Source organism: Gammaproteobacteria bacterium, from assembly GCA_017999615.1.
In the GTDB taxonomy this organism is placed as follows: Bacteria; Pseudomonadota; Gammaproteobacteria; order JAABTG01; family JAABTG01; genus JAGNLM01.
Genome location: JAGNLM010000001.1, coordinates 402,796 through 518,138, shown reverse-complemented (window position 1 = coordinate 518,138; position 115,343 = coordinate 402,796). Strand labels below are relative to the sequence as shown.

97 protein-coding genes (2 of these 97 only partly in view) are annotated in these 115,343 nt (G+C 70.7%); 53 read left to right on the top strand and 44 right to left on the bottom strand.

Annotated features, from left to right (window positions below; all coding sequences use genetic code 11):
• Positions 1-2,329: the 3' portion of an AAA family ATPase gene (locus KA217_02230; GenBank protein ID MBP7711274.1), read on the top strand. Its footprint begins 95 nt before the window's first position; only the last 2,329 of its 2,424 coding nucleotides appear in the window; its start codon lies off the left edge, out of view; its stop codon occupies positions 2,327-2,329.
• Positions 2,316-3,158 (top strand): universal stress protein, encoded by an 843-nt coding sequence (locus KA217_02225; GenBank protein ID MBP7711273.1) that lies wholly within the window; start codon positions 2,316-2,318, stop codon positions 3,156-3,158. Before KA217_02230 ends, KA217_02225 begins: the two co-directional genes overlap by 14 nt.
• A 7-nt stretch (positions 3,159-3,165) precedes the next feature.
• Here KA217_02225 and KA217_02220 read toward each other — a convergent pair whose 3' ends face one another.
• A complete protein-coding gene (locus KA217_02220) occupies positions 3,166-3,801 on the bottom strand; it encodes a protein-L-isoaspartate(D-aspartate) O-methyltransferase (protein MBP7711272.1) in 636 nt (211 codons plus the stop codon).
• Positions 3,802-3,823: 22 nt separating this feature from the next.
• Positions 3,824-4,282 (bottom strand): CBS domain-containing protein, encoded by a 459-nt coding sequence (locus tag KA217_02215; GenBank protein ID MBP7711271.1) that lies wholly within the window; start codon positions 4,280-4,282, stop codon positions 3,824-3,826.
• A 198-nt stretch (positions 4,283-4,480) separates the two neighbouring features.
• On the opposite strand from KA217_02215, the gene KA217_02210 reads away from it, so the two are divergent.
• The 3 genes from KA217_02210 to KA217_02200 all read left to right on the top strand — a co-directional run bounded on the left by KA217_02210 (position 4,481) and on the right by KA217_02200 (position 7,029).
• A complete protein-coding gene (locus KA217_02210) occupies positions 4,481-4,915 on the top strand; it encodes an archease (protein MBP7711270.1) in 435 nt (144 codons plus the stop codon).
• A 71-nt stretch (positions 4,916-4,986) separates the two neighbouring features.
• The gene (locus KA217_02205) at positions 4,987-6,417 is read left to right on the top strand and encodes an RtcB family protein (protein ID MBP7711269.1); all 1,431 of its coding nucleotides are present in this window, start codon (positions 4,987-4,989) and stop codon (positions 6,415-6,417) included.
• A 96-nt stretch (positions 6,418-6,513) separates the two neighbouring features.
• Positions 6,514-7,029 (top strand): DnaJ domain-containing protein, encoded by a 516-nt coding sequence (locus tag KA217_02200; protein MBP7711268.1) that lies wholly within the window; start codon positions 6,514-6,516, stop codon positions 7,027-7,029.
• 10 nt (positions 7,030-7,039) lie between these two features.
• Here the strand turns inward: KA217_02200 and KA217_02195 are convergent, their stop codons facing one another.
• Entirely contained in the window at positions 7,040-8,626 is a 1,587-nt protein-coding gene (locus tag KA217_02195) for a peptide chain release factor 3 (protein ID MBP7711267.1), read from the bottom strand.
• A 64-nt stretch (positions 8,627-8,690) separates the two neighbouring features.
• Positions 8,691-8,894: a cold-shock protein gene (locus KA217_02190; GenBank protein ID MBP7711266.1), complete on the bottom strand. Its 204-nt coding sequence runs from the start codon at positions 8,892-8,894 to the stop codon at positions 8,691-8,693.
• A 350-nt stretch (positions 8,895-9,244) separates the two neighbouring features.
• On the opposite strand from KA217_02190, the gene KA217_02185 reads away from it, so the two are divergent.
• From KA217_02185 to KA217_02135, 11 genes are all read left to right on the top strand, one after another.
• Positions 9,245-11,758 carry a glycogen/starch/alpha-glucan phosphorylase gene (locus tag KA217_02185; GenBank protein ID MBP7711265.1) on the top strand — a complete coding sequence of 838 codons (2,514 nt, stop codon included), beginning with the start codon at positions 9,245-9,247 and terminating at the stop codon, positions 11,756-11,758.
• A gap of 74 nt (positions 11,759-11,832) precedes the next feature.
• Positions 11,833-12,762 carry a cation transporter gene (locus tag KA217_02180; GenBank protein MBP7711264.1) on the top strand — a complete coding sequence of 310 codons (930 nt, stop codon included), beginning with the start codon at positions 11,833-11,835 and terminating at the stop codon, positions 12,760-12,762.
• Positions 12,763-12,837: 75 nt separating this feature from the next.
• A complete protein-coding gene (locus tag KA217_02175; GenBank protein ID MBP7711263.1) occupies positions 12,838-13,938 on the top strand; it encodes a polyamine ABC transporter substrate-binding protein in 1,101 nt (366 codons plus the stop codon).
• A 61-nt stretch (positions 13,939-13,999) separates the two neighbouring features.
• A complete protein-coding gene (locus KA217_02170) occupies positions 14,000-16,363 on the top strand; it encodes a response regulator (protein MBP7711262.1) in 2,364 nt (787 codons plus the stop codon).
• On the top strand, positions 16,360-17,250 hold the full coding sequence (locus KA217_02165; GenBank protein ID MBP7711261.1) for a response regulator: 891 nt from the start codon (positions 16,360-16,362) through the stop codon (positions 17,248-17,250). Before KA217_02170 ends, KA217_02165 begins: the two co-directional genes overlap by 4 nt.
• Positions 17,247-17,582: a winged helix-turn-helix transcriptional regulator gene (locus KA217_02160; protein ID MBP7711260.1), complete on the top strand. Its 336-nt coding sequence runs from the start codon at positions 17,247-17,249 to the stop codon at positions 17,580-17,582. Before KA217_02165 ends, KA217_02160 begins: the two co-directional genes overlap by 4 nt.
• A 46-nt stretch (positions 17,583-17,628) precedes the next feature.
• Positions 17,629-17,763 (top strand): entericidin A/B family lipoprotein, encoded by a 135-nt coding sequence (locus KA217_02155; GenBank protein MBP7711259.1) that lies wholly within the window; start codon positions 17,629-17,631, stop codon positions 17,761-17,763.
• 11 nt (positions 17,764-17,774) lie between these two features.
• Positions 17,775-19,379: a citramalate synthase gene (gene cimA / locus KA217_02150; protein ID MBP7711258.1), complete on the top strand. Its 1,605-nt coding sequence runs from the start codon at positions 17,775-17,777 to the stop codon at positions 19,377-19,379.
• 102 nt (positions 19,380-19,481) lie between these two features.
• Positions 19,482-21,455, top strand: coding sequence for a cation:proton antiporter (locus tag KA217_02145; protein MBP7711257.1), 1,974 nt, complete (start codon positions 19,482-19,484; stop codon positions 21,453-21,455).
• Between the two features lie 25 nt (positions 21,456-21,480).
• A complete protein-coding gene (locus KA217_02140) occupies positions 21,481-21,834 on the top strand; it encodes a thioredoxin family protein (protein MBP7711256.1) in 354 nt (117 codons plus the stop codon).
• A gap of 64 nt (positions 21,835-21,898) precedes the next feature.
• The gene (locus KA217_02135) at positions 21,899-22,195 is read left to right on the top strand and encodes a hypothetical protein (protein ID MBP7711255.1); all 297 of its coding nucleotides are present in this window, start codon (positions 21,899-21,901) and stop codon (positions 22,193-22,195) included.
• A gap of 28 nt (positions 22,196-22,223) precedes the next feature.
• Here the strand turns inward: KA217_02135 and KA217_02130 are convergent, their stop codons facing one another.
• Together KA217_02130 and KA217_02125 are read right to left on the bottom strand one after the other, a co-directional pair.
• Positions 22,224-23,432 (bottom strand): DUF1343 domain-containing protein, encoded by a 1,209-nt coding sequence (locus KA217_02130; GenBank protein ID MBP7711254.1) that lies wholly within the window; start codon positions 23,430-23,432, stop codon positions 22,224-22,226.
• Positions 23,429-24,040: a DOMON-like domain-containing protein gene (locus tag KA217_02125; protein ID MBP7711253.1), complete on the bottom strand. Its 612-nt coding sequence runs from the start codon at positions 24,038-24,040 to the stop codon at positions 23,429-23,431. The genes KA217_02130 and KA217_02125 overlap by 4 nt, the downstream gene beginning before the upstream one ends.
• 148 nt (positions 24,041-24,188) lie before the next feature.
• Between KA217_02125 and KA217_02120 the strand changes: the two genes are divergently transcribed.
• Positions 24,189-26,624 carry a DEAD/DEAH box helicase gene (locus tag KA217_02120; protein ID MBP7711252.1) on the top strand — a complete coding sequence of 812 codons (2,436 nt, stop codon included), beginning with the start codon at positions 24,189-24,191 and terminating at the stop codon, positions 26,622-26,624.
• Positions 26,621-27,937, top strand: coding sequence for a ribonuclease H-like domain-containing protein (locus KA217_02115; protein MBP7711251.1), 1,317 nt, complete (start codon positions 26,621-26,623; stop codon positions 27,935-27,937). The genes KA217_02120 and KA217_02115 overlap by 4 nt, the downstream gene beginning before the upstream one ends.
• Here KA217_02115 and KA217_02110 read toward each other — a convergent pair.
• Positions 27,901-28,515, bottom strand: coding sequence for a class I SAM-dependent methyltransferase (locus tag KA217_02110; protein ID MBP7711250.1), 615 nt, complete (start codon positions 28,513-28,515; stop codon positions 27,901-27,903). The two genes, KA217_02115 and KA217_02110, sit on opposite strands and share 37 nt — an antisense overlap.
• Before the next feature lie 63 nt (positions 28,516-28,578).
• On the bottom strand, positions 28,579-29,004 hold the full coding sequence (locus tag KA217_02105) for an acyl-CoA thioesterase (protein MBP7711249.1): 426 nt from the start codon (positions 29,002-29,004) through the stop codon (positions 28,579-28,581).
• Positions 29,005-29,198: 194 nt separating this feature from the next.
• On the opposite strand from KA217_02105, the gene KA217_02100 reads away from it, so the two are divergent.
• Positions 29,199-30,020, top strand: a complete 822-nt coding sequence (locus KA217_02100; protein MBP7711248.1) for a metal-dependent hydrolase — start codon at positions 29,199-29,201, stop codon at positions 30,018-30,020.
• On the opposite strand, the gene KA217_02095 is transcribed toward KA217_02100, so the two are convergent.
• Positions 29,963-30,838, bottom strand: coding sequence for an alpha/beta hydrolase (locus tag KA217_02095; GenBank protein ID MBP7711247.1), 876 nt, complete (start codon positions 30,836-30,838; stop codon positions 29,963-29,965). The genes KA217_02100 and KA217_02095 overlap by 58 nt on opposite strands.
• A 252-nt stretch (positions 30,839-31,090) precedes the next feature.
• Between KA217_02095 and KA217_02090 the strand changes: the two genes are divergently transcribed.
• Both KA217_02090 and KA217_02085 read left to right on the top strand, forming a co-directional pair.
• Positions 31,091-31,648 carry an invasion associated locus B family protein gene (locus KA217_02090; protein MBP7711246.1) on the top strand — a complete coding sequence of 186 codons (558 nt, stop codon included), beginning with the start codon at positions 31,091-31,093 and terminating at the stop codon, positions 31,646-31,648.
• A gap of 229 nt (positions 31,649-31,877) precedes the next feature.
• Entirely contained in the window at positions 31,878-32,123 is a 246-nt protein-coding gene (locus KA217_02085) for a DUF2934 domain-containing protein (GenBank protein ID MBP7711245.1), read from the top strand.
• 10 nt (positions 32,124-32,133) lie between these two features.
• Here the strand turns inward: KA217_02085 and KA217_02080 are convergent, their stop codons facing one another.
• Complete coding sequence (locus KA217_02080) at positions 32,134-33,978, bottom strand: RNB domain-containing ribonuclease (protein ID MBP7711244.1); 1,845 nt, start codon at positions 33,976-33,978, stop codon at positions 32,134-32,136.
• Positions 33,979-34,089: 111 nt separating this feature from the next.
• On the opposite strand from KA217_02080, the gene KA217_02075 reads away from it, so the two are divergent.
• The 4 genes from KA217_02075 to KA217_02060 are packed head-to-tail and all read left to right on the top strand — an operon-like array spanning position 34,090 to position 39,292.
• Positions 34,090-34,887 (top strand): pentapeptide repeat-containing protein, encoded by a 798-nt coding sequence (locus KA217_02075; protein MBP7711243.1) that lies wholly within the window; start codon positions 34,090-34,092, stop codon positions 34,885-34,887.
• Positions 34,888-34,938: 51 nt separating this feature from the next.
• Positions 34,939-36,423 (top strand): alkaline phosphatase, encoded by a 1,485-nt coding sequence (locus KA217_02070; protein ID MBP7711242.1) that lies wholly within the window; start codon positions 34,939-34,941, stop codon positions 36,421-36,423.
• Entirely contained in the window at positions 36,420-38,624 is a 2,205-nt protein-coding gene (gene glgB / locus KA217_02065) for a 1,4-alpha-glucan branching protein GlgB (GenBank protein MBP7711241.1), read from the top strand. The genes KA217_02070 and glgB overlap by 4 nt, the downstream gene beginning before the upstream one ends.
• Positions 38,621-39,292, top strand: coding sequence for a hemolysin III family protein (locus tag KA217_02060; GenBank protein MBP7711240.1), 672 nt, complete (start codon positions 38,621-38,623; stop codon positions 39,290-39,292). Before glgB ends, KA217_02060 begins: the two co-directional genes overlap by 4 nt.
• On the opposite strand, the gene KA217_02055 is transcribed toward KA217_02060, so the two are convergent.
• The 7 genes from KA217_02055 to KA217_02025 all read right to left on the bottom strand — a co-directional run bounded on the left by KA217_02055 (position 39,277) and on the right by KA217_02025 (position 45,600).
• On the bottom strand, positions 39,277-39,612 hold the full coding sequence (locus KA217_02055) for a Na+/H+ antiporter subunit G (GenBank protein ID MBP7711239.1): 336 nt from the start codon (positions 39,610-39,612) through the stop codon (positions 39,277-39,279). The two genes, KA217_02060 and KA217_02055, sit on opposite strands and share 16 nt — an antisense overlap.
• A 69-nt stretch (positions 39,613-39,681) precedes the next feature.
• The gene (locus KA217_02050) at positions 39,682-39,951 is read right to left on the bottom strand and encodes a K+/H+ antiporter subunit F (protein ID MBP7711238.1); all 270 of its coding nucleotides are present in this window, start codon (positions 39,949-39,951) and stop codon (positions 39,682-39,684) included.
• Entirely contained in the window at positions 39,939-40,433 is a 495-nt protein-coding gene (locus KA217_02045; GenBank protein MBP7711237.1) for a Na+/H+ antiporter subunit E, read from the bottom strand. Before KA217_02045 ends, KA217_02050 begins: the two co-directional genes overlap by 13 nt.
• Positions 40,430-41,953, bottom strand: coding sequence for a monovalent cation/H+ antiporter subunit D (locus tag KA217_02040; GenBank protein ID MBP7711236.1), 1,524 nt, complete (start codon positions 41,951-41,953; stop codon positions 40,430-40,432). Before KA217_02040 ends, KA217_02045 begins: the two co-directional genes overlap by 4 nt.
• Positions 41,950-42,294, bottom strand: a complete 345-nt coding sequence (locus tag KA217_02035) for a Na+/H+ antiporter subunit C (protein ID MBP7711235.1) — start codon at positions 42,292-42,294, stop codon at positions 41,950-41,952. The genes KA217_02040 and KA217_02035 overlap by 4 nt, the downstream gene beginning before the upstream one ends.
• Positions 42,294-45,092, bottom strand: a complete 2,799-nt coding sequence (locus tag KA217_02030; protein MBP7711234.1) for a monovalent cation/H+ antiporter subunit A — start codon at positions 45,090-45,092, stop codon at positions 42,294-42,296. Before KA217_02030 ends, KA217_02035 begins: the two co-directional genes overlap by 1 nt.
• 49 nt (positions 45,093-45,141) lie before the next feature.
• A complete protein-coding gene (locus KA217_02025; protein ID MBP7711233.1) occupies positions 45,142-45,600 on the bottom strand; it encodes a phosphate-starvation-inducible PsiE family protein in 459 nt (152 codons plus the stop codon).
• 280 nt (positions 45,601-45,880) lie between these two features.
• On the opposite strand from KA217_02025, the gene KA217_02020 reads away from it, so the two are divergent.
• From KA217_02020 to KA217_02005, 4 genes are read left to right on the top strand one after another with little or no spacing between them, the layout of a single operon-like run.
• Entirely contained in the window at positions 45,881-46,264 is a 384-nt protein-coding gene (locus tag KA217_02020; protein ID MBP7711232.1) for a hypothetical protein, read from the top strand.
• Between the two features lie 13 nt (positions 46,265-46,277).
• The gene (locus tag KA217_02015) at positions 46,278-47,981 is read left to right on the top strand and encodes an NAD-binding protein (GenBank protein MBP7711231.1); all 1,704 of its coding nucleotides are present in this window, start codon (positions 46,278-46,280) and stop codon (positions 47,979-47,981) included.
• 28 nt (positions 47,982-48,009) lie between these two features.
• Positions 48,010-48,924 carry a decarboxylating 6-phosphogluconate dehydrogenase gene (gene gnd, locus KA217_02010; GenBank protein ID MBP7711230.1) on the top strand — a complete coding sequence of 305 codons (915 nt, stop codon included), beginning with the start codon at positions 48,010-48,012 and terminating at the stop codon, positions 48,922-48,924.
• Positions 48,925-48,927: 3 nt separating this feature from the next.
• Complete coding sequence (locus KA217_02005; protein MBP7711229.1) at positions 48,928-50,424, top strand: glucose-6-phosphate dehydrogenase; 1,497 nt, start codon at positions 48,928-48,930, stop codon at positions 50,422-50,424.
• On the opposite strand, the gene KA217_02000 is transcribed toward KA217_02005, so the two are convergent.
• Complete coding sequence (locus KA217_02000; protein ID MBP7711228.1) at positions 50,412-50,801, bottom strand: phosphate-starvation-inducible PsiE family protein; 390 nt, start codon at positions 50,799-50,801, stop codon at positions 50,412-50,414. The two genes, KA217_02005 and KA217_02000, sit on opposite strands and share 13 nt — an antisense overlap.
• Before the next feature lie 103 nt (positions 50,802-50,904).
• Between KA217_02000 and KA217_01995 the strand changes: the two genes are divergently transcribed.
• Complete coding sequence (locus KA217_01995) at positions 50,905-51,819, top strand: alpha/beta hydrolase (GenBank protein ID MBP7711227.1); 915 nt, start codon at positions 50,905-50,907, stop codon at positions 51,817-51,819.
• A 47-nt stretch (positions 51,820-51,866) separates the two neighbouring features.
• On the opposite strand, the gene KA217_01990 is transcribed toward KA217_01995, so the two are convergent.
• The 7 genes from KA217_01990 to KA217_01960 form a co-directional block, all read right to left on the bottom strand.
• On the bottom strand, positions 51,867-52,436 hold the full coding sequence (locus KA217_01990; GenBank protein MBP7711226.1) for a hypothetical protein: 570 nt from the start codon (positions 52,434-52,436) through the stop codon (positions 51,867-51,869).
• On the bottom strand, positions 52,433-53,773 hold the full coding sequence (locus KA217_01985) for a HAMP domain-containing protein (GenBank protein ID MBP7711225.1): 1,341 nt from the start codon (positions 53,771-53,773) through the stop codon (positions 52,433-52,435). Before KA217_01985 ends, KA217_01990 begins: the two co-directional genes overlap by 4 nt.
• 5 nt (positions 53,774-53,778) lie before the next feature.
• Positions 53,779-54,501: a response regulator gene (locus tag KA217_01980; protein ID MBP7711224.1), complete on the bottom strand. Its 723-nt coding sequence runs from the start codon at positions 54,499-54,501 to the stop codon at positions 53,779-53,781.
• A 996-nt stretch (positions 54,502-55,497) separates the two neighbouring features.
• On the bottom strand, positions 55,498-57,618 hold the full coding sequence (locus KA217_01975) for an EAL domain-containing protein (protein ID MBP7711223.1): 2,121 nt from the start codon (positions 57,616-57,618) through the stop codon (positions 55,498-55,500).
• Positions 57,615-59,123 (bottom strand): PAS domain S-box protein, encoded by a 1,509-nt coding sequence (locus KA217_01970; GenBank protein ID MBP7711222.1) that lies wholly within the window; start codon positions 59,121-59,123, stop codon positions 57,615-57,617. Before KA217_01970 ends, KA217_01975 begins: the two co-directional genes overlap by 4 nt.
• A 481-nt stretch (positions 59,124-59,604) precedes the next feature.
• Positions 59,605-60,525, bottom strand: a complete 921-nt coding sequence (locus KA217_01965; GenBank protein MBP7711221.1) for a YihY/virulence factor BrkB family protein — start codon at positions 60,523-60,525, stop codon at positions 59,605-59,607.
• An 86-nt stretch (positions 60,526-60,611) separates the two neighbouring features.
• Positions 60,612-61,508 (bottom strand): HDOD domain-containing protein, encoded by an 897-nt coding sequence (locus tag KA217_01960; GenBank protein ID MBP7711220.1) that lies wholly within the window; start codon positions 61,506-61,508, stop codon positions 60,612-60,614.
• Between the two features lie 124 nt (positions 61,509-61,632).
• Here KA217_01960 and KA217_01955 point away from each other — a divergent pair, with 124 nt between their 5' ends.
• Positions 61,633-63,144: a phosphomannomutase gene (locus KA217_01955; GenBank protein MBP7711219.1), complete on the top strand. Its 1,512-nt coding sequence runs from the start codon at positions 61,633-61,635 to the stop codon at positions 63,142-63,144.
• Here KA217_01955 and KA217_01950 read toward each other — a convergent pair.
• A complete protein-coding gene (locus KA217_01950) occupies positions 63,141-64,097 on the bottom strand; it encodes an acetyltransferase (protein MBP7711218.1) in 957 nt (318 codons plus the stop codon). The genes KA217_01955 and KA217_01950 overlap by 4 nt on opposite strands.
• Before the next feature lie 102 nt (positions 64,098-64,199).
• Here KA217_01950 and KA217_01945 point away from each other — a divergent pair, with 102 nt between their 5' ends.
• Complete coding sequence (locus KA217_01945; protein ID MBP7711217.1) at positions 64,200-64,961, top strand: endonuclease/exonuclease/phosphatase family protein; 762 nt, start codon at positions 64,200-64,202, stop codon at positions 64,959-64,961.
• A 79-nt stretch (positions 64,962-65,040) separates the two neighbouring features.
• Here the strand turns inward: KA217_01945 and KA217_01940 are convergent, their stop codons facing one another.
• The 6 genes from KA217_01940 to KA217_01915 form a co-directional block, all read right to left on the bottom strand.
• Positions 65,041-66,774: a nickel-dependent hydrogenase large subunit gene (locus KA217_01940; protein ID MBP7711216.1), complete on the bottom strand. Its 1,734-nt coding sequence runs from the start codon at positions 66,772-66,774 to the stop codon at positions 65,041-65,043.
• Positions 66,775-66,860: 86 nt separating this feature from the next.
• Positions 66,861-68,210: a (Fe-S)-binding protein gene (locus KA217_01935; protein MBP7711215.1), complete on the bottom strand. Its 1,350-nt coding sequence runs from the start codon at positions 68,208-68,210 to the stop codon at positions 66,861-66,863.
• Positions 68,207-68,866 carry a nitrate reductase gene (locus tag KA217_01930; GenBank protein MBP7711214.1) on the bottom strand — a complete coding sequence of 220 codons (660 nt, stop codon included), beginning with the start codon at positions 68,864-68,866 and terminating at the stop codon, positions 68,207-68,209. The genes KA217_01935 and KA217_01930 overlap by 4 nt, the downstream gene beginning before the upstream one ends.
• The gene (locus tag KA217_01925; GenBank protein MBP7711213.1) at positions 68,863-69,927 is read right to left on the bottom strand and encodes a hydrogenase small subunit; all 1,065 of its coding nucleotides are present in this window, start codon (positions 69,925-69,927) and stop codon (positions 68,863-68,865) included. The genes KA217_01930 and KA217_01925 overlap by 4 nt, the downstream gene beginning before the upstream one ends.
• Before the next feature lie 35 nt (positions 69,928-69,962).
• On the bottom strand, positions 69,963-70,415 hold the full coding sequence (locus KA217_01920) for a hydrogenase accessory protein HupE (GenBank protein MBP7711212.1): 453 nt from the start codon (positions 70,413-70,415) through the stop codon (positions 69,963-69,965).
• Between the two features lie 66 nt (positions 70,416-70,481).
• Positions 70,482-70,964: a HyaD/HybD family hydrogenase maturation endopeptidase gene (locus tag KA217_01915; GenBank protein MBP7711211.1), complete on the bottom strand. Its 483-nt coding sequence runs from the start codon at positions 70,962-70,964 to the stop codon at positions 70,482-70,484.
• Between the two features lie 187 nt (positions 70,965-71,151).
• Between KA217_01915 and KA217_01910 the strand changes: the two genes are divergently transcribed.
• The 11 genes from KA217_01910 (at position 71,152) to KA217_01860 (ending at position 84,775) form a co-directional block, all read left to right on the top strand.
• Positions 71,152-71,382: a HypC/HybG/HupF family hydrogenase formation chaperone gene (locus KA217_01910; GenBank protein MBP7711210.1), complete on the top strand. Its 231-nt coding sequence runs from the start codon at positions 71,152-71,154 to the stop codon at positions 71,380-71,382.
• Positions 71,375-71,737 (top strand): hydrogenase maturation nickel metallochaperone HypA, encoded by a 363-nt coding sequence (hypA, locus tag KA217_01905; protein ID MBP7711209.1) that lies wholly within the window; start codon positions 71,375-71,377, stop codon positions 71,735-71,737. Before KA217_01910 ends, hypA begins: the two co-directional genes overlap by 8 nt.
• A gap of 39 nt (positions 71,738-71,776) precedes the next feature.
• On the top strand, positions 71,777-72,649 hold the full coding sequence (gene hypB, locus KA217_01900) for a hydrogenase nickel incorporation protein HypB (GenBank protein ID MBP7711208.1): 873 nt from the start codon (positions 71,777-71,779) through the stop codon (positions 72,647-72,649).
• Between the two features lie 5 nt (positions 72,650-72,654).
• The gene (gene hypD, locus KA217_01895; protein MBP7711207.1) at positions 72,655-73,755 is read left to right on the top strand and encodes a hydrogenase formation protein HypD; all 1,101 of its coding nucleotides are present in this window, start codon (positions 72,655-72,657) and stop codon (positions 73,753-73,755) included.
• 23 nt (positions 73,756-73,778) lie between these two features.
• Entirely contained in the window at positions 73,779-76,043 is a 2,265-nt protein-coding gene (gene hypF, locus KA217_01890; GenBank protein ID MBP7711206.1) for a carbamoyltransferase HypF, read from the top strand.
• Positions 76,044-76,067: 24 nt separating this feature from the next.
• The gene (gene hypE, locus KA217_01885) at positions 76,068-77,078 is read left to right on the top strand and encodes a hydrogenase expression/formation protein HypE (GenBank protein ID MBP7711205.1); all 1,011 of its coding nucleotides are present in this window, start codon (positions 76,068-76,070) and stop codon (positions 77,076-77,078) included.
• A gap of 265 nt (positions 77,079-77,343) precedes the next feature.
• Positions 77,344-78,039, top strand: coding sequence for a lamin tail domain-containing protein (locus tag KA217_01880; GenBank protein ID MBP7711204.1), 696 nt, complete (start codon positions 77,344-77,346; stop codon positions 78,037-78,039).
• Positions 78,040-78,246: 207 nt separating this feature from the next.
• Positions 78,247-80,298: a glycosyltransferase family 39 protein gene (locus KA217_01875; GenBank protein MBP7711203.1), complete on the top strand. Its 2,052-nt coding sequence runs from the start codon at positions 78,247-78,249 to the stop codon at positions 80,296-80,298.
• Positions 80,299-80,541: 243 nt separating this feature from the next.
• On the top strand, positions 80,542-82,878 hold the full coding sequence (locus tag KA217_01870; GenBank protein MBP7711202.1) for a penicillin-binding protein 1A: 2,337 nt from the start codon (positions 80,542-80,544) through the stop codon (positions 82,876-82,878).
• A gap of 79 nt (positions 82,879-82,957) precedes the next feature.
• Positions 82,958-83,440: a hypothetical protein gene (locus tag KA217_01865; protein MBP7711201.1), complete on the top strand. Its 483-nt coding sequence runs from the start codon at positions 82,958-82,960 to the stop codon at positions 83,438-83,440.
• A 75-nt stretch (positions 83,441-83,515) separates the two neighbouring features.
• Positions 83,516-84,775 carry an AmpG family muropeptide MFS transporter gene (locus KA217_01860; protein ID MBP7711200.1) on the top strand — a complete coding sequence of 420 codons (1,260 nt, stop codon included), beginning with the start codon at positions 83,516-83,518 and terminating at the stop codon, positions 84,773-84,775.
• 229 nt (positions 84,776-85,004) lie between these two features.
• On the opposite strand, the gene queE is transcribed toward KA217_01860, so the two are convergent.
• A complete protein-coding gene (gene queE / locus KA217_01855) occupies positions 85,005-85,652 on the bottom strand; it encodes a 7-carboxy-7-deazaguanine synthase (GenBank protein MBP7711199.1) in 648 nt (215 codons plus the stop codon).
• Complete coding sequence (locus KA217_01850; protein MBP7711198.1) at positions 85,649-86,743, bottom strand: 6-carboxytetrahydropterin synthase; 1,095 nt, start codon at positions 86,741-86,743, stop codon at positions 85,649-85,651. Before KA217_01850 ends, queE begins: the two co-directional genes overlap by 4 nt.
• Before the next feature lie 315 nt (positions 86,744-87,058).
• Between KA217_01850 and KA217_01845 the strand changes: the two genes are divergently transcribed.
• The 7 genes from KA217_01845 to KA217_01815 all read left to right on the top strand — a co-directional run bounded on the left by KA217_01845 (position 87,059) and on the right by KA217_01815 (position 100,693).
• Positions 87,059-91,894, top strand: coding sequence for an RHS repeat-associated core domain-containing protein (locus KA217_01845; protein MBP7711197.1), 4,836 nt, complete (start codon positions 87,059-87,061; stop codon positions 91,892-91,894).
• Positions 91,895-91,976: 82 nt separating this feature from the next.
• Complete coding sequence (locus KA217_01840; GenBank protein MBP7711196.1) at positions 91,977-94,823, top strand: adenosylcobalamin-dependent ribonucleoside-diphosphate reductase; 2,847 nt, start codon at positions 91,977-91,979, stop codon at positions 94,821-94,823.
• A gap of 11 nt (positions 94,824-94,834) precedes the next feature.
• A complete protein-coding gene (sthA, locus tag KA217_01835; GenBank protein ID MBP7711195.1) occupies positions 94,835-96,235 on the top strand; it encodes a Si-specific NAD(P)(+) transhydrogenase in 1,401 nt (466 codons plus the stop codon).
• 119 nt (positions 96,236-96,354) lie between these two features.
• Complete coding sequence (locus tag KA217_01830; protein MBP7711194.1) at positions 96,355-98,076, top strand: VWA domain-containing protein; 1,722 nt, start codon at positions 96,355-96,357, stop codon at positions 98,074-98,076.
• Between the two features lie 95 nt (positions 98,077-98,171).
• On the top strand, positions 98,172-98,687 hold the full coding sequence (locus tag KA217_01825; protein ID MBP7711193.1) for a sigma-70 family RNA polymerase sigma factor: 516 nt from the start codon (positions 98,172-98,174) through the stop codon (positions 98,685-98,687).
• Positions 98,680-99,288, top strand: coding sequence for a hypothetical protein (locus KA217_01820; protein ID MBP7711192.1), 609 nt, complete (start codon positions 98,680-98,682; stop codon positions 99,286-99,288). Before KA217_01825 ends, KA217_01820 begins: the two co-directional genes overlap by 8 nt.
• A gap of 58 nt (positions 99,289-99,346) precedes the next feature.
• Positions 99,347-100,693: a beta-glucosidase gene (locus tag KA217_01815; GenBank protein MBP7711191.1), complete on the top strand. Its 1,347-nt coding sequence runs from the start codon at positions 99,347-99,349 to the stop codon at positions 100,691-100,693.
• Here the strand turns inward: KA217_01815 and KA217_01810 are convergent.
• The 8 genes from KA217_01810 to KA217_01775 all read right to left on the bottom strand — a co-directional run bounded on the left by KA217_01810 (position 100,662) and on the right by KA217_01775 (position 108,901).
• Positions 100,662-101,324: a CBS domain-containing protein gene (locus KA217_01810; protein ID MBP7711190.1), complete on the bottom strand. Its 663-nt coding sequence runs from the start codon at positions 101,322-101,324 to the stop codon at positions 100,662-100,664. The genes KA217_01815 and KA217_01810 overlap by 32 nt on opposite strands.
• Before the next feature lie 87 nt (positions 101,325-101,411).
• Positions 101,412-102,140 carry an ABC transporter ATP-binding protein gene (locus KA217_01805; protein ID MBP7711189.1) on the bottom strand — a complete coding sequence of 243 codons (729 nt, stop codon included), beginning with the start codon at positions 102,138-102,140 and terminating at the stop codon, positions 101,412-101,414.
• Positions 102,127-102,903: an ABC transporter ATP-binding protein gene (locus KA217_01800; protein ID MBP7711188.1), complete on the bottom strand. Its 777-nt coding sequence runs from the start codon at positions 102,901-102,903 to the stop codon at positions 102,127-102,129. Before KA217_01800 ends, KA217_01805 begins: the two co-directional genes overlap by 14 nt.
• Positions 102,890-103,903, bottom strand: a complete 1,014-nt coding sequence (locus tag KA217_01795) for a branched-chain amino acid ABC transporter permease (GenBank protein MBP7711187.1) — start codon at positions 103,901-103,903, stop codon at positions 102,890-102,892. The genes KA217_01800 and KA217_01795 overlap by 14 nt, the downstream gene beginning before the upstream one ends.
• Positions 103,904-103,914: 11 nt before the next feature.
• Entirely contained in the window at positions 103,915-104,787 is an 873-nt protein-coding gene (locus KA217_01790) for a branched-chain amino acid ABC transporter permease (protein MBP7711186.1), read from the bottom strand.
• A gap of 62 nt (positions 104,788-104,849) precedes the next feature.
• On the bottom strand, positions 104,850-105,986 hold the full coding sequence (locus KA217_01785) for an ABC transporter substrate-binding protein (protein MBP7711185.1): 1,137 nt from the start codon (positions 105,984-105,986) through the stop codon (positions 104,850-104,852).
• 93 nt (positions 105,987-106,079) lie between these two features.
• Positions 106,080-107,687 (bottom strand): imidazole glycerol phosphate synthase subunit HisF, encoded by a 1,608-nt coding sequence (gene hisF, locus KA217_01780; GenBank protein MBP7711184.1) that lies wholly within the window; start codon positions 107,685-107,687, stop codon positions 106,080-106,082.
• Positions 107,688-107,740: 53 nt separating this feature from the next.
• Positions 107,741-108,901: a hypothetical protein gene (locus KA217_01775; protein MBP7711183.1), complete on the bottom strand. Its 1,161-nt coding sequence runs from the start codon at positions 108,899-108,901 to the stop codon at positions 107,741-107,743.
• 129 nt (positions 108,902-109,030) lie between these two features.
• Between KA217_01775 and ilvB the strand changes: the two genes are divergently transcribed.
• From ilvB to KA217_01760, 3 genes are all read left to right on the top strand, one after another.
• The gene (ilvB, locus tag KA217_01770; GenBank protein ID MBP7711182.1) at positions 109,031-110,773 is read left to right on the top strand and encodes a biosynthetic-type acetolactate synthase large subunit; all 1,743 of its coding nucleotides are present in this window, start codon (positions 109,031-109,033) and stop codon (positions 110,771-110,773) included.
• 151 nt (positions 110,774-110,924) lie between these two features.
• Positions 110,925-113,552, top strand: coding sequence for a DUF5110 domain-containing protein (locus KA217_01765; protein ID MBP7711181.1), 2,628 nt, complete (start codon positions 110,925-110,927; stop codon positions 113,550-113,552).
• A 32-nt stretch (positions 113,553-113,584) separates the two neighbouring features.
• Positions 113,585-113,773, top strand: a complete 189-nt coding sequence (locus KA217_01760) for a hypothetical protein (GenBank protein MBP7711180.1) — start codon at positions 113,585-113,587, stop codon at positions 113,771-113,773.
• A 3-nt stretch (positions 113,774-113,776) separates the two neighbouring features.
• Here KA217_01760 and KA217_01755 read toward each other — a convergent pair whose 3' ends face one another.
• Together KA217_01755 and KA217_01750 are read right to left on the bottom strand one after the other, a co-directional pair.
• On the bottom strand, positions 113,777-114,697 hold the full coding sequence (locus KA217_01755; GenBank protein MBP7711179.1) for an FAD:protein FMN transferase: 921 nt from the start codon (positions 114,695-114,697) through the stop codon (positions 113,777-113,779).
• A gap of 158 nt (positions 114,698-114,855) precedes the next feature.
• A protein-coding gene (locus KA217_01750) for a sodium-dependent transporter (protein MBP7711178.1) crosses the window boundary here: on the bottom strand, positions 114,856-115,343 show its final stretch. Its footprint extends 859 nt past the window's final position; the window shows 488 of its 1,347 coding nt (coding positions 860-1,347); its start codon lies off the right edge, out of view; its stop codon occupies positions 114,856-114,858.

The following is a 115,343-nucleotide window of genomic DNA, read 5'->3' as shown; positions in this document are numbered from 1 at the left end:
GGAGACCGTCGTGGGCCAGAAGCGCGCCATGGACGCCCTGCGCTTCGGCACCGGGATCCGTCAGCCCGGCTTCAACCTGTTCGTGCTGGGGCCGCCCGGCCTGGGCAAGCACGAGGTCGTCCGCCGGGTCCTCGAAGAGCGCGCCCGCACGGCGCCGGTGCCGTCCGACTGGTGCTACGTGCACAACTTCGCGCAGCACCACCGGCCCGTCGCCCTGCGCCTGCCCCCGGGACGGGGGGCAGCCCTGCGCCAGGACATGGTGCAGCTGCTCGAGGACCTGCGCAGCGCGGTCCCCTCCGCCTTCGAGAGCGACCCCTACAGGACGCGGGTGCAGGAGATCGAGGAGGAGTTCAAGGAGCGGCAGAGCCAGGCCTTCGGCGAGCTCGGTCACGAGGCGAACCAACAGGGCATCGCCCTCATCCACACCCCGACGGGCTTCGCCTTCGGTCCCGTGAGGGACGGGGAGGTGCTCTCACCCGCCGAGTTCGAGAAGCTGCCGAAGGATGAACAGGCCCGGGTCGAGCAGGCGGTGGCGGCGCTTCAGGAGAAGCTCAAGCGCCTGCTCGCGCGGGTACCCGGTTGGCAGAAGGAGACCCGCGCCAAGCTGAAGGAGCTCAACCGGGAAGTGGCCCGCTTCGCCGTCGGCCACCTCATCGACGAGTTGCGCAAGGCCTACGCGGAGCTTCCCCAGGTCCTCGCCTATCTCGACGCCGTGGGGCAGGACGTCGTCGAGAACGTGGACGATTTTCGCAAGTCGGACGAAGAGCGCCCGGCGTTTCTCGTCTTCGGGGGTGGCGGGGGCCCCTCCTTCCGGCGCTACCGCGTGAATCTCCTCGTGGACCACGGCCGCAGCCCCGGGGCTCCCGTGGTCGTGGAGGACAATCCCATCTACCAGAACCTCATCGGCCGCGCCGAGCACGTCGCGCAGATGGGAACCCTGGCCACGGACTTCACGCTGGTCAAGCCCGGGGCGCTGCACTGGGCCAACGGCGGGTATCTGGTGCTGGATGCACGCAAGGTGCTGATGGCCCCCTACGCATGGGAGGGGCTGAAGCGCGCCCTGTCCGCGCGCAGCATCCGGATCGAGTCCCTCGGCGAGATATTGAGCCTCATCAGCACGGTGTCGATCGAGCCCGAGCCCATACCCCTCGATGCGAAGGTGGTGCTGGTGGGGGACCGCGCGCTCTTCTACGCGCTGCAATACCTCGACCCCGAGTTCTCCGAGCTCTTCAAGGTCCTCGCCGACTTCGACGAGGAGATCGAGCGCACGGACGACACGCAACTCGAATATGCGCGACTCCTCGCCTCGGTGGCCCGGCACGAGGGCCTGCGGCCTCTCGAGCGGGACGCCGTGGCCCGGGTCCTCGAGGAGAGCGGGCGGCTGGCGGCGGACACCGAGAGGTTCTCCACCGCCCTGCAACGGGTGGCCGATCTGCTACGGGAGGCGGACTACTGGGCCGGGGAGGCCGGGCGCGGCCAGGTCCGCGCCGACGACGTGCAGCGCGCCGTGGATGCCCGGGAGCACCGCTCGAGCAGGGTGCGCGAAAGGGTCCAGGACGACATTCGGCGGGGGACTCTCGTCATCGACACCCGGGGCAGCGCCGTTGCCCAGGTGAACGGCCTCTCAGTCATCCAACTCGGCGACTACGCCTTTGGCCAGCCCTCCCGGATCACGGCGACCGCCCGGCTCGGCGACGGGAAGGTCGTCGACATCGAACGCGAGGTCGAGCTGGGCGGGGCCATCCACTCAAAAGGGGTGCTCATCCTCTCCCACTTCCTCGCTCGCCGCTTCGGGCGCAACCAGCCGCTGTCCTTTTCCGCGAGCCTCGCCTTCGAGCAGTCCTACGCCATGGTGGAGGGCGACAGCGCCTCACTCGCCGAGGCGTGCGCCCTTCTCTCCGCGCTCGCGGACCTCCCGGTCCGCCAGTCGCTCGCGGTGACGGGGTCGGTGAATCAGCGCGGGGACGTGCAGGCGGTCGGCGGCGTCAACGAGAAGATCGAGGGCTTCTACGAGGTCTGCCGCCTGCAGGGCCTCGACTCCCGGCAGGGGGTCCTGCTCCCGGCCGCCAACGTCAAACACCTGATGCTGCGGCGGGACGTCGTGGAGGCGGCGGAGGCCGGGAGCTTCGCCGTGTACCCCGTGAGCACCGTGGACGAGGCGGTGGAGCTGCTGACCGGCCTGCCCGCGGGCGAGCCCGACGGGGATGGCCTCTACCCGCCGGACACGGTGAACGGACGGGTGCAAGCGAGGCTGGCGGAGCTGACGGTGCTCGCCCAGACCTACGCCACGGCGCTGAGGGGCGTTTCCGAGGAAGATGAGCCCGACTGAGCGGGGCCTCGAACGGATCCTGGTGGCACTGGACGCCTCGGCCAGCGGCCGCGCGGCCCTGGCGGCTGCCGCTGCACTGGCGGCCGAGCTTCAGGCCGAGCTGCTCGGCCTCTTCGTCGAGGACGCCAACCTCCTGCGGCTCGCCTCGCTCCCGCTCGGCGCCCGGAGCGCGTGGGGGCCTGCGGCCGCGGAGACCCGCGACGAGGAAACGATGGCGCGGGCCCTGCGCGCGGAGGCGGCACGGCTGCGCGACCTTCTCGCCCGGGAGGCCGAGCGCCTGCACCTGAGGTGGTCGTTCCGGGTGGCGCGCGGCGCCGTCGCGCGGGAGCTCGTCGAGGCCGCGGAGCGCGTCGACCTGGTGGTCATGGGCTCGGCGGGAGGCAACCCCGCGATCGGCGGCAGCCTCGGGTCCACGGCCCGTGCCGTGGCGCAGCTCTCACCGAGCAGCGTGGCGTTCCTCAGACCCGGCGCCGTTCCGGGCCGACCCGTTGCCGTCCTCTGCGACGGCTCCGGGGCCGCCCTGCGGGCCCTGGCGGTGGCCGGCCGGCTCGCGCGCGAGGACGGGCGGAATCTCGTCGCCCTGGTGCCCTCCCGGGCCCAGGGGCGAGCGCCGAGCCTCACTTCCGAGGTCGAGGCACGCCTGCGCGCCCAGGGGCTGGAGGCGAAGGTCCACGAGGTCCCCTCGGAGAGCCCCGGGGCCCTCGCCGCGGAGGTCCGTGCCGCGGGCGGCCACCTGCTGGTTCTGCCAGCCGGTCACCCGCTCTGCGAGGCAACCGCGTTCGCCGCGCTGCTCGAGCGCGTCGGGTGCCCGGTCGTCATCGCCCGCTGAGGCCGACTCAGTGGCCCCCGGTGAGGGGCACGAACGCCACCGGAAGCACCTCGGTCTCCGACACCAGCCCCCCCTCCCCCTTCTGGAGCAGGAGGAGACGCTGGGGCAGATAGGGCTCGCCCACCGGGATCACGAGGCGCGCCCCGGGCTTCAACTGCTCCACCAGGGCGGGAGGAACGGCCCGCGCGGCCGCGGTCACCAGGATCCCGTCGTAGGGCGAGTGCTCCACCCAGCCGTGATACCCGTCGCCGACCCGCGTCTCGACATTGAGGTAACCGAGCGCCGCCAGCCGCTCGGAGGCCCGCACCGCCAGGGCCTCGATGATCTCGAGCGAATACACCCGCGACACCACGCGGGAGAGAACCGCCGCCTGGTATCCGGAGCCCGTGCCGACCTCGAGGACCACGTCTCCCGGCTCGGGGTCCAGCAGGTCGGTCATCAGCCCCACGATGAACGGCTGGGAGATCGTCTGCCCGTGCCCGATGGGCAGGGGACCGTCGTCATAGGCGTGGGGACGCATCCCCTCTTCCACGAAGGCGTGCCTCGGGACGCGCCGGAGCGCGTCGAGGACGCGGTCCGAGACCCGTGCACGCCCGGTGAGGCCGCGCGTCAGCGCGACCTCACGCTCGATGTCGCGGAGCATGCGCTCCGCCTCGGTGTCGCGGCTAGAGGGGTGCGTGGCGCGCCACCTCCTCGCGTTTCTGCTCCCGGCGCACCAGCTTCACCAGGTCGGAGAGCTCACCCACGATGAACTGCAGCAGGTCGTCCATGGTCAGGATCCCCACCAGCTCGCCGTGGTGACCCACGATGGGCAGCCTGCGCACCCCCATGGCGCGCATGCGCATGATGGTCTCCCAGATGCCGTCTTCCTCGCGGGCCGTCAGCAGCTCCGCCCCCATCACGTCCCCCACGATGACGGTCTCCACCGGGACCTCCTGGGCGAGGATCTCGATGGACAGGTCCCGGTCGGTGACGACCCCGACGGGCTTCAGAGGCTGCACGCCGTCGGCGACGACGACCACACAGCCCACGTGGAACTGGCGCATGAGCTTCGCCGCCCGCACCACCGGCGCGCTCTTCTCGATGGTGACGACTTCACGGTTGCAGATCTCGCCGACCGACATGGTGCTCTCCTCCGTCTTGGTTAGTGCGCCCCAGCCATGCCGCCGCCCCTGCAGCCCTGGAACGGGTCGCCGATGTCCGAGCAGGGCCGTCGCTCGCGGCGCACAGCCCGCGGCCCCTGAACGTGCGTTGTATTCTAACTGCCGGGTACTTGCACGGCGACCGCGCTGCGGTCACAGGCGATCGAGATCAGGGGGACGATGGACACCACCCGACCCGGGAGTACCTGGGAGCACTTTCCCCACCAGGCGGACATCGGAGTCCGCGGCCGCGGAGCGACGCCCGCCGAGGCCTTCGTGCAGGGCGCCCTGGCCTTGACCGCGGTCATCGTGCCCCCCGCGGAGGTGGCAGCCGCGCATCCCGTCGAGCTCGTCTGCGAGGCGCCCGACCTGGAGTTGCTCTTCGCCGATTGGCTGAACGCCCTCGTCTTCGAGATGGCGACCCGCCGCATGCTGTTCGGGCGCTTCGAGGTGCACATCGACGGAACCCGGCTGCAGGCCACCGCCTGGGGTGAGCCCGTCGACCGAGACCGCCACCACCCGGCCGTGGAGGTGAAGGGCGCCACGTACACCGCCCTGCGGGTCGCCCGGGAGCCCGACGGGGCCTGGGTGGCCCAGGCGGTGGTGGACGTCTGAGAGTCCGCGGTGTCGTACCCTTAGGGGTGACCCGACCACACCCCGGACAGGGCAGCCGCCCCGAGCGACCCATGGACACCTCCCGCCTCGCCCGTGTCAGCGAATTCGAGTGGCGCATCGCCCCGCAGGGCCCGATGCGCGTGCCGGGCGTCCTGTATGCAAGCGAGACGCTCCTGCGCGGCATGGACGACAAGGTCTTCGAGCAGGTCTGCAACGTCGCGAGCCTGCCGGGGATCGTCCAGGCGTCCTACGCGATGCCCGACGCCCACTGGGGCTACGGGTTTCCCATCGGCGGCGTGGCCGCGTTCGACCCGGCCGAGGGCGGGGTCGTCTCGGCCGGCGGTGTCGGCTTCGACATCTCCTGCGGGGTCCGCTCGCTCCACACGGGGCTCACCCGCGACGACGTGGAGCCACTCCGGCGCGAGCTCGCCGACGACCTGTACGCCTTCATCCCCGCCGGGCTCGGCAGCACCGGGGCGGTCCGCCTCGATGCCCGGCAGATGGACGCGATGCTCGCGGGCGGCGCCCAGTGGGCCGTCGAGCAGGGCTGGGGCGGGCACGAGGACCTGGAGCGCATCGAGGAGCACGGGCGGATGCGCGGTGCCCGCCCGGACCAGGTCTCCGAGCAGGCGAAGAAGCGTCAACGCTCGGAGATGGGCACGCTCGGGTCCGGCAACCACTACGCCGAGGTCCAGGAGGTGGTCGAGGTCTACGACCGGCAGACCGCGGCCGCCTTCCATCTGCGCCCGGGCGACATCCTCGTCAGCATCCACTGCGGGTCCCGGGGCCTCGGACATCAGATCGGCACGGATTTCCTCAAGCACATGGCGGTCGAGGCGCCGCGGCACGGGGTCTCGCTGCCCGATCGGGAGCTGGCCTGTGCACCCATCGATTCCGAGCTCGGCCAGTCCTACCTCGGGGCCATGCGGGCCGGCATCAACTGCGCACTCGCCAATCGCGAGATCCTGACCCACCTGACCCGGCTGGCGTTCGCCGAGCGATTCCCCCGCGCGGACCTCAGGCTTCTCTACGACGTCTCGCACAACACCTGCAAGGTCGAGGAGCACGAGGTCGACGGGCGCAGGCGGCAGCTCTTCGTGCACCGCAAGGGCGCGACCCGCGCGTACGGTCCCGGCCACCCGGACCTGCCCGCAGCCCTGCGCGCGGCCGGACAGCCGGTCCTCGTCGGGGGCACCATGGGGACGTCCTCCTACGTGCTGGTGGGCACCACCGAGGGCGAGGGTCGCTCCTTCAGCTCCGCCTGCCACGGCGCCGGGCGCGCCATGAGCCGCCACCAGGCCACCCGGCAGTGGCAGGGGCGCGACGTGCTGGAGCGCCTCGCCCGCGACGGGGTCGTGGTGCGCAGTCCCTCCCTGCGCGGGATCGCCGAGGAGGCGCCGGGCGCGTACAAGGACGTCTGCGCGGTGGTGGACGCGACGGAGTCCGCGGGCCTCGCCCGCAAGGTGGCCCGCCTGAAGCCGCTCGTCTGCGTCAAGGGATAGGGTATAGTCACCGCGAGACCCGCGACTGTGGCGAACCACGTGGATCCCCAGGGAAACCCTCCCGCGAACACCGGCCCGGGCCCGGCCTGATCGGACGTGCTCGCGAAGCTCATCGTCCTCCTGGGCGTCGTGGTGGGCGTCCTGCTCGCCCTGCGCTGGTTCACCCGCACTCCGCCGCGCCAGGTCACGCGTCTCCTGCGACGAATCGCGATGGGCGTCCTCGTGGGTGGCGCCATCCTGCTGGCGGCCACCGGCCGCCTGAACTGGGTGTTCGCCGCGCTCGCCGCCGCCGTGCCGCTGGTGCAGCGCCTGGCCTCCCTCCTCCAGATCGCCCCGCTCCTGCAACGCCTGATGGCGACGTGGAGGGGCCAACCGGACCCGCAGGGGACCCGGGGCAGTGACCCGGGGGACCAGGGGCCGACCACCCGCGCCCAGGGACCCATGACGCGTGCGCAGGCCTACGAGGTCCTCGGGCTGAAGCCCGAGGCGACCGTGGAGGAGATCCGCGAGGCCCACCGGCGGCTGATGCAGAAGGTGCACCCCGACCGGGGTGGCTCGGACTACGTGGCCGCGCTCGTCAACCGCGCCAAGGACGTGCTGCTGAAGGGCTGAGCCTCGGCCCTCAGCCGAGCTGCTCGCGGATCGCCAGGAAGCGCACGTCCGGCCAACGCTCCAGGGTCAGGTTCAGGTTGACCTGGCTCGGCGCCAGATAGACCAGCTCACCCGCGTGGTCCGTGCCCAGGTTCCCCGCATTGCGGTCGCGAAACTCCGCGAGCCTGCGCGCGTCGTCGCAGGCGACCCAACGGGCGGTCGCGACCGGGACCGGCTCGAAGGCACAGTCCACCCGGTACTCGTCACGCAGGCGATAGGCCACCACGTCGAACTGCAGGATCCCCACCGCGCCCAGCACCACGTCGTTGCCCGCGAGGGGCCGGAAGACCTGGGTGGCCCCCTCCTCGCAGAGCTGATCCAGGCCCTTCTGAAGGGCCTTCGCCTTGAGGGGGTCGCGCAGTCGGACCCGGCGGAAGATCTCGGGGGCGAAATTCGGGATGCCGGTGAACTTGAGGGGCTCGCCTTCCGTGAAGGTGTCGCCGATCCGGATCGTCCCGTGGTTGTGCAGGCCGATGATGTCCCCCGGGTACGCCTCTTCCAGGTGCGCGCGGTCGGAGGCGAGGAAGGTGAGCGCGTCGGAGACCCTGATCTCCTTGCCGGCACGCACGTGGAAGAGCTTCATCCCCTTGCGGTAGACACCCGAGCACACGCGCAGGAAGGCGATGCGGTCCCGGTGCGCCGGGTCCATGTTCGCCTGGATCTTGAAGACGAAGCCGCTGAAGACTCCTTCCTCCGGCCGGACCTCCCGGGTCTCGGTCGCGTACGGCTGCGGGGCGGGGGCCCACTCCACGAAGGAGTCCATCAGCTCGTCGACCCCGAAGTTGTTCAGCGCGGTGCCGAAGAACACGGGGGTCAGGGCGCCCGCGCGATAGGCCGCGAGGTCGAAGGGGTGGCTCGCGCCCCGCACGAGCTCCATCTGCTCGCGCAGCTCCGCGGCGTAGGGCCCCAGGGCCTCTTCGAGCAGCGGGTTGTCGATGCCGTGCAGCACCCCGCCCTCGCTCCAGCGGCGGGCAGCATTCGGGGCGTAGAGGTGAACGGTGTCGTTCAGGATGTGGTAGATGCCCCGCAGCTCGCGGCCCATGCCGATGGGCCAGGTGACGGGCGCACCGCGGATGCGCAGCACCCGCTCGATCTCGTCGAGGAGCTCCAGAGGCTCACGCCCGTCCCGGTCCAGCTTGTTCACGAAGGTCACGATCGGCGTGTCCCGCAGCCGGCAGACCTCCATCAGTTTGACCGTGCGCTCCTCGACACCCTTGGCCGCGTCGATGACCATCAGCGCGGCGTCGACGGCGGTCAGGGTGCGGTAGGTGTCCTCCGAGAAGTCCGCGTGACCCGGGGTGTCCAGGAGATTCACCACCCGCCCCCGGTACGGGAACTGCATCACGGAGGAGGTGATGGAGATCCCCCGCTCCTTCTCCATCTGCATCCAGTCCGAGGTGGCGTGACGCGCAGCCTTGCGCGCCTTGACCGTCCCGGCCATCTGGATCGCGCCCCCGAACAGCAGGAGCTGCTCGGTCAGGGTGGTCTTGCCGGCGTCGGGGTGGGAGACGATGGCGAAGGTGCGGCGGCGGGAGGTTTCTTCGATGTGGGTGGACACGGGGGCTAGAGAGACGAAGCCCCGCTCGAGGCGGGGCTTCGCGTCGAAGTGGCTCGACGTTACGTCAGGCGGGGCTGACCTGCCGGGCCTGCAGACCCTTGGGGCCCTTCTCCACCTCGAAGTTGACCCGCTGCCCCTCGGCCAGGGAACGGAACCCGGAGCCCGCGATCGCGCTGTAGTGCACGAACACGTCCTCGCCACCGTCCGCAGGCGCGATGAAGCCGAAACCCTTGGCGTCGTTAAACCACTTCACTGTTCCAGTACGCATAGGTAACTGCCTTTCCTCAAAGAATCATTCAGAGTGTGCCTTGCTTGCAGGCTCTCGGCGGGGATGTTACGGGGTAGACCCAGCGGGATTTTCCGGAACGACCGACGCGACGCAACTGCAGGCCCCCCTATGAGAGCACACTTTTCGCGTGATTGCCAATCCTGCCGCCCGCCCCCGGACGCCCCCCCACGGCCGGGGGCCCCGCCACCCCCCCTCCGCGGCTCCTCGCGGGGCCGGCCCTGCCCCAGGCCCCGGGGCGCCGGCGTCCTCGCTGGGCGTCCGCGCTGTCTATAATGCGCCCGAACGATACGCTCGAACCCGCGCGCGCCCCGAAGGAAACGAGCCGACCCATGCCACCCCGCAGCAAATCGCTTCGCAACAGCCACCCCGTGCCCGGCCTCACCGAGCTGCCGGCCCTCGGCCTCGACGCGGCGAGCCTCTCCCTCGATTTCCGCCGGTATTTCAGCCACACGCTGGGCAGGGACCGGCACTGCCGCTCGGTGCACTACCCCTTCGAGGCGATCGCCATGGCCATCCGCGACCGCCTGATGCAGCGCTGGAAGAACACCTTCGACGCCTACTACGCGCAGGACTCGCGCCGCGTGCACTACCTGTCCCTCGAGTTCCTGATGGGCCGCAGCCTGAGCAACGCGATGTTGAGCCTGGGCATCACCGACACCGTGCACCGCGCGCTCTACGACCTCGGCATCTCGCTCGAGGAGCTCGTGGACGCCGAGCACGACGCGGGGCTCGGCAACGGAGGCCTGGGGCGGCTGGCGGCCTGCTTCCTCGACAGCTGCGCGGCGCTCCAGCTGCCCGTGATGGGCTACGGCATCCGCTACGAGTACGGGATGTTCCGCCAGCGGATCGAGAACGGGTTCCAGGTCGAGGAACCCGACCACTGGCTGCGCGACGGCAACCCCTGGGAGCTGGAGCGCCCCGAGTACACCCGCCGGGTCCAGTACGGAGGGCGCACGGAGACCTACCACGACGAGCGGGGCGAGTGGCGCGTGCGCTGGGTCGACAGCCAGGACGTTCTCGCCCTGCCCTACGACCTCCCGATCCCCGGGTACCGCAACGGCACGGTGAATACGCTGCGGCTGTGGAAGGCAGCGGCAACCGACGAGTTCAACCTCGGCGAATTCAACGCGGGGAGCTACCCCGAGTCGGTCGCGGCGAAGAACGCCGCAGAGCACATCACGATGGTGCTCTACCCGAACGACGCCAGCGAGAACGGCAAGGAGCTGCGCCTGCGCCAGCAGTACTTTCTCGCCTCGGCCACGCTGCAGGACGTGATCCGCCAGTGGCAGCGCTTTCACGGCAAGGACTTCAGCGAATTCGCAGAAAAGAACTGCTTTCAGCTGAACGACACGCACCCCGCGATTGCGGTCGCCGAGCTGATGCGCCTGTTGATGGACGTCTACGGCATGGGCTGGAACGAGGCGTGGGGCGTCACCAACCGCACCATGGCCTACACCAACCACACGCTGCTGCCCGAGGCCCTCGAGCGCTGGCCCGTGCGCCTGTTCCAGCACCTGCTGCCCCGCCTTCTCGAGATCATCTACGAGATCAACGCCCGGTTCCTGGCCCAGGTCGCCCAGCGCTGGCCCGAGGAGCCCGGCCGGTTGCAGCGCATGTCGATCATCGAGGAGACCGCGGATCCGCAGGTGCGCATGGCCTATCTGGCCATCGTCGGAAGCTGCTCCGTCAACGGCGTCGCCGAGCTGCACTCACGCCTGCTGCGCGAAGGGCTGTTCCGCGACTTCTACGAACTGTGGCCCGCGAAGTTCAACAACAAGACCAACGGCGTCACGCAGCGCCGCTGGCTGGCGGCCGCCAATCCCGGCCTGGCCGGGCTCGTCAGCGAGGCGATCGGCGATGGCTGGGTGACCGACCTGGGCCAACTCGCCCGGCTCGCGCCGCTCGCTGGGGACGCCGCCTTCCGCGAGCGCTGGGTCAAGGTCCGGGAGGCCAACAAACAGCGGGTTGCCGAATTCGTCCGGCACGAGAGTGGTGTGTCGGTCGACCCGGCCGCGATGTTCGACGTTCAGGTCAAGCGGATCCACGAGTACAAGCGCCAGCTCCTGAACGTCCTGCACCTGATCCACCTCTACCTGCGGGTGAAGGACGGCGAGACCGCCGACTGGACCCCGCGCACGGTCGTCTTCGGAGGCAAGGCCGCCCCCGGCTACGCGATGGCGAAGCTCATCGTCAAGCTCATCAACAACGTCGCCCGGGTGCTGAACGAGGACCCGGCGGTCGCCCCGTTCCTGCGCGCGGCGTTCCTGCCGGACTACCGTGTGTCGGGCATGGAGGTGATCGCCCCGGGCACCGACCTCTCGGAGCAAATCTCCACCGCCGGCAAGGAGGCGTCGGGGACCGGGAATATGAAGTTCATGATGAACGGGGCGGTCACCATCGGCACCCTGGACGGCGCCAACATCGAGATCCGCGAAGCGGTCGGAGACCCGAATTTCTTTCTCTTCGGGCTCACCGCCCAGGAGGTCGAGTCCCTGAGGGGACGCTACGACCCGCAGGGCATCGTCGCGGGCGACCCGGCCCTGCGCCGGGTGCTGGAGCTGGTGCGGTCGGGACACTTCAACCGGTTCGAGCCCGGCCTCTTCGACCCCATCGTCGCCGCCGTCACCAGCCCCCACGACCCCTGGATGGTCGCCGCCGATTTCCGCGCGTACGCCGAGGCACAACAGCGGGCGTCGCAGGCATACCGCGACCGCGGGCGGTGGACACGGATGAGCGTCGCCAATACGGCGGCCAGCGGGCGGTTCTCCTCCGATCGCACCATCGCCCAATACGCGAGCGACATCTGGAGGGTCGAGCCGGTGGCCCCCCTGCCGCTCGCCTGAAGGGGCGCCGAGACACACACCTTCGCCCGGCCGGTCCGGGGAGAGAGGGGACGGGCATGACGGAACTGCGGCGCATGGCCTACCTTTCGGTCGCGGCTTCGCTCGTGACCATGGGACTGAAATTCCTGGCCTTCTGGCTCACCGACTCGGTCAGCCTCTTCTCCGACGCCGCCGAGTCCTCGGTCAACCTGCTGGCCGGCCTCATCGCGCTCGCCGCCGTCACCATCGCCCATCGGCCCGCGGACGACGACCACGCCTACGGGCACTACAAGGCCGAGTACTTCTCGAGCGGGGCCGAGGGGACGCTCATCCTGGTCGCGGCCGCCACGATCGTCTACGCGGCGGCCGGCCGCTTCCTGAGCCCCGCTCCCCTCCCCGACCTCGGCCCCGGGCTGCTGGTGGCCGCCGCCGCGGCCGGGGTCAATTGGGTGGTCGCCACGGCCATGCTCCGGGTCGGGCAGCAGTACGACAGCATCACCATCGAGGCCGACGCCCAGCACCTGATGACGGACGTCTGGACGTCCGGAGGGGTCATCGCGGGGCTCGTGGTCGTGATGCTCTTCCCCCAATGGACAGTGCTCGACCCGCTCATCGCGTGCGTCGTGGCCATCCGCATCGTGTACACGGGGGTGGACCTGGTGTCCCGGTCCGTGCACGGGTTGATGGACCTCTCCCTGCCTGCCGGGGAGCGGGCCCGGATCGAAGAGGCCCTGCGAGAGACCTGCGGCCCGGACGCGTCCTGGCACAACCTGCGAACCCGCAAGTCGGGCTCCCGCCGGTTCATCGACTTGCACCTGACGGTGCGGGGGGCCACGACGGTGCAGGAAGCCCACGACCTCTGCAACAGCATCGAGGCCGCGATCGGGGCGCGTCTGCCCAACGCGCACGCCACGATCCACGTGGAGCCCGAAGAGGACGAGAGCTCCTGGGACACGCCGCTCGGCGGCCCGGGAACCGGCGCGAATCATGCCGTTGACAGGGTGGGCACGGCGCCGGAACATTGAGCGGCGCGGACCCGCCGGGGAGACTCCGACAGGCGGGGTGGCGGGTCCCGTAACTCACCCCGGGGGACTCTCTGCATGCCGAGCCTTTTGCGCGCCCAGGCCGCCGCCGGGCTCTTGCTGTGCGCGTCTCTCGCGAGCGCTGCGGAGCCCAAGACCGTCAGCGTCTACAACTCCCCCGACTACGTCGCCGAAGACACGGTCGAGAACTTCACGCACGGGACGCACATCCAGGTCACCTACGACGTCTACGACGCCTACGAGACCCTCGACAGGACGCTGACGGCGGGCCGGAGCGGATACGACGTGGTCTTCTCCCCTGCCCAGCCCATCGCCCAACGCCACGTCGCGAGCGGTTTGTACCGTCCCCTCGACCGGGCGAAGCTCTCGCGGTACAGGAACCTCGACCCCGGGATCCTGAAGGCCCTGGAGAAGGTCGACCCCGGCAACCGGCACCTGGTCCCCTACATGTGGGGGACGACGGGAATCGGATACAACGCGGCCCAGGTCCGGGAGGCGCTGGGGGAAGGGGCCCCGGTCGACAGCCTGCGCATGCTGTTCGACCCGGAGGTCGTCTCCAGACTCGCCCGTTGCGGCGTCGCCGTCCTGGACGACGAGGGACAGGGCCTCGGCGCCGCGCTCATCTATCTCGGGAAGGACCCCAACAGCACGGAGGAGAAGGACATCGAGGCAGCGGCCGAGGTCATCGCCCGGGTGCGGCCGCACGTACGCTACTTCCACTCCACCCGGTACATCGACGATCTCGCCGATGGGAACGTCTGCGTCTGCCTGGGGCACTCCGGCGACGTGCTGCGGGCCCGCGACCGCGCCGAGGAGGCCGACAGCGGCGTGGAGGTCAGCTTCAGCATCCCGAAGGAGGGCGCGCTGCTCTGGGTCGACGTCATGGCGATCCCGAAGGACGCCCCGCGCCCGGACAACGCGCACGCGTTCATCGACTTCCTGCTCCGCCCCGACATCATCGCGGACGTCACCAATTACATCTCCTACGCCAACGCCAACCAGGCGGCCACGAGGTTCGTGGACGAGGAGATCCGGGAGGACCCGGGGATCTATCCGCCCAGGGAGGTTCGGGCCCGCCTGGTGACGAGGGAATCGCCGCCGGCGGAGAGCGAGCGCCTGCGCACGCGCGCCTGGACCCGGGTCACCTCGGGCCGCTGAGCGTCCGCGCCCGGCGGGGTGGACTCCCCGCAGGGTGCGGATTCACGCTACCCTTCGGGTCATGCGGCTGCGCACCCAGATCCTGGTCTTCCTGCTGTTGTTCGGCCTGGCTCCGCTCCTGCTCGCGTTCGCCATCAACATTCCCCTCGTCTTCAACAGCCTGGAGCTGTTCTATCACAAGGCCCACCTGCAGAACCTGCGCGCCGACTTCCGCGACCTCGACCAGCACATCGCGAGCCGCGTCGAGATGGTGCGCCTGCTCGCCAAGCTCCCGGACGGCGAGCAGCTCATCGCCGACCCCTCGCGCATCGACCCGGGCGTTCGCCAGCGGATCGAGCAGCGCTTCGTCGACTCGGTCAACCGCATCCTCTATGACCAGCGCGACATCGTGCAGGTCCTGTTCATGGACCGGGAGGGCAAACCGGGCTACTGGCTCGAGCGCAACCCTGCCACGCGCCGGCTGGAGCCCGAGCCCACGCTGCTCGACCTGCCCCAGACCGCCTTCTTCGAGGCCGGTCTGCGCCTGGAGGCCGGCGGAGTCCTCATCAGCCCCATCAGCGTGAACCCCGAGGCCGGGGCGCGCGACCCGACCCGCTTCATGGTCCTGCGGCTCATCAGTCCGCTGGCCGGCCTGCAGGCGGGGGCCCAGGGCTCCCCTGCGCTCCCGCCCGGGGTCGCGGTGATCGACATCGACGTGGGCGGGCTCGCGGAGGCCTACCCCAAGACCTACTGGGTGCTGAGCGACGGCAGCTTCCTGCGGTACGGAGGGACGGCGGGCCCCCAGTCGGCGGCCTTCACGGAATTCCCAGGCCTGGAGGAGATCTTCCGCAAAGGCGAGCTTGCGCTCTGGAAAGGGGCCGGGAACGAACAGGTCATCTGGGTTCCCCTGCTCTCGACCGAGCGCTCGGGCCCCCTGTGGGTGGGCCGGCAGGTCGACGCCTCGCCGCTCGCCCAGTTCCGGGACGCACTGCAGGTGCGCGTCGGCGCAATCGTGCTGCCCTTCATCGCGCTCATCCTGCTGCTCGCCCGCTGGTTCGCCGGACGCGCGGAGCGTTATGGCCGGGAGCTGACCGACGGCATCGCCGGCGTGCTCCAGACCGGCGAGCCCGTGCGCTTCGCCCCTCAGGGCCCCCAGGAGCTGCAGGCGCTCGCCACCAACCTGACGCGGCTCGCCGAGACCCACGCCGCGAACAGCGAGGCCCTGCGCCAGCACGCCAGGGAGCTCGAGGAGTCGAATCGCTACAAGTCAGAGTTCCTGGCGAACGTCAGCCACGAACTGCGCACGCCGCTCAACTCCATCCTGCTCCTCTCGAGGCTCCTCGCCGAGAGCTGCGGGAAGGACCTCTCCGCGGAACAGGGCCGCCAGGCGAGGGTCATCCACGACGCGGGCCAGGACCTCTCGGGCCTGATCGACAACATCCTCGACCTGGCGCGCATCGAGGCACGGCGGGCGACCGTGAACCTCGAGGAGACCCACCTGCCCACCCTGCTGGAAGCCCTCCTCGACCTGGTCCGGCCCCAGACCGACGCGAAGGGCCTCGGTCTGCAGCTCGACATCGAGCCCGGGGCGCCCGCCACCGTGGTCACGGACCCCGACAAGCTCCGCCAGATCATCAAGAACTTCCTCGGCAACGCCGTGAAGTTCACCGACCACGGTGGCATCCGCGTGGCTCTCACCACCAGCGCGGCGGAGGATGCGGCGGCGCGTCCGGCCCGGATCCTGGTGGCCGACACCGGCATCGGCATCCCGGAGGACAAGCACGAGATCATCTTCGAGGCCTTCAAGCAGGCCGATGGGTCCACGAGCCGCCGTTATGGCGGCAGCGGTCTCGGCCTCGCCATCAGCCGCGGGCTCGCGGACCTGCTGGGGGCGCGGATCACACTGCAGAGCGAGGTCGGCAAGGGGTCCCGCTTCTGCCTCCTCCTGCCCCTGGAGCCCGAGCGAAGCGGGCTGGACGTGGAGCCAACCCCGCCGCAGGCGCGGGGAGCGCCCGGCCGGGTCGTCGCCCTGCCGAGTGCAGACTTCGGCGGGCGAAGGGTGCTGCTGGTGGACGACGACGTGCGTGACCTGCTGGCCATCACGCCCCTGCTGGAGCGCTGGAAGCTGACGGTGCTGGCCGCGGGCGACGGCCAGGAGGCGATGGAGGTCCTGCGCGACGAGCCGGTGGACGTGGTGCTCATGGACATCATGCTGCCCGGGCGGGACGGCAATGATATGATTAAGCAAATCAAGGCCGACACCCGTTTTCGAGAATTACCCGTCGTGGCGCTGACCGCCAGAACCGACCCCGAGACCCGGGCCCGGACCCTGGCCGCGGGGGCGAGCGAGCTCCTGGGCAAGCCGGTGAATCCCCAGGAGCTCCGGGACGCACTCGCGCGCGCGCTGCCCACGGAACCCGCAGATCAGCCCCGGGAGCCCGCGTGAACCGCTACGCCGGATTCAAGGTCCTCATCGTCGACGACAACGCGAACAACCTGTTCGCGCTGCGCACACTCATCCAGAAACACATGGACGCCACCGTGCTCGAGGCGAGCTCGGGCAGGGACGCCATCGACATCGCCGTGCACGAGCCGGACATCGACTTGATCATCCTCGACATCCAGATGCCGGAGATGGACGGGTTCCAGACGGCCTCGATGCTGAAGATCCGCAGGAAGACCCGCGAGATCCCCATCATCTTCCTCACCGCGGCGTTCAAGACCGACGAGTTCCAGAAACGGGGCTACGACCTCGGGGCGGCCGACTACCTCCTGAAGCCCATCGACGACAACCTGCTCCTCAACAAGATCAGCACGTATTTTCGCGTGATCCAGAAGGAGCGCGACCTCAATCGAGTGCTGGAGGCAAAGGTTGCCGAGCGCACGCGCGAGCTCGATCAGGCCCGCCAGTACCTGCAGAACATCATCAACACGATGGGCGAGGCGCTCCTGGTACTCTCGCCCGACGGCTGCATCAAGTGGGTCAACCCCGCCGCCTGTCGCATGCTCGGCTACACCGAGCCGCAGCTGGTCGGGATGTCGATTGGCGACGTTTTCGAGGAGGCGGACCAGGAGCAGGCGGGTGCCTTCATGGGGACGTGGCTCGAAGCGCTCATCCGGACGGGCGCGCTCAGCGCCATCGAAGCCCGATTCATCGCCAGCGACCGCCGGCGGGTCCCCATCCTGTTCTCGCGGACCGCGATCACGGACAGCGAAGGCAACATGACCGACATCATCTGCGTTGCGAAGGACATGACCGGATACGTGCGGGAATCCGATGAAGGAAGCCAGCCGGCAATGACCAGCGAGATCGCCCAGACGGAGCGCGTATGACCAAGCCCCCACTCGAGCCCTCCCCTCCCAGCGAGGACACCGTCCTCACCGCGAACGCCCTCAAGGCGATGGCGCACCCGCTGCGCTGGAAGATCATCTGCACCCTGGGCGAACGCGAGCTGTCGGTGGGGGAAATCGTTGAGAGGGCCGGGACGACCCAGAGCAACATCTCGCAGCACCTCGAGCAACTGCGGGACAAGCACATCGTTCTCGCGCGCAAGGAGGCGAACAAGGTCTTCTACCGCATCCGCAACGACCAGCTTCTGATGCTCATCAACACCATGCGTGACGTGCTCTGCCCGGCCAACCTGGACCAGGGGCGCCATCCGTGAGGCGTTCGCGCGTCGGCGCAAACTGACGACACGAGGAGGATGACTCATGCTGAAACGCGCAATCGCCGTCGTTCTCGCCGGGTTGGTGACGGTCGCCGTCACGGGCTGCAACACCATGGCTGGGCTCGGGAGGGACATCGAGAAAGGCGGCCAGGTCATCCAGGAAAAGAGTTCCCGGTGACAGGCTGACCGATGACCCAGATCCTGATCTACGACACCACCCTGCGCGATGGCACCCAGCGCGCGGACGTTTCCCTTTCCTGCGACGACAAGCTGGCCGTCGCGCGCCGCCTCGACCAGTTCGGCGCGCACTACATCGAGGGCGGCTGGCCCGGGTCGAACCCCAAGGACGCCGAGTTCTTCTCGCGGGTGGGCGAGATCGGGTTGACCCACGCCCGGGTGGCTGCGTTCGGGAGCACCCGCCGCAAGGGCATCCGCTGCGCCGAAGACGCCAATCTCGCCGCCCTCCTCGACGCGGGAACGCCCGTGGTCACGCTGGTCGGGAAGAGCTGGGACTTCCAGGTGGACGAGGTGCTGGAGACGACGCGCGAAGAGAACCTCGCGATGATCGGCGAGAGCGTCGCTCACATGAAGGGCTTCGGCAAGGAGGTCATGTTCGACGCCGAGCACTTCTTCGACGGGTACAAGTCCAACCCCGAGTACGCCCTGCGCACCCTCGCCGCGGCGGCGGAAGCGGGCGCCGACTTCCTGGTGCTCTGCGACACCAACGGGGGAAGCCTGCCGTGGGAGGTCGAAGACATCGTCCGCACGGTGCGCGCCCGCTTCGAGACCCCGCTCGCCATCCACGTGCACAATGACGGCGGCTGCGCCGTCGCGAACTCGCTCGCGGCGGTGCGCGCCGGCTGCGTTCAGGTGCAGGGCACGGTCAACGGCTACGGCGAGCGCGTCGGCAACGCCGACCTCTCCGCCATCATTCCCGACCTGCAGCTCAAGATGGGCCTCGAGGTGGTGAGCCCGGAACAGCTGCGCGCGCTCACGCGCTTGTCCCGCTACGTGGCGGAGGTCGCCAACCTCAAGCACGACGATCACGCCCCCTACGTGGGAGAGAGCGCCTTTGCCCACAAGGGCGGCATCCACGTCGCGGCCGTCCTGAAGCGCGTCGAGAGCTATCAGCACGTGGACCCTGCCCTGGTGGGCAACGAGCCCCGGGCGGTCGTCTCCGAGCTCTCCGGCCGCGGCAACCTGATCTACCAGGCGCGCGCCCACGGGCTGCAGGTCAATCGCGAGGATGCCCAGCGCGTGCTCCACCAGATCAAGGAACTGGAGCACCGGGGCTTCACCTTCGAGGCGGCGGAGGCTTCGGTCGACCTGATGCTCTACCGCACCCGCCAGGAGTACCGGGCACCCTTCGAGCTCGTCGACTTCATGGTGGTGACCGAGCACCGCCTCGGGCGCGGTCTGCTCGCCGAGGCGACCGTGAAGGTTCGCGTCGGCGATCGGGTCAAGCTCACCGCCGCCGAAGGCAGCGGGCCGGTAGACGCGCTCGGCAGCGCCCTGCACGAGGCCCTGTCGGACGTCTACCCCGAACTGCGCGACGTGCGCCTGACCGACTACAAGGTCCGCATCCTCAACAGCGACCGGGGCACCGCCGCAACCGTGCGGGTGCTGATCGACTTCCAGAGTGGCGAGGAGACCTGGACCACGGTCGGGGCGAGCCCGAACATCATCGAGGCGAGCTGGCAGGCGCTCTCGGACAGCATGGAGTACGCGCTCTTCGCATCACGCGGCGTCTTCGGCAACGGCTCGCCGCTTTCCTTGCAGGCCGGTCCGGCCTGAGCGGGGCGCGCCGCGCGTGAGCGTCGCCGAGCCCGGAGACGTCGGCCGGTCCGCCTCGCCCGCGTGTGGCCCCCTTCGTAGCCCCAGGCACGGAGCCCTGAAGTGACCCACGACCTGCTTCGGGACATGATGGTGCTCCTGACCCTGTCCCTGCCCACCGCCTGGGCGGTGCGCCGCTTGCATCTGCCACCGCTGCTCGGGTACCTGATCGTCGGCCTCGTCGCCGGTCCCCACGCCCTCGGCTGGATCCCCGCGAGCGACGTGATCGACTTCATGGCGGAAGTCGGCGTCGTGTTCCTGCTCTTCACGATCGGCCTCGAGATCTCGATTCCCCGTCTGTTGACCCTGCGGCGCGAGGTCTTCGGGCTCGGGACGGCTCAGGTGCTCCTGTCCACCGCCCTGTTCGGTGTGGCCTCCTGGCTCCTGGGACTCCCCTGGGAGGGCGCGTTGGTGGTGGGTGGCGCGCTCGCCATGTCGTCCACCGCCCTCGTCGTCCGCCAACTGCGGGACCAGCTCGAGATGCAGTCCCGCCACGGACGGGTGGCCCTCGCCGTGCTCCTGTCCCAGGACCTGGCGGCAGTGCCGTTCCTCGTGGCGATTCCCCTGCTCGCCGGTGGGACGGCCGACTCGCTGGCGGGGGTCCTGGGGCTCGCCCTGCTGAAGGGGGTGGCCGCCCTGGTGGTGATGTGGGCCCTTGGACGCTGGTTGCTGCGGCCCCTGCTCCACGCCGTCGCGAGCGCGCACTCGGCCGAGATCTTCACCCTGGCGGTGGTTCTGTTGGCGCTCGCCGCCGCCTGGGGCACCAGCCTGGCCGGCCTCTCCCTTGCGCTCGGCGCCTTCTTTGCCGGGATGATGCTGGGCGAGACCGAGTACCGCCATCAGGTGGAGGCGGACATTCGCCCCTTCCGGGACGTGCTGCTCGCCATCTTCTTCATCACCGTCGGGGCCCAGCTCAACCTCCTGGCGCTGCCTGAGGTCTGGAAGGCAACCGCCGTGATCCTCCTGGGGCTGTTCGTGGGCAAGGGCCTCCTCATCGCCCTGCTCACGCGCCTCATCGGCTACGAGCCGGGGGTCGCCCTGCGCACGGGAGTGGTGCTGGCTCAGGGTGGAGAATTCGGGTTTGCCCTGCTGACGCTCGCGGTCGGGCAGCAGGTGCTCTCCGCCGAGGAGACCCAGCCCGTGCTGGCCGCGATGCTGTTCAGCATGCTGCTCGCCCCGATCCTCATCCGGCAGAACGGCGCCCTTGCCGATCGGTTCTGCGCCGCCTCCTACCTGCAGGGCCGGGCCGTCACCTCACGCCAGGTCACCGAGGCCCTGCGGGACCTGAGCGGGCACGTGGTGATCTGCGGGTTCGGGCGCATCGGGCAGAACCTGGCGGCGTTCCTGCGCCAGGAGGACATTCCCTACGTGGGTCTCGACCTCGACGCCACGCTGATCCGCGAGGCCTGGGAGGCCGGCGAGCGGGTGTTCTTCGGCGACAGCACGCACCGGGAGGTCCTGGAGGCCGCAGGGATCTCCCGGGCCCGCGCCGTGGTCGTCACGTTCGACGACGCCCAGACCTCCACCCGCATCATCCACGCCTGCCGGGCCCTGGAGCCGAGACTGCCGGTCGTGGTACGCACCCACGACGACTCCCACATGGAGGAGCTCGAGCTCGCGGGTGCGTCCGTGGTGGTGCCGGAGTCGGTCGAGGCGAGCATGATGCTGGCCACGCATCTCCTTCAGAGTCTCGGTGTCCCGTCCGAGGAGGTCCTGCGCCTGGTCGAGGCCGCCCGCCACGACCACTACCGGCGCCTGCGCGGTGTGTTCCACGGAGACGAGCCCCCGAGCGTCGAGCAGCCCGACCGCTATCAACTGCACACCGTCGTGATTCCGGCCGAGAGCCCCGCCGTGGGCCGCACGCTGGAGGACCTCGGGGTCGGGGGGGGACCGGTCACCGTGTTCGCCCTGCGCCGGGGCGACATCCGTGGCGAAGAGCCCAGTCCCGGGATGACCCTTCGCGCGGGGGATGCGGTGGTCCTGCAGGGACCGTTCGACGACCTCGCCCAGGCCGAGCAACGGCTGGTGCACGGGTGAGGGTCCTGCCCACCGGGCGGCGCGGTTGATCGCCGGGGGCGAGCTGGTCCCAGTCGGCAGCCTCGCGGAGCTGCAGGCACTCCTCGCGGCGCAACCCGCCGTGCTCGTCTACTTCAGCACCCCGGACTGCCGGGTCTGCCAGGCCCTGCGCCCCAAGGTCGCCGAACTGCTGGCGCGGGACTTCCCCCGCCTCTCCGGCGTCTATGTCGACTGCACCGCCCTGCCGGACGCGGCAGGGCAATACCAGGTGTTCTCGGTCCCGACGATGATCGGGTTCTTCGAGGGCCGTGAGTGGCGGCGCTGGGGGCGCAGCGTCGGACTCGAAGAGATCCGCTCGGGGCTGGGCCGGCCCTACGGCCTGCTCTTCGCAGAGCGTTGAGACCACCCCTTCTCTCAAGGCTCGCCGTGCCGCTAAACAGCGTATCCACGAAGGAGGTTGCGGCATGACAACACCAGGCATCGGCGCAACGGTCAGATTCGCCCTGGGCGGACTCAGCACCGGACTCCTCAGCGCGGGCCTCTGGGGACTCGGGGGCACCGGGGACGACCTCGGCCGGATGGTCTGCAACGAGACCCACTGCACGGACGTCGGGGGCCTCTACCAGGCAGCGGTGCTCGTGGGGATACTGCTCCTGGGGGTCACCCTCCTCGCCGGCGGGCACCGGGGGCGCCCGCACCGGACCCGAAGGGGCCGCGCCCCCCTCGCGAGGCAAGCGACGGCGGCGGCGCGCCGGGGCTGACCCGCACAGGCCCCTTCGGGCCTCCCGGTCAACGGTAGAGGAGCAGGGCCTCGCGCTCCTCGAGCCAAGAGGCCTCGTCGGCCCGCGCCAGGGCCTCCAGGTCGCCCGGGGAGCTCGCCCGGTCGTCCACCCATTCCCGCAGGGTCTCGCCACCGTTGATCACGTCGATGGCGAGGCGCTCGTACTCGTATTCGTAGGCAAACCGGCGCCAGAGCTCCCCCTCCGGGCGCAAGGCCCGAACCGCCTTCAGCGCGAGGGCCACCAGGCGCCACGGCCGGAACTCCCCGGGCACGTAGGCACCGTCGTCCACGTGGATCTGGACGCCGGCGCACAGCCTGCCGGAGTGCTTGTGGAAGGTGGGCTCGAACCAGCATTCGCGCAGCCGGCATCCCCCCAGCCACTGGGGGGCGAGGGCGTGCATGGCGCCAAGCAGCTCTCGCGGCGGGGCCAGGTCCGGTGCCCCCAGGAGCTCCAGAGGGCGTGTGGTGCCCCTGCCCTCCGACAGGGTCGTCCCCTCCAGGAGGACGGTCCCCGGGTAGCAGCGCGCCATCCAGAGATTGGGCGCGTTGGGGCTCGGGTTCACCCAGACCCTCTCCCCCAGGGGCCAGCCGAAGCCGGGGCCCCGCTCGGGGTCCCAGCCCTCCAGGGTCACGACCTCGTACTCCACGTCCAGGCCCAGCCTGGCGACGAGCCAGCGCCCCAGCTCTCCCAGGGTCAGGCCGTGGCGCATGGGCAGCGCCCCCGCGCCCACGAAGCTCTCCCACCCGGGACGCAGGCGCAGCCCTTCGACCCGGCGCCCCACCGGATTCGGCCGGTCCAGGACCCACACGGCCTTTCCGTACCGCGCAGCGGCCTCGAGCACGTAGCGCAGGGTGGTGACGAAGGTGTAGACGCGGCAGCCCAGGTCCTGGAGGTCCACCAGCAGCACGTCGAATGCGTCCATCATCGCGGGCGTGGGGCGCCGCACCTCACCGTAGAGGCTGAACACCGGCACGCCGTGGACGGGGTCGGTGAAGTCCGGTGACTCCATCATGTTGTCCTGCTTGTCGCCGCGCAGGCCGTGCTGCGGACCGAAGGCAGCGGTCACGCGCAGGTCGCCCAGCGCGACGAGGGCATCGAGCGAATGCCGCAGGTCCCACGTGACCGAAGCCGGGTGGGCGAGCAGCGCGACCCGGCGATTCGCGAGCGGGGCGCGCAGCGCCGGCTCATCCAGCAGACGGTCGATGCCGAACCTCATCCTCCTCTCCCTGCCCCAGGACCCGTGGGGTGTTCGGGCTGGCGGAGGTCCAGCGCCAGCACGAAGGCCTCCGGCCGGTGAAAGTCCGGTCTTCCCGGCGGGTGGCGTAGCGCCCAGTAGGACAGGCGCCCGCCCGCGCCCTCCATCACCGCCGAAAGGCCCACCCGCAGGGACGAGGCCACCGCCAGCAGGGGCAGCCGGCCGAGGTCCAGGGAGGCCGACACCTCGAGGCACCCGGGGGCCGTGGAGGCCTCGAGCCCCGGGTTCAGGGGAGGCCCCGCCGGGCCACGCTCCCGATAGCTCAGGAACGGGTACTCGGCCCACTCCCCCGAAGGCGAGAGATTAACCTCGTGGTACGCGGCGCACCCCGCGGGCGCCAGGAAGACCTCGAAGCAGGTGTGCTCCCAGAGGCGCTCGCCCCGTCGTGCGGGACCCGGTGCAGGGAGCCGCAGCCCTTCCAGGGTGCCTTCGAGCCGGAACACCAGGCCGAGCCGGCGGTCCCCGTGGACGAGCACCCGGGCCCGCAGCCACCTCGCCGGTCCGGGCGGGGTGTCCGGGTGCTCCAGCAGCGCGACCTCCGTCCCCTCGCCCCCCAAGCTGCCCCCCACGGTCGCTGCCGAAGCGCCGGGCCGTGGCGCGGCGTTGTGCCAGGATAACCCAGGGGCCTGCGCCAGGGCAGCCGGTCCCAGCGCTTGCGGGCCTGCGCGCCCTTCACTACACTCGCATCGGGCAGGGAGAACGAATCGGAAACCCGTCATGCTCGAGGCCTTGTCAGAAGAGCCGGCGGCCCCCGAGGACGAAGGCCCGCTCGCGGCAGGCGACGTGGACTCCCTGGTCGCGGGGCTCAAGCGCCGCTACCGGACCCGAATCACGGGCGAGCAGGTGCAGCCCGAAGCACCCGGGCGTTACGCCGACCTCCCTCCGGAGCTGGAGCCGCGCCTTGCGGCGGCCCTGAATGCGCGCGGCGTCAGTCGGCTCTACAGTCACCAGCGCGAGGCGTGGGACCACGTGCGCGCCGGCCGCCACACGGTGGTCGTCACGCCCACCGCGTCCGGCAAGACCCTCTGCTACAACCTCCCGGTCCTGCACGCCGCCCTCACCGAGGGTGCGAAGGCGCTGTACCTGTTCCCCACCAAGGCCCTCTCCCAGGACCAGGTCGCCGAGCTCACCGAACTGAGTCAAGCAGGCGGGCTCGGCGTGCGCGCCTTCACCTTCGACGGGGACACGCCGGGCGACGCGCGCAAGGCCGTGCGCACGCGCGGAGACGTGGTCGTCACCAACCCCGACATGCTGCACCAGGGGATCCTCCCCCACCACACCAAGTGGGCGCAGTTCTTCGAGCAGCTGCGCTACGTGGTGGTCGACGAGCTGCACACCTACCGGGGGGTGTTCGGCGCCCACGTGGCAAACGTGCTGCGCCGGCTCGCCCGGGTCTGCCGGTTCTACGGCAGCACACCGACCTTCGTGCTGACCTCCGCGACCATCGCGAACCCGCAGGAGCTCGCCGAGCGCCTCGTCGGGGCCGCGGTGGCGAGCGTCACCGAGAGCGGCGCGCCCCGGGGGCGCCGGCACGTGCTGCTCTGGAATCCGCCGGTGGTGAGCCCGGACCTGGGGATCCGCGCCTCGGCCCGCTCCCAGAGCGCGCGCATCGCGCGCATGGCCGTGAAGTCCGGCCTCAAGACCATCGTCTTCGCCCAGACGCGCCTGATGGTGGAGGTGCTGACCAAGTACCTGAAGGACACCTTCGACCGCGACCCCCGCCGCCCCCCCCGGGTGCGCGCCTATCGCGGGGGCTACCTGCCCACCGAGCGGCGGGCGACGGAGAAGGACCTGCGGGCGGGCGCGGTCGACTGCGTGGTCGCCACCTCGGCGCTGGAGCTGGGGGTGGACATCGGCGCGCTGGACGTCTGCGTCCTGAACGGCTATCCGGGGACCATCGCCGGCACCTGGCAGCGCCTGGGGCGGGCCGGACGGCGCAACCGTCCGTCGCTCGGGGTGCTCGTCGCCTCGAGCCAGCCACTGGACCAGTTTCTGGTGCGCGAGCCCGAGTTCCTCCTCGGCGCGTCCCCCGAGCACGCCCGCATCGACCCCGACCAACTGCTCATCCTGCTCGACCACGTGCGCTGCGCGGCCTTCGAGCTGCCCTTCGCCGACGGCGAGACCTTCGGGGGCCGGGACGTGGGCGCGCTGCTCGCGTACCTCGCCGAACAGCAGGTGCTGCACCACGAGGGGGGTCGCTGGCACTGGATGGCCGACAGCTACCCCGCCAACGCCGTCAGCCTGCGCTCGGTGGCCGAAGGCAACTTCGTGGTCGTGGACGTGACCGACGGGGGCAAGAGGGTCATCGCGGAAGTCGACTACTCGGGGGCCGCGATGACGCTCTACGAGGGCGCGATCTACATGGTCCAGGCCCAGCCCTGGCAGGTCGAGCGGCTCGACTGGGTGGGCCGCAAGGCCTTCGTACGCAGGACCGAGGCCGACTATTACACCGACGCGATCGACTACACCCGGCTCAAGGTCCTGGAGGAGTTCGAGGGCCGCCTGAGCGCCCGGGCCCGGGCGGCCCACGGAGAGGTGCACCTGGTGCGGCGGGTCGCCGGCTACAAGAAGATCCGCTACTACACCCACGAGAACGTCGGCTACGGCAACGTCAACCTGCCGGACCAGGAGTTGCACACGACCGCGGTCTGGTGGACCGTCTCGCCCGACGCCCTGGAGGCGGCCTTCCCCTCGCGCCAGCAGGCCCTGGACGGATTCCTCGGCGCGGCCCACGCCATGCACTTCGTGGCCGCCGTCCTGAGCATGTCCGAGCCGAGGGACCTGGGGCGCGCCGTCGGGGACAACGAGTCCACGTGGTTCGCGACGGTGGGCACGGGCGGCCGAGGCGAGCTGCGGGCCTTCGCGACGGGCGACCCGACCGCGCAGGGAGAGGTCCCGGCGGGACCCTTCCGGCCCACCGTGTTCCTGTACGACAACTACCCCGGCGGGATCGGCCTGTCCGCCCCGCTCTTCCAACAGGCCGGCGAGGTCGTGAATCGGGCCCGGTCACTGGTCGCCGGATGTCCCTGCCGGTCCGGCTGCCCCGCCTGCGTCGGACCGATCCTCGCCACGGACGAGAGCCGGGGCTTCTCCCCCAAGGCGACCGCATTGACGGTGCTCGACCTGCTCACGGGCCAGGGGCCCCCGGAGTGAGCGGTTTCCTCGAACGTCTCGGCAACCTGCGCCGCCAGGCCGGGGCCGCGCCGGGAACCTCTGGGGTGCCCGCCGGGGGAACCGAGCCGGGGCCACTCCCGTCCAGCGCGGACGCGCCTCCAGCGCCCCGACCGGACCCCCTGCGCCCGGGGATCGAACGCCTGCTCGCGCTGCGGGGCGCCGGGGCGCCCCCGCCGCGGCAGGGGCCGACCGATGCCGAGCTCGCCGAGCGGCTGGGCGGTCAACTGGCCGGGGATGGCCTCGTCGCCGTGGAGCACCGCGTCCCGCTGCCCGCGCGGCACGGCCACTGGAGCGTCGGCGGGGAGACGGCGACGCACCTCTGCGCCCTGGATCTGCCGGGAGCCGAGCCGCTCTTCGTCGACACCGAGACCACGGGGCTTGCCGGTGGAACCGGCACCACGGCCTTCCTGGTGGGCCTCGCGAGGCTCACGAACGACGCACTGGTCGTCCGTCAGTACCTGATCACACGGTTCGGCGGCGAGCCCGCCCTGCTGCGCGCCGTTGCCGATTTCGCCGCCACGGCCCACACGCTGGTGAGCTTCAACGGCAAGTGCTTCGACCTGCCCCTCCTCGCCACGCGCTACCGCCTCGCGGGCCTGCCGGACCCCTTCCGGGGCTGGCCCCACGCCGACCTGCTGCACCCCGTTCGCCGGGCCTTCGGGCGCGAGTGGCCGGATTGCCGGCTGGGGACCACGGAGCACCGCCTGCTCGGCTTCGCCCGGCCTGCGGACCTGCCAAGCGCCGAGGTGCCCGCGGTCTGGCTGCACTGGCTGCGCCACCGTGACGTGGGACGCCTGCCGGCCGTCCTAGAGCACAACCGCTGGGACTTGGTCTCCCTGGTCGCGCTCGTCCCGGCGCTCTCCGCCGCCTATGCCGCGCCGCGCACGCACGGCGCCAACCCCCTCGCGGTGGCCCGTCACCGCCACGCCAGCGAGGGCCTGGCCTCCGCCCGCGACCTGCTGGCCTCCGACCGGGGGAGGCTCGACGCCGAGGGACTGCTGGAGCTCGCCCGCCTCGACCGCCGCCAGGGGGACCTGCAGGGCGCCGTCGAGATCTGGCGTGAGTTGGCCGCGCAGGCCAACCCCCGGGCCATCGAGGCCCTGGCCAAGCACGCCGAGCACGCCGAGCGTGACTTCGAGGGGGCGCGCGCACTCACCGAGCGACTCGTCGCCCTGGAGCCCGAAAACCCCGAGCACCGGCAAAGGTTCGCGCGCCTGGCCGGGCGAGCCCCGGCGGGGCGGCCAGGGACCGGGCGTCAGACCCTGCGGGCGACCATGAGGAAGACGGGGTAGCGGCGAACCTCGCCCGCGAGCTCCCTGCGCATCTCGAAGACCGTGTCGAAGCTCAGATCCGCGAAGCCGGAGCGGGCCGCACGCCGGGCGAGCTCCCCGCGCTCGAAGCCGTGGTGGACCTCGACCTCCGGACCGTGAAAGGTGCCGTCCTCGGCGTCCAGGTCGGCGACGCAGAGGAACCCTCCCGGCCGGAGCGCCCTGTGAAACGCGCGGAGCGTGGCGTCGGTGTCTGGGATGTGGTGCAGGGTCATGGAGGTGTAGACGAGCGTGTAACGCCCCTCGGGTGGCAGATCGGCCCACTGCTCACCCTCGCGCACCGTCATGTTCGTCACGCCCTGACGGGCGATCTTCTCCCGCAGCACCTCGAGCATTCCGGCAGAACTGTCCTGGAGCGTAATGTGCCCCACGTGGTCCCTCAGGGCGAAGCTCAACAGTCCCGTTCCGCAGCCGAAGTCGAGGGCCCGCGTGGACGGGCCGAGGGGCACGCGGGCGCGGATGCCATCCGCCACCCGAAGCGCCCGCTCCAGGAATACGGGGTTGGAGTCCCACTGCCGCGCCCTGCTGTCGAAGTCGACCATCCGGGACCTCCCATTCTCCTGTCGTCGCGGGACCCGCGAGCGGGCGCGACCCGACCCCGGCCGTCACCGCGGGGCGGCGACCCGCTCCCGGATCTCCAGGCGCAGGGCGACGGGGCGCCGCGTGTCCTGGTCGAGGAAGCAACCGGACTGTACCGCCTCGGCGACGACGCGCCCGCCCGTGCTGAACTCCGCCGACAGGGTCCAGCGGGAGAACCCCGCACGGCTCACCCAGAGGCTTCCCCGCAGTGCCTGCCCGAGGCTGACCGGCGCGCGGTAGTGCACCGAGGTCCGGGCCACCACCGGGACACCGCCGCCGTCCACCTGCCACTGCAGGGGCGGGTGACTCGCGAGCATCTGCAACCGCAAGTCCTCGAGCCATCGCAGGTACGTGATGTGGCTCACGACCCCCGAAAAGTCGACGTCGTAGGTCTTGGCGGTCAGCGGAATGTGGACCTCGAAGGCCCGGGCGTCCTTGCACTCAGTCTCCATCGTCGCCCCCTCCAGTGGGCTCGCTTTCCGCGGGGCGTCCTGCCCCGGGCCACCATCATAGTCCCGGCCTGGCCGCGAAGACACGCCGCCCGGGCACCCTGCGGGCGCCGCCCGGCACACCTCATGATGTTGTGCTAGATTTTTCCGCGATAACTACATGTAGCAGTTGCCTCGAGAGCGTGCTCTCGAGAGGAATGTCAGCCTCGGGAGACCTGGCCCTGGCCGCCTTCTCCGTGCATCTCTCGGTCGGTCTCGCCGCGAGCGGCCTGGCCGCGACCACCGCCCTGGTGGGCGGGATCGCCACGCCCGGCGAGACCCTCGTCTACCTCGCGCTCGGGACGCTCGGCTCGCTCCTGCCGGACCTGGACGCGGACGGGTCGGCGCCCGTGCGCACGAGCTTCACCCTGGCCGCCGCGGCGCTCGCCTTCCTGGCCATGTTCCTGCTGGCGGAACGCTTCCCCACGGTCGCCGAACTGGTGCTCCTCTGGGTCACCGCGTTCCTGTTCGCGCGCTGGGCGCTCTTCGCCCTGCTGACCCGGGTGACCGTGCACCGGGGGATGCTGCACTCGTTACCGGCCGCCGCCTTCTTCGGCCTCGCCGCGGCAGCCGCCGCACACCGGGGCGCGGGGGCACCCGCCGTCGCGGCCTGGACAGCCGGGGCCTTCGTCACGCTCGGCTACCTGGTCCACCTGCTGCTCGACGAGGTCTACAGCGTCAATCTCTTCGGGGCCCGCGCCCGGCGCTCCCTCGGCAGCGCGCTCAAGCTCTGGTCGCGCAGGGGGCCGGCCGCGACGCTCGCCGCCTATCTGGCCGCCCTTTCGGCCTTCCTCGTCGCACCGCCGTCCGGTCCACTCCTGGAGGCAGTCGCGGACGCGGGCGGGCGCGGGGAGGTGTGGCAGCGCCTCTGGCCCCGCGAGGGATGGTTCCGTCCGGCACCTTGCCTCACGCCCTGCCGGGGTCAACGCACCAGGGCCGAGAGGATGACGTCCATGTGGGCGAGGGGCAGCGAGAAGTGACCCTCACCGGGCAGGAAGCGAGCACGGCAGTTCTTGAGCCGTGAGGCGACGAAGCGCCCCATCTCGGGCGGCACGACGGCGTCAGCCTCTCCGTGCCAGAGGTCGGCGGGTACCTGCACGCCGTCCAGGGGGAAATCCCACGGCCTCGCCAGCAGCGCCAGGTCCTCGGACAGCGCGGCCCCGCCGTTGCGGGCCCCCTCGCGGAACGCCGCGAGCAGCAACGAGCGCACCTCCGGGCGCTGGAGCACCTCACGGTCGGCAGCCGAGTAGCGCCTGACCCACAGCGCATAGCCCTTCTCGCCGACCGAGCGCACACCGAGCGCAAAGAGCGCGAAGAGCCACCGGGAGACCGGAGCGAAACCCGCCGCGACGCGCAGGCCCCACCGGGCGTACCAGTGCATCTGCGCCCCCTGCCCCATCGACTCCGGGGGCCCGAGCCCGCACACGATGGCGACCCGCGACACACGCTCCGGCAGGTCGTGCCCGCAGGCCGCGGCGTAGGGGCCACCCGCGGACACCCCGATCACTGCGAACCGCTCCATCCCGAGGGCATCGGCCACCACCTCGACGTCGCGCGGCCAGTCGCGGATCCGCCGGCCCGAGGCAGGCGTGGACTGGCCGTAGCCCGGACGGTCCACTCCGACCAGGCGCACCTCCAGCCGGCTGGCCAGCTCGTCCGCCACCCGGGGCTCGAGCCGCGAGCCCGGGAACCCGTGGCAGTAGATCACGGGCCGCCCGCGCGGGTCACCGAACTCCGCCCAGGCGAGGGTACGCCCATCCGGCAAGGCGACCCGCCCCTCGGTCACGCCAGTCTTCACGGCGATGCCCCTCCCCACCACAGGTTGCAGACTCCTCGGGACCGGGAGCCTCGACGACCGACCCGCAAACGTCACGGGCCAATCTTCTCCCTTCGACATCGTCTCGGGCAACGCCGGCGCGGACCCCGGTTGCCGGGCAGGGCCGGGAGCTGCGTGGGCTGCCGCGGCGCCACGGACCTCACGGGGCCGTTTTCAGGTACCATTGGGGCACGCGGGGCGTCCCGCGGCAGACCGTCTCGCCAGGAGGAACTGATGCACTCACCCGTTTCGGGCGGCTGGGACCGCCTCGCGCGCCGCGCACTCGCGGCAGCGCTCACGCTGCCGTTGCTCGCGACGGTCGCCTACGCCAAGGACGAGCCCAAGAAGCCCACCCAGAAGAACTTCCAGGACTGGACGCTGGTCTGCCAGAAGCCCGAGAAGGCGGACAAGGACGTGTGCGTGCTCGTTCAGACGCTGGTCAGCAAGGAGAAGGACTCCGACAAGGAACGGCCCCTGATGAGGGTCGAGACGGTCATCACCAACACCGGCGAGTCCGGGATGATCTTCGCGCTGCCTCTGGGGTTCTTCCTGCCCCAGGGCCTCAGCTTCCAGGTGGACGAAGGCGAGGCCAAGCGCTTTCCGGTGGAGGTCTGCGTGCCGGACGGGTGCCGCGCCGCCCTCTCCACCAACGAGGACCTGTTGAAGGCCATGCGGAGCGGCAGCCAGGGCAAGCTCACCTTCTACGCGAATCCCCAGAAGCCCGTGACCTTCCCGGTCTCGCTGAAGGGATTCAGCGCCGGATACAAGGCGCTGCAGGACGCCCGCAAGTAGGCCTCCGGCAGGTCCGATTCCTCCGCACCCCGGAGGGGCCGCCCCCGGCCCCTCCGACTCACCGGCCGGCCGGGAACACCCCGGGCGAAGGCCGGAGTCCTACCGCCTCGGGCGTTCGGCAGGCGCCACCGTACCGGTGCGTCGCTGGACACTGCCGCGGGGTCAGTGTCTCATAGGCTCGAGCGTCAAGCCGCGCAGCGGCGTGGTTACCGACAGGGGAGGCAGCACCATGAACAGCACCAGGAAGACATCCGGGGCGAAGCCGGCAGGCGGAAAGAGCGCAGCGCCGAAGACCACCCGGGCAAAGGCGGCGCCCCCTGCCCCCGGCCTGGCACCGACGCCCGAGGAGCGCTGGAAGATGATCTCCGACGCGGCCTACTACATCGCCGAGAAACGCGGGTTCCTCGGCGGGGACCCGGCCCAGGATTGGTGCGAGGCCGAGCGTCAGATCGAGGAGCGCCTGAAGAAGGGCTGAGGGCGCCGGATCAGGGCGCCCGCGGCGCCCCGTCGAAGTACGCGGAGAGAGACGGGAGGTCCACCCCGCTCAACTGGAGGTCGACCGTGGCGTCCAGCTTCATCTCCTGCGCGAGATGGAGCGGCGCCTCGAAGGCGAGCTCGGGAAGGACTACGGTCCCGCGGCCCCCACGTGACTCGACCAGAACGCCGGTGCCGCGCCACCCGGGCTGGCGGCTCAGGTGCACGAGGGTCCAGTGCCGGTTCGAGGCTCGCTCGGCCTGGCGCAGGCTGCCGATCAGCGCATCGGCAGCCCCGATCCGCTCCAACATCTCCCCCTGTCCCAGCAGCGGCTGACCGGTGACCCAGGCCCGCAGTTGCTGGTGGGCAACCAGGTCCAGATACCGGCGCAGGGGGCTCGTCACCTGGGAATAGACCGCGAGCCCCAGTCCCGCGTGCCGGTCCGGGGCGGTCCGCATCTGGGTGCGTTTCAGGAGGCGCCGGTACGCGAAGCTGGCGGCGAAGCTCCCGGGCATCGGCACGGCCTCGTCCGGGCCTGACTGCGTCGCGAACGGAAAGGCGAAACCCTGCTCCAGCGCGAGCCGGCCGGCGGCCTCGCCGGCCATGAGCATGGCCTCCGCGACCAGGTCGCGGCTGCGCAGGCGGGGGATGGGCTTGACGGTGACCGCGCCGCCTTCGGCGCGCACCTTCGCCTCGGGCAACGCGATCGGCGCCGCCCCTGCCGCGTGCCGCCGGGCCTGGAACCGGAGGGCGGCGGCGTACAGGGTGCGAAAGGGCTCCTCCTCCAGACGCCCCTCCGCCTGCGCGTACGACAGCCGGCTCACCCGCACCCAGCTTCGCACCACTTCGAGTCCCGTCGGCGTCCCGTCTCCTGCCAGGTGGAGTCCGAAGGAAAGCGCAGGGGAGACCGGCTGCAGACCGAGGCCCAGGCGCTCGGTGACGGCCCAGGGCAGCATCGGGACGGTGCGCTCCGGCAGGTACAGGTTGGCCGCCCGCCCGCGCGCCTCCAGGTCCAGCGGGCTGTCCGGCGACACCAGCGCCGCGACATCGGCGACGTGCACCCAGATACGCACCCCATCCAGGCTGAGGGCGTCGTCGGGGTCCCGGCTGTCCTCGTCGTCGATCGCGTAGGCCGCGAGCCTCGTCAGGTCGACCCGGTCCTCCTCGGGCAATCCGGGGGCCTCCAGGGCCGGGGGATCGAGCGGCAGCGCATGGCGCCGGGGGTACGGATTGACGGTCTCGTCCCAGTGCCCGAGTCGCAGCAGAAATCTGTGCGCCGATTCGGCCGACTCCTCCTTGCCGAGCTCCTGCAGTACCCGACTGTGCTCGGCCCGCCCCTCCGCGAGCCGCTCCACGTCGGCGAGGAAGCGGGCATCCCCGGGGTGCGCGCCCGCGCCCGAGCGGGCCCGCGCGAAGAAGTCCGCCCGGGCCCGCTCCTCCGCGAGACGGGCCTCCCGCTGCGTCCGCTCGGCCTCCACCCTCTCACGGCTGCGGACCTCGATGGCGTCGGGAGTGCCGGAGAACAGCAGTCCCTCACCGACCAGGGCCCATGCGGCCCACGCGCTCTCCGGCGTGAAGCCCCCGAAGACGAGCTCGGCGAGCTCGGCGAGGTGGGTCGTGCCGCCCGCCAGGAGCTCCCACGCGGCGTCCACCTCCCCCTCCAGGGGCTGGAGGTCTGCGAGCGACCGCAGCGGCCCGGGGTGCAGCAGGGTCACGTCCTTCGGGCGCACCCGCTGCGACTCACCCCCCGGAAGGGAGATCTCGATCTTCTCGGCGAGCGCCGCCACCCTCGCGGGGCGAGCCTTGTACAGCACCAGGCTGCCTTCGCGCAGGCCGGCGGGGGGGGCGTGGGGCATGGGGAGACCGAAGCGCGGATGCCGGCCCGCTTGATACCCGTGCCGGGGCCGACAGGTCAAGCGCCCCGAACCCGTGCGCCGGGCGGGCCCGGGCGGTATGCTTGCGCCGACATGCACGACTCGAAAGAAGACCCGCGAAGAACCGGACGCACTCCACCCCCCCGGCAGGTCGCGCTGCTCCTGACACTTGCGCTGACGCTGCTCGCGGGAGGCCCGGCGTTCGCCGCCTGCGACAGCCCACCGGGACCCGGCGTCATCTGGACCGGCTGCGACAAGCGGAACGCCGCGCTCGCCGGGCTCGACCTGCGCGGGGCCGTGCTGCTGCGCACCGACCTCTCGGGCGCCGACCTGACGGGCACACGCCTGAGCGGCGCGGACCTGACGCTCACCAAGCTCCGGGGCGCGACCCTGCGGGACGTCAAGGCCGGCGACGCGCGCTTCGTCAGCGCGGACCTCTCCGGTGCCCAGCTGCAGGGAGCGGTCCTCGACGGGGCGAGCCTCGACAGGGCCACGCTGACGGGGACCGTGCTCGCCGGCGCCACCCTGCGCGGCGCAGGGCTCTACCAGGCCGAGGCGGCCGGGGCTGACTTCGGCGACGCCCAGATGCCCAAGGCCAACCTGCTCCAGGCCCGGCTGCGGGGGGCCCGGCTCACGAACACCAACCTCGAGGGGGCGAACTGCAAGCGGGCTTCCCTCGAGGAGGCCAATCTCACCGGTGCCGTGCTGCGGCACGCCAACCTGGAGGAAGCACAGCTGCTCTCCGCTGACCTCACCGGAGCGGACCTGAGCGACGCGGTGCTGGTGAAGGCGGACCTCAGCGACGCAAGCCTGGAGGGCGCCATTCTCGACCGCGCCCGCTGGGTCGACCGCCGGCGCTGCGCCGCCGGGTCCACCGGGGCCTGCCGGTAGCGCCGGCCCGAGACCGGATCGCCTGACGCACCGCCCGCCGCCGGAGACCTCATGCCGCCCTCCCGCGACCCCACCCTGCGCAGCCTGGGAGCGGGGCTCCTGGCGGCATGGCTCGCGGGAAACGCGGCCGCCGAGGGGCCGGTCAACGTGTTCCTGATGGTGAGCGACGGCCAGGGCTTTCACACGGTCGGAGCAGCCGCGCTCTACGCCGGTGCCCCGCCCGTCTACCAGGGCTTCCCGGTCAGGGTCGCCGTGCAGACCCATTCTGCCAGCCAGCCCGCGGGCTACGACCCCGAACGCATGTGGTCGGACTTCGGCTGGGCCCTGCGGGGCGCCACCGACTCCGCGGCGGCCGCGACTGCCATGGTCACGGGGGTCAAGGTCCGCAACGGGCAGCTCAACGGGTCTCCGGACGGTCGGCCGCTCAGAACCCTCTTCGAGACCGCGTCCGGGCTCGGCATGGCCACGGGGGCCGTCTCCTCGGTGCCCTTCGCCCACGCCACGCCGGCCGCCGTGTATGCCCACTCGCCCTCCCGCAACGACTACCCCGCGGTCGCCCGGGAGGGGATCGCGGGCGACTGGCTCGACGTGCTGGTCGGCGCAGGCCACCCCGGGCACGACGTCAATGGCGAGGCCCGACAGCCGGAGCCGGGTCACTACGACTACGTCGGCGGGTTCTCCACCTGGCAGGCCCTGCAGACCCCCGGCGGCGAAGGCTGGTCCCTGGTCGAGGCGCGCGAGGACTTCGAGGCCATCGCCAGCGGCCGCGTGTCGGCCCCCACACGGCTGCTCGGCGTCGCCCGGGCCGGCACCACCCTCCAGGCGGACCGGCGCCGCGGCGCGGACCCCAACCGCCCCTCGGGCGTCGCCCCCAACCCCGGCGTGCCCTCGCTGGCCACACTGGTGCAGGCGGGCATCCGCGTGCTCGAGCGCAGCGCCGGCGGCTTCGCCCTGCTCGTCGAGGGAGGCGCCGTCGACTGGGCCGCCCACGCCCACGACCTGCCACGTCTCATCGAGGAGCAGGCCGAATTCAACGCCGCGGTGCAGACCGTGGTCGACTGGATCGAGGCCCCGGACAACCCGGCGGGCGGTTGGCACCGAAACCTCGTGATCGTGACCGGAGACCACGAGACGGGGCACCTCTGGGGGCCCGGCACCTACAGCGACCGCAACGGCAACGGCGTGTACGACCCCTCCGGCCCGGACGTCTTCCACGGCTACCGTCCCCTGGAGGACCGGGGGCCGGGCCGAGTCCCGGGCCACCAGTTCGCCTCGCGGGGGCACACCGGGGCCCTCGTGCCGTTGTTCGCCAGGGGCGTGGGCAGCGAGCGCTTCACCGACCTCGTGCTCGCACGCGACGCCCGGGCAGTGGACGCCTACGGGCCGGCCGCCCGGGGATTCACCGGGGATTACGTGGACAATACGGCGGTCTACCGCGTCATGGCGCAGGCGATTGCCCTGGAGGACGCATCGCCCCGGGCCCCGTCGTCATCCGAGGCGCCACTGCCACCCGGCGCGGGCGTGGACCGCCCCTGAGCGCCCCGAGGGCCCGCCGCGGAGCCGCCCGAACGCCAGGGGGCCCAGCCTCATCCACCCCGCGTTCCGTGCGATACTTGCCGTACCATCAGGGTAGGGATTGCGGCTGCCCTGGGCCATTCGCGGAAAGAGACCCCGTGACCGAGAGCCACCCATCCGAGACCGCGGCGCAGGCCGCACGAGCCACGACCCCGCCCACGGCACCGGCCCCAGACCCGGCGGCACCGAACGTCGACGCCCCGCTGGCGCGCGTCACGGCGGCCCCGCATCAAGACCCCTACACCTACGGTCCGCAACTCTCCGACTTCGACCTGCATCTCTTCGCGGAGGGCAAACACTGGCACGCCTACCGTTTCCTCGGCGCCCACGAGCACGAGGTCGAGGGCGTCACCGGGGTGCTGTTCTCCGTCTGGGCGCCGAACGCCGAGCGCGTGAGCGTCGTCGGTGACTTCAACCAGTGGGACGGCCGGCGCCACACCATGCGGCTGCGCGAAGGCAAGGGCGTGTGGGAGCTGTTCCTGCCCGACCTCACGGCGGGCGCCCTCTACAAGTACGAGATCCGGTCCCGCGTCACGGGCGAGGTCTTCCTGAAGAGCGACCCCTACGGGCAGCTCTTCGAGCTGCGGCCGAATACCGCCTCGGTCGTCGCCGGCCGATCGGCCTATTCGTGGCAGGACCAGTCGTGGCTCGAGCAGCGCGCACGCCGCGACTGGCAACGCGCGCCCATGTCGGTGTACGAGGTGCACCTGGGGTCATGGCAGCGGGGTGTCGCGGGGGAGTTCCTCGACTACCGGGAGTGCGCGGTCCGCCTCGTCGAGTACGTTCGCGACATGGGCTTCAATCACATCGAGCTCCTGCCCATCACCGAACACCCGTTCGATCAATCCTGGGGCTACCAGACCACGGGGTACTACGCCCCCACATCGCGCTTCGGGGCACCCGACGAGCTCCGCTTTTTCATCGATCACTGCCACCGGAACGGCATCGGCGTCATCCTCGACTGGGCGCCCGCCCACTTCCCGAAGGACGCCCACGGCCTCGCGCGCTTCGACGGCACGGCGCTCTACGAGCACGCCGATCCCCGCAAGGGCGAGCACCTCGACTGGTCCACCCTCATCTTCAACTACGGGCGCCACGAGGTGAAGAATTTCCTGCTCTCGAGCGCCCTGTTCTGGCTCGAGGAGTTCCACATCGACGGCTTGCGAGTCGACGCGGTGGCTTCGATGCTCTACCTCGACTACTCGCGCTCGGAGTGGGTTCCGAACCAGCACGGGGGCCGCGAGAACCTCGAGGCCATCGAGTTCCTGCGCGAACTGAACATCGTCACCCACGCCCAGGTCCCCGGGTGCCTGCTGATCGCGGAAGAGTCCACGGCCTGGCCTCAGGTGACCCGTCCCGTCTACCTGGGCGGCCTCGGCTTCGACCTGAAGTGGAACATGGGGTGGATGAACGACACCCTGCGCTATTTCGCGAAGGACCCCATCTACCGCAAGTACCACCACGACATGCTGACGTTCAGCATGCTCTACGCCTTCACCGAGAACTTCATGCTGCCCTTCTCCCACGACGAGGTCGTGCACGGCAAGGGCTCGATGCTCACCAAGATGCCCGGGGACGAGTGGCAGCGCTTCGCCAATCTGCGGCTCGCCTACACGTACATGTTCACCCACCCCGGCAAGAAGCTGCTCTTCATGGGCACCGAGTTCGGTCAGGGCACGGAGTGGAACAGCGCCGGCGTGCTCGACTGGTGGATGCTTCAGTATCCCTACCACGCCGGCATCCAGCGGCTCGTGAAGGACCTCAATCGTCTCTATCACTCCCGGCCGGAGCTGCACGCGCACGAATTCGAATGGGAAGGCTTCGAGTGGCTCGACTGCAACGACGCCCAGCAGTCGGTGCTGAGCTTCCTGCGCAAGTCCGGGGAGGATTTCGCCGTCGTGGTGATCAACTTCACGCCGACCCCCCGTCACAACTACCGGATCGGCGTGCCCCGCGAGGGGGTCTACGAGGAGGTGTTCAACTCCGACTCCCAGTACTACGCCGGGAGCAACACGGGCAACGGAATGACGCGGCTCCAGGCGGAACCCCGGCAGTGGCTGGGCCGTGACTGGTCCCTCACTGTCACCGTCCCGCCCCTGGGCGGCATCGTCCTGATGCCCGCCGGTCGGGATGGGTACCGCGGCGGGGGTACGCCGTCGTGAGCGGCCAGGCAGGCGAGGCGCAGGCGCTCGGGACCCGGCGCGGCTACACGCTGGGCGAAGAGATCGCGAACGGCACCACGCACGGCGTCGGGGTCGGGCTCGCGGTCGCGGGCCTGGTGATCCTCACCGTGTTCGCCGTCCTGGCGAACGACGGCTACAAGCTCGCCAGCGCCATCGTGCTCGGCGTTTCCCTGATCCTCGCCTACACGACCTCGACGCTCTACCACAGCGTCCCCCACCCGAAGGCCAAGCACCTCTTCAAGGTCCTGGACCACTGCAGCATCTACCTGCTGATCGCCGGCACCTACACCCCGTTCTGCCTGGTGACGCTGCGCGAGGCGAACGGCTGGTGGCTGTTCGGGATCGTCTGGGGATTCGCCGTGGTGGGCATCTCGATGGAGGCGTTCTGGACCTATCGCCCTCGCTGGCTGTCGGCCCTCGTGTACCTGGCGATGGGGTGGCTCATCGTGGTGTCGTTCGGACCGCTGGCGGAGCGGCTCGAGCCCGGCGGACTCTGGCTCCTCGTGGCCGGGGGCCTCGCCTACACGATCGGTGTCGTGTTCTACGTGCTCGAGAGAATCAAGTACATGCACGCCGTCTGGCACCTGTGGGTGCTCGCCGGCAGCGTCTTTCACTTCCTGGCCGTGCTGCTCTACGTGATCCGCTGAGGGGGCCGGGAGCGCGTGGGGATCTTCAGGTGCAGCGCCGCCTTCGCCAGGAGGTGGGCGCTGACGGGCGCGGTGACGAGCAGGAAAGCGCTCAGCAGAAGCTCGCGGAGGCTCAGGCCGTCTCCCCGGGCACCGAAGTGAAGCGCCGAGCCCAGCATCATCGCCCCGACACCGAGGGTCGTGGCCTTGGCGGGGCCGTGCAGGCGCATGAAGAAGTCCGGCAGCCGCGCAAGGCCGATCGAGCCCACCAGGGCGAAGCCGGCCCCCACCAACAGCAGCACCGACACCAGAACCTCCACTCCCCACGTCGCCGAGCTCATCTCTCGAACCTCCCACCCGTAGCGGGCCGGCTGCGACCCGAACCTCTCTCCCGCCACTCGTCTATCCCGCTACTCGATGATGTCACCGCGCAGCAGGAACTTGGAGAACGCCAGCGTCCCGACGAAGCCCATCATCGCGATGACGAGCGCGGCCTCGAAGTTGACCGCCCGGTCCAGGTGCACGTCGAACAACAGGATCAGCCCGATGGCATTGACGTACAGGGTGTCGAGGGCAAGCACCCGGTCGGGGAGCTCGGGACCACGCACGAGCCGCCAGAGATTGAGCAGGACGGCAATCCCCAGCATGCCGAAGGACAACGCCACCGCTAGACCGAGCATTCGAGGATCTCCTTCAGGGGCGCCTCGTAGCGCTCCTTGATCTCCGCCACGAGGGCGGGACCGTCCGCGACGTCCAGCCCGTGCACCAGGATCGTCCGCCGGTCTGCGCTGACCCTGGCGGACACTGTGCCCGGTGCCAGGGAGATGATGCTGGCCAGGGTCGCGATGGCGAGCTCGTCGGTCAGGTCGATGGGGACCTCGACGAAGGCGGGCTGCAGCTTCTCGGGGGCCCCCAGGATGAGCGCCGCAACCCGGAAGTTCGCCCGCACGATGTCCGCCAGCACGAGCCCCGCGAAACCCACCAGGCGCACCGCCCGGCAGGTCCGCCGGTGGTGCGGCCAGAAGGGCTCCACCCACCAGGAAATGACCACGGCGAACGACCCGCCCAGCACGATCTGGCCAAGGGACGTGCTGTTGACGAGCAGCAACCACAGCACCAGCAACGCGCTCGAGAGGACGGGCCTGAAGTGCCACCGGCTCACCGGACCCGCTCCCCGGAGCGCGGCCCGAGCACCGCATTCACGAAACCCGCGGGCTCGGCCAGTTGCGCCGCAGCCGCCCGGGTGAGCTCCGCGACCGGACCCGCCAGGACTGCGAACAGGAGGACCCCGGACACCAGGGCCACGGTCGGAGCGAGCGGTCCCGAGCGCCCCCCGGCCCCCACCTCCTGCCCCGGGGTTTCGCTCCGGCGCCAGAACAGGGTGCTGCCGGCACGGCCGAGCGCGACCAGGCTGAGGAGCCCCGCCCCCAACACCACCGCGAACAGCCACGGGGCCCGGGGGGAAGACACCCCCGCCTGCAGGAGGAGCAACTTGCCCAGGAATCCCCCCAAAGGCGGCAGCCCGGCCATCCCCACCGCCAGCACGACGAAGAGCACGCCGGGGACGAGCGGCCGCGCGAATGGCGCGCCGGACACCAGCGAGTCGGACGCCGACCCCCGGCGCCGGCCGATGACGTCGGCCAGCAGGAAGAGTCCGCCGGTCACCAGGGTGCTGTGCACCAGGTAGAAGAGGCTCGCCGCCCGGGCGGCGCCGGTGCCGAGGGCAACCCCGGCGAGCAGGGTACCCACCGACACGACCACCAGATACGCCACCAGCCTGCGCAGGCTCCTGCTGCCGAGCGCACCGACCGCGCCTACCGCGACGGTCGCCAGGGCGAGCGGCCAGAGCCAGGCCTCCCCCAGGCCCGCGAGTCTGCCCGCCGAGCCGCCGAAGACCAGGGTGAACACCCGGAGGATGGCGTACACACCCACCTTGGTCATGATCGCGAACAGGGCCGCGACCGGCGCCGCCGCGCCGGCGTAGGCGGCCGGCAACCAGAGGTGGAACGGCAGCAGCGCAGCCTTCAACCCGAAGACCACCAGCAGGAGCAGGCCTCCCGCCCGCGCGAGGCCCGCGTCTCCCGGGGGCAGCGCGGCGACCCGCACCGCCAGCTCCGCCAGGTTCAGGGTGCCCGTAACGCCGTAGAGCACGCCCGCGGCGATGAGAAAGAGGCTCGAGCCCACCAGATTGAGAACCACGTAGTGGAGCGCAGCGCGAGTCCGGACCGGCCCTCCCCCGTGCAACAGGAGGGTGTAGGAGGCGATGAGCAGGACCTCGAAGAACACGAACAGGTTGAACAGGTCACCGGTGAGGAAGGCCCCGTCGACCCCGAACAACTGGAACTGGAAGAGGGCGTGAAAGTGGCGTCCCTCGGCGTCCGTACCCCGGCTGGCATGCAGCAGGGCGAAGAGGGCCAGGACGGAGGTGAGCGCGACCAGCATCGCGCTCAGGCGGTCGGCCACCAGAACGATCGCGAAGGGACTGGGCCAGTCCCCCAGGGCGTAGACCCCGTAGCCGCCGTCGAGCGTCGTGCCGAGGAGCAGGAACGAGAGCGGCACCAGCGCGGCGGCGGCGGTCAGGCTGAGCCCCCGCTGCCAGGCCAGCGGCCACCCAGCCCCGAGCAGCAGGACCACGCCCGCGAAGAGCGGCAGCAGGACGGGGCCAATCACCAGATGGCTCACGGCCGCTCCCGCCCTGGGCGGCGGCGCCCGTCCACGTGATCCCCGCCGAGATCCCCGAGCGCCCGCAGGGCGAGGACCACCACGAACGCCGTCATGGCGAAACCGATGACGATGGCCGTGAGGACCAGGGCCTGCGGGAGGGGATCGGCGTAGTCCGGCGCCGCGGCGTCGATGAGGGGTGGGGAACCGGTGGACAGCCGGCCCATCGCGAACAGCACGACGTTCACGGCGTAGGAAAGCAGGGTCAGGCCGAGCACCACTGGATAGGTGCGGGCCCGCAGCAGGAGGTAGGCGCCGCACGCGGCGAGCACCCCAGCGACGACCGCGACGAGGGCCTCCATCACTCCTCCCCCGCGGTGACCCGGCCGAGAACCGCGACCCTGCCCAGGCGGGCCAGGATCAGGACCGTCGCCCCGACCACGGTCAGGTAGACGCCGAGGTCGAAGACCATGGCGCTCGCGAGCGGCACCTCTCCCACCAGGGGCAAGTGGGGGTGACCGTGCGCCGAGGTGAGAAACGGCCGGCCGAAGAACCAGCTCGCCAGTCCCGTCAGGGTGGCGGTCAGCACGCCCCACCCGATGAGCGCGGCACCGTCACCGCGCAGGCGCTCCCGCGTCCAGGCCGCTCCGCTCGCCAGGAACTGCAGGACGATGGCGGCGGCCGTGACCAACCCGGCGATGAACCCGCCGCCCGGCTCATTGTGGCCCCGCAGCAGGAGGAACAGGGACACCATGATGGCCATCGGAAGAAGGACCCGGGACAGGATGGCCGCGACCAGCGGGTAGGGGTCCCAGTCCCAGGCACGGCCGGCGACGTCGTAGGTCGGCGGCTTCAGGACGAGGCGCTCGAGCATCGCGTACACGCCGAGCGCGGCGACCCCGAGCACGGTGATCTCGCCGAGCGTGTCAAACCCGCGGAAGTCCACCAGGATGACATTGACCACGTTCGTCCCCCCACCTCCCGGAACGCTCTGGTCCACGTAAAAGCCGGACAGGGTCTCGGAGGGGCGGGTCAGCACTGCCCACGTCAGCGACCCGACGCCCCCGCCCACCCCCGCGGCAACCAGCAGGTCACGGACCCGCCGCGGGCGGGAGGACTCGCGCGGCGTGGACGGCGGCAGGAAGTACAGGGCCAGCAGGAGGAGCACGGTCGTCACGACCTCCACCGAGAGTTGCGTCAGGGCCAGGTCGGGGCCGGAGAACCGTGCGAAGCCGAGGGCGACCAGGAGCCCCACCACACTCAGGTGCACGAGGGCCACGAGACGCTCCCGGTGGCGCGCCACCGTGGCCACCGCCGCCACGATGATCAGGAGCGCTCCGAGGCCGGTCACCGGGTCCACCGGTGCGATGGGCAGCGGACCGGCCAGGGGACCGCCCTCCACCCCCAGGGCCGAGGCGACCGCGACCACCGCCCCCCCCAGGAGCCACACCAGGTAGCGCTGCAGGGACCCGTTCTCGAGGGCCGCGGTGAAGCGGCGCGCCTGCCAGGCGGCAAGACGCACGGAGCGTTCGAAGGAAGCCCGGGCGTCGATGCGCGGGAACAAGCGGTCATGGAGCCGGAACAGGTGGCGGCGAGCGGCGTACACGGCGATGCCCCCGACGAGCGCCACGAGGCTCATCGCGAACGGCACGGAGAGTCCGTGCCAGACCTTCAGGCTGTACTCCGGGAGGGGCGCCCCCACCGAGGCGGTCGCGGCCACGGCCAGCAAGGGTGCCACCGTGCCCGCAGGGAACACGCCCACCAGCAGGCAGATGGCCACCAGGACCTCCACCGGCACCTTCATGTACGCGGGCGGCTCGTGGGGGACCCTCGGCAGGTCCACGGGCTCTCCGTTGAAGAACACGTCGTGAACGAACCGGGCCGAATAGGCGACGGCGAACACTCCGGCCAGGACCGCGGCCGCCGGCAACAGCCAGTCCACCGCCGGGTGGGCCTCGAGGACCAGGATCTCGGTGAAGAACATCTCCTTGCTGAGGAACCCGTTGAGCAGCGGCACACCGGCCATCGCCGCCGCGGCGACCGTGGCCAGGCTGGCCGTGTGGGGCATGTACCGCCACAGGCCGTTCAGCCTGCGCATGTCGCGGGTTCCGGTCTCGTGGTCGATGATGCCGGCCGCCATGAAGAGCGAGGCCTTGAAGGTGGCGTGGTTCAGGATGTGGAACACCCCGGCCACGGCCCCCAGGGGGGTCCCCATGCCGAACAACAGGGTGATGAGCCCCAGGTGGCTGATGGTCGAGTAGGCCAGCAGGCCCTTCACGTCGTGCTGGAAGAGCGAGGTGTAGGCGCCGAACAGCAGGGTCGCGAGACCGGTGCCAGCCACGAGGTACACCCAGAGGTCGGTGCCCGAGAGGACCGGGAACAGGCGCGCGAGCAGGAACACCCCCGCCTTGACCATCGTGGCCGAGTGCAGGTAGGCGCTGACCGGGGTCGGCGCCGCCATGGCCTGGGGCAGCCAGAAGTGGAACGGGAACTGGGCGGACTTGGTGAAGGCACCGACCAGGACCAGCACCAACGCCGCGGGATAGAGCGGATGGGCCCGCACGACGTCGCCGGACGCGAGCACCTCGGTGAGGGAGTAGCTCCCGGTCATCTCCCCGATCAGAAGGAAACCGGCGAGCAGGGCCAGCCCTCCGCCCCCGGTGACGATCAGCGCCATCCGTGCGCCCTGGCGGGCGTCCTCCCGGTGGTGCCAGAAGCCGATGAGGAGGAAGGAGCTCAGGCTGGTCAGCTCCCAGAAGACCAGGAGCAGGATCAGGTTGTCCGCGAGCACGACGCCCAGCATGGCCCCCATGAAGAGCGAGAGCTGGGCGTAGAAGCGGCCCGTGGGCTCGCCTTCGGCCAGGTAGTAGCGGGCATACAGCACCACCAGCAGTCCGATGCCGGGAATGAGGAGAGCGAAGAGCAGCGCGAGCCCGTCCATGCGCAGGGCCACTTCGAGCCCGAGGGCGGGGAGCCAGGGCCAGCCCGCGGCCGGCGCCTGGCCCTCGAAGACCGCGGGTGCGGCGCTCACCGTCAGCCCCAGCGCTGCGGCGGCGAGACCCGCTGCCGTCCAGGCGCTCGCGTCACGCCCCCAGCGTCCCGCAAGCGCCGGCAGCCACGCGCCGAGGAGGGGGATCAGGACGATGAGCAGCAACCTCATCGCCCGCCCTCGTGGCCGACGCTGCGCGCTGACACGCCAGGCGCTCCGCTCAGGTGGCCGAACCGCGCTGACCCAGACCTTGCGCGAGGCGAACCACCAGGTAGAGCACGCCCAGCAGCAGCGCGGCCCCCACCCACGCCAGGTAGTCCAGGGGCGCCGGGGCGACCTCCTGCACGGGCAGCGAGATCAATTTCCGCACGATCACGACCAGGGCCACCTCGACGAAGGTGTCCACCGTCAGAGGGTTCCCGCGAAGGTAGCGGATCTCGGCCGAGATGAGCGCCGAGACCGTCCACAACAGCAGCAGGGTGCCGAGGGCGTGCAGGAAACCCTGCGCGAGACTGGCAGCGCGGAACGCGCGCTCCACGTCCACGACGAACAGCCAGGTGAACATCAGCACCGCGCCGGCCAACCCCAGCCCGATGAACAGGTGGGCCAGGCCGTTCAGCCTGACCATCGTGGTCATGGTCAGCCGGTGCAGTGGGCCCCAGAGCTCCGAGTCGGACATGGTCTTCTGCTGCACTTCGGTCCCCTCCCCCGCCGGTTCCCCTGGACGAGACGTCCCGTCATTCTAGCAAGCCCCGACGGCATGGAGGCGCGGCCGCGCGGCTGCGGGCACGAACGTCGGGGCCTGCTAGAATCGGGTGGTGGTGCTTCGGCCGCCTTGAATCCGCGCGACCTCGGAGACTCGGTCACGGCGGCCGGGTCCCGCCACGCCAGGGGCACTGCGCCCCGCGGCTTCTCCGGCGAGACCCGCCCCGCCCCCAAACTCCAGGGAGAGCCCAACGATGAACCAGGAAAAGGTCGCCTTCGGCTTCTTCATCATCCTGGCCCTGTCATTGAATTTCGGGTTCGTGATGGGCGATATCGACAACCCCGCCCACCACAACGTCTACGAGCTCTTCGCGGCGATCGTCGTGAGCCTGATTGCCACGGTGCTGAAGTTCGGGGACCGCACGCAGGTGGGGGCCGTGATGCTGGCGACCAGCCTGGTGGCCGACCTGGGCCTGGTGGCTGCCGCCATCGCCTGGGGCTACGCGGCGCACGTCGCGGCCGACGGCGCCGCCCCGGAAGCCGTGGCGACTGTGGTCGCCCTTGCCGGGGGGGCCCTGGTCGCCAACATCATCTCGGTCGTGCTGCTGATCATCGAGACGGTGATGCTGCGGCGCTGAGGTGGTTGGCACCGTGACCCGGGTCACTGCGTTGGTCCTGCGGCGCCTGCGCACACCGCTTCTGGCGCTCATCGTCGCCTGCGCGATCGCGGTGCTGGGCTTCGTCCTCATCCCCGGTCTGGACGACGAGGGAAATCCCTGGCACATGGATTTCCTCTCCGCCTTCTACGTCGTCACCTACACCGCGACCACCATCGGCTTCGGCGAGCTCCCATACCTCTTCACGCCGGGACAGAGGATGTGGATGACCTTCTCGGTCTACCTGACGGTCATCACCTGGTTCTACGCCCTCGGCAGCATCGTCGCGCTGATGCAGGACCCCGCGTTGCAGCGGGCCTTCCGCGAGACGAGGTTCACGCGCGCGGTGCGCCGGCTGCGTGAGCCCTTCTATCTCGTCTGCGGCTACGGTGACACCGGCAGCCTGCTGGTACGCAGCCTGGTGGAGCGCGGGCTGCGCGCCGTCGTGATCGACGTGGACCCCGAGCGCATCAGCGCCCTGCGCGTCGACGAGCTGGGCATCGACGTACCGGCCCTGACCGCAGACGCGGCCGTGCCGCGCCACCTGGTGCAGGGCGGAATGGGCCACCCGCAGTGCGCCGCGGTTCTCGCCCTCACCAATCGGGACAGGGTCAACCTGATGGTCGCCACCACGGCGAAGCTGATGGCCCCGAAGACACCGGTGATCTGCCGCGCGGAATCGGCGGACACCGCGGCCAACATGGCCTCCTTCGGCACCGACTTCGTCGTCAACCCCTTCGAGGCCTTCGCCGAGCGTCTGGCGATGGCCCTCTATTCACCGGAGACCCACGTGCTGTTCGAGTGGCTCACCGGGGTCCCCCGCTCGCATGTGGCACCGGTCATTTACCCCCCGCACGGCGTCTGGATCCTCTGCGGCTACGGGCGGTTCGGAAAGGCGCTGCGCCACCGCCTGGAGGGCGAAGGGGTCACCACGCGCATCGTCGAGGCCGAGCCCGAGAGGACCGGTTGCGCGGACTGCGTGCGGGGGCGTGGCACCGATGCCAGCACGCTGCTCGAGGCGGGCGTGAGAGAGGCCGCCGGAATCGTGGCCGGGACGGACGACGACGCCAACAACCTGTCGATCCTGATGACGGCCCAGGCCCTGAACCCGAAACTGTTCCTGGTCGCCCGCCAGAACCGCCGGGCCCACGACCAGGTGTTCCAGGCAGCGCGCACGGACCTGGTCATGCAGCGCGGACTCATCATGGGCCACGAGATCCTGGCCCTCATCACCACGCCCCTGCTCTCCCGTTTTCTCGTGCTGGCCCGCAGCCAGCCAAGGGTGTGGGCCGAGGGGCTGGTGGAACGGCTCGCCAATCTGGTCGGCGCCATGGTGCCGGACATCTGGTCGGTGCGCGTCACGGACGAGGCCGGCCCCGCGCTGACGGCCGCCCTTCGTCAGGGCAAGGACGTGCGCCTGACCCACCTGCTGCGCGACCCCAGGGATCGCAGCCAGGAACTGGCCGCCGTCCCGCTGATGCTGAGTCAGGACGGCGTCCTGCGACTCGTGCCGGACCCACAGACGAAACTTCGCGAGGGCCAGGAGATCCTGTTCGCGGGCGGGTGGGACGTCCCGGACCGGATGAGCCTGATCTCCAGCTACTGCACCACCCTCGCCTACGTCATGACCGGCGAGCAACTGGCTTCGGGGCACCTGTGGCGCTGGCTCACCGGCGTGGGCGACCAGCAGCGCTGCTAGCCCCATCGAGAAGAGAGGAGACACTTCCGTGAGACTTGCGATGCTCGGCCTCGGCCGCATGGGCGGCAACATGGCGCGGCGCCTGCTGCGGGGCGGAGTCGAGGTGGTCGGCTACAACCGCTCTCCCGCGACGGCGGAAGAGCTCGCGCGCGAAGAGGGCCTGATCCCGGCCCTGTCCCCTGCGGACGCCGTGGCCAGGCTCTCCAGCCCTCGGGTCGTGTGGCTGATGCTGCCGGCAGGCCGCGTCACCGAGGAGTACGTGGAGACCCTCGTGGACCTGCTCGAGCCGGGCGACGTCCTCGTCGACGGCGGCAATTCCAACTATCACGACACCCAGCGCCGCGCCGAGCGCGTCGCTCGGCACGGACTGCACTACGTGGACGCCGGGACCTCCGGGGGAGTCTGGGGACTGGAGAACGGCTACAGCCTGATGGTGGGGGGCGATGCCGCCGCGATCGCCGTCCTGGAGCCAGCCTTGAAGGTCCTGGCCCCGGCGCGCGACCGAGGGTGGGCCCGGGTGGGCCCCGTCGGGGCGGGACACTTCACGAAGATGGTCCACAACGGGATCGAGTACGGCATGATGCAGGCCATGGCGGAGGGTTTCGCCCTGCTGAAGGGCAAGGCGGAGTTCCAGATCGATCTCGCCCGCGTCGCCGAGGTGTGGCAGCACGGGTCGGTGGTGCGGAGCTGGCTCCTGGACCTCACGGCCGACGTCCTCTCCGCAGACGCCTCCCTGGAGGGTGTCGCGCCCGTCGTGGCGGACTCCGGCGAGGGCCGCTGGACCGCGGTGGAGTCCATCGACCAGGGGACTCCCGCCCCCGTCATCAGCCTCGCGCTCGCCATGCGCTTCGCGAGCCAAGCCCGGGGCGACTACGCCAATCGCCTGCTGGCGATGATGCGCAACGCCTTCGGCGGGCACACGGTGGAAAAGAAAAAGAAATAGCCCATGGACGAACCCTTCACGCTCATCATCTTCGGCGCCGCCGGCAATCTGGCCCGAAACAAACTGTTGCCCGCGCTGTACCACCTGGAGGCCGTGGGCAAGCTCGCCGAAGGCTCGGTGATCGTGGCTTTCGGCCGGCGCCCCTGGGACACCGAGCAATGGGCCGCCGAGGTCGAGCAGGCACTCGTGCCGCGGGTGCGCGACGGTCTGGACCCCGCGGTGTTCGAGCGGTTCCGGCAGCGGCTCCGGTACTTCCGGGGGGACCTGAGGGATGAGCAGTCGTTCCAGGGCCTGGCGCAGGCCCTGACCGAGAAACCGGGACTGCCCGACAACGTGGTCTTCTACCTCTCCATCCCGCCCGCGGAGTACGGGCCGACTGCACGGGCGCTCGCCAGGGTGGGCCTGAACCGGGAGGATGGCGGCTGGCGCCGCCTGGTGGTCGAGAAGCCGTTCGGGTACGACCTGGAGAGCGCGCAGACACTGGACCGGGCGCTGCAGAGGGACTTCGCCGAGCACCAGATCTACCGGATCGACCACTACCTCGGGAAGGAGACCGTCCAGAACGTCCTCGTATTCCGCTTCGCGAATCTCATGCTGGAACCGCTCTGGAACCGCAACTACATCGACCACGTCCAGATCACCCACGCCGAGCAGCGCGGCATCGAGGACCGCGCCGGCTTCTACGACGGCACGGGTGCCCTGCGCGACATGATCCAGAGCCACCTGCTGCAGCTCCTGACCCTGGTCGCCATGGAGCCCCCGGCGTCCCTGGAGGCCGAGAGCCTGCGGGACGAAAAGGTAAAGGTCCTGCGCTCCATCCGGCCCATCGCCGCGGGCTCGGTGCACGCCCACGCCTTCCGGGCCCAGTACGGGCGCGGGCTGGTCGAGGGGGAAAAGGTGCGGGGCTATCTCGAGGAGCCCGGGGTTCCGAGGGACAGCGCCACCGAGACCTACGCCGCGACCCGGATCTACATCGACAACTGGCGGTGGCGGGGTGTGCCGTTCTACCTGCGCACGGGCAAACGCATGGCCAGGAACACGTCCATGATTGCCATCCGCTTCCGCCATCCCCCGCAACAGCTCTTCCGCGAGACCCCGATCGAGGAGCTGACCCCGAACTGGCTGCTCGTGGGGATCCAGCCCGAACAGTGCCTGCGGGCCGAGATCCAGGTCAAACAGGCGGGCCTCGAGATGCGCACCCGCACCACCCAGTTGGACACCGGTTCCTGCGCCGTCGGGGACTACCGATTGGAGGCCTACGAGACGCTGCTACTGGACATCACCCACGGCGACCGCTCCCTGTTCCTGCGCTACGATGAAGTGCAGGGGGCCTGGAAGGTGGTCGACCCGATCCTGAAGGTCTGGTCGGTGGAGCGCGACTTCATCCAGACCTACCCCGCGGGCAGCTGGGGTCCGCGAGAGGCGAACCGCCTCTTCGAGAAGGAGGGCCAGGCGTGGAGAGGCTCGCTGCGTATCTCGGAAGAGGGTTACTCGGAGTAGGGGAATTTGACGTGACCGTAGCGGAGCACCAGCACCGCCAGGGCGAGCAACACGACCGTGCCCCCGACGGCCATCAGGCCCAACGGGCCCATGGTCTTCGAATCCAGGATCAGGTACCGGGCCAGGGCGACGATGGCGATGTAGATGGGGAACCGGACCGGCAGCCGGTGGGACTCGAAGTAGATCGCCACCATCGCGATGACCTCGAGGTAGATGAAGAGGATGAGGATATCGGCGAGGGTCACGGTCCGCGCGGACACCATCTTCGCCACCTCTTCGCCGACCGCCACCAGTGTGGCGATGACGATGAGGGCAAGCCCCAACTGCTCGACGAGCTGAAGGATGTAAACCCGCGTTCCCTTGCCTGTCCCGGTCATGGCTTTCCCCTCTCCAGATCTCTTTCATCCCGCTCCACGGCGTTGGCCGCACACCTTAGACCTGATCGGCGCCACAGTCCAACCGAACAGAGGAGGTCGACCCATGCACATGCCTGCACACCGTAGCCTCGCGATTCTCCCCCTCGCGCTCGCGCTCGCGCTCGGGCTCGGGCTCCCGGCGCAAGCCGCAGAGGTCGAACTGCCCCACGCGGGACTCACCCTCAACGGGAATCTCGAGCTCGCAGACGGCCGCAGCGTCTCCGACGGAGTGGTTCTGATCACCCACGGAACGCTCGCCCACGGGCGCATGGAGATCGCCCAGTCCCTGCAGGACCTGCTCCGGGAGCGGGGCGTCAGCAGCCTCGCCATCACCCTTTCGCTGGGAATCGACAGACGCGCGGGCAACTACGACTGCTCCGTCCCCCACACCCACCGCCATGCCGACGCGGTGAACGAGATCGCGGCGTGGGTCGGCTGGCTGAAGGCCAAGGGAGCCACGAGCGTCACCGTGCTCGGTCACTCCCGCGGTGGCAACCAGACCGCCTGGTACGCGGCCGAGCACCGCGACCCGGTGGTGAAGAAGGTGGTCCTCATCGCACCCATGACGCAGGACGCAGCCGCCACCGCCGCCAGCTACCAGAGGGGATTCAAGAAGGACGTCGGCCCGCTGGTCGAGGCGGCACGCAAGCTCGCCGCCTCGGACGCCAAAGCGATGATGAAGCCGGTGGACATCCTGTACTGCGCAGGCACCGCGGCCACCGCGGAGAGTTTCCTCTCCTATCACGCCCACGACCCCCATTTCGACACTCCGGCGCTGGTCGCGAAGACGGACGTTCCGGTGCTCGTCCTGGTGGGAGGAGCGGATGACGTTTCACCCGGCCTTGAACGAGCCTTCAGACCTGTGCTCACCCCGGGCCGGGTGGAGGTCGCCGTGGTCGACGGTGCCGACCATTTCTTCCGGGATCTGTATGCGGAGGAAATCGCAGACGCCGTGGCAGCCTTCCTCGGTAAGCCCTGAAGGCAGCGCCTGTCCTTCACCGCGCCGTGGAAATGGGGCCGGGACGGTCAGCGGGCCGCTCGGAAGAGGAGCACCTGCCCCCCGTCGTCCTGGAGCGCGAGATGGTCGCGCCGGCGCTCGAAACGGTACACGCGGGTGCAAGCCTCTCGAGGCACGTAGAGGGCCAGGCGGTCTTGCTGGGCGAGGAACGTCCCGGTCAACTGGCCGCGGCCCTGGGCCGTCAGGCGGAAGCGCTCGCCGCGAAACTCCAGCGTGTCTCCGGCCTCTCCGATCCAGCGCCCCTCGAGCGGCCCCGGCACCCGACCTGCCGTGGCCCCGCCGGGGGGTACCCCAGGCGGCGATGGGGGCGGCGCAGCACCGCTCCAGGGGTCTGGTGCCCATGAGCCGGCAGGGGCCGAATACGGCGAGAAGCCCCCTCCCAGGCTGAGGTCGGTTCCACCGGTGAAGGCGCTCCACAGCTTCATCATGGTGACGATACCCTGCACCATGGCCGCCATTTCCTGGGGACCGAGCCCCGTGGCGGGGGCCGAGCCCGCGGGTGCGATCACCAGGGTGAGGCTGAGCAGCCAGGCCCCCGATCGCCCGCCGCAGCGAGCCGTTCCCTGCCTCACTCTCAAGGGCCCCCCTCCTCGGGCAAGGCACTGGCGAGGGGACGGCCAGGCAAGCCAAGCTCCGCGACCGTCCCTCCCCCTTCCCTCGAACCGAGCGTCAGCCGCCAGCCATTCGCGTCCGACAGTTGGCGGGCGATGGCAAGGCCGAGCCCACTCCCGCCGGTGTCGGTGCTGCGCGACCGTTCGAGCCGGTGAAACGGCCGGAAGACTGCTTCCCGCTCCTCCTCCGGGATTCCGGGTCCCCGATCGAGGACTCGCACGGCCGCCCCGTCGGTGCCGCACTCCAGCTCGACCGTGACCAAGAGCCCCATACCGTACCGCAGGGCGTTCCCCATCAGATTGTCCAGAATCCGCCGGAGCGCCGTCACGTTCACGCTCTGACGGCAGGGTGGCCCGGGAGTCCAGCCCACGGCGCCCCCGACCTGCCGCGCCCCCTCCACCACCGCCTGCACCACCTCGTTCAGGTCCACGGCCTCGCGCTCGCCCGCTGCAAGGTCGTGCGCCAGCTCGAGTGCGACGCCGATCAGGCGGTTCATCTCCTCCAGGTCCCTCGCCATCCCCTGCACGAGCTCCGAATCCACCTCCTCTGGCAACATCTCGATGGCGACCCGAAGGCGCGCGAGCGGGGTCCGCAGATCGTGACTGATCCCCGCCAGCAGGGTCGTGCGGTTGGCGAGCAACTCGCGCACCTGGAGGGTCATCCGGTTGAACTGCCGTATCAACGTCACCAACTCCGTCGGTCCCTGCTCGGGCAGCCGCTCGGGCTCCAGCCCCTTCCCGAGACTCTCCACGGCCGCCGAGAGCCGCTCCAGGGGCCGGCTGATCCGGCTGGCGAGGGTCATCGCCGTCACCAGCACGAGACCGGCACTCGCGGCGAGCACGCTGATCAGCGCGGTGGGGACGTGCGTCCCGGTCCGGTTCTCGGGAAACCCCACGCGCACCCCACCTGCAGGGTCATCCATCTCCAGCCAGTACCAGCGCCGTCCGTCCTCGGCCGTGCTCATCCGCAAGGCCGTGGGCACCCGGGTACGGGCCTGCACGGCCGCCTCCACCAGCGCCGGGAAGGGCCGGTAGGCCGGGCGCTCGATCAGGGGGGCGGACGCATCCGTCACCGCCACGTCGTGGCCCCGCAGCACCTCGGCCGCGTAATGCTCCCTGTCCGCCGGCGGCAGCGACGACCAGGCGCGCCCGGTCAGCAGCAGGAAGGTGGCCAGGTCCTCCGCCGCCTGCCGAGCGACGGGCACCTGGACGTAATGGACGACCGCCGCGAATGCGAAGAACGCGAAATAGAGAAACGCGACCATCAGAGTGACCGCGGTCTTGCCGAACAGCGTCCCGGGCACCCACCTCACCGGGCGTCACCATCGGGCGCGAACAGATACCCCTGCCCCCACACGGTGCGGATGTAGCGGGGCTCCCGGGTTTCCTCCTCGACCTTGCTGCGCAGGCGGGCCACCCTCACGTCCACGCTGCGATCGAAGGGGTCGCGCTCGTACCCCTTGAGCAGGTCCACCAGGGTGTCCCGGCTCAGGACCCGGTTGGGGCGCTCCACGAAGATGCGCAGCAGGGCGTACTCGCCCGTCGTCAGGTCGACGGACTCGCCATCCCGGGTCAGGCGCTGGGCCGCCGTGTCGAGCCGGAAGGGGCCGAAACGGAGCTCCTCCCCGGACGTCCCCTCGCCCGCCGGTGGGCAGGCCTTTGCCCTGCGCCGCAGCACCGCACGGATGCGGGCGAGCAACTCGCGGGGGTTGAAGGGCTTGGCAAGGTAATCGTCAGCGCCGACCTCCAGACCGACGATCCGGTCGAGGTCCTCCCCACGGGCCGAGAGAATGACGATGGGCACGTCGCTGCCCGCCCGCAGCCGCCGGGCCAGCGAGAGGCCGTCTTCCCCGGGCAGCATCAGGTCGAGGATCACGAGGTCGGCCGATTCCCGCCCGAGCCAGGCGTCCATGGCCGCCCCGTCGGGAACCGCCGTGACCACGAACCCCTCTTTCGTCAGGTACTTCGTCAGGAGGGCGCGCAGACCGGCATCGTCATCCACGACGAGGAGACGGGCGCTTTCGCTCTCCACGGTTCGTTCCCCCCTGCCGACGGCAGACTTGGCTCGATACAGAAGCGAAACACTCCGTCACAACTCTGCCCCAACGGGAAATCCTTCTGCAACACCTTCGCGGGAGAATTGGACCCGTGGCAGGAGACGGCATCGCCAGACCACCCGGTCAGCGGCCACCCGCCACCCCGCTTCGGCGACGACGCGGGCAACGCTGGCAACCCGTCCGGCCGAGCCGCCTGCGGGCGGCCCCGGTCCCCGGGAAGCCGGAGAACGAGGAGGTAGCCATGCAGATCGACAACCTGACCCTTGCGGGCATTCTCGCCCTGGTAGTGGTCCTGGCAAGCGTGCTGCGGCTGTCCCTGCGCAACCGGACGCCTCACTGCCTCTGAGCTATCGACACCTCGGGGACTGGCGGCGATGCGTGCCCCCCCCACTCGCGGGCGCGAGCGGGGAGACACGCGCCGCCGGGGCCCCCGTCACTCCGGGGCAGTGACCACCGGCTCGTGAGGCGGACGGTCCGGCGCCGGCGGCCATGGGCGATCCATCGTCTCGGGGGCCGCTACCGTAGCGGCCCGTGGAGGCGAGTCCTCCAGGGAGGGCGGCGGCGGTCCGTCCTGGCGATCTGGCGCCCACCAGGCAGCCGGGTCCCGCCCAGCCCAGGACGGGTGTTCGGCGGACGGGTGTACGGGGGGGTAGCCGGCCCCCCACCCACCGCGATCCGTCCATCGCGGAGCGTACGCCGCTTCGGGCGCTCCTCCCCAGGCGGGATAGGCTGGAGGCGCAGCCGGCCAAGCCCGCCCAGGCTCTGCACGCCAGCCGTAAGCTCGGAACGGACCTCCGGCATCGTCGGGATAGCACGAGGAGGCGCGCCAGACCAGGTGCGCGAGTCCGAAGCCGAACCCCACCGCCGCCCCGACGACCGCGAGTGTCCAGCGGGCACTCCGTTCCATGCATCCTCCGCGCGGCCGACGCCGCGATCCGTGCGCCGAAGCTCAGCCAAAGCTCAGCCAAAGCTCAGTTGACGAGGGTCGGACGTGCCTGCAGGAGCCGTGCGACCGCGGTGCGATCAAGGGGCTTGGAGAACCAGAACCCCTGGGCCTCCGGACACTCCATGGCCAGCAGCCAGCGATACTGCTCGGGCGTCTCCACCCCTTCGGCGATGACGTTCATGTTGAGCATCTTGCCCAACGCGACGATGGCCCGCACGAGCTCGGTCCCCTCCTCCTCCTGGCGCATGCCGCTCACGAAGGAACGATCGATCTTGAGCGAGTCGTACGAGAAGCGCTGCAGGTAGGTCAACGAAGAATAGCCCGTCCCGAAGTCATCGATGTGCAGCTTCACCCCGGCAGCCCGCAGCCGCGTCAGCTCGGCCACCGCGGCGTCCCGGTGGTCCATGATGGCACTCTCCGTGATCTCGAGCCGCAGGCTGTCGGGGGGTAGGCGCGACTCCTCCAGGATCGCCAGCAAGCGGCTGGACATATTGGGTGCGAGGAACAACTTGCCGGAGATGTTCACGCTGATGGACAGGGGCGGGTCGAGCGGGAACATCTGCTGCCATTCGTGCGTCTGGCGGCAAGCCGTGCGCAGCACCCACCAGCCAATGGGAACCACCAGCCCGGTCTCCTCCGCCGCGGGGATGAACTGGTCGGGGAGCACCAGCCCACGCTCCGGGTGGCGCCAGCGCACCAGCGCCTCGAACCCCAGGATGCGGCCATCGTCGACCGCGACGATCGGCTGATAGTGCACCATGAACTCCTCACGCTCGACGGCCCGGCGCAGATCGGTCTCGAGCTTGAGCAGCGCCACGGCGCTCTCGTACATGTTGCTGTCGAAGACCTCACAGCACCCCGCGCTGCCCTGCTTCGCGCGGTACATGGCGAGGTCGGCGTCCCGCAGGAGCTCCTCCGGCCGCTCGTACTTCTCCGAGACCATCGCGATGCCGATGCTCGCCGAGGTGAAGACCTCCTGGTCACCGATGACGAACACCTGCCCGAGCAGTTCGTGGATGCGCTCAGCGACGTGGGTCGCCCCGGCCACGCCCGCGATGTCCGTGAGGATCACCCCGAACTCGTCCCCGCCGAGCCGCGCCACGGTGTCTCCCGGACGCAGGAAGCGCTGCAGGCGCCTCGAGACCTCCACCAGCAACTGGTCGCCCACGCTGTGCCCCAGGCTGTCGTTGATGTTCTTGAACCGGTCCAGGTCGAAGAACAGCACCCCGAACACCCTATCGGGGTCGCGGCGGTGCTGCCGCAGGGTCTGCTCGAGCCGGTCCAGGAACAGCGCACGGTTGGCGAGCCCGGTCAGGGCGTCGTGGAACGCGTCGTGGAGCAGTTGCTCCTCGGCCAGCTTGCGTGCCGTGATGTCCGACAGCGAGCCGGCGAGCCGGTAGGCGACCCCTGCGGCGTCGCGCACAGCCAGGCCGCGGGTCAGCACCCAGCGGACTTCGCCGGAGCGGTTCAGCACCCGATGCTCGCACTCGAAATGGGGCGTCCGGCCCTCCAGGTGCTCGGACAGTGCGGCGCGCAGCCGCTCCAGGTCCTCCGGGTGGACCCGGTCGAGCCACTCGTTCACCCGGTCCCCCACCTCGGCCTCACCGTACCCGAGGATCGCCTTCCAGCGCGGGGAGAAATAGACGGTGTCACTCGCGAGATTCCAGTCCCACAACCCGTCGTTCGCGCCGTTCACCGCGAGGGCGTAGCGCTCCTCGCTTGCGCGCAACGCCTCTTCGGCCCGCTGGCGCTCCACCGAGTACCGGATGGCGCGAGCCAGGGTCCGCTCGTTCACCTCACGCTTGATCAGGTAGTCCTGGGCGCCCATGCGCACCGCACGCGCCGCCACGGACTCGTTCTGCACGTTCGTGAGGATGATGAAGGGAGTCGCGGGGGAAATCGGATGCAGTTCCTCGAAGCCCGAGAGCCCTACGCTGTCCGGCAGATTCAGGTCGAGCAGGACCAGGTCCACGCCGCCGGCACGCAGGTGAGGGATTGCCAGGGCCAGCCGCTGGACGTGGGTGACGGTAAACGAGCCCACGCCCTCCCGCCCGAGCATGTCCCGAACCAGGTCCGCCTCCGCCGCGCTGTCTTCCACCAGCAGCACCCGGACCGCGCTCCCGGGGACATTGGGGCGTTCGGTCATGACGGGTCTGTCTCCTCCTTTCCGGAAGCGGGCGCCTGCTTGGGAATCGTGAAGAAGAACGTGGCTCCCTCCCCCGGGGCGGAGTGCACCCAGATCTCCCCACCGTGCCGCTCGACGATCCGCTTGCACAGGGCGAGACCGACCCCCGTCCCCGGGTATTCCTCGGCGGTGTGCAGACGCTGAAACATCCCGAAGATCCGCTGTTGAAATTTGGGGTCGATCCCGATGCCGTTGTCCTTGACCGCGAAGCGCCAGTCGGAGTCCCGCTCACGTGCCCCGACGATGACCCTCGGCGTCTCGGTGCCCCGGAATTTTAATGCGTTTCCGACCAGATTCTGAAACAGCTGCACGACCTGCCGATACTCCCCCGGCAGGACCGGGAGTGTCGTGTGACGAACGTCGGCACCCGTCTCCTCGATTCGGACACGCAGGTTCTCCAGCGCCTCCTCCAGCGCCCGGTTGAAGTCGACCGGCGCGAGGGCGCGGCCCTCCCGCCCGGCCCGGGCGTACTCGAGGATCCCGTCGAGCATCGCCTGCATGCGGTCGGAGCTGCCCACCAGATTGCCGAGGAAGCGCTCCCCTTCGGCGTCCAGCCGCTTCGCATAGCGCTCCGCGAGGATGTGGGCGTGGCGCGAGAGCACGTGTAACGGCTCCTGAAGGTCGTGGGACACGGCGTAGGCCAACTGCTCCAGCTCGGCCCGGGAGGAGTCCCGCCCGGCCTCCCCCGCCCCAGCGGAGCGCCCGCACTCCGCACGCGCCGACGTGACATCCTGGACGGCACCGTCCAGCCGCAGCAGGCTACCGTCCTGCTCACGCACACCCCAGACGTCGACTCCGACCCAGCGCACGTCGCCGGTGTGCGTCGCCAAGCGGACCTCGGGCTCGTGAACCCCTCGGCGCAGGTCCTCGGGCAGACTCGGCGCGAGCTCGGGGAGTGCGCCGCTCAGGACCTCGCGCAGGGGCCTCCCCAACAGGGGGGTGTCGGGCGCCATTCCAAGGACCCGGGCGAACGACGGGTTGGCCCGGGTGAGCACGCCGTTCGGAGTGGCCGAGAACAGACCGATCGGTGCGTCCTCCACCAGGCGCCGGAAGACCTGCTCCGCTTCGCCACCGCTGCGCCGGGCCTCCGCGCGATCCCAGGCCTCCCGCAGCGCCACGGGGAGATCGAGATAGCCCGCGCTGTCCCGCCGCACGTAACGGTCGACGCCCATCTCGGCCAGTCGCGCCGACACCTGGTCCGAAGGTGGGAGGTCGAAGGCCACGGTGACGACACCGGGGTGCCGCCGGCGAACGGCCGCAACAACCCTCGGTCCTTCGGCCCACGAGAAGCCCAGCGCCGTCACCAGCGCCGAAGTGGCCGGTCCCGCCAGCGCCTCGGCGAAGGCGATGGCGTCTGGGACCTCCTCGATGCGGTCCTCCGGAAAGGCCTGGCGGAGCACGAGCACCGCGAGCGACCGGTCAGCGGACGCCTCGAGGGCGACCAGGATGAGGCGCGGCTCAGCCATCGCCCTGGACCACCCGCCAGGAAATCGCTGGACCGCAGCGCGGGCACAGCCCTCCCGCCTCGGCCGTCCTGAGCCAGGCAAGGGGACAAGCTGGGCGGGCCGGTTCTGTCATGGGGGCGGATGCCGGTGGAGTGGGCTGTCCTGGCCGGCGCCCGGGCGCCATCAAAGACGGGAACCCTTTTGCACCGGCTCGCAGTCCTCTGCAGATTCCACACCACTCTTCTGATAGACCCTTCTGTGTCAATGCGTTGCCCGATCTTCTCGAGACCGGAAATCGATGTTGTCAAGCGGACCGACACGGGGCGGGTCCGGGGTAGTGACACGGGTCACGGCGGGCCTGCCGAACCGTAGACGGCTCGCGCCCGAAATCTCTTCCCTTCAGTGGGTTAGCGAACATCCCCGGAAACGAGGGCAGTGTAGCCGCCCTCGACACGGTGGACAGTGCCGCCCGCGGGAGGTGCGCTTGCCGGCTTCGACCCCGCTAGGGTGCCGGGGTTCCCCCCTGGTCCCGGTCCCCGCCCTCCCGGCTCGCGAGGCAGCGCTCGCGCACGCTGCACTCGAACTCGGCGATGACCTGCGCACCGAACAGCAGGATGATCGCCGCCACCTCGAAGCTGAGGAGAGCGACCACCGACGTGGCGAGCGACCCGTAGACCACGTTCACCAGGGAGAGGTTCGAGAAATACCAGACCAGCACGTGCCGGGTGACTTCCCAGAGCACGGCCGCGACCGTGCCCCCGACGAGGGCGTGCCGGAACGCCGTCCGCCCCACCGGCATGATCACGTAGAGGGCCGTGAGCATCAGGATGAGCCCGACCATCCCCAGCAGATACAGGACACGCGCCGCACTGCCCTGCAGCGACCAGTGCTGGCCGAACAAGATCAGTTCCCGCCCTTCCAGGGTCTGCAGGGCCCCGGCGATCAAAGAGACCAGCAACACCCCCACCGCCAGGAGCAGGATGAACAGATAGGGGATGATGGCCGAGACCAGGAAGTGCCTGCGCCGAACCCCTTCCCGGTGCGTGAAGATGACGCTCATCGCGCTCTCGAGCACGCTGAAGGCGACGGAACTGAAGAAGAGCAGGACCAGGATCCCGACCGTACCGACCACGTGCCGGTTGGCGATGAAGGCGCGCACCTGCTCCGTCACGGCCCCGGCAGAGCCCGGGGCCATGAGCTCCATGTAGCGCCCCATGGTCGCGAGCAGGGTCTGCTCCTCGACGAAATGCGAGAGCCCGACGAGCAGCAGGGCGAACAGGGGAACGATGGAGAGCAGGGTGTAGTAGGCGACCGCCCCCGAGAGCAGCAGCCCCTGGTTGCGCTTGAAGCCGAGCAGCGCCCGCAGCAAGAACGCCCCGGGCCTCCTGAGGACGAAGACGGCGCAATCCCGGGACGTCACCATACGGCGGGATTTTACGCCTTGCCCTGCCGGGGGGACCAACCCTCACACCGACAGTGGATTGCGGTGAACGGGATTCCGTCCCTCTCCTAGCCGGCCGCCTGGCGGCGCACCGGGCTGCCGGCACCCGACGCCCCCGATTGCGGCCCGAGCAGGCGGCGCAGCTCCCCGACGCGCGCGCCCGCGTACCCCATCAGGCCTTCCACCTCGTTCTCCTCGAGACCGACCGCCAGCGTGGCCGGAACGCTGTCCCAGGGCAGTGACGCCCAGGGGTGGTCCGTGCCACGGTAGGTGAGCAGGCTCGCCACCTGCACGAGGTCCACGTAATCCGCGAGCCCTGGGCTCTCGCGGCTCGCGTCTTCGTGCTCCACGACGACCGCGACGAGCTCGGGCGGGAAGCGCCACTGGGCGACCACCGCCGCTCCCACCTCGCGCTGGACCTGGCCGAGCAGCTCACGCACCCGGGCACGGTCGGCCAAGACTTCCGGGGTGCGCTCCGCGCGGACGATCACGGGGAGCGCGCCGATGCGGTGCACGAGCCCCGCGAGCATCGCGACCTCGGCCTCGAGGTGGCCGAGCCGGCGAGCCATGACCTCAGAGAGGCTTGCCACCATGGTGCTCTGCTGCCAGAGCTCGACCAGGTGGGGTTTGGCCGCGGGATGGGCACGCACGTCGTAGAGCTTGGAGACCGCGAGGGTCGTGATCAGGTGCTTGATGACCTTGTGGCCGAGCCGCACGATGGCTCGCCGAAGGTCTGCCACGGGCCGCATCCCGGGGAAGTAGGCGCTGTTCGCGAGGCGCAGGAACCGGGCGCTCAGCGCCGGGTCCTTGCCCACCAGCGCCGCGATGGCCTCACCGCTGGAGCTCGGGTCGTCGAGGAGCCTGGCCACCTGGAAGGTGATCTCCGGAAGCGACGGGAGCACGAGCCGGCCCGCTGCGAGGTCTGAGCGAATCCCCAGGACTACCGACTGGACCAACGCATCCATGGCTCGACGTGGCGAGTGGTCGAATAACCCGTGCTATCGGCAGGGCCGGTGAAGCTTTGAGCTCCGCCTGTTGGCCGGGGCCGCCCCTGCTAGAATCCGGCCAGCCACGCCAGGGACCCCTCCCATGAACCACCCTGCTCGAGCGGTTTCCATCGCCCACGTCATGGAGCGGTCCGGCGTCGGTTTCGGCACCAGCGGGGCGCGCGGCCTCGTGAGCGCGATGACCGACGAGGTCTGCTACCTGTACACCCGCGCCTTCCTGCAACAGCTCGGGGGGTCCGTCGACCCGTTCGACCGGGTTGCCGTGGCGGGGGACCTGCGCCCGAGCACGGGGAGAATCCTGGCGGCCGTCCTGCAGGCCGTCCGCGACGCGGGCATGACCCCCGTGTACTGCGGGCGCATTCCCTCCCCCGCGCTCGCCTGGTACGGTCTGCTGCAGGGGATCCCGTCGGTGATGGTGACCGGCAGCCACATCCCGGACGATCGCAACGGGATCAAGTTCAACCGCGCCGACGGCGAGATCTCCAAGGCCGACGAGCAGGGGATCCGGGGCCAGAGGGTCGAGGTGCCGGAGGGTCGTTTCGACCCTGCCGGGGCATTCACCGGGGCCCCTGCCGCACTCCCACCCGTCGAGGAAGGCGCCCGGCGTGTCTACCTCGGGCGGTATCTCGGATTCTTTCCGCCCGGCTGCCTCGAAGGGCTGCGCGTCGGTGTCTACGAGCACTCCTCGGTGGCCCGGGACCTGCTCGGCGAAGTCCTGACCGCGCTCGCGGCAGAGGTCGTGCCTCTCGGCCGCTCCGAGACCTTCGTCCCCGTGGACACCGAAGCGGTGCGCGCCGAGGACGTGGAGCTCGCGCTCCGCTGGGCCCGCGAGGCCCGCCTGGACGCCGTCGTCTCCACCGATGGCGACGCGGACCGCCCCCTGGTCGCCGACGAGCTGGGACACTGGCTGCGGGGCGACGTCGCGGGGGTCCTCTGCGCGGAGTACCTGGGCGCCAGGGTGGTCGTCACACCCGTCAGCAGCAACACCGTCGCCGAGCGTTGCGGGCGATTTCGCCGGGTGCTCCGGACCCGGATCGGGTCACCCTACGTCGTCGAGGCAATGCTCCGGGCGGTCGGCGAGGGCGAGGACAGGGTCGTCGGCTACGAGGCGAACGGGGGGTTCCTGACGGCAAGCCCGTTCGAAGCCCACGGCCGGCGCCTCGGGCCCCTGCCGACGCGCGACGCCGTGACCGTCGTCCTCGCCCTGCTGCACCTCGGCCGGCTGCGCGCGGTACCCGTATCCGCCCTCGCAGCCTCCCTGCCCCCGCGCTTCACCGCCAGCGACCGGTTGAAGGACTTTCCCACCGAGGTGAGCCGCCGGCGATTGGCCGAGCTTCAGACCGGGGACCCCGCCCGCGACCACGCCGCGATCGAGCGCGCCTTTCGGGGGCTGTTCGGACCCGTGGCGGCCGTGGACTCCACGGACGGCCTGCGGGTCACCTTCGCCAGCGGGGAGGTGGCGCACCTGCGCCCCTCCGGGAACGCGCCGGAGTTGCGGTGCTACAACGAGGCGGACAGCGAAGCACGGGCCCGGGAGATGAACCGGGCCTGCCTCGAGCTCCTGGAGGGCTGGCGTCCCCCCGCGGCGGGCTAACCGAAGGCGTCCACGAAGGCCCGCACGAAGTCGTCGAAGCGCTCGTCCGGCAGCTCGTTGATGCCCGCGGCCCCCTGGCGCCCCCCTCCGGTCGGGAACTGCCGGCAGAGGGCGTCGGCACCCACGCTGTGGGCCAACGGGGCGCGAACGCTCACGACCGCCCCCCCTTCAAGGCGTCGCGTCACGAGGGCGTGGGCGCGCCCGCGCGCCCCACGCGCCAGGTCGTTCGCATAGACCCCGCTCACCCGCCGCGCCCAGGCCTCCGCCGGCAGGACGTAGAGGGCCACCCGCGGGGTCTCCAGAACGGGCTGCAGGGCGGCCGCCCGCTCCCGGTCTGCCGCGTACCCTTCCCGCAGCACGGAGAAGAGCGCGTCCTCCGCAACGAAGCCAAGCGGGTCCGGATAGGGGGCGAGACGGCGAAAGACCTCGGCCGGGTGCACGTGAAGGTCCTCCACGCGCTCACCGTAGGCGTTGTAGTTGAGCAAGACGCCCAGCTCGCGTAACCGGCGCATCGCCTCCGCACCCAGACCGAGCGGCGCAGCCGCCCGGACGGCGCTCTCGTCCAGATTGTCACCGAACGTCCCCACCACGGCCCAGGCCCGGTGTCCCCCGCCGAGGTACTCGTCCACCAGCAGGCTGGTCCCCCGGGCGGGCGACGGGTCGATCCGCAGCAGGAGCGCGGGGTGCTCGACCGTCTCCCCGGCGAAGTGATGGTCGAAATAGCGAACCCTCGCTCCCGCCGCGAGCAGGCGAGTCAGCGCATCCCGGTTGCGGTCGAGGGATACGTCGAGGACCGTCACCTCGTCTCCGGGGCGGGCGGTGACACGCTCGAGCAACGCGATGTCCCGTTTGACACCCGTCACCAGGACGCTCTCCCCCGGCTCGGCCAGCCGGATCTGCTGCAGTGCGCAGATGCCGTCCGCATCGCCATTGAACACGTCGATTCGAGTCACGTCGGGGCAACCTCGCCAGGCGGTCCGGTGCAGGAGGCTCGTGCGGTGAATCGTGGGGCAGGATATTCTGGGAGTGATTCGGCATTCAACCAGTCCCGCGAGATGAGCCAGAACACAGTCACGCTCCGCCTCCTCAGCTACAACGTCCAGACGGGGATCACCTCGGAGCGCTACCGGCACTACGTCACCCGGAGCTGGCGGCACGTGCTCCCGTACCCCAGCCGCTGGGTCAATCTCGACGGGATCGCGGGCGCCATTGCCGGCTACGACCTGGTGGGCCTGCAGGAGGTCGACTCGGGCAGCCTGCGCACCAGTTTCGTGAACCAGACTGAGTACCTGGCCGACCGCGCACGCTTTCCCTTCTGGCACCACCAGGTCAACCGGCGCATCGGCCACCTGGCCCAGCAGAGCAACGGGGTCCTCTCGCGACTGCCTGTGGAATCCCTCACGGACCTGAAGCTGCCGGGTCTGCCGGGACGGGGGGCCCTGGTGCTGCGGCTTGCCGGCCCGGCTACCCCCCTGACCGTATTCATCCTGCACCTGGCCCTGGGCAAGCGGGCACGACTGCGTCAGCTCTCCTTCCTGGCGGAGGAGATCGCCCGGGAGCCCTGCGCCGTGGTGATGGGTGACCTGAACTGCGGACCGGAGAGCGAGGAGTTGCGCCTCCTGCTCGCCAACACTCCCCTGCGCCCCCCCGCGGAGCGGCTGCACACCTTCCCGAGCTGGGAACCCCGCCGCCACATCGACCACATCCTGGTGACGGACACCCTGATTCCCCAGAGGACCTACGTGCCCAACTGGCCGTTCTCGGACCACCTTCCCGTGGCCATGGACGTGCGCCTCCCCTGCTCGGCTGCGCACTGAGCCCCCCAAAAAACGAAACGCCCTGCCCCACCCTCGCGGGTGGGGCAGGGCGCCCCACTTCCCGTCTGCGGCTTCTCCCTTACCGCACCTTCACCTTCACCAGCTCCTCGCCGTCCTCACCCGCCAGGTGCACCGCACAGGCAAGGCAGGGGTCGAAGCTGTGGATGGTGCGCAGGATTTCCACCGGCTGCTTCGGATCGAGCAGCTCGTGGTTGTCCTGGAGCGCCGCCTCGTAGGCACCGGCCTGGCCCTGCCCGTCGCGCGGACCGGCGTTCCAGGTGCTGGGCACGACCGCCTGATAGTTGTCGATCTTGCCGCCCTTGATGACGATGTAGTGGGCGAGGCCACCGCGCGGCGCCTCCATGAGGCCCACACCCTTCGCCTCGCTGGGCCAGGTGGCAGGGTCCCACAGGTCGGCGTTGAACGTCTTGGTGTCGCCGGCCTTGATGTTGGCCACCAGGTTGTCGTACCAGGTCTGCATGTGGCTCGCGATGATCGCGGACTCGAGCGTCCGGGCTGCGGTGCGGCCCAGGGTCGAGAACAGCGCACGCGGCTCGGCGCCGAGCTTCTTCAGCGCCATGTCGACCAACTCCTTGGCCTGCGGGTTGCCGGAAGCGTACATCACCAGCACGCGGGCCAGCGGTCCGACCTCCACCGCCTTTCCGTTCCAGCGTGGCGACTTCAGCCAGGAGTAGCCGTCCTCGACGCTCAACTGCTTGAACGGCGCCTTCGGACCGCCACGCCCCTTGTAGTTGAAGGTCGTCTCGCCTTCGTACGGGTGCAGCCCCTTCTCCTTGCCGACCGAATAGTCGTACCAGGAGTGAGAGACGAACTCCTGGATCTGCTTCGGATCCCTCGGGTCGACCGGGTGGATCTTCGTCAGGTCGCGGTTCAGGATCACGCCTGCCGGGATCAGGAGGCTCTTGGCGTCGTTGATCCCCTTCTCCGGGAAGTCGCCGAACGACAGGAAGTTGCCCAGACCCTCGCCGCGGCCGAACCAGTCCTTGTAGAAGCCGGCGATCGCCAGGGTGTCCGGAACGTACACCTGGTCCACGAAGTCCTTCATGGACTTGATGATGTTCTGGACCTGGGAAAGGCGCTCGCTGTTGATCGCCGAGTCCGAGTTCGGGTCGATCGGCGTCGGCACGCCGCCCACCACGAACATCGGGTGGGGGTTCTTGCCGCCGAAGATCGCGTGCAGCCTCACCACCTCGCGCTGCCACTGCAGGGCCTCGAGGTAGTGGGCAACCGCCATCAGGTTGACCTCGGGCGGCAGCTTGTAGACCGCGCTGCCCCAGTAGCCGTTCGCGAAGATGCCGAGCTGCCCAGATTCCACGAAGTTCGTCAGGCGCTTCTTGACGTCGGAGAAATACCCCGGCGAGGACTTCGGCCAGTTCGGCGTGACCGTCTGGGCGATCTCGGAGGTCTTCTTGGGGTCGGCCTTGAGCGCGGAGACCACGTCCACCCAGTCCAGCGCGTGCAGGTGGTAGAAGTGCATCACGTGGTCGTGAATGTACTGGGCCCCGACCATCAGGTTGCGAATCAGGTTCGCGTTCGCGGGGATCGGGTACTTCAGGGCGTCCTCCACGGCGCGGATGGACGCCATCCCGTGGACCAGGGTGCACACGCCGCAGATGCGCTGGACGAACGCCCAGGCGTCACGCGGGTCCCTGCCGAGGAGGATGGTCTCGATCCCGCGCACCATGGTGCCGGAGGAATAGGCCTCGGCGATCTTGCCGCCGTCCATCTTGGCCTCGATCCGCAGATGGCCTTCGATGCGCGTGATCGGGTCGACAACGACTCGTTCTGTCATGGCTTGTTCTCGATCTCGTTCCGTTCGGTGTCCGTGCCCGGTGGCTCACGGGGGGCCAAGCCCCCCGTGCACCACCCGCGCACGTCCTAGCTGACCAGGTTGTCGCCGACGATCTGGGCGAAGCTGTCGACCGGCATACCCTCGCCGGCGTTCATCTTGCCCCGCTCGAAATTCAGGCGGCAGCTTCCACAGGACACGACCAGCGCCTCGGCCTTGGTCTTCTTGACCTCCTCGTACTTCAACTCGAAGGTCTTCTGCCGCAGCTCGTTGGCATTTGGGAGCAGGAACACCGCCGCGCCACCACCGCAGCAGATGTTGACCATGCGGTTGCTGTCGGTCTCGCGAACCTCCAGGCCCATGGCCTTCAGGACCTCGCGCGGCCCCTCGAAGACACCGCCGTGGCGCCCGACCTTGCAGGGGTCGTGGAAGGTCACGACCGTGCGGTCCGCGGGCTTCTTCAGCTTGAGCTTGCCCTCCTTGTACAGCATCGCGATGAACTCGGAGGGAGCCAGCACGTCGAAGGGCAGCGGCTTGCCCAGGGCCTCGGCGGCATAGAAACGCAGCGCCGGGTAGGCGTGTCCGCACTCCGGGGCGACCACATACTTAGCGCCGTGCTTGACCGCCGCTTCGTACACGCGGGAGACCTCCAGCTTGTGGTTCCCTGCGTCACCGCTCATGAAGCCGAAATTGGCTCCCTCGTAGGAGTCGGTGAAGTACGACCAGTTCAGCTTCGCGTGGTTGCAGATCTTGGCCGTGCCGACGATGGCGTCGTTGAACAGGTGCAGGTCGAGGCCGCTCGTCAGGATCATGACGTCCACCTGGCCTTCCTTGTCCATGGGGATCGGCACGTTGTATTGCTCCGACAGCTCCTCCACCTTGAACTTGAGGACCTCCCGGTCCGCATTGAAGATGTGGCCCGTCTCCGCCTGCTCCTGGTCGAGCGCCAGCATCGCGTCGGGCACCATGCCCGCGGCGGCGAGCGCCTCGCGGTGGAACTCCACCAGCTCGGCGATGTGGATCCCCATCGGGCAGATCATGCTGCAGCGTGCGCAGAGCGTGCAGGCGTCGTACACCAGCTCGGCGGACTCTTCCAGGTCCTTCATGGTGATGTCCGGCATGACCAGCCGGTTGACCCAGCGCATCGGGCTCATTTCCCGACGGTACACCGTGCGCATCAACTCGAACTTGCGCGCGGGCGTGTACTTGGGGTCGCCGGTGGAAACCCGGAAGTGGCAGGCCTCGGCGCACATCCCGCAGTGGATGCACCCCTCGAGCTCGGCCGCGATGTCCCAGGTGGTCTTCTCCATGAAGATCTTCTTGGCACGCGCGATGCGCTCGGAGTCGGGCAGGTCGACCGGCTTGGCGAGTGTGCCAAGCTCGTTCACCATACCCATGAACATCTGGAACGTCTGTTCCATTTCCTGGTTCATGCTCATGCCTTGACCCCCCTGTACTCGAACTTCTCACCCATCTGATAGCGGCCCGGGAAGAGCAGGAACATGTGCATCAACTTCCCGAAGGGTATCCAGATCATCAGCAGGCAGACGTTCAGGATGTGCAATGCCAGCAGGTCCTCGTAGCGCACGCCGATGTTCTGGTGCGCGAAGGCCATCATTCCGGTGATGAACGGCGTGATGGTGAGGAAATAGCTGATCCAGTCGTCGAGGGTCGTGAGCTTCTTCATCACCGGGTCGGTCGCGCGCCGGATGCCGAGCGCGATCAGGATGATGACGGTCACGGCCGAGGCGAACGTGATCACGTTCGTCGGCAGGCCCGGCCAAGAGATGCCCAGCGCCCAGTCGAAGAAGGCGATGTGCGGCTCGAACAGGAAGACCACGATGAACAGCATGATGTGGAACAGGTAGCCCGTGTAGTGCTGGAAGGTGATGCGCTTCTCCAGCTCGTGCGGGGGGAACGACTTGTTCGCGATGGCCATGAGGCCGGCGGAGACGAACTTCGTGCCCTTGGGCTTCGACAGGTACTTCTGGCCCTTGAACAGGAAGGTTCCGGCGAGCCGCCAGACCACACCGATGACCATGATGATGAGCGACCACTCGAGCGCCGGGCCGCGGGCGAAGTCCAAGAGGCTCATGCTCCCTCCTTATGATGCAGGGCTTTCTGACTGTTGCGGGCCAGCACGGCCGAGCCCACGCCCACCGCCACGCCGATTGCCGCAGCCGCCGCCAACCGCCCGCCAGCCGAGAACGTCCCTGCCGACAACGGCTCGTAGAAGCCGCCCTTGTCCCAGAAGTCCGGCTCGGAGCAGCCGATGCAGCCATGCCCGGCCTGGATCGGGAAGCTCGTGCCGTAGTTCCACTTCGTGACGGCACAGGCGTTGTACGTGATGGGGCCCTTGCAGCCGAGCTTCCACAGGCACCAGCCCGCCTTCGCGCCCTCGTCGTCGAAGGTCTCCGCGAACAGGCCGCGCTCGTAGAACGGGCGGCGGTAGCAACGGTCGTGGATGTTCTGGCCGTAGAAGGCCTTGGGGCGACCCAGCGCGTCGAGCTCCGGCAGCTTGCCGAAGGCGAGGTACTGGGCAATCACGCCCGTGATGACCACGGGGATGGGCGGGCAGCCCGGAACGTTGATGATCGGCTTGTCCTTGATGATGTCGGACACCGCCGCGGCGCCGGTCGGGTTGGGGCTCGCCTTCGGAATGCCGCCGTAGGCCGCGCAGGTACCGAGCGAGATCACCGCCGCCGCGTGCTTCACCGTGTCCTTCAGGATCTGCAGGTTGGTCACCCCGGCGATGGTCGAGTAGATCCCATCGTCCTTCAGCGGGATGGACCCGTCGACGATGACGATGTACTTGCCCTCGTTCTCGTGCATCGCCTTCTCACGAGCCGCCTCGGCCGCATCGCCCGAGGCCGCCATGATCGTGTGCTGATAGTCGAGGGAGATGTAGTCGAAGATCAGGTTCTCGAGCGTCGGAGCCTCGGAGCGCGTGATCGCCTCTGCGCACCCCGTGCACTCCTGGAACGAGAGCCAGATCACCGACGGCCGGCGGGCCTTTTCGAGGCCGGCCGCCAATGCGGACACGGCAGTCGGCGGCAGCGCCATCATGGACGCCGTCGCGGCACAGAACTTCAGGAAGCCGCGCCGGCTCACCCCTTGTTTTCTCAGGCGTTCGCCTAACGTCATGTTCGATGGCATCTACGCGTTCTCCTAGCTGTCGCGCGCCAGTCGTGTCACTGGCTGTCTACCTCTCCGGCAGCCCTCTCTTCCAGGCCTGCCGCAAGGCGTTCCGTCAGCCGGTCCAGGTCGGACCGGATGTCGATCGGGTCGGACTTCAAGATGGCGGGGACGAAGGTGACCTCTACGAACCGCCCGATGACCTGCTCACCGGCGTTGAAGTGGGTCACCAGCCACGCCCCGTGGTAAGCCGTCTCCTGAATCACGCTCTTCCCGAGCGCATCCAGCCGGCACTCCAACTCACCCACGCCGAGCTCGCCGACCAGGAAGTCCTGGTCGAAGTCGCTCAGCGGCAGGCCACGGAGGTCGATGACGGTCTCCTCTCCGGATTCGAGGAGCCTCGCCAGCGCATGGCGGATTTCGTGCAGGATCGGCTCGGCGTTCCGCCGGGCAAGGGCCTTCAAGTCCGGCCCTTCCACCCGGACGCCGATGGCGTCGAGACCACTCACAGTATATTAGCCTTAAGACAGATACGCATTTATAGACGTCCCCCACGGGTCATAGCATGACCCAGATCAAAGAGAGGCCCTTGCCTCGGCCTGCCAGCCCCGGATGATTTCGAGAACCCGGGCCGCCGCCTCGGGCACGGCCTTCGCCACGACCGGTGTCGGGTCGTTCCCCCACCCCATCGCCGCAGGCTGGATTCCGACCAGCGCCCGATGGGCCGGCAGGTGGTCGGTCAGCCGCGCGATGTCCATCAGGTCCACCAGGCTCACCTCGTGCACGCTGAGCTTCTTGCGCCCGAGGAACCGGTCCATGTCCTCGCCGACGAATACCTCGATGGTGCCAGGCGCCGCCATGAGCTGCGCCGAGTCCACCACCACCAGCGCGTCGTGGTCCTCGATAGGGCCTGCCAGGGTGAAGCTGAGGGTACCGCCGTCCAGGTAGGTGATGTCTTCGTGACCCGGGTGCTCCCGCGCCAGGAACTCTACCACGTGCACCCCGGTCCCCTCGTCGGTGAGGAGCCGGTTGCCCACCCCGAGCACCAGGGTGCGCATTCCCGGCGGTGGCGTTCCGGCACCCTCTACTGAATGGCCTGCTTGACTCCCGTACTCCGTCACCTCACCTCCCCATGCGTAACAGCAGGTGCTAATATTGCGGCCAGCCGCTTCACAAGTGAATTAATCCTTGTTAAGAAGGATTGGATAGACAATCTCACCGCCGTAACGGCCCCCGGAGGTCGCGATGTGCCTGGGCATTCCCATGAAGGTCGTTGAGGTGGACGGCTTCAACGCTCGCTGCGAGGCCAAGGGCATCGAGCGGGAGGTCAGCCTGTTCATGCTCCAGGACGAGCCTGTCGAGCCAGGCGACCACGTCATGGTCCACGTAGGTTACGCCCTGCAGAAGATGACCGAGGAGGAGGCGCGGTCCGCCTGGGAGATGTACGACCTGATGCTGGCCGCAGCGGATGCATGAGCTCTCGGTCTGCCAGGCCCTGATCGAGCAGGTGGTCGATATCGCGCGGGAGCACCGCGCCACGGGTGTCGAGCGGATCCTGCTGCGGGTGGGTCCGCTGTCGGGGGTCGAGCCCGCCCTCCTGACGACGGCCTTCCCCATGGCCGCAGCCGGCACCGCCGCCGAGGGCGCCCGGCTCGACGTGGAGCAGTCCCCGGTCACCGTACGCTGCCGCACGTGTGGCCACGAGGCCGAAGTCCCTCCCAACCGCCTGGTCTGCCCGGCCTGCGGCGACTACCGAACGCAGGTGCTGAGCGGCGACGAGATGCTGCTCGCGCGGGTGGAGTTGATCACCGCCCCCGACGCACCCGTGTAGACCGGGCTCAGACCTCCACCCCTGCGAGGACCGCACGAGATGTGTGACACCTGTGGCTGCAACGTGACGCCCGGCAACCGCCACCTGCTCGAGCCCGATGGCAAGCTCTACCGGGCGCCGGACGGGCGCATCGCGGTGCACGTCCTGCAGGGGCTGCTGTCCGAGAACGACCGCCTGGCGGCCCACAACCGCGCCCACTTCGACAGCCACGGCGTGCTGGCCGTGAACCTCATGTCCTCGCCGGGTTCCGGCAAGACCGCGCTCCTGGAGGCCACCATCTCCGCCCTGAGCGGCGAGATGCGCATCGCGGTGGTCGAGGGGGACCTGGAGACCGAGAACGACGCCGAGCGGATCCGGGCCCGCGGCGTACCGGCGGTCCAGATCTGCACGGGCAGCGCCTGCCACCTGGACGCCCACATGGTCCACGACGCGGTGCACCAGGTCGCTCTCCCCGGCCTCGACATCCTGTTCATCGAGAACGTCGGCAACCTCGTGTGCCCGGCGAGCTTCGACCTCGGCCAGCACCGCAACGTCACCCTGCTCTCGGTGACCGAGGGCGACGACAAGCCCGCGAAGTACCCCGTGATGTTCCGGGCGGCCGACCTGGTGCTGCTCACCAAGACCGACCTCCTCGCGGTGCTGGAGGACTTCTCCCCGGAGCGCGCGGAGCGGCACGTTCGCGCGCTGGCGAGCGAGGCCCCCGTCATCTCCCTCTCCGCCCGCAAGGGACCGGGGATGGACCGCTGGATCGGCTGGCTGCGCTCCGAGGTCACCGCCCACCGGGAGCGGGTCGCCCGGGGCGAGACCCGGAGGCCCGCCATCCAGCCCGATGGGGACCGCCTGCACCAGGCCCAGGAACAGGGGCACGGGCACACGGGGCGCCTGGCGCCGCCCCCCCGGTCGGGAGGCTAGGCCCCGTGGCCGAGGAGGCCCGGCTCTGGCTCGAGCGGACCCGTGCCCTGCCGTTGCCCCGGCGGGTGCGGCTCATGAACGTCTGCGGCGGCCACGAGCGGTCGATCACCATGGCCGGGCTGCGCGCCGCACTCCCGCGGCAGGTCGAGTTGATCCCCGGGCCCGGCTGTCCGGTCTGCATCTGCCCGGAAGAGGACGTCTACGAGGCGATCCAGATCGCGCTGCACGAGGACGTCACCCTGGTGGCGTTCGGCGACATGCTGCGCGTCCCGGTCAACGTCCCCCAGGGCGAGGCGCGCTCGCTGGAGCAGGCCAAGGCGGCGGGCGCCGACATCCGGCCCATCGCCTCGCCCCAGGAGGCAGCGGCCATCGCGTCGGCCAACCCCGGCCGGAGGGTCGTGTTCTTCGCCGCCGGGTTCGAGACCACCACGGCCCCGGTGGCCTCCCTGCTCGTGCAGGGGGCACCCGAGAACCTGCTGATGCTCCTTTCCGGGCGGCTGACCTGGCCGGCGGTGGCGATGCTCCTCGACTCCGGGACACCGGGCTTCGACGCCCTCATCGCCCCGGGCCACGTCGCGACGGTCATGGGGCCGGAGGAGTGGCAGTTCGTCGTCGACCGGCACGGCCTGCCAGCGGCCATCGCGGGGTTCACTCCGGCCAGCCTGCTGGCGGCGATGTACTCGACCCTGCGCCAGCTCCTGGACGGACGGCGGTTCCTGGACAACTGCTACCCCGAGGTCGTTCGCCCGGGCGGCAACCCCACCGCCCGCCGCCACCTGGCCGAGGCGATGGAGGTGGTCGACGCGAACTGGCGCGGGATCGGGACGATCCCCGCGTCGGGCTACGCGCTGCGCCCGGCGTTCGCCGCGCGCGACGCCCGCCGGCTCTTCCCTGCCTACGCCGACGCGAGCCGAAAGCGCGCTGGCGAGATGCCCCCCGGCTGCGACTGTGCGAAGGTCGTCCTGGGCCGCATCTACCCCAACGAGTGCCGCCTCTACGGCAAGGCCTGCACGCCACGGACCCCCGTCGGACCCTGCATGGTGTCGGACGAGGGCGCCTGCCGGATCTGGTGGTCCGGCGGGATCCGGGACAACCCCGCGGCTTGAAGAAGCGAGCCCCCGGAGCGCCGATACCCGCCGCGGGGGGCACCCCGGAGGCGCGGCGCTGGGTCCTGGCAGGGCGCGTTCAGGGGGTCGGTTTCCGGCCGTTCGTCTACCGTCTGGCCCACCGGTACCACCTCACCGGCTGGGTCCAGAACCAGCGCGGCCAGGTAGAGGTCCTGGCCCAGGGGTACGGCCCCGAACTGGACGCCTTCGGACTCGACCTGGTCCGGCAGGCGCCGCCGCTCGCCCGGCCCGAGGTGCGGGAGAGCGTCCCCGTGGCCCGCGCCCCCCTGGAGTCCTTCGTCATCCTCCCGAGCGAGGAGTCCGCGGACACGCGAATCCACGTGCCGCCGGACTACTTCACCTGCGACGCCTGCCTCGCGGAGCTGGAGGACCCGGGAGACCGCCGCTTCCGCTACCCCTTCATCAACTGCACCCAGTGCGGGCCGCGCTACACGCTGATCGCCCGCCTGCCGTACGACCGCCCGCACACCTCGATGGCCGGCTTCGCGCTCTGCCCCGATTGTGCGCGGGAATACGCAGACCCCATGGACCGGCGTTTCCACGCCGAGCCGGTCGCCTGTCCCGTCTGTGGGCCGCGGCTGAGCTATCACGCGGGCGCCCGGGCCCCCGTGACGGACGCCGCCGCCCTCTCCGCCTGCGTCGAGGCCCTGCGCGCCGGTCAGGTCGTGGCCGTGAAGGGGATCGGGGGCTATCACCTGATGTGCGATGCCCGCCGCGACGCGCCCGTGGCCCGGCTCCGGGCACGCAAGCCCCGCCCCCACAAGCCCCTCGCGGTGATGTTTCCGGTCGAGGGTCCGGACGGGCTCGCGCGGGTGCGCGAGGCGGTCGAGCTGACGGCCGAAGAGGCGGAGCTCCTGCGCGGCCCGCTGCGGCCCATCGTCCTCGCCCGGCGCAGGGCCCGGGACACCCTGTCCCCCGGGATCACGCCCGGACTCGCCGAGGTCGGGGTCATGCTCCCCTACAGCCCCCTGCACCACCTGCTCCTGCGGGACTTTGGCGGACCGCTCGTGGCCACCTCGGCCAACCTGAGCGGGGAGCCCGTGCTCACCCGGGGTGAGGAGGTGGAGGAGCGGCTCGCCAGGGTCGCAGACGCCTTCCTGCACCACGACCGGCCCATCCTGCGCCCCGCCGACGACCCGGTCTTCCGCTCGGCCGCCGGGGCGCCGCGCCCGCTGCGCCTCGGACGCGGGTCCGCCCCGCTCGAGCTCCACCTGCCCCTTCGTTTGGCGCGCCCCGTGCTCGCGCTCGGCGCCCACATGAAGAACACGGTGGCACTGGCGTGGGAGGACCGCGTCGTGGTGTCGCCCCACATCGGCGACATGGGAACACCCCGCAGCCTCTTCGTCCTCGAGCAACTGACGGCCGACCTGCAGGAGCTCTATGGGGTTCGCGCCGAGGTCCTCGTCCACGATGCCCACCCGGGGTACGCGACCACGCGCTGGGCCTCGCGCCAGGGACTGCCCTCGGCCGCGATCCTCCACCACCACGCCCACGCCTCCGCCCTGGCGGGCGAGACGGGGATCGATCGCCCCTGTCTGGTCCTCACCTGGGACGGCGTCGGTCTCGGCGAGGACCGCACCCTCTGGGGCGGCGAGTCTTTCCTGGGCCGCCCCGGCGCCTGGCGCCGGGTCGCCACCTTCCGCCGGTTCCGGCTTCCGGGGGGTGAGCGAGCCGGGCGGGAGCCCTGGCGCAGCGCCGCAAGCCTCTGCTGGACCTCAGGCCGGGAGTGGCCGCGCGCCCCGGCCGGTGCCGACCTCGCCCGGGACGCCTGGGCCCGGGGCCTCAACGCCCCCGAAACCTCGGCGGTCGGCCGGCTCTTCGACGCCGCCGCTGCCCTGACGGGGCGCGTCCTCACGGCCAGCTACGAGGGACAGGGGCCCATGGGGCTCGAGGCGGTCGCAGACCCCGATGCCCGGGGCCCGGAGCTGCCCCTCGTGCGGGACGGGGACACGTGGGTCGCCGACTGGGCGCCGCTGGTCGAGTGGCTGACGGACGACACGCGGGCGGTGGAAGAACGGGCCGGCGGGCTCCACGACAGCCTGGCACGGGTCGCGGCGGCCGTCGCCCGCGTGGTGCGGGAGGAGTCCGGCGTGGTGGACGTGGGACTCTGCGGCGGTGTGTTCCAGAACCGGCTGCTGACGGAGCGGGCAGCCTTCTTCCTCACCGAGGCGGGGTTCCGCGTGCACCTGAACCGCGAGGTTCCCGTGAACGACGGCGGCATCAGCTTCGGCCAGGTCATCGAATACGGCGCCAGGGCACGGCCCTGAGCCCCTTGTGATAAGGTTCCCCCCATGCAGGACACCCACATCGCGCTGGCCCACGGAAACGGTGGGCGCTTCATGCGGGAGTTGATCGAAGAGGTCTTCGCCCGCCACCTGGCCAACCCCGACCTGGACGTGCACGCCGACGCGGTGCCGATCGACGTGCCGCCCGGGGACGGGCAGCTGATGTTCACCACCGACGGGTTCACGGTGCAGCCGATCGAATTCCCGGGGGGCGACATCGGCATGCTCGCGGTGCACGGCACCACCAACGACCTGGCCGTTTCCGGCGCGACCCCCCTGTATCTCAGCCTGAACGCGTTCATCGAGGAAGGGACGGAGATCGCCCTGCTGGAACGCGTCGTGGCGAGCCTCGCCCGCGCCGCGCGCGAGGTGGGCGTGCGGGTGGCCGCCGGCGACACCAAGGTGGTGCGCCGCGGCGAGGGCGGCGGGATCTACCTGGCGACGACCGGCGTCGGCCTGCGCCCGCGCCACGTGGAGCTCGGGCTGCACCGCATCCGCGAGGGCGACGCGATCCTGGTGAGCGGTCCGGTCGGAGACCACGGCATCGCCGTGATGCTCGCCCGGGAGCAGTTCGGCCTGCGGGGGGACCTGCAGTCGGACGCGGCGAGCGTGCTGCCGCTTACGCAGGCCCTCCTCCCCCTGGACGGCCTGCGTTTCATGCGTGACCCGACCCGGGGTGGGCTCGCCACCGTGCTGCACGAGATCTGCCAGGCGACCGGCCGCGGGGTACGCGTCCGGGAGCCCGAGATCCCGGTGCGCGACCCCGTGCGCTCGGTCTGCGAGATGCTGGGCTACGACCCCTATTACCTCGCCTGCGAGGGGCGGGTCGTCGCCGTCGTCGCCCCGGAGGCCGCCGCCGATGCCCTCGCTGCCTGGAAGGCGCTGCCCCAGGGCCAGGATGCCCGCAGGATCGGCACCGTCACGGGGGCCAGGCCCCATCTGGTCCTCGAGACCGAGCTCGGCGGCGAACGGCTGCTCGACGAGCTCGAGGACGACCCTCTGCCCCGCATCTGCTGAGAGCCCGGCGCAGGCCGCCTGGGCCAGGGGGCCCCGCGACCGTCAAATTATTCGTACGTTACGGTCGCGGAATCTCCATCCCTCGCACCCGCCGGACCGTCGTAGACTTTTCCCCGGACCCGACGGAACGGGTCCGGGGTGCGACGGGCCAGGGATGGCGGCGGCAGCACCACTGCGGGCCGCCGGCCGAAGAGGTCGGCGGCCCGCGCTTCCCCTCCTCCACGGCCCGGGCACCTCCCACACCGCACCCTGGGAGGCCGTTTTCATGCACAGCAAGCTCGTTCACCGGCTCGGCGGCGCCGCGCTCGCCGCCGCCTTCGCCGCCAGCACTTCTGCGGCAACCGGCGCCGTCTTCTTTTCCGAATACGTCGAGGGCAGCGGCAGCAACAAGGCACTCGAGGTCTTCAATGGGGGCGCGTTCCCCGTCGACCTCACGGGGTTCGAGGTCAAGGTCTTCACCAACGGCAGCGCGACCCCGTCGGGCACCCTGAGCCTCGCGGGCCACTCGGTCGAAGGCAGCGGAACCCTGGTCATCACCCACCCCTCCGCCGCTCCGACCCTGCTCGCCCACGCGCAGATGACCAGCGGAGTCCTGAACTTCAACGGGGACGACGCGGTCGTGCTGTGGCAGGACGGGGTCGCCGTCGACCGCATCGGGCAGGTCGGAGTGGACCCGGGAGACGCATGGGTATCGGGCGCCATCAGCACCAAGGACCAGACCCTGCGCCGGCTGGCCGACATCCTCACCGGTGACCTTTTCCCGACGGGGACCTTCGACGTGGGACTCGGCTGGGTCTCCTACGCCGTCGACACCTTCAGTGACCTCGGCCGGCACGCCAGCACCCCCCCCTCGGTCCCGCTCCCCCAGAGCATGGCACTCCTCGCCTTCGCCCTGGGCAGCCTCGGGTTGCTGCGCCGCCGCCAGGGGCCACGTCCCGACGCCCCTCGGTCCCTCCCCTGACCTGCCCTGCGGGTCCCGGGCGAGGAGGCCGGGACCCGCACCGGCATTCCGCCCGCCGGCGCTGTCTCTTTCCCCCGAGGCCAAGCCGGCGGGCCGTGGCCTATACTCCCCGCCGGGTCCACTCTCGACTCGTCGCGGACGGACCCTCGCCTACCGGGCCACCGTGCCACGCAGCCGCCCCCAGTCACCCGAGAGCACACCCACCCGATGAACCTGGACGAGTCGCTCGTACTCTGGCTGAGCGAGAGGTGGGGCTCTCCCCTCCTCGATCCCGTCTTCGTCTGGCTCTCGGACCGTTGGACCTTCTCGTTTCCCCTGGCCGGGTGGCTGCTGCTGGATTCAGTGCGCCGGGCAGGCAGGAGGGGGCTCGCCCTGGGGGCGTTCCTGGTCCTCGCGGTGGCGCTCGGGGACCAGGCCGGGAACGCCCTGAAGCGGGTCGTGCACGAGCCGCGGCCCTGCTCGATCCTCGAGGTGTACGCCCAGGGCCCGGAGGCCGGGGCACGGCGCGCCTGTGCCGTGGAGGGAAACGGGGCGGTCTCCAATCACACCCTGAACTTCGCCCTGGCCACAGTCCTGGTCGCCCGATCGACGCCGTGGACCGGCTGGCACCGGGGCCTCGCCCTGGCGACCGGCCTGGTCGCCGCCTCCCGTGTGTACCTCGGCCGGCACTACCCCGGCCAGGTCCTCGCCGGCCTCGCGGTGGGCGCGGTCCTCGGAATCCTCGGCGCGGCCGTCGCGTGCCGGCTTCGGCTGTGCTTGGGGGAACGCACCCCGTCCCGCGCGGTGGTCGACCCTCCCCCCGTCGCCGAGGCCGTCCCCCGCTCCCACCGCCTCGCCTTCCTGCTGCTGCTCGCCGCCCAGCCGCTCGTTCGCGCAGCACTCCAGCAGGCCGCCGGCCTCGAGCTCCACTTCGACGAAGCCCAGTACTGGGACTGGTCCCGGCATCTCGACTGGAGCTACTACTCCAAAGGCCCGCTGGCCGCCTGGCTCATCGCAGCGAGCACGGCATGGCTCGGTGACGGCGAGTGGCAGGTCCGGTTGCCGGCCTGGCTCGCCTTCGACGGCTTCCTGATCGTGACCTTCCTGGCGACCCGAGAGGTCTCCGGGTCCCTGCGGGCGGCCTGGTGGGCCACCTCCCTCGCGGTTTCGACACCACTGCTCTTCCTGCTCGGCGGCGTCATGACCACGGACGCCCTGCTGCTGCCCCTGTGGACGCTGGGGCTCTGGGGGGCGTGGCGGGTCGCAGAGCGGGGCGAGCCCGCCGGGTGGTACCTGCTCGGCGCGGCCCTGGGGCTGGGTGTGCTGACCAAGCTCTCGATCCTGCTCCTGCCCCTCTTCGCGGCCCCGCTGCTCTTCCTCAGCCCGGGGGCCCGGGCGACCCTGGGAACGGTGCACCCCTGGGCCGCAGGGGCGCTCGCCCTGGCCCTCGCGGCCCCCGTCCTCGGCTGGAACGCCAGCCACGATTGGGTCCTGCTGCGCCACGACCAGGGCCACCTCCTGGGCCCGGGCGAGCGGGGCAATCTGCTGGAGCTCCTGCTCGGACAGGCCGCTGCCGCCCTGCCACTCGTCGCCGGTGTGGCCATCGCCGCCCTGTGGAGGGCCCCGGACGGGCATGGGCCACGTCTGCTGTGGGGCGTGTCCGTGACGACCCTGGGGCTCAACGCCCTCAAGGCGGCCTGGAGCAAGGTCCAGATGAACTGGCCGACCCCGGGTTACCTCGGGCTGTTGCTCCTGCTCGGCGCCCGGGCGCCCGGGCTTTCCCGGCTGCGCCGGAACGCCCTGCGCGCCACGATGGTGCTCGGGCTCGCCATCGCCGGCCTGGCTCACTTTCCCGGCATCGCCGGCCTGCGGGGCGCGCGCGACCCGTTCGCGGAGATGAAGGCCTGGCGCGCGCCCCTGGCCGAGCTCGCCGAGCGGGCCGGAGCGGTCGACTTCCTCCTCGCCCCGCGCTACACGCTGGCGAGCGAGCTCGCGTTCTACTGGCCGGGGCGCCCACCCGTGTACCTCGCGGGGGACTCCGGTCGGCGCATGAGCCAGTACGACCTCTGGCCGGGGGCGGAGCGGGAGGCAGGCCGCACGGGCCTCTTCGTCTCCCTTCGCCCGAACCCGCCCGAGACTCTGGAACGGGCCTTCGGCGCCTGCACGGCGCTCGCCCCCCTCCCGGCGAGAACCCCCGACGGCACCCCGGTGCGGACCCTCTACGCCTGGCGCTGCGCCGGGTACCGGCCGACCGACTGGCCCGCACCGGGCCGGTACTGAGGCAGCCGACCGGGGCCCTCCGGCCCGGCCCGAAACCGCCGGGTCCGCGAACGACAGCGGGGTACGGGGCCTCCTGCTGCTGCCGGGGCCACCGCCGCTGCTAGACTATGCCGCTCCGCGAGCGGCCTGCAGGGCAGGTCCGCAGCGCCCCACGACCCGGACCGTGCCGTGATCAGGTTTCTGCGTTTCCCCTACAACGTGCTCTTGCTGGTCGGGCTCGGCGGGCTCGTCCTCGTGCCCGCGATGCTCGGGTACCTTGCGGCGGGGTTGCCCTCCCCCGAGAGCCTGCGGGAAGTGCGTCTGCCGGTCCCGTTGCGGGTCTATTCGCGCGACGGCCGTCTGGTGGCCGAGTTCGGGAGCGAGCGCCGGGACCCGGTGACCCTCGACCACGTACCGCCCATGCTGGTGCGGGCCGTGCTCGCCGCCGAGGACGCGCACTTCTTCGACCACCCCGGGGTGGACTGGCACGGGATCGCCCGCGCCGCCCTGCACCTCGTCAAGACGGGCGACCGGAGCCAGGGCGGCAGCACCATCACCATGCAGGTCGCCCGCCAGTTCTTCCTCGGCCGGGAGAAGACCTTCGGGCGCAAGCTGAACGAGGTCCTCCTGTCGCTGCGGATCGAGCAGACCCTCAGCAAGGAAGAGATCCTCGAGCTCTACCTGAACAAGACCTTCTTCGGTCAGCGGGCGTACGGCGTCGCGGCGGCGGCCCAGGCCTACTACGGCAAGGACCTCCGGGACCTCACGCTGGCCGAGGCGGCCATGATCGCGGGGCTGCCCCAGGCCCCGTCCCGCCTGAACCCGATCACGGCGCCCGCGCAGGCGGCACAGCGTCGCAACTACGTCCTGCGCCGGCTGTTCGAGCTGAACTGGATCGACCAGGAGACCTTTCGGGCGGCGGTCACGAGCGCGGACGGCGCGCGTCTGCGGGGGGTGGTCGCCGAGGTGGACGCGCCCTACGTGGCGGAGATGACCCGCGCCTTCCTCGAGGGCCGGCTCGGCGAGGACGCCTACGCCGCAGGCCTGCGGGTGTACACCACGGTGGACAGCGGTTGGCAGGCGGCTGCCGTGGCGGCGCTGCGCGGAGCCCTCGAGGCCTACGACGAGCGTCACGGGTACCGCGGTCCCGAGGGCCGGACCGAGACGGCAGGGGACTGGCGGGATTGGGACGAGAGGCTCGCCCATTCCGCTCCCGTGGGAGACCTGCAGCCCGCGCTCGTCCTCTCGGTCGCGGAGCGCGGCGCCACCACCTACGTCCGGGACGTGGGAGAGGTCCGGCTGGAATGGGCGGGCCTGTCGTGGGCTCGTCGCCACGTGGATGCCGACCGGCGGGGCGCGGCCCCGCGCCGGGCATCCGACGTCGTACAGCCCGGGGACATCGTTCGGGTCCAGCGGACCGGAAACGCATGGCGCCTTGCCCAGTTGCCCGCGGTGGAGGGGGCGCTGGTTGCCCTGGACCCCAAGAATGGCGCGGTTCGCGCGCTCGTCGGGGGCTTCGACTTCGCCCAGAGCCAGTTCAACCGCGCAGTCCAGGCCCAGCGCCAGCCGGGGTCGAGCTTCAAGCCGTTCATCTACTCCGCGGCGCTGGAGCGCGGTCTGACCGCCGCCACCGTCATCGTGGACGAACCGGTCTCCTATTTCGACGCCGGCACCGGCAAGACCTGGCGCCCGGCCAATTACGACAACGAGTTCCACGGGCCGACCCGCCTGCGCGAGGCCCTCGCCCATTCGCGCAACATCGTGGCCATCAGGCTGCTGGAACAGGTCGGCGTGGACTTCACGGTCGGCCACAGCCGGCTGTTCGGACTGGACCCTGGCCGACTCCCGCGCAACCTCTCCCTCGCGCTCGGCACCGGGGACGTGACCCCCCTCGAGCTCGCGGGCGCCTACGCGGTCTTTGCCAACGGGGGGTTCCGAGTGGAGCCCCACTTCATCGACCGGGTCGAGGACAGCGCAGGCACCATCGTCTTCGCCACGTCGCCGGCCCAGGCCTGCCCCGAGTGCCCGAGCCCGGGCAGCGCGTCCCCCTCGGGCGCGCGCCCCCCGGACGCCCCGACGAATGCCCAGCGCGTGCTGGACCCGCGCAACGCCTGGACGATGTACTCGATGCTGGGGGACGTGATCCGGCGGGGAACCGCCCGCGCCGCGCTCTCCCTCAAGCGCAAGGACCTCGCGGGAAAGACCGGAACCACCAACGACTTCCAGGACGCCTGGTTCGCGGGCTTCAACCACGCCCTGGTGGCGGTCTCCTGGGTCGGATTCGACCAGTTGCAGCCCCTGGGGCGGGGGGAGACCGGGGGCAAGGCCGCGCTGCCCATGTGGATCGACTTCATGCGCACCGCGCTCGCCGGGGTCCCGGACGAACTGCCCCCCACGCCTCCCGACATGGTGACCGCCCGCATCGACCCCCGCACCGGGGAGCTCGCATACTCCGGCCAGGCGAACGCGATCGTCGAGACCTTCCCGGTCGAGCTCGCCCCCGTGGAGCCGGCCGAGAGCCATGACTTCGGGGAGATGCCGGAGGAAGACTCGATGTTCCGCCGGGCCCCGCCGGCGAGAGTGACCGAGGAGCTCTTCTGATTTCCACCGGGCGACCGGACTTCACGCGTGGCGGGGCCGCGACTGCTGGTACACTTGCGTACCCGAACGAGAGAGGGAGGTGACCGCCATGGCTTACCAGGACCGGGACGAAAGAACCCCCCAAGACACCCGCGAGCGGGAGGCGGCGCCCACGGGATCCAACCTGGCCCTCCTCGCCTCCAGGACCACCAACGCCTTCGTCCGCCTGGTGGGCGTCGCCCTCGTCCTGGTGGGTCTCTGGGCGGGAGTGAAGGTCGTCTTCGAGGCCTGGGGGCTGTACCAGCAGCCGGCGGCCATCGACCGCCTGGCTCACGTCATCGACCATGCCTCTCACGTGGACTCGCTCCTCGTCTCCCGCCCACCCGCTGCCAGCGAGGGCGGGGGCAAGGCAGGCGCCTCCGCCACCCAGCAGGCCCCGGAAGAACCGTTCCGGCTCTCGTATTTCCTCGCCTGGACCCTCGCCATCCTGCTCCTGCTCCTGATCGGGAAGCTCGCCACCTGGACGGTGCGGGCCGGAGGGGAGCTGGCGATCTCCCGCGGCCCCTCGCGACGAGACGCCTGACCCTCTCCCCACGGCGGCCGACAGCGGCCGCCGGCCCGCGTGTCCTCCGCACTGAGCCTGTACCGTGACCCCCGAATGCTCGCGATCCTCGTCATGGGGTTCGCGAGTGGCCTGCCGCTCGCCCTGACGGGCGCGACGCTCGCCGTCTGGATGCGCCAGGACGGCCTGTCGCTCACCGCCATCGGCCTCTTCGCCCTGGTGGGGCTCGCCTACAACGTGAAGTTTCTCTGGGCACCCCTCCTGGACCAGGTGCGGCTGCCGTGGCTCGGACGCCGCATGGGGCGCCGGCGGAGCTGGACGCTCTTCGTCCAGGCCGCCCTCTTCGCCGCGATCCTGCTGCTCGCGGGCAGCGACCCCGCCGGCGCACCGCTCGCAACCGCCGTCGCCGCCGTCACCGTGGCATTCCTCTCCGCGAGTCAGGACGTCGTGATCGACGCCTTCCGCGTGGAGCTCCTCGACGAGCGTGAACAGGGCGCGGGCGCGGCCGCCACGCAGGTCGGCTACCGCCTGGGCATGGTCGCATCCGGCGCCGGGGCCCTGTATCTGGCGGAGTTCTTCGGCTGGGCAGTGGCCTATTCGGGGATGGCCCTGCTGTTGCTCCCCGCCATGGCGGCGGTCTGGGCGACCCCCGAGCCGGCAGCCTCGACGAGGGGAGCAGGCCCCCAGGCCCCCGCCCAGTGGCTGCGGGCCGCCTTCCTCGAGCCGCTGGTCGACCTGACCCGGCGCGCCCACTGGGTACCGATCCTGGTGTTCATCCTGCTGTTCAAGCTCGGTGACGCACTGGCCGGGGTCATGACCAGCGCCTTCTACGTGGACATGGGCTTCACCCGGATCGAGATCGCCAACGTCAGCAAGGTGTTCGGCGTCGCAGCTACCATCGCGGGGGTCCTGGCCGGAGGGGCCATCGTCTACCGGCTGGGGGTACTGCGCGCGCTCCTCGTGACCGGCGTCCTGCAGATGCTGTCCAACCTGATGTTCGCCGCCCAGGCGGTGGTGGGTCACTCGGTCCCGGTGCTCATGGTGACCATCGGCGTGGAGAACCTCACTGGCGGCATGGGGTCCGCGGCATTTGTCGCATACCTCTCGAGCCTCTGCAGCCTGGCCTACACCGCAACCCAGTACGCCCTGCTCTCCTCCCTGGCGGCGGTCGCACGCACCACGCTGTCCGCCGCGGGCGGCGCACTGGCTCAGGGGCTCGGTTGGATCCCCTTCTTCGCGGTGAGCACGCTCGCCGCCGTACCCGGCCTCCTGCTCCTGGTGTGGCTGACGCCCCGAGTGCCGGGCGCTCCGGGGAAGGCCACGCCGGAGCCGGCTCCGGAATCGGCGAGCCCTTGATCGCCGAGCCGGGCGACCCCGGATCCGGCACTGCGTCACAAGCTGTGAACCTGCGCCTGGCGCAACCGGCATGGCGCGCCTATCTCTTTGATATCCACCACGACAGAGGTGCCCATGACCGCAACCCTGTTCCTCTTCGGTGCGTTGACTTCCTTCGGACTGCTGGGCCTCGCCCTGCAGCACATCGAGCGCCACGCGCGCGAGCAACGGCGCGAGTCCACCCCTCCCCTCACGGCACCCCGATGAGCTTGTGGGTCTGCAGCGAGAGCCGCCAGCGCGGGTGCGCGAGGCAGTAGCGCACCGCGAGTGCCGTGTTCCTCTCACGCTCGGGCCCGTCCATCGGCTGCACGAAGAGGTGCCGGAACGCCAGGTGCTCGTAGGCCTCGGGCGGCGCGCCTTCCTGGGGATAGACGAGCTTCAGCTCGTCGCCCGAGTCGAGGGCGAGCGGCACGCCGGCCTTGGGACTGACGCAGACCCAGTCGAGCCCGGCCGGGGCCGGCCGGGTACCGTTGGTTTCCACCGCCACCTCGAAGCCCTCGCCGTGGAAGGCATCGACCAGGGCCTCGTCGAGCTGCAGCAGCGGCTCGCCTCCCGTACAGACGACGAGCGGGCACCCTCCGGAGCCCCCGCCTGCGCCCGCCCGCCAGGCCTGGCCGACCGCCTCGGCCAGGGCGCGGGCATCCGGGAACCTGCCCCCGCCGGGCCCATCGGTTCCCACGAAGTCGGTGTCGCAGAAACGGCAGGCCGCCGCAGACCGGTCCTCCTCCCTCCCCGACCACAGGTTGCAGCCGGCGAAGCGGCAGAACACCGCCGCCCTCCCCGTCCAGGCACCCTCACCCTGGAGGGTGTAGTAGATCTCCTTGACCCAGTAGGTCACGTGGGCAGCGCCGGCCCCTGCTCGCCCCAGCTGAGCATCGCCCCGCAGCCGGGAGTGGCGTAGAGATCGACCCGGTCGAGCACCGGGAGGCTCGGGGCCACCCGCTCCCGGACCCAGCGGGTCAGGGTCGCCGGGTCGGCGTCGGCGAGACCCGGCAGCTCGTTCAGCAGGTGGTGGTCGAGCGCCTTGTAGGTCGGCTGGAAGACCTCCTTCACGTCCCCGTAGTCCACCGTCCAGCCCATGACGGTATCGATCGGCGCGCTGAGGTGCAGGCGCACGAGATAGCTGTGCCCGTGCAGGCGCCGGCGGGGGTCGCCCCGCGGAGCCCGCGCGAGCCGCAGCGCGCTCTCGAACTTCAGCTCCTTCCAGATACGGAAGTGCGCCCCGTCGTAGTGGCAGCCCGCGGTCGTGGTCTCGTACACCGTCACCCACGAGAGCTCGGGCAGCTCCGGCTGCAACCGCCGCCACAGCCACGCCGCCAGCATCTCGCTGGTCGGGTTCTCGAGCCCCGGGAGATCGTTCAGGCAGGCGTGGTGGAGCTCACCCCGAAACGGCGCCCAGAGCGCCTCCAGGCGGTCGAAGTCCACCCCCAGGTCGCGCGTCCCCAGGTCCTGGTCGGCGTGCAGGATGACCTCGAAGCCGTGCCCGTGCATCCGCCCGCAGGGGTGCCCTTGCGGAACCCGCGGCAGCCGGTGGGCGGCCTCGAAGCGAAAGCGCCGCCAGACGTGCACGTGGTCCTGCCCGTCGAGGTCCGCCCCCTGGTCCCGGGTACTCTGGATGCCGACGCTGGCCAGTCCCGGCACCTCCAGGCAGCCCCGCACCCAGCGCGCCAGGTTCTCGTCGGTGGGCACCGCCAGGACCTCGTTCAGGTGCCGATAGTCGAGCCGGCCGACGCAGGCGCCGAGCGCCGCGGCGAGGGCATCGGTCTCCCCGCCGGGAAACCCCGCCCAGCCCGCGGGCAGCTCCGCCCGCACGCGGGCGAGGAAGCTGTGCCCGTGCAGGCGCGCCGCCCGGTGCCCGGGGTCCAGCAGGTCGACCCAGCGGGCCGACTCGAAGGGGGCGGCAGCGAGGTGGTAGAGCAACTCAGGCATGGGGGTCACTGCCGGCCGGGAGCAGCACGACCGCGGGGGGGGACCACTTGGACATTTTCCATTATGGGATTGCCCGCCAAGCGGGTTCAAGGCTCACGCCTCGGGCCCAGGTAGAATGCGCACCACTCCGCCCGCCGCGCCGGCCCGAGTCCCCTCAAGCCGAGCCGACGGGCGACCGCTGCACCCGACAGTCACCCCAGTCCGATCCCGGCCGGAGGGCCCCGCCCCGTGCACGCAGAGTCCCCTCGCAGCATCACGAAAGTGTCCCGCCCCACGGCGCGAGCGACATTCCGGCGGACCTGGAGAGCGCTGGCGATGATGGTGTGGGCGGGCGTTTCCGCACCTGCATCGGCACTCGGCCCGACCGCCCTGGTGGGCAATGCCCCGCAGGCCGAGGCCGAATCGCTTGCCGTCGACGCCTACGTCCACGACCCGCGGGTCGCGGTGCTGCCCCGCACCGGCACACTCGTGGTCACGCTGCCCCTCCTCCACCTGCCCCTCGGCGACGGCGGCTTCCGGTTCCACCTGACCGGGGTCGGCGGTGTGCCCGGAGGGTCCTGGCTCGGCCCCGGCTGGGGCTCGAGCCTGGAGGCCCGCCTGGTCCCCACGGGACCTGACGTCGTCCTGCTGGAGCCTGCCGGAGAGACCCGGCGCTTCCGGCCGGGGCAAGGCGGCCTCTTCGCCGACCGTGGCCTCTCGGTGCTGCGGAGCACCCCCGACGGCTACACCGTCGAGGATGCGGCGGGCCACCGCCGATTCGACCGGGAGGGACGGCTGCGGAGCGTCACCGCCGGCGGCAACGAGGTGGCCCTGGAAGGCCCCCCGGACCGCCCGGCTGCCCTGCGCACAGCGGATGCCACCCTGCTCGAGCTGACGTTCTCCGAGGCCGGCCGCCTCACCGAGGCGCGCGACGGGATCGGACGGGCTGCGCGGCTCGAGTACGACCCCGCGGGGCGCCTGATCCGTGTCGTCGACTTCACCGGGCTCGCGAGCGGCTTTGGCTGGGACGACCGAGGAAGGCTCAGCCGGATGAGCTGGCCCGAGGGCGCCGAGTCCGTGGTCGAGTACGACGGCGAGGGGCGGGTCGCGAGCCTCCGGGGTGCCGGCGGTGCCGTCACCACCTTTCGCTACGGGGGAGACGGCGAGTCGGATTCCACCACGCTCACGGACCCCGCGGGGCGCACGGCCGGGTGGCGCTTCCGCAAGGACGGTCGCGAGGTCCGCGTCACGGACGCACAAGGCGCCACCACCACCAAGACCTTCGACCCGCACGGCCGGCTGGTGCGCATCGAGGACCCGGCGGGCCGCGCGGTGGCATTCGCCTACGACTCGCGCCACCGCGTGACGGCCCGTGCCGCCCCGGACGGCACTCGAGAGACCTTTGTCTACGCAGGCCCGGGCGGTACGCTGAGCGAGGTCCAGTCTCCCGCGGGGCGAACCCTCCTGACGCGCGACCCCAACGGACGAGTGACTGGTGTCCAGGACGAGGGAGGCTCCCTCACTGCATACGGCTACGACGATGAAGGGCGCCTGACGGCGGTCCGCGGCAGCGACGGCGCCGCCGTCACCCTGACCCGGGACGCCCTGGGGCGCATCACCGCCGCCACCGCCCCCGACGGCAGGCGGGAACGCTACACCTACGACGCCCTGGGCAACCCGCTCACCGCGGTCGACGCCCTCGGCCGACTCACCGAGTACTACTACGATCGCGCCGGCCGGCCGCGAGGACACCGGGACCCGGACGGGCGCACGCACCTGGTGCAGGTGTCGCCCGACGGACGCCAACTGCGTCAGGTGGACGCCCGGGGCAATCAGACGGTGGCGAGCCTCGACCCGCGCGGCGAGCCCACGTGGGTGGAGGTGAACGGCCGGCGCACCCGATACAGCCGGGACGCGCTGGGACGGCTGACCGAGGTCACCTTCCCCGACGGGGCCTGGCTGCGTTACGCCTACGACCTGCCCGGGCGGTTGCGGGAGGCGAGCGGCCTGCGGTCCGGCACGGTCCGCTATGCCTACGGCAGCACCGGCCAACTGTCGGAGGTCGAGTGGGCCGGGGCTGCGCGGCGCCGTTTCGCCTACGACGCCAGCGGGCACCTCACCCGTGTCGAGGAGGCGGGACAGGCCGCGGCGACCCTCGAGTACGACGCTGTCGGACGGCTGACGCGGCTGAGCGACGGCGCAGGACGGAGCTGGACCTTCGGCTGGGACCGCGCAGGCCGGCTCACGAGCCGCGGCACACCCGACGGCCGCACCGAGCGCCTGACCTACGACGAGGCCGGGCGGCTCATCGAGCGCGCCGGCAGCGATGGGTCGGGCGAGCGCTATGCGTGGGACAGCGCGGGACGGCTCGCCGGCCTGCACCGCCCGGGCGCCGGGGAGCAGTCCTTCGCTTACGACGGCTTCGGTCGGCTGGCTCGGAACACCTGGCCAGGTGGGGCGCTCAGCTATGCGTACGACCCCGCGGGCAATCTGAGCCGGGTCCAGGAACAACGGAGCGGGCAAGCGGTCGACTACACGTACGACGCCGACGGACTCGCGTTGACGAGGACCCTGCCGGGCGGCCTGCACAGCGAATACGAGCGTGACCGCGAGGGCAACTTGGTGCGGGCGCGGCTCGGCGAGGCCGAGGTGCGAGTCGAGCACGACCCGCTGCGCCGCCGCAAGCGGGTGCACTACGGCCAGACCGCCAGCGCCGAGTATGCCTACGACCCGGAAGGCAGGGTGCAGTCCCTCACCGTGCGCGACGCCTCGGGTCAACCGCTCCTTGGCGTGCGCTACGGTTGGGACACCAGCGGACGCCTCGTTTCCGCCGACCACGACGGGAAGCGGTTCGAGTACGCCTACGACGCGGTGGGGCGGCTCGCCGCCGCGCGCCTGCCCGACGGGTCCCGGCGCGAGTACGCCTACGACCGCGGCGGAAGCCTGGTGCAGGCCGGCTCCACCCGATTCGAGATCGACCCGACCGGGCGGCCCGGGCGCCTGCGCGACGGCACGGCCGAGACAGTACTCGGCTGGGACGCCCGGGGCCGCCTCGCCGAGAGCCGTTCCGGCGCGGGCGCGGTCCGGTTCGCCTACGCCGGGGAGGACCTGGTGCGCGTCGAGCCCTCGGGGCGGGCGGCGGTCGAATACCGCTACGACGGGGAAGGCAACCTGGCCGAGCGAGTCGAGGGGCGGGACAGCGTGCGCTACCTGGTGGACGGCCGGTCCGTGGCAGCGGAGACCGACGGCCAGGGTCGGGTGCGCAGCGCCTACCTCGATGGCGACCGCCTGGACGAGCACCTCGCGCGGCTGCAGGACGGCCAGCCCCAGTACTACGTCACCGACCTCGACCAGAGCGTGCTCGCGGTCCTCGACGGACAGGGTCGGGTCCTCAACCGTTACCTCTACGGACCCTTCGGGGAGCCACTGGAGGCCCGCGAGGAGACTCCCAACTCCTTCCGGTTCCAGGGGCGGCTCTACGACCCGGCGACCCGGCTCTACCACTACCGGGCGCGCTGGTATGCCCCGCAGCTCGCACGCTTCCTCGCCCCGGATCCCCTGCCGGGCGATGCCGCCAACCCCGCGAGCCTGGAACCCTACGCCTTCCTCGACAACGACCCCGTGAACCGCGTGGACCCGCTCGGGACGCAGAGCGCCAGCACGTTCGACGAGTTCGTGCGGTCGCTTCCCGCAGTCCGCAACTTCGTTCGCACCTCGCTCCCGCCGGCTCCGGTCCCGGGCGTCGACCCGCTCAGCTCGGCCGGCCGCGACCTGGCCCAGTTCGCGAGCAAGAACCTGGCCCCCACCGGCGGCCCGACCCTCTGGCAGCCCGGTGCCGGCCTCGACCCGGGACAGCGGGCCACCTATCAGAGCCTGCTCTCCAAGGGGTTCCCACACCGCGCCCCACCGGGCTACGCCCTGCCACCACGGGTTCCGACCGGCCTGAGCGAGTCGCAGGCTGCGGTCAGGCGGCTGCAGGAGGCGGGCCTCCCCAATCAGGCTGGATTCTTCCAGCAGGCCCGCAACGCACTGCAGGACGTCAGGCAAGGGGCGCAGCTCTACGGCAAGGAGGTGTCGGGCACGCTCACCCTGGTGGGAGGCTTTTGGGGGGCCCTGCAGCAGCCGGTGAGCTTCATCGCCGCACTGCCCGGGGGCGGAGTCATCGTGGCCGGCGCGGTGGCAATCTCCGCCGGCGGCGGATATCTCATCGGAACCGGACTGAACCAGATCGGGCCCGTGCAGAGCTTCAGCACCGCACTGATCAGCAGTCTCCTGGGGTACGACAAGGCCGGCCTCGACGCCCAGCAGCAACTCGGCCCGAAGACTCTCGCAGGCCAGCAGAGGGCCATCGCCCAGAACCTGAGCCAGTTCGCCCGGTCGGGGCTACCCTTCGACCCGCCGGACCCCTCGCTCGCCCAGGGCACTGTGGGCCTGGACCGCAACCCACCCCCCGAGGGACAGCTCGAGGGACGCAAGGGCAGGCGGCCGGGAGCCAAGGGAACCCCAGGGGGCACCGGAGACCGGCAGGACGCGGGCGACGAGCAGGAGACGGGGAGCAACGGCGAAGGCGAGCAGGAGACGGACGGGGACGACGAGGGTGGGCGCGACGAGACCGAGGACGGTCCCCGCGCCCCACCCAACGCACCACCGATGGCCGGGGGGTCCGCGTTCGCCAAGCTTGCGGGCAAGACCCTCAGCGGGACGCTGAAGGCCGAGTCGGCAGCCCCCGTCAGCACATCGCTGACGCTCACGGTCGGACCGGGCGACGTGGTCGAAGGCAGCTTCCGCTTTCCCGTCTTCTACGAGGAGGACAGAAGCGTGAAGGGACATGCCGAGGTCAAGGTGTCGGGCAGCTATGCTCCCGCCTCCGGCTCGCTGAGTCTGAGCTTCGTGGGGTCATCGAGCCGCGAGCAGAAGGACGTCATCAAGGTCCCCAAGGCAACCCTGACCAAGAGCGGGCTGACGGTCACCGAGGTCAAGGAGACCCTGGTCTTTCGCTGGGTCGGCAAGGTCGAGGGCACGCTGTCCGGGATCGCCACCTCCGACAGCACGGCCCAGGGCACGCTCGAGGGCACCTACACGCACACCGCCACGAGCAACGTCGAGGAGGCCCCGCCCTCCGAACCATGGGTGATGCCCCTCAAAGGGAACTGGACGGTGAGCGCGCCTTGAGTCATCGGCGCGGACACCGGCGCACATGCCCGGACACCCGGGACGGATACTCAAACGCTGCCCGCGGAGCCCATACTAGGAAATGGCCACGCAACCCATCTCGATCGATGTCCTGCTGGAGAAGTACGCCAAGGGAGAGGAGCGGACCCTGGAGGACGTCCAGCGGCGCGTAGCCCGCGCGCTGGCGGCCGTCGAGCGCGAGCCCACCGCCTGGGAGGCCCGTTTCCTCGATGCGATGCGCGCGGGATTCATCCCCGCCGGGCGGGTGATGAGCGCCGCGGGCACCGACATCCGGGCAACCCTCATCAACTGCTTCGTGCAGCCGGTCGGCGACGCGACACTCGGAGAGGAGGACGGCAAGCCCGGGATCATGGTGGCGCTCTCCGAGGCCGCCGAGACCATGCGCCGGGGGGGCGGCGTGGGCTATGACTTCTCCCGCATCCGTCCCCAGGGGGCGCTGGTGCGCGGCACCGCCAGCAAGGCCTCCGGGCCGGTCTCCTACATGCGGGTATTCGACCGGATGTGCGAGACGGTGGAGAGCGCGGGTGCCCGGCGCGGCGCGCAGATGGGCATCCTGCGCTGCGACCACCCCGACGTGGAGGCGTTCGTCCACGCCAAGGATGCGAAGGGCGAGCTCACCAACTTCAACCTCTCGGTCGCCCTCACCGACGCCTTCCTGCGCGCGGTGGAGACCGACGGGCCGTGGGAGCTGGTGCACCGGGCGGAGCCATCCGGGGATCTCCTCGCCGCCGGCGCCCACCGGCGGGCGGACGGGCGCTGGGTCTACCGCACGGTGCGCGCCCGCGAGCTCTTCGACACCATCACACGGAGCACCTACGACCACGCGGAGCCGGGCGTCTTCTTCGTCGACCGCGCCAACGCCGAGAACAACCTCGGCTACTGCGAGCGGCTGGAAGCGACCAATCCCTGCGGCGAGCAGCCCCTGCCCGACTATGGCTGCTGCTGCCTCGGCAGCGTCGACCTCACGCGCTTCGTGGAGGAGCCCTTCACCGACGCGGCCCGCTTCGACGAGGCACGTCTGGCGGAGGTCTGCGCGGTCGCCGTCCGCATGCTCGACAACGTCCTGGAGTCGACCTTCTGGCCGCTCGCGCAGCAGCGCGCCGAGGCGACCGCCAAGCGGCGGGTGGGGCTCGGCTTCACGGGCCTCGGGGACGCGCTGATCATGCTGGGCTTGCGCTACGACACGGTCGACGCACGGGCCCGGGCCGCCGGCGTCGCCCGGACGATGCGCGACGCGGCCTACGGGGCCTCGGCGGACCTCGCCCGGGAGAAGGGCCGCTTCCCGCTCTTCGACGCCGAGCGTTATCTCGCCTCGGATTTCGCCGCGCGACTCCCGGACGCCCTGCGCGAGCGCATCCGCGAGCACGGGCTGCGCAACAGTCACCTGCTGTCGGTCGCACCCACGGGCACCATCAGTCTCGCGTTCGCCGACAACGCCTCCAACGGGATCGAGCCCCCCTTCTCCTGGACCTACACCCGGCGCAAGCGCCGCGCCGACGGTGGGCACGACGAGTACCGGGTCGAGGACCACGCCTTCCGCCTGTACCGCGAGACCGGGGGCGACGCCGCGCGTCTCCCGGGGCACTGGGTCACGGCGCTCGAGATCACGGCCATTGAGCACATGCGGATGCTGGAGGCGGTGCAGCCCTATGTGGACGCCGCCATCTCGAAGACCGTCAACGTGCCGGCCGACTACCCCTTCACCGATTTCCGGGACCTCTACCTGCACGCCTGGCGCGCGGGGCTGAAGGGACTCGCGACCTTCCGCCCGAATCCCGTGACGGGATCGGTGCTCTCGGTCGAGCCCGCGCCCGCGCAGACGCCCGCGCCGGAGCCTCGGCCGGGGCCCGTGGTGGACCGCCAGGACCTGGACCTCTCCGATGCAGACCGCCGGTTACGCCTGGACCGGGTGCCCCGGCCCGCGCTTGCGAGCCTGCGCTGGCAGCGCAGGCCGCGGCCGGTCAACGGCAATCCCGCCTGGACCTACCTGATCGATCACCCGCTCGGCAGCTTCGCGGTCTTCATCGGGCACGTCGAGGACGGCGGGCGGAGCTACCCCTTCGAGGTCTGGGTCAACGGGGCGGAGCAACCCCGGGGACTCGGGGCGCTCGCCAAGAGCCTGTCGATGGACATGCGCTCGAACGACCGGGGCTGGCTGCGAACCAAGCTCGAGAGCCTGATGCGGGCCTCGGGCGACGATGCCTTCGACCTGCCCATGCCGCCTTCCGGGGAGCCCGTGCGCGTTCCGAGCCTCGTGGCGGGCTTCGCGCGCCTCGTACACCTGCGCTGCACGGAGCTCGGGGCCTTCGAGGACCTGGGGCCCACCCCCGTGCTGGACGCCCTGATGAGCCCCAAGGAGCCCAAGACGGGCACCGACGGCACGCTTTCCTGGACCGTGGACATCCTGAACCCGGCCACCGGGGACGACTTCGTGATGGGGCTGAAGGAGCTCGTCCTCCCCGACGGCAAGCGCCGGCCCTACTCCGTCTGGCTCTCGGGCGCCTATCCGCGGGTCCTGGACGGGCTCTGCAAGAGCCTCTCCTACGACATGCGCGTGATCGACCCCGCCTGGGTCGGGGCGAAGCTGCGCCAGATCGCCGACTTCCCGGAGCCGCGCGGGGACTTCCTCGCCTGGGAGCCCGGCAGGCACCGCCAGCGGAGCTATCCCTCGACGGTGGCCTACCTGGCCGCGCTCATCCTCCACCGCTATGCCATGCTCGGCATCCTCGACGGCGACGGCTTCCCGGTCGAGCCGATGGGGGTCGTCGAGGGTGCCGGACCCCGCTCCGGAGGCAATCCCGGAACCCAGCCCGGCCGGCGCTGCGAGGAGTGCGGGGGGTATACGGTCGTCCGCCGGGACGGATGCGATTTCTGCACGGCCTGCGGCGCCATCGGCGCCTGCGGGTAGAGGAGCCCAGCATGGGGAGCGACCAGGTTTTCGACGTCATCGTCATCGGCAGTGGCCCGGGCGGCGAAGGGGCCGCCATGAAGCTCAGCAAGTCCGGCCGCCGGGTGGCCGTGATCGACCGCAACCCTCGGGTCGGCGGCGGCTGCACCCACTGGGGGACCATCCCGAGCAAGGCCCTGCGTCAGGCCGTTCAGCAACTGGCCGACTTCCGCCGCAGCCCGCTGTTCCAGGGGGCGGTGGGGCACGTCAGCGTGTCCTACCCGGAACTGCTGCGCGGGGCGCACTCCGTCATCGCCGAGCAGGTCCGCACCCACCACCGCAACTACGTGCGTAACGGCGTGAGCCTGGTCGAGGGCAACGCCCGTTTCGTGGACCCCCACACGGTCGAGGTCACCCTGCCCAAGGGCGGGCGGGAGCAGTACCACGCGGACACCTTCGTCGTCGCGGCGGGGTCGCATCCCTATCACCCCGAGGACGTGGACTTCTCACACCCCCGGGTGCGGGACAGCGACAGCATCCTCAGCCTCGATTACACACCCCGGTCGATCACCATCTACGGCGCGGGCATCATCGGCTGCGAGTACGCCTCGGTCTTCGCGCACCTCGACGTGCAGGTGAACCTGGTCAACACGCGGGACCGTCTCCTGAACTTCCTGGACGACGAGATCACCGACGCACTCAGCTATCACCTGCGCAACCTCGGCGTCGTGATCCGCAACGACGAAACGGCCGCGGGCGTGGAGCCCCGGGACGACGGGGTGGTGCTGCACTGCCGCTCGGGCAAGAAGTTCCGGGCCGACGTGCTCCTCTGGGCCAACGGGCGCACCGGAAACACGGCGGGCCTCGCGCTCGAGGACCTCGGCGTGCGGGTCAACAGCCGCGGCCAGGTGGAGGTCAACGGCTCGCTGCAGACGGCGCATCCCCACATCTACGCGGTGGGCGACGTGATTGGCCCGCCGGCGCTGGCCAGCGCGAGCCTCGATCAGGGCCGCTACGCGGCGACCCACATCGTCGGGGGGGCCTGCGAGCGGAGGATGGTCGAGTCGGCGCCGACCGGGATCTACACCAGCCCGGAGATCAGCTCGCTCGGCAGGACCGAGCGCGAGCTCACCGCGGAGCAGGTGCCCTACGAGGTCGGACGGGCCCGCTTCCAGGGGCTCGCGCGCGCCCAGATCACGGGGCGCACGGTGGGGATGCTGAAGCTCCTCTTCCACCGGGAGACCCTCGCGCTCCTCGGCATCCACTGCTTCGGCGAGGGCGCCTCGGAGATCGTGCACATCGGCCAGGCCATCATGGCGCAACAGCCGCCGGGGAACTCCATCGCCTACTTCGCCGACACGACCTTCAACTACCCCACCATGGCGGAGGCATACCGCGTGGCAGCCCTGAACGGCCTGAACCGACTCTTCTGAGCCGGGCGACGGAGGCGAACAGGGACCCTCCGGCGAGCGGGCACCCCGGGCCGGTTTAACCCCATCCGGCCCGATTCCCCGTTCTGGAGTCCGTACCACCCTACGGAGGAGTGAACCCCATGTCCCTGCGCCATCTGCTCGCCGTACCCGTCGTCCTGCTCACCCTCGGCGCGTGCAACCTGCACACGTCGCCCTCGGCCCCGAGCACGCAAGGAAACGGCCCCGTATCCACCCAGAACGAGGCTCGAACCGCATCGAGCCCGGAACCTGAGGACAGAGGCAAGACGCGGGTCCGGATGGCCCCCGGCGCCCCGCAGGGGTCCGCCCCCGCGGCCGCCTACTCCATGGCGGACAGCCCCGCGCTCGACCTGCGGACCCCGTCGGCACCGCTGGACCGGGAGCAGTACGCCCACTTCGACGACAATCCGGTCAAGCGGGTCGCCGAACTGCCGGTGTCCACCTTCTCCCTCGACGTGGACACGGGCAGCTATTCCAACGTGCGCCGGTTCCTCAACCAGGGCCGGCTGCCACCTGCGGACGCGGTGCGCACCGAGGAGCTGATCAACTACTTCGCCTACTCCGACGCCGCACCCACGAACCGTGACGCCCCCTTCGCGGTGACGACCGAGGTCGCGCCCTCGCCGTGGAACCCGAAGACCCACCTGCTGCGCATCGGGGTGAAGACCTGGGCGCCGCCGCCCGAGCGGCTGCCCCCCGCGAACCTCGTGTTCCTGGTGGACGTCTCCGGGTCCATGAAGTCCCCGGACAAGCTGCCCCTGGTCAAACAGTCCCTGCGCCTCCTGGTCCGGCGACTCGGCGCCCAGGATCGGGTTGCCCTGGTGGCTTACGCGGGGGCGAGCGGCGTGGTCCTGGAGCCGACCCCGGGCGACCGCAAGGCCACCATCGAGGCGGCCATCGACCGGCTCGAGGCCGGCGGCCCCACCCACGGCGCGGCCGGCATCCAGCTCGCCTACGCCAAGGCCCGCGAGGGCTTCATCCCCGGGGGTATCAATCGCGTCCTGCTGGCCACCGACGGGGACTTCAACGTGGGCGTGGTCGGCCACGACGCCCTCGTAGACCTCGTCAAGCGGGAGCGGGCGCACGGCGTGGCGCTGACCACCCTCGGGTTCGGCACCGGCAACTACAACGAGCGCCTGATGGAACAGCTCGCCGACCACGGCGACGGGGCCTATGCCTACATCGACGACCTCCAGGAGGCGCGCAAGGTCCTGGTGGAGAACCTGGGCGGCACCCTGCTCACCGTGGCCCGGGACGCCAAGGTGCAGGTCGAGTTCAACCCCTCCGCGGTCTCGGAGTACCGTCTCATCGGCTACGAGAACCGGCAGCTCCGCCGCGAGGACTTCGCCAACGACCGCGTGGACGCCGGTGACGTGGGGGCGGGGCAGTCGGTCACGGCCCTCTACGAGATCGCCCTCGCCGGGAGCGGCGGCGAGCGGGTCGAGCCCCTGCGCTACCAGCCCCAGGCAGCCGCCGGAGGCCACTCCCGGGAGCTCGCGTTCGTGCGGGTGCGCTACAAGAAGGCCGACGAGGCCGCGAGCAGCCTGATCGAGCGCCCGGTCGCCCGCGCCACCGTGCGCGCCGACCTGGGCGGGGCCTCGGACGACCTCCGGTTCGCCGCGGCGGTGGCCGCCTTCGGGCAGCGGCTGCGGGGCGGGACCTACCTGGAGGGCTTCGGGTACGAGGCAATCGTCAAACTCGCGCAGGGTGCCCGGGGAGATGACCCCGAGGGTCACCGGTCCGAGTTCCTGAAGCTCGTGAGGCTGGCCGACTCGCTGGAGCCCGCCTCCCCCGCGGGGTCCAAGGACCGGGCCGCGGATTGAGGCCCCCCGAGGACCCCGGAGCCGCCGCCGTGCAGAGCCCTGCCCCCGTGAGCGCTGGCGAAGGCACCCCCCGCGAGCCCGCCGACGAGGAGCTGATGGCCCTCTACGCGGCGGGCGACGCGGACGCCTTCGACACGCTCTACGGGCGCTTCCGGGGTCCCCTCTTCCGCTACCTCCTGCGCCACTGCGAGAGCGAGGGTGCCGCGGAGGAGCTCTTCCAGGAGACCTGGCTACGGGTGGTGCGCGCCCGCCAGGGCTGGCGTCCCCAGGCGGCCTTCGCCCCCTGGCTGTTTCGCATCGCTCGCAACCTGCTCACCGACCACTGGCGGCAGCGCCCACCGGCGAGCGAGCCCATCGACGAGAGCGTGGTCGACCTCTCCTTCCCGTGGCCCGAGGCCTGGGCCCTGGTGCGGGACTGCGTGGAGCGCCTGCTCAAGCTCCTCTCCGGCCTGGCCCGGGAACAGCGCGACGCCTTCCTCCTGCAGACCGAGGGCGGCCTCACGCTCGAGCAGATCGCCGAGGTCACCGGCACCGGCCGGGAGACGGTGAAGAGCCGGTTGCGCTACGCGCTGCGGCGGCTGCGGGCCGGCCTGGAGGACTGCGATGAGTGAGCGACCCGACCCCGGGGACGAGCGCATCCTCGAGCTCTACCGGCGAGCCCCGCGGCCGGAGCCTCCGGAACGGTTGGACACGGCCATCCGTGCCGCAGCCCGCGCCGCCGTCCGGCGCCCGCACCGCCAGTGGCTGCTGTCTGCCCTGGCGACGGCGGCGGTGCTGGTCCTCGCGGTCAATCTGGTGCTCGAGCGTCCGGCCCTCCAGGATACGGATGCCGGGCGCGCGCGGCCGCGCGACGAAATGGCTGCACCAGAGACACCAAAGGCACTGGAGTCACCGGAGGCACAGGCCCTGCCTTCCGCCGTGAAGGCCGCGCCTCTGCGCTCCGAGACCAAGCGTGAGCGGGCGGCCATGCCCCCACCGCCGGCCCCCCGGGCTCTGGACCTCTCCCCCGGGGGTTCCCCGGAGCCCCTTGCGCGGGAGCCCATCCGGTATCGGATGAAGGACAGGGAGTGCCCCCCCTTGCCACCGGAGCTCGCATCGGACCGCGCGTTGCTGGAGCGGCAGGTGGCGGAGCTCCTGGGAGCGGGCCTTCGGCAGGAGGCCGAGTGCCTCCTGCTCCAGCTTGACGGCCTGCCCCCTGGAGGGGAAGAGTAGCCCGAACGCCGGAAGCAAGCCCCGTAGCCCAAACGCCGGCAACGGACCCGAGGTCATCATGCCTACCCCGCCGTTTCCCACCCCCTGGCCCGAGGGGTTCCTCTGGGGAGTCTCCACGTCCAGCTACCAGATCGAGGGCGCCGCTGCCGAGGACGGGCGCCTGCCCAGCATCTGGGATACCCGCTGCCGCACCGCCGGCAAGGTCGCGAACGGTGACACAGGCGACGTCGCCTGCGACCACTACCACCGCTACCCCGGGGACGTCGCGCTCCTGCGGGATCTCGGTGTCGGTGCCTACCGGTTCTCCGTCGCCTGGCCCCGGGTGCTGCCGCGGGGCCGGGGGGCCGCCAACGCCAAGGGACTCGACTTCTACGACCGGCTCGTCGACACGGTGCTCGCCGCCGGGATCGAGCCGTGGGCCTGCCTCTACCACTGGGACCTGCCCCAGGCCCTCGAGGGTCTCGGGGGTTGGACCCACCGGGACAGCGCCGGCTGGTTCGCGGACTACGCCGCCGTCGTCGCCCGCCGCTGCGGGGACCGGGTCAAGCACTGGGCGACGTTCAACGAATTCGCGGTCTTCACGCTCTTCGGCTACGCGATGGACTGGGGCGCCCCGGGGCTGCGCGACCGTGACGCCCACCTGCGCGCCATCCACCACGTCAACCTCGCCCACGGGGCCGGGGTGGACGTGCTGCGCGACCTGGTGCCGGGGGCCTCGATCGGGGCGATCCACAACCAGCAGCCCGTCTGGGCCGAAGGCGAGGCCGAGGCGAACCGGGCTGCGGCGGAATGGCTCGACGAGCACTGGAACCACGCGTTCCCCGACCCGCAGATCCGGGGGCACTACCCCCCACGGATCGCCGAGGCGATCGAGCCCTACGTGCGCGCGGGAGACCTCGCGCGCATCTGCCGCCCCCTCGACTGGTTCGGGCTGAACCACTACGGGCCGATCTTCGCGAAGGCCGACCCGTCGATGCCCTGGGGGTTCGGGTGGGGCAGCCCGCCGGCCGACGCGCCGCGCTCCGAGATCGGGTGGCCCATCTACCCGGAGGCCTTCCGGGACCTCCTGCTGGACCTCACCCGCACCTACCGGCTGCCGGTCTACGTCACCGAGAACGGCGCCGGTGGTGATGACCGGCCGGACGCCTCGGGGAGGGTCCGGGACCCGAAGCGGGTGAGCTACCTCGCGGCCTACATCGGCGCCATGCACGACGCCATCGCCGCCGGCGCCGACGTGCGCGGGTACTTCGTGTGGAGCCTGCTCGACAACTTCGAGTGGGGCTCGGGCTACGGCCAGCGCTTCGGCCTGGTGCACGTGGACTTCGCGAACCAGGCGCGGACCCCGAAGAGCTCCTACCGCTGGTACCGGGACCTCATCCGGGCGACCGCGGCAGATTCTCGGTGATCGGTTCGTAGCCGAGCTCCCGCAGCCTGCGGTCCACGGCCTGCGGTTCGTCGGCGCGGTAGCGTACGATGGCGAGGCGCATCCCGCTCCGGTCCGGGTGCTGGGGCGACACGACGGTGACGATGTAGCCGCCGGCGGAGTTGATCGAGCTCAGCAGCTTCGCCAGTTCGCCGATCCGGTCCTGCAGGCGCACCGCGATCCGGGTGGTCCTCTCGCTGGTGCAGCCGGTGATCTCCAGGAAGAAGTCCAGCATGTCCTCGACCGTGACGATGCCCACCAGGCGTCCGTCGCGCGTCACCGGCAGGCAACCCACCCCCTCGCGCCGCATCAGGTAGGCCGCGTCCTCCACGAGGGTGTCGGGCGAGCACGTCACCACCTCGGTGTGCATCACCTTGGAGGCGGTGAGCTTGCCGAGGAGGTAGTTCGCCTCGCCGACCGAGAGCGTCGTGGCCGGCGAGGGCGAGAGGCGCTGCAGGTCGCGGAAGGAGACGAGCCCCACGAACTGGTCCTCGTCCCGGACCACCGGGAGGTGGTGGATGCAGTGCTCGTGCATCATGCCGGACAGGTGGGTGACCCGGGTGTCCTCGCTGCACTTCGCCACGTTGCGGGTCATGATCTGCTCGACGTACATATCCTGCCCTCCCCTCTCTTCGACCCCCTGTTCACTCCCCACGGCCCCGCCACCGGCCGCCACGAGCCCTGCCCGGGTCCGCCCCGGTCAGCGCCCCAGGTACGCCTTGCGCACCCCCTCGTCGGCGAGGAGCTCCGAGGCCGCTGCCGACATCACGACCCGGCCCGTCTCGAGCACGTAGCCCCGGTCGGCGATGGCGAGCGCGGCGCGCGCGTTCTGCTCCACCAGGAGCACGGTCACACCGCTGCGGTTCAGCTCCCGGACCACCCGGAAGATCTCCTCGACGAGCAGCGGCGCCAGGCCCATCGAGGGCTCGTCCAGGAGCAGCAGCCTCGGCCGGCCGAGCAGGGCGCGGCCGATGGAGAGCATCTGCTGCTGGCCGCCGGAAAGGGTCCCGGCCAGCTGTGCCCGCCGCTCGCCCAGGATCGGGAACAGGGTGTAGACGCGCTCCAACTCCCGCTCGACCCAGGCCCGTTCGTGGCGGTGGAGATACGCGCCGAGGCGCAGGTTGTCCTCGACGCTGAGCGGCGCGAAGACCTGGCGCCCCTCCGGCACGTGACAGACACCGGCCGCCACCACGCGGTGGGCGGGCAGCCGCGTGATGTCCCGCCCGTCGAAGCGCACCGTCCCCCCGCTCTTCGGCTGCACGGCGGAGAGGCTGCGCAGCAGCGTGCTCTTGCCCGCGCCGTTGGCGCCGACGATCGCCACCAGCTCGCCCGCCCGGACCGAGAGGGAGACGTGCGAGAGGACGCGGACGGGGCCGTAGTGGCTGCAGAGCCCCTCCACCTTCAGCAGGGCCGGCTCAGTCGACGGCATATTGAACCTGTCCGCCCAGGTAGGCGTCGATGACCCGCCGGTTCGACTGCACCTCCGCCGGAGTTCCCTCCGCGAGGACGCTGCCGTATTCGAGCACCAGGACCCGGTCGGCGACCTCCATCACCAGCTCCATGTTGTGCTCCACCAGCAGCACGGTGACCCCGGAGTCGCGGATGCGCCGGATGAGCCCGCCCATCTCCGCCGTTTCCGTGTCGTTCAGGCCGGCCGCCGGCTCGTCCATCAGCAGGAGCCGCGGCCGGGCCGCCAGGGCCCTCGCCACTTCGAGCCGCTTGAGCACCCCGTAGGCCAGCGAGCTCGCCTCGCGCCCCTCGAGCTCGCCGAGGGCGCAGAGCTCCAGGGCCTCCCGAGCCCACTGCCGCACGCGCCGCTCCTCCTCCCGCACGTGGGGCAGGCGCAGGGCGGCCCCCACCAGCCCCGAGCGGGACCGCAGGTGACACCCGACCATGACGTTCTCCAACGCGGTCATGTTGAAGAACACCTGGAGGTTCTGAAACGTTCGCGAGACGCCCCGACCCGCGACGGCGTGGGGAGGCAGCCCCGCCAGCGGCTCGCCCCCGAACTGGATGGTGCCCCCGTCCGGGCGCTCGTAGCCGCAGAGCGTGTTGAAGAGCGTGGTCTTGCCCGCGCCGTTCGGTCCGATGACCGCGTACACCACGCCCTCGGGCACCCGGAAGCGCACGTCCGCCAGCGCCGTCACGCCCCCGAAGGACTTCTCCAGGCCGGCGACCTCAAGCAGCGCCATCGCTGAAGGCCTCCGGGGAACGGTGCCGCGCGAGGGCGTGGCGGAGCAGCTGGGCGAGCCCCACGAACAGGCCCTGGGGCAGGAAGATCATGATGGTCATCAGCACCGCGCCGAGGACCAGCATCTCGTAGTCGTGGAACACCACCAGCGTCGCCCGCAGCACCGTGAGGGTCACCGCGCCGAAGACGGCGCCGTACGTGGAGGCCATCCCGCCAAGGACCACCATCGTCAGCAGCTCGATGGACACGTAGAAGCTGAAGGAGTCGGGGCTGATGAAGCTCTGCTGGTGGGCGAAGAGGCTTCCGGCGAAGCTGCTGAGCACCGCGGAGAGCACGAAGACCTGGCTCTTCGTGCGCGCGCTGTCGATACCCATCATCTGCGCCGCCAGCTCGGCGCCGTGAACCGCGCGAAGGGCCCGCCCCGCGCGGGAGTCGACGACGTTCAGCGAGAGGGCGATCACGGCGAGCATCGCCACCGCCACGACCCAGTACCAGTCCTGATCGGCCGCCACCTGCCAGCCGAGCAGCGAAAGGGTCGGAATGCCCGACAGCCCGTCGGGCCCGCCCGTCACCCCGACTGCCTGGACCAGCACGATGTGCACGATGATCCCGAAGCCGAGCGTCGCCATGGCCAGGTAGTGACCCTTCAGCTTGAGCACCGGCCGCGCGAGGAGGCTCGACACGACGAAGACGGCGAGAAGCCCCGCCGAGAGGGCGAGCCAGGGGCTCCAAGCGTACTGCGTGGTCAGGATGCCGGAGGCGTAGGCCCCCATTCCGAAGAAGGCCGCGTGGCCGAGGGAGATCTGCCCGGCGTAACCGACCAGGAGGTTCAGGCTGACCGCGAGGATCACGTGAAACCCCACGGACACGCCGACCACGGTGACGAAGTAGTTTCCCGGGAACAACGGCGGCAGGGCGAAGACCACGAGCGCCAGCAGCCCGAGCCCGGCGAGTCTCGCCCGGCCGACGCGGGACCAGCCCCCGTGCGTCCTCGAGGGCAGCGCAGACGCCTTCACGCGCGCTCGACCACGCCCTTCCCGAAGAGCCCGCTCGGCCTCAGGAACAGGACCAGCAGGACCACCACGAAGGCGATGGCATCCTTGTAGCCGGAGGAGATGAGGCCGGCGGCGAGCGACTCCAGGACCCCGAGCAGCAGACCTCCCGCGACCGCGCCCATGGGGTTGCCCATGCCGCCCAGGATGGCGGCGGAGAAGCCCTTCAAACCCAGCATGACGCCAGAGTCGTAGGAGGTGAAGGTGATCGGCGCCACCAGGAGACCCGCCACCGCGCCGAGGGCCGCCGACAGCCCGTAGGCGAGCAGCATCATACGGCGCACGTTGATCCCCATGAGCTGGGCCGCGGTGCGGTTGCACGAACAGGCGAGGAGCGCCTTGCCCACGCTGGTGCGCCGGAAGAACTGCCGCACCGCGAAGACCAGCGCGGCGGTGCCGCCCATCACCCACAGGTTCTGCGGCAGCAGGGTGGCGCTACCCAGGTGCAGCGGCGTGTCGCCGGAGAAGCGGGGCATGGCGTGGAAGTCCTTGCCCCAGACGAGGAGCGCCACTCCCCGCAGCAGGATGGAGGCACCGATGGTGATGATCACGAGCGTCACCACGGGGGCGCCCCGGGCCGGCTCCACGGCGAGCGCTTCGAGCACCAGGCCCACCGCCACCGTCGCCATCACCGCCAGCAGGAGCGCCAGGGGGAAGGGCGTCCTGGCCCCCAGCAGGCTGATGGCGACCATGGCCCCGATCATCACGAACTCGCCCTGGGCGAAGTTCACCACGCCGGACGCGTTGTAGATGATGGCGAAACCGAGCCCGACCAGGGCGTAGGTCGAGCCCACGGTGACCCCGGTGATGAGGAATTGCAGGAGCGAGTCCAGCATGTCCCGTGGTCCCGGGGGCAGCAGGGCGCCGTCCCCTTCGCCCTTCCCCCCGTCGAGGCTCAGTCGATGATGACCCAGTTGCCCTTGCGCACCTCCACCATCTTGAAGGCGTCCACGCTGAGGCCCATGTGGTCCTGGGGTGACATGTGGAACACCCCCGCCGTCCCCACGAAGCCGCGGGTCTTCTCGATCTCGTCCCGAACGCGCGCCCGCTCGGTGCCGCCGGCGCGCTGGATGGCCTCGATCGCGATGAAGAACCCGTCGTAGGCGTGCCCGCCAAAGGTGGACACCTCGCCGTGTTTCGCCTGGAACTTCGCCTTGTAGTCGAGCAGCACCTTCTTCTGCGGGTCGGTGTCGGCAAGCTGCTCGGCCACCACCAGCGCCGCGGCCGGCAGGCGCACCCCCTCGGCCGCCTCGCCCGCCATCTCGATGAACTTCTTGGAGCCCACCCCGTGCGATTGATACACCGGCAGCGTGATGCCGAGCTGGCGGACGTTGCGGGTCACGATGGCCGGGGCCGCACCGAAACCGAAGTTCAGGATGGCCTGGGCGTCGGTCGCGCGGATCTTGGTGAGCTGGGTGGTCATGTCCGTGTCCTTGTTCCCGTAGGACTCGTCGGCCACCACCTCAAGGCCGTGCGAAGGCGCGAGCTCCAGGACCTGCTTGCGCCCCGACTTGTCGTACCCGCCGTCGCCGGAGATCAGGGCGAGCTTGCGGATCCCGCGCTTCTTCATGTCCTCGAAGATGCGGATCGCGGCCATGCGGTCCGTGTGGGGTGTCTTGAAGACCCACTTCTTCACCGGCTCGACAATCTCGACACCGCCCGCCAGGGAGATGAACGGAACCCCCGCCTTCTCCACCTCGGGCACGGCCGCCATGGTGTCGCCGGTGCTCGAGCCGCCCACGATGACGTCCACCCCGTCGTTCTGGATGAGTCGTTTGACGAAGGTGACCGCCTCCTTCGCCTGGCCCACCGTGTCGTAGTGCACGAGCTCGAGCTTGCGGCCGAGGACGCCGCCCCTGGCGTTCAGCTCCTCGACGTACATCTGGAGCGTGCGCAGCTCCGGGTCGCCGAGAAAGGAAGCGGGACCGGTCACGGTGAGGAACGTTCCGATCCGGATGGGATCAGCCGCGAAGGTCGAGCCGGCGGCCAGCACGCCGGCACCCAGAATCAGCCCGAAGAACCTCTTGCGCATGTGCATACGAGCTCTCCCCGCCAGTTGCCCGCGGGCCCCATCGTCGGGGGCCCGACCCTGCCGCCCGCCGCGAACGAAACGGCGGGCTTCCGCCTATGCGCGCAGCTCGACGCCGCAGGCCTTCAGGTGCGCCTTGACGTCGGCGATGGGAACCTCCCGCCGGTGAAAGATCCCGGCGGCGAGAGCGGCCTCCACGCCCGTGCGCTCGAAGACCTCCGAGAAGTGCTCGACCCGCCCCGCACCGCTCGAGGCGATGACGGGAATGGACACCGCCTCGCGCACCGCCAGGATGAGCTCGAGGTCGAAACCGAGCCCGGTCCCGTCCCGGTCGATGGAGTTGAGCAGGACCTCGCCGGCCCCCAGCGCCTCGGCCCCCCGGGCAAACTCCACCGCGTCCAGGTCCCGCCCTTCGCGCCCGCCCTTCACCGTGCATTGGAACCAGCAATAGCGCTCACCGTTCGGACCGGGGTGCGCGGTGGGAACGGTCCGGTGGGGTGTGTCGGCAGGCGAGCGGACGTACACCCGGCGCGGGTCGACGGAGACCACCACCGCCTGGTTGCCGTAGACGCGGGCGATCTGCTCGAGGGAGCTTTCGCCGTCGCCACGGCCCGTCCGAGGCAGGGCCTCGACCGCGTAGACGGCGTCGCTGCCGATGGAGATCTTGTCCGCCCCGGAACGGAAGTACTCGGAGGCCACGTCGAGGGCCGAGTAGCGGCGTCCCCCGGCGTCGGTGTACGCGCGGATCCCACCGCCGATGGTGAGCGGCACGAAGACGTTCTCGGAGGTCCGGCGCAGGACCTCCAGCATGGGCTGGTCCTCCAGCGGAGAGTCCCGGAAGGCCGTGATGTTGAGGAAGGTGACCTCGTCGGCGCCCTCCTCGTAGTAGCGGCGCGCGAGCTCGACCGGGTCGCCCACGTCGCGTACCCGCCCTCCCTCGCGGACGTCGTAGCGATCACCCTTGGTGACGACCAGTTCCCCCTCGTCGTCGGCGCGCACGTCGAGGCACGCGATCAGGCGCTTGGCAAGGCGCGTCGGGGCGGCCGGCGATGACGCCGGCGCGGTGTCCCCCGGCACGGTGCCCCCGCCGAGCGCCCGGGACAGGAAGCGCCGCAGGACTCGCAGTCCGGCCTCTCCGCTCTTCTCCGGGTGGAACTGGACCGCGGCCACGGCCCCACGCTCGACGGCGCTCACGAACTCGCCGCCGTAGTCCGTGAGCGCCAGCACCCAGCCGGCGTTGGCCGGCTCCCGCAGGGCGCGGTAGGAGTGCACGAAGTAGAGCTTCTCCCCGGCACATTCGGCAAGAAGCGGAGAGTCGCGGGACAGGCGCAGGCCGTTCCAGCCCATGTGCGGGACCGACAGGCCGGGCGCTTCGAAGCGCCGCACCTGCCCGGGGATCACCCCCAGGCCGGGAACGCCCGGCAACTCCTCGCTGCCTTCGAACAGGGTCTGCAGCCCGAGGCAGATCCCGAGGAACGGGCGTCCGTCGTGGAGGTACCGGCGCAACGGTTCCACGTAGCCGCCCGCGTGCAGCCGCTCCATCGCGCTGCCGAAGCTGCCGACACCCGGGAACACCAACACCTCGGCACGGGCGATGTCCTCCGGGCCACGGGCGTCACGCACCTCGTGACCGAGCCGACGGATCGCGTTGCGAACGCTCCGCACGTTGCCGGCGCCGTAGTCCAGGATCGTGATCGCTCGCATGAGCCTTCATCGGGCCAGCCGGGCGCCGGCCTCGCCAACCGGAAGGCATGGTATCACGGGTCACCCGGCCCCGAGCCGGCCTCGCCCCCCGCCGCCACCGCACCGCTCTGACGCACCCGCTCGCCGAGACCGGCCAGGGCCCGGTGCAGGCCCAGCACCCGTCCGGCGGACGCTCGCCACTCAGCGAACTTCGGCAAGTTGTCGATGGGCCAGGCGAGTGCTGCGACCATCTGCTGAAACGCCTGGGCCGACTGCATCAGGACCCCCAACGTGATGCTCCCGGAGATGTACCGCGGGGCCGCGACCAGGATGGGAAACGCCTGGGAGAGGACCGACCACCCGGAGGAGAAGACGAACAGGTTGCAGAGGGCCGTCGTCTGACCCTCCCAGGCGCAGGCGGCCTCCCGGAAGAGGTCGCCCAGACGGCGCCGCTCCGCCCTCTCGGTGTGCAACTGGGCGATGGTGAGGCTGCCCTCGCGCGCGTGGGCGAGGCCGAATCGGAAGCTGGCCTCGCGCACCTGGCGCAGGCCCGCGGCCCGCACCAGCGGGCGCCCCAGCAGAAGCGTGGCCGAGGTGCCGAGGGCGGCATACGCCAACGCGACCCACACGAGATGGCCGGGCAGGTAGACGCTCGCGCTGCCGAAATCGACCTGCGGCGGCCCGGAGAGGGACCACAGGATATGGGTGAAGCTCGCGAGCAACAGCACGCAGTAGAACAGCGAGTGGGTCAGATCGACGGCGTGCTCGGTGGCGATGCGCACGTCCTCCGCGATCCGGCCGTCGGGGTTGTCGTGGTCCCCCGGCACGAGGGTCAGCGCGTAGTGCCTGCCCGTCCGCATCCACTCGTCGGTGAGCCGCTGCGTGAGCCACGCCCGCCATTCCACCTGCAGCCGGCGCTTGACCCAGAGGTGGCCCGTCGTGATCAGGATGTTGGAAAGAAGGATCACCGCGAGTACCCCCACCAGCCAGAACAGCTTGGACATCGCCCGCTGCTCCAGCGTGTCGAAGAGGCACTCGCTCCAGAGGTTGATGGCGACAGGGATGCCCACCTGGGCGACGGTCAGGACCGCCACGGCCAGCGTCAGCCAGCGGGCCGCGCGCCCTCCTCTCGCACGCCAGTAGGGGCCCGCCAGGCGCCAGAAGTCGCGGAGGAATGCGCGAGGCGCCTGCCCCGCCCGTCCGGAGGTCGCGTGCAGCGTCGGCTCGGCGCTCATGGTTGCCCCACAAGAGTCGTGGTCGCCCTTCGCGTGGTCCGGGCGCTTCGAAGGATGGTCCTGCCCGCACCGCTTCCACGAGCGCCGCGGACGGGTATGATGATACGAGGCTTCAAATATTTCCTTCCGATGTCATCCAGCGCGACTCAGCCCCGCACCGGGGCCTCCATCTTCTTCGATGTGCTCGTCGACCTCGGCGTCGAATACATCTTCGGGCACACGGGCGGTGCAGTCATCCCGCTGCACGTGGAGCTCAACAAACGCATGCGCCGCGGCGAGAAGGTGCCGCGCTTCATCCTGTTCCGGCAGGAGGGCGGCGCCGGGCACGCCGCCGAGGGCTACGCGCGCGTCACCGGGAACACCGGGGTCGCGCTGGCGACCTCGGGACCCGGCGCGACGAATCTCGTGACGCCCATCGCCGACGCCCACAAGGATTCGGTGCCGACGGTGTTCATCACCGGACAGGTGGCCAGCGGCGCCATCGGGACCGACGCCTTCCAGGAAGTGGACACGGTCGGCATCACCCGGCCGATCTCCAAGCACAACTACCTCGTCAAGGACGTCCGGGACCTGGACTGGGTTCTCCGCGAGGCGTTCGCGATCGCCGCGCACGGGCGCCCGGGCCCCGTGGTAGTGGACATCTGCAAGAGCGCCCAGCTCGCCCAGGGCGCGCACAGGCACCGCCCCCGCAAGCGTCACCGAGAAAGCACGCCGTTCGACGCGACGGGGACCCTGGCCATCCTGGATGCCCTGGCGAAGGCGCGACGGCCCGTGCTGAAGGCGGGCGGGGGCATCATCACCGCAAATGCGGCGGCCGAGCTGCGTCAATTCGCAGAGCGCTTCGACGTACCCGTCACCACCACCTTCAACGCCCTCGGGGCCCTGCCCCACGACCTCCCGCACAACCTGGGGATGCCCGGCATGCACGGCACCATCCCGGCGAACTACGCCCTGCGGGACTCCGATTTCCTCCTTACCGTCGGCGGGCGTTTCGACGACCGGGTGGCAGTGCAGGGGTTCGCCTCGGGCAAGCGCATCGCCCACGTGGACATCGACCCGTCCGAGATCGACAAGACCGTGCGCACCGACCTCGCGGTCATCGCCGACACCAGGGACTTCCTGCGGTTCAGCCTCGAGTCCGGCGCATCCGCGCAGCACCGCAAGTGGCTCGACCAGGTGCGCGAGTGGAAGGCGCGCATGCCGACGCCCTACTCGGCCTCCCCGTACGTAAAGCCCCAGGCCGTGGTCGAGAGCGTCTCGCGGTGGACCGAGGGCAACGCGACCGTCGTGACCGGAGTCGGTCAGCACCAGATGTGGGCCGCCCAGTACTACCGCTTCCAGCGGCCCCGCCAGTGGGTCAGCTCCGGCGGCCTCGGCACCATGGGCTTCGGCCTGCCCGCCGCGATCGGCGCCTGGTTCGGGAACCCCCACCAGCCTGTCGTGCTGATCGACGGCGACGGGAGCTTCCAGATGAACCTGCAGGAGCTCGCCACGGTGGTCGCCAACCGCGTGCCGCTCAAGATGTTCGTGCTGAACAACAGCTACCTGGGCATGGTCCGGCAGTGGGAAGACATGATGGACGGTGGCCACCACTACGAGACCTGCCTGGCCCGCAACTGCGACTGCGACCCCGCCTGCATCGAACTGGACCAGACCTGCCGCCGCCAGCTGCCCAACCTGATGGGCCTGCAGTACGTCTATCCGCGGTTGCGGACCCTGCACCTGGCCGACCCGGGAAAGATCGACGAGGTGGTGCGCGAGGCCCTCGCCGACCCGGGCCCCGTTCTGGTGGACGTCTGGATCGACAAGGCGGAGAACGTGCTGCCGATGGTGCAGCCCGGAAAGGGACTGGAGGACATCATCGAGTCCTGAGGCTCGATGGAGGCGGCTCGATGGGAGGGGCGTAGTGCCGCGAGCTCCCCGGACGGCCCCGCGGGACACGCCGTGAATACGTCCCTGTAGGCTCGTATGCCGCCGTCCAGGCGGCATACGGTCCCGCAGGACCGCCCCGGAAACCCGCCCCGTGGTCGGCAGACAACGCCACTTCGGCATCGAGGGAGCGGTGGAACGACCTGGTGGTGACTGGCTGTTGGCGTTCTTGACCGCGTGCCTGGTCGCCGAAGGCGCTCACGCCGAAGTCCCGCGATTGACCTTCTCGTCGGGCGCGTCGCACCTGGTGCTCGAGGTGCTGGACGACCGGCTCGCCCATTTCGAGTGGAGCTCCGGGGGCTCCCTCCCCGACCCGGCGCGCCCGATCCGGGTGACACCCCAGGTGGACCGGACGGACTACCCCGGCCCTGCCCGGCTGGAGCGCTCGGGCGCCGCCGGGGAGGTGCTGGAGACCCCCACGACCCGGTATACGGTGGACGCGGCGAGCCTGTGTCTCGGGGTGATCGACCGCAGGTCCGGCACCGAGCTCGCCACGCTCTGCCCGGTCTCGGGCGCCGAGCGAGGCGTGGACATCGCAACCACCATGAGCCACGCCTACGGCCTCGGCGCGCAGTTCGTGGACCTCGGCAGCGCCCACGGCGACTGGACCGGCCGGGTGCGCGAGTCAGGCAGCGAGCACGGCAACCGGATGGTGGAGTTCGGCGGCGGGACCGTCGGCAACGTGCAGGTCCCCGTCCTCTACGGTCTCGGGGCGGGCGGCATCGCGTTCGCCCTGTTCCTCGACGACCTCTATCGCCAGCGCTGGGACCTGACCGGCGACCCCTGGAAGGTCGAGACGGCGGCCCGGACCGTCCGCGGCTACGTCTTCGCGGGTCCGGACCTCCCGGCCACCCGTGCGGCGTACCTGGACCTGACCGGGCGCCCACCCGTTCCGCCCCGCAAGCTCTTCGGCCTTTGGGTCTCGGAGTGGGGCTACGACGACTGGGGCGAGCTGGAAGGGAAACTCCGGACGCTGCGTGCCGGCCGGTTTCCCGTGGACGGCTTCGTGCTCGACCTGCCCTGGTTCGGCGGCGTCGTGCGCGACTCCGAGGACAGCCCCATGGGCCGCACGACCTGGGACACGGCCCACTTCCCCGGTGCGAGGGAGAAGCTTGCGCGCCTGCGCGAGCAGGACGGAGTCGGTATCCTGCCGATCGAGGAGTCCTACGTCGCCCGGGGGCTACCAGAGCACGCGGACCTCGCCGCCCGGGGCTTCCTCGTCCGCGCGGGCTGCGCGGACTGCCCCCCCGTCTACCTCGACGGCGTGAGTGACATCAACACAAACAACTGGTGGGGCCGCGGCGGGATGATCGACTGGACCCTGGACGCGGCCGCCGACTACTGGCACGACCTGAAGCGCCAGCCGCTCATCGAGGACGGGGTGCTGGGCCACTGGGTCGACCTGGGCGAGCCCGAGATGTACGACGCCATCGACTCCCCCGGCGACCCACCCGACTGGGCCCACGGGGTGGAGCCCGAGGGCCACGCCCACGCCGACTGGCACAACGCTTACAACCTGAAGTGGGCCGAGGGGATCGCACGGGGCTACCGGCGCAAGGGGGTCGCGCGCCGCCCGTTCGTGCTCTCCCGCACGGGAACGGCCGGCATCCAGCGCCACGGGGTCGCCATGACCTCAGGGGACATCGCTTCCAACCTCGAGAGCCTCGCGACCCACCTGAACGCCCAGCTGCACATGTCGTTCTCGGGCATCGACTACTTCGGCTCGGACGTGGGCGGTTTTCTGCGCCGGGGACTCACCGGGGCCGCGCTGGACGACCTCTACACGCGCTGGTTCGCCACCAGCGCCTGGCTCGACGTGCCGCTGCGCCCCCACACCGAGAACCTCTGCAACTGTAAGGAGACGGCACCCGACCGGGTCGGCGAGCGCGAGAGCAACCTCGCGAACCTGCGCGAGCGGGTCGCGATCACCCCCTACCTCTACTCCCTCGCCCATCGCGCCTGGCGGGCCGGCGAACCGCTGGTCCCGCCGCTCGTGTTCCACTACCCGGAGGACCCCCGGGTGCGGGAGCTCGGCGACGAGAAGCTCCTCGGGCGAGACCTCCTGGTCGCCACCCTCACGGAAACGGGCGCGGCGCACCGGGACGTCTATCTCCCGAAAGGGGAATGGGTCGACTACTGGACCGACGAGAGGCTCGTGAGCCAGGGAGAGACCTTCCCGGCGCGCCCCCTGCGGCAGACAGGCCTGCTGCGCCCCCCGGTCTTCGCCCGCGCAGGCGCCATCGTGCCGCGCATGGCGGTGGACGGGCAGTCCCTGAACGTCGCGGGCCAGCGTGCCGACGGGTCGACCCGCGACGAGTTCGTCGTCCGGGTGTACGCGGCAAAGGATCCGACGCGGTTCACGCTCTACGAGGACGACGGGGAGAGCGTCGCCTACCAGCGCGGGGAGGTCCGCGAGACCGACATCTCCCAAGCGCTCGCGGGGGATGGCAGGCGGGCCTCGGTGACCGTCGCCGCCGCGAGGGGCACCTACGCCGGGGCCCCTCAGCAGCGGGACCACCGGGTCGAGCTGGTCTTCGACGGGGCCCGAGTCACCGCAGTCACCCTGAACGGGGTCGATCTGGCGCCGCGCGAGGACCTCGCCGGGCTCGAGGCGGCCCCCGACGGGTGGGCGCCCGCGGGGCCGCGGCGGGTCGTCGCCCGCTCGGGCCCGCGGCCGGTGTCCGATGAGAAGGCTTTCGCGTTTACGCTCGAGACGCGCTAGAGGGCGTCCCGGGCCCCGCAGGAGAGGACCGCATGGGCAAGCGCTACGTCTACGAGGAACCCGTGTCCGGCGTGAAGCTGGTCCTCAGCAACGTCTTCGTCCTGTGCTCCGGCTGCGGGCAGCTGGTGCCGATGCCGGAGGTGGGCATGCGCCGGATGGGAAAGGGGCGCCTGGAGTTCCGCAACCAGCCGCGCTGCAACAAGTGCCGCCGGAGCCGGTGACGCCTAGGGCCTGCCGTGGCGGGCGAAGGCCGTCGTGGCCCGGTGCACGAGACCCAGGTCTTCGCGGGCGATGAAGAAGGCCGCGATCCCCTGCCGCTCTGCGAGTGCGTAGCCCGCCTGGGGTCCCAGGACGTTCAGCGCGGTGGCCAGGGCGTCGGCCGTCGTACAGGTGGCGCTCACCACGGTGACCGAGGCCAGGTCGTGGGTGACCGGGCGGCCGGTGGACGGGTCGATGGTGTGGGAATAGCGCCGCCCGTCCCGCTCGAAGAAGTTGCGGTAGTCCCCGGAGGTGGCCACGCCCACGCCGTCCACCTCGATCGCGGCGTACGCCGCCCTCTCACCGGGGACGGGGCGCTCGATGGCCAACCTCCAGGGCATCCCCCGCGCGTTGTGGCCGAGCCCGCGGACCTCGCCCCCGATCTCCACCAGGTAGCGGTCGACCCCGAGCTCCCCGAGGCGGCCGGCCACCCGGTCGACCCCGTAGCCCTTTGCGATCGCGGAGAGGTCCACGTAGAGGTCGGGGACGGCCTTGCGGACGGCCGGCGGCGAGGGTCTCACCTCCAGATGGGCGTACCCCACCCGGGCGCTGGCCGCGGCGACCTCCTCCTCGGGCGGCACCCGGTCCCCGCCCCCGCCGGGGCCGAAACCCCAGAGGTTCACCAGTGGGCCGACCGTGACGTCGAAGGCACCCCCCGACAAGCGGCTCACCCGGTCGGCCTCGGCGAGGACCGCCACCAGCTCGGGCGAGGCCGCCACCCAGCCGGTGTCCCGGGATCGGTTGAAGCGCGAGAGCTCGGAGTCCGCGTCATACGTGGACATGGCCCCGTTCACGGCCCGCAGCACGCCTTCGACTTCCGCGCGAAGGGCCCCCTCCCCGAGCCCGTCGGGCGGCCCGACCACCTTCACCGAGTAGGTGGTCCCCATGGTGGACCCGGTGACCTCGAGCAGCTCACCCGGATCGGAACAGGCCGCGAGGAGTGCGGGGGCGAGGAGCCACACCGCCGCCGAACGAAGGGTGGCGGACCACCTGGGCCGGAGAGTCCCCGGGGCGAGAGCGTCGGCCACGGAGCCGCCGGCCGCGGTCAGGCCCAGAGGCCCGCCAGCCCCCTGACCAGCAGGTAGGCAACCGCCGCCGGCGCGAGCACGCGCACCGCCCACAGGAGCCCCTCCCGCAGGACCCGGGGCCCCCGCCCGTCGAAGGTGCGCAGGACCGCGTCCCGCCCGAGGACCCAGCCGTAGAAGACCGCGATCAGCACGCCCCCCAGAGGCAGCGTCAGGTTCGAGCTGACGTCGTCGAAGAGGTCGAAGAAGTTGTGGCCCGCCACCTTCACGTCGCCCAGCACGTTGAAGGAGAGCGCGGCGAGCAGCCCCAGGGCGTAGATGGCGGCGCCCATGAGGAGCGCCGTCCGCGGCCGCGGCCAGCCGTGCACCTCGTCGGCGTAGGCCACCACGACCTCGAGGAGCGAGATGGCGGAGGTGAGCGCCGCGAAGGCGATGAGCAGGAAGAAGGCCAAGGCCACCAGGTAGCCGCCGGTCATCTGCTGGAACAGCAGGGGCAGGTTCACGAACA

Excerpts from the sequence above, each read along its gene's own strand:
- KA217_02225 (MBP7711273.1), top strand. The coding sequence starts at position 2,316 with ATGAGCCCGACTGAGCGGGGCCTCGAACGGATCCTGGTGGCACTGGAC.
- KA217_02220 (MBP7711272.1), bottom strand. The coding sequence starts at position 3,801 with ATGCTCCGCGACATCGAGCGTGAGGTCGCGCTGACGCGCGGCCTCACC.
- KA217_02215 (MBP7711271.1), bottom strand. The coding sequence starts at position 4,282 with ATGTCGGTCGGCGAGATCTGCAACCGTGAAGTCGTCACCATCGAGAAG.
- KA217_02210 (MBP7711270.1), top strand. The coding sequence starts at position 4,481 with ATGGACACCACCCGACCCGGGAGTACCTGGGAGCACTTTCCCCACCAG.
- KA217_02205 (MBP7711269.1), top strand. The coding sequence starts at position 4,987 with ATGGACACCTCCCGCCTCGCCCGTGTCAGCGAATTCGAGTGGCGCATC.
- KA217_02190 (MBP7711266.1), bottom strand. The coding sequence starts at position 8,894 with ATGCGTACTGGAACAGTGAAGTGGTTTAACGACGCCAAGGGTTTCGGC.
- KA217_02185 (MBP7711265.1), top strand. The coding sequence starts at position 9,245 with ATGCCACCCCGCAGCAAATCGCTTCGCAACAGCCACCCCGTGCCCGGC.
- KA217_02180 (MBP7711264.1), top strand. The coding sequence starts at position 11,833 with ATGGCCTACCTTTCGGTCGCGGCTTCGCTCGTGACCATGGGACTGAAA.
- KA217_02175 (MBP7711263.1), top strand. The coding sequence starts at position 12,838 with ATGCCGAGCCTTTTGCGCGCCCAGGCCGCCGCCGGGCTCTTGCTGTGC.
- KA217_02170 (MBP7711262.1), top strand. The coding sequence starts at position 14,000 with ATGCGGCTGCGCACCCAGATCCTGGTCTTCCTGCTGTTGTTCGGCCTG.
- KA217_02160 (MBP7711260.1), top strand. The coding sequence starts at position 17,247 with ATGACCAAGCCCCCACTCGAGCCCTCCCCTCCCAGCGAGGACACCGTC.
- KA217_02155 (MBP7711259.1), top strand. The coding sequence starts at position 17,629 with ATGCTGAAACGCGCAATCGCCGTCGTTCTCGCCGGGTTGGTGACGGTC.
- cimA (MBP7711258.1), top strand. The coding sequence starts at position 17,775 with ATGACCCAGATCCTGATCTACGACACCACCCTGCGCGATGGCACCCAG.
- KA217_02135 (MBP7711255.1), top strand. The coding sequence starts at position 21,899 with ATGACAACACCAGGCATCGGCGCAACGGTCAGATTCGCCCTGGGCGGA.
- KA217_02130 (MBP7711254.1), bottom strand. The coding sequence starts at position 23,432 with ATGAGGTTCGGCATCGACCGTCTGCTGGATGAGCCGGCGCTGCGCGCC.
- KA217_02120 (MBP7711252.1), top strand. The coding sequence starts at position 24,189 with ATGCTCGAGGCCTTGTCAGAAGAGCCGGCGGCCCCCGAGGACGAAGGC.
- KA217_02110 (MBP7711250.1), bottom strand. The coding sequence starts at position 28,515 with ATGGTCGACTTCGACAGCAGGGCGCGGCAGTGGGACTCCAACCCCGTA.
- KA217_02105 (MBP7711249.1), bottom strand. The coding sequence starts at position 29,004 with ATGGAGACTGAGTGCAAGGACGCCCGGGCCTTCGAGGTCCACATTCCG.
- KA217_02100 (MBP7711248.1), top strand. The coding sequence starts at position 29,199 with ATGTCAGCCTCGGGAGACCTGGCCCTGGCCGCCTTCTCCGTGCATCTC.
- KA217_02090 (MBP7711246.1), top strand. The coding sequence starts at position 31,091 with ATGCACTCACCCGTTTCGGGCGGCTGGGACCGCCTCGCGCGCCGCGCA.
- KA217_02085 (MBP7711245.1), top strand. The coding sequence starts at position 31,878 with ATGAACAGCACCAGGAAGACATCCGGGGCGAAGCCGGCAGGCGGAAAG.
- KA217_02080 (MBP7711244.1), bottom strand. The coding sequence starts at position 33,978 with ATGCCCCACGCCCCCCCCGCCGGCCTGCGCGAAGGCAGCCTGGTGCTG.
- KA217_02075 (MBP7711243.1), top strand. The coding sequence starts at position 34,090 with ATGCACGACTCGAAAGAAGACCCGCGAAGAACCGGACGCACTCCACCC.
- KA217_02070 (MBP7711242.1), top strand. The coding sequence starts at position 34,939 with ATGCCGCCCTCCCGCGACCCCACCCTGCGCAGCCTGGGAGCGGGGCTC.
- KA217_02055 (MBP7711239.1), bottom strand. The coding sequence starts at position 39,612 with ATGAGCTCGGCGACGTGGGGAGTGGAGGTTCTGGTGTCGGTGCTGCTG.
- KA217_02050 (MBP7711238.1), bottom strand. The coding sequence starts at position 39,951 with ATGCTCGGTCTAGCGGTGGCGTTGTCCTTCGGCATGCTGGGGATTGCC.
- KA217_02035 (MBP7711235.1), bottom strand. The coding sequence starts at position 42,294 with ATGGAGGCCCTCGTCGCGGTCGTCGCTGGGGTGCTCGCCGCGTGCGGC.
- KA217_02030 (MBP7711234.1), bottom strand. The coding sequence starts at position 45,092 with ATGAGGTTGCTGCTCATCGTCCTGATCCCCCTCCTCGGCGCGTGGCTG.
- KA217_02025 (MBP7711233.1), bottom strand. The coding sequence starts at position 45,600 with ATGTCCGACTCGGAGCTCTGGGGCCCACTGCACCGGCTGACCATGACC.
- KA217_02020 (MBP7711232.1), top strand. The coding sequence starts at position 45,881 with ATGAACCAGGAAAAGGTCGCCTTCGGCTTCTTCATCATCCTGGCCCTG.
- KA217_02005 (MBP7711229.1), top strand. The coding sequence starts at position 48,928 with ATGGACGAACCCTTCACGCTCATCATCTTCGGCGCCGCCGGCAATCTG.
- KA217_02000 (MBP7711228.1), bottom strand. The coding sequence starts at position 50,801 with ATGACCGGGACAGGCAAGGGAACGCGGGTTTACATCCTTCAGCTCGTC.
- KA217_01995 (MBP7711227.1), top strand. The coding sequence starts at position 50,905 with ATGCACATGCCTGCACACCGTAGCCTCGCGATTCTCCCCCTCGCGCTC.
- KA217_01975 (MBP7711223.1), bottom strand. The coding sequence starts at position 57,618 with ATGACCGAACGCCCCAATGTCCCCGGGAGCGCGGTCCGGGTGCTGCTG.
- KA217_01970 (MBP7711222.1), bottom strand. The coding sequence starts at position 59,123 with ATGGCTGAGCCGCGCCTCATCCTGGTCGCCCTCGAGGCGTCCGCTGAC.
- KA217_01965 (MBP7711221.1), bottom strand. The coding sequence starts at position 60,525 with ATGGTGACGTCCCGGGATTGCGCCGTCTTCGTCCTCAGGAGGCCCGGG.
- KA217_01960 (MBP7711220.1), bottom strand. The coding sequence starts at position 61,508 with ATGGATGCGTTGGTCCAGTCGGTAGTCCTGGGGATTCGCTCAGACCTC.
- KA217_01955 (MBP7711219.1), top strand. The coding sequence starts at position 61,633 with ATGAACCACCCTGCTCGAGCGGTTTCCATCGCCCACGTCATGGAGCGG.
- KA217_01945 (MBP7711217.1), top strand. The coding sequence starts at position 64,200 with ATGAGCCAGAACACAGTCACGCTCCGCCTCCTCAGCTACAACGTCCAG.
- KA217_01940 (MBP7711216.1), bottom strand. The coding sequence starts at position 66,774 with ATGACAGAACGAGTCGTTGTCGACCCGATCACGCGCATCGAAGGCCAT.
- KA217_01935 (MBP7711215.1), bottom strand. The coding sequence starts at position 68,210 with ATGAGCATGAACCAGGAAATGGAACAGACGTTCCAGATGTTCATGGGT.
- KA217_01930 (MBP7711214.1), bottom strand. The coding sequence starts at position 68,866 with ATGAGCCTCTTGGACTTCGCCCGCGGCCCGGCGCTCGAGTGGTCGCTC.
- KA217_01925 (MBP7711213.1), bottom strand. The coding sequence starts at position 69,927 with ATGCCATCGAACATGACGTTAGGCGAACGCCTGAGAAAACAAGGGGTG.
- KA217_01915 (MBP7711211.1), bottom strand. The coding sequence starts at position 70,964 with ATGCGCACCCTGGTGCTCGGGGTGGGCAACCGGCTCCTCACCGACGAG.
- KA217_01910 (MBP7711210.1), top strand. The coding sequence starts at position 71,152 with ATGTGCCTGGGCATTCCCATGAAGGTCGTTGAGGTGGACGGCTTCAAC.
- hypA (MBP7711209.1), top strand. The coding sequence starts at position 71,375 with ATGCATGAGCTCTCGGTCTGCCAGGCCCTGATCGAGCAGGTGGTCGAT.
- hypB (MBP7711208.1), top strand. The coding sequence starts at position 71,777 with ATGTGTGACACCTGTGGCTGCAACGTGACGCCCGGCAACCGCCACCTG.
- hypE (MBP7711205.1), top strand. The coding sequence starts at position 76,068 with ATGCAGGACACCCACATCGCGCTGGCCCACGGAAACGGTGGGCGCTTC.
- KA217_01880 (MBP7711204.1), top strand. The coding sequence starts at position 77,344 with ATGCACAGCAAGCTCGTTCACCGGCTCGGCGGCGCCGCGCTCGCCGCC.
- KA217_01875 (MBP7711203.1), top strand. The coding sequence starts at position 78,247 with ATGAACCTGGACGAGTCGCTCGTACTCTGGCTGAGCGAGAGGTGGGGC.
- KA217_01870 (MBP7711202.1), top strand. The coding sequence starts at position 80,542 with ATGCTCGGGTACCTTGCGGCGGGGTTGCCCTCCCCCGAGAGCCTGCGG.
- KA217_01860 (MBP7711200.1), top strand. The coding sequence starts at position 83,516 with ATGCTCGCGATCCTCGTCATGGGGTTCGCGAGTGGCCTGCCGCTCGCC.
- KA217_01850 (MBP7711198.1), bottom strand. The coding sequence starts at position 86,743 with ATGCCTGAGTTGCTCTACCACCTCGCTGCCGCCCCCTTCGAGTCGGCC.
- KA217_01845 (MBP7711197.1), top strand. The coding sequence starts at position 87,059 with ATGATGGTGTGGGCGGGCGTTTCCGCACCTGCATCGGCACTCGGCCCG.
- KA217_01840 (MBP7711196.1), top strand. The coding sequence starts at position 91,977 with ATGGCCACGCAACCCATCTCGATCGATGTCCTGCTGGAGAAGTACGCC.
- sthA (MBP7711195.1), top strand. The coding sequence starts at position 94,835 with ATGGGGAGCGACCAGGTTTTCGACGTCATCGTCATCGGCAGTGGCCCG.
- KA217_01830 (MBP7711194.1), top strand. The coding sequence starts at position 96,355 with ATGTCCCTGCGCCATCTGCTCGCCGTACCCGTCGTCCTGCTCACCCTC.
- KA217_01825 (MBP7711193.1), top strand. The coding sequence starts at position 98,172 with ATGGCCCTCTACGCGGCGGGCGACGCGGACGCCTTCGACACGCTCTAC.
- KA217_01820 (MBP7711192.1), top strand. The coding sequence starts at position 98,680 with ATGAGTGAGCGACCCGACCCCGGGGACGAGCGCATCCTCGAGCTCTAC.
- KA217_01815 (MBP7711191.1), top strand. The coding sequence starts at position 99,347 with ATGCCTACCCCGCCGTTTCCCACCCCCTGGCCCGAGGGGTTCCTCTGG.
- KA217_01810 (MBP7711190.1), bottom strand. The coding sequence starts at position 101,324 with ATGTACGTCGAGCAGATCATGACCCGCAACGTGGCGAAGTGCAGCGAG.
- KA217_01805 (MBP7711189.1), bottom strand. The coding sequence starts at position 102,140 with ATGCCGTCGACTGAGCCGGCCCTGCTGAAGGTGGAGGGGCTCTGCAGC.
- KA217_01800 (MBP7711188.1), bottom strand. The coding sequence starts at position 102,903 with ATGGCGCTGCTTGAGGTCGCCGGCCTGGAGAAGTCCTTCGGGGGCGTG.
- KA217_01785 (MBP7711185.1), bottom strand. The coding sequence starts at position 105,986 with ATGCGCAAGAGGTTCTTCGGGCTGATTCTGGGTGCCGGCGTGCTGGCC.
- hisF (MBP7711184.1), bottom strand. The coding sequence starts at position 107,687 with ATGCGAGCGATCACGATCCTGGACTACGGCGCCGGCAACGTGCGGAGC.
- KA217_01775 (MBP7711183.1), bottom strand. The coding sequence starts at position 108,901 with ATGAGCGCCGAGCCGACGCTGCACGCGACCTCCGGACGGGCGGGGCAG.
- ilvB (MBP7711182.1), top strand. The coding sequence starts at position 109,031 with ATGTCATCCAGCGCGACTCAGCCCCGCACCGGGGCCTCCATCTTCTTC.
- KA217_01760 (MBP7711180.1), top strand. The coding sequence starts at position 113,585 with ATGGGCAAGCGCTACGTCTACGAGGAACCCGTGTCCGGCGTGAAGCTG.
- KA217_01755 (MBP7711179.1), bottom strand. The coding sequence starts at position 114,697 with ATGGGGACCACCTACTCGGTGAAGGTGGTCGGGCCGCCCGACGGGCTC.